Origin of the sequence: Micromonospora sp. NBS 11-29, from assembly GCF_002140155.1 — a bacterium.
Lineage (GTDB): Bacteria > Actinomycetota > Actinomycetes > Mycobacteriales > Micromonosporaceae > Micromonospora.
In genome coordinates this window covers 278,043-376,215 of the sequence record NZ_NAPR01000007.1, presented here as the reverse complement: position 1 = coordinate 376,215, position 98,173 = coordinate 278,043, and the positions used below count along the sequence as shown (strand labels likewise).

Here is a 98,173-nt window from a genome sequence, read left to right as displayed (position 1 = left end):
CACACCGTCGTCACCGAACCCCACGATGTCCGCCCGACCATCACCGGTCACATCCGCCAGGAACCTCGGATGCCGGTCCACCCGCCAACCGCCGGCCTGTGTGCCGAAGTCCGCGGAGAGCAGTCGGGGCGCCGCGAACGTACCGTCGGATCTGCTCGTCGCCGTCCACACGCCGGTGTCGCCGAAGCCGACGATGCCGGCGCCGGGGTCCGCGGAGAGCGGACCCATCAGGCGGGGGGTACCCGCGACCGACCAACGCGCCACGTCCGGCGCGACGGCGATCGACGTGACGCAGTAGCCGCCGATCGCGCCCGGCACGCCGAACTGGCCGGCGGCCGGCTCCGGCCGCGCGCACTGCGACCAGGACTCCCCGCCGTCCTCCGACTTCCAGAGGTTGCTGGAGAAGGAGCCGGCGAAGACCAGCCGGCCGTCGTCGGAGCTGTCGAGTGAGAGCATCCGCCCGGTGGTGAACTGCCCCGACTTGCGGCGGGGCGTGTTGGACCGGGTGGGACTGACGTCGTCGATCGTGGACACGACGGCCTCCAGAGTGCCGGTGATGACGAGCCGGTCGCCGGCCCGGGTCCCTACCGCGCGGGTGCCGTCCGGCGCCACTCCGACCGGGCGCAGACGGCGGACACGGCGAAGACCACGAACAGGACGGCGACCAACAGCCACTCGGCCGTCCCGTCGTGGTTGTCGGGCTCGATGCCGAACGCCTCGATCCAGTCCCGCCAGAACAAGGTCAGCACGAACAGCGCGCCGAAGATCGACGCGGAGGTGATCTCGACCCAGAATCGGGTCCGGAACCTGCGGTGCGGAGGCTTCACGGTGCGCTCCTGACGTCGTCCGTCCGGGTCACGGAGGGGAGTGACGGCGACAGCGTAGGCCGGGCGGCGCGCGCGCCGCCGTCGGCTGGACGACAACGCCCGTCTATTGGTTGACAGCTGGGAAGGCCGAATTAGTGGCTCCCACACCTTTTATCCCGTGACGACCGAAGTGGTGCGTCGTTGCTCAATGAGCGAAGGCCGCCGGAGCGGTATCAGTGAGGAGCAGGACAGGTGCGCGTCAAGCGACAGGTGGTGGATCTCCTGATCCACCACAGCCCACATCTCGTGGCCCTGGCCGGGTCGGTCCGGTTCAGCGCGCGGAACCGGACGCGCTGCCGGCTCCGGTACGACCGGGGCGACTGGATCTTCCGTTATCCCGAGGGAACGGTGGTGAACACCTCGCTCATGCACAGTTCTCCCGCCGCCGAGGACCGGGCCGCGGAGGACGTCTTCNGGGCAGCGAGGTGCGGCTCTTCTCCCGCCTCGTCGGCGAGCACGGCCGGGTGGTGGCGATCGAGGCCCATCCCCGCACGTTCCGCTGCCTGCGGCGGGCGGTCGGTTTGAACGGGCTGACGAACGTGACGCTCCTGCCGTGTGCGGTCGTCGAGGAGGCCGGGCCGGTGCGCCTGGACGAGCACGAGCAGACCCACCTCCGCAACGCGGTGACCAGCGCCGGGAGCGGCACGATCGAGGTGCCGGGACGCACCCTCGCGGAGATCATGTCCACGCTCGGCCTGGACCGCGTCGACCTGCTCAAGATGAACATCGAGGGAGCGGAGCTGCCCGCGCTGCGGGGCTCGACCGACGCCCTCCGGTCCGTCCGCAACCTCGCGGTCTCCTGCCACGACTTCCTGGCCGACGAGCCGGGCCGCGAATGGCAGCGGACGTTCAAGGGGGTGACCGAGTTGCTGCACGAGGCGGGCTTCTCGATCCGGACCCGCCCCGACGATCCGCGGCCCTGGATGCCGTACTACGTGTACGCCTCCCGCCCGCCGACGACGGGCAGCCGACCCTAGCGGGGCGCCGCGCGGAAGAAGGAAAAAGGGGCCGTCCGGGATGCCCGGGTGGCCCCTTTCGCGCCCTGGGCGATGTCAGCCCCGTCGATTAGAATGTATGTACTAATCGAGCAGCTGACCTGGGAGGATGCTCGTGACCGCGCCCATCTCCGCCGCCCCTGTCACCCCCTACGCCACCCTCCTCGGATTCACCCGCTACGTCGACCGCACCGGCCCCACCAAGGCCACCTTCGTCGGCGGCCTGCGCCGGCAGCGGGCGAGCCGGCACGGCTTCAACCCGCACGGTCAGTTCGTCAAGGCGCTCAAGGCCGACGTGGCGTTCCACACCGGCGGCACCCATCTGGCCCAGGTGGCCGACGTGGTCAAGCCGCGCTGGCGCCCGCTCTACGAGGCGCTCGTGCCCGGCGCGACCCGCTGGCTGCACTCGCTCGGCGAGCCGGCCGGCGTCGACCTGGCGCAGACCCGCGACGCGCTGGCGATGGTGGGCGACCTGCCGGTGAAGATCAACCCGCAGTTCGGCGTGCGCTTCGGCGACGGCCGGGCCGAGGCGGTCCGGCTGCATTTCGACGAGGCGCCGCCGAGCGAGGAGGCGACCCTGGCCACCCTGCACCTGATGGCCCGGCACATGGACGCCGTGCTGCCGCACGCCGAGCCGGTGCTGGTCGACGTGCGGCGCGGTGAGGCGCACCGGATGCCCACCGACGTCAAGCCCGCGCAGATCGAGCAGTGGTTGGCCGGTGAGGCCGCCGCGTTCCGGGCCATCTGGTCCACCGCCGCCTGACCGCCCGACCGGAGGGCCGAGGGCCGCCCGGGCACACGGGGGCGGTCCTCCGGCACTACCGGTCCGGGCGCTCGTCGAGCAGCCCGGCCCGGCCGGCCAGGGCGGCCGCCTCCACCCGGGTGGCCACCCGCAGCTTGCGCAGCAGGGCGGCGGTCATCCGCTTCACCGTGCGCTCGGAGGTGTGCAGCCGATCGGCGATCTCGACGGTGCCGAGCCCGGCGGCGATCGCGCGCAGCAGCCGGCGCTCCTCGTCGTCGAGGTTGAGCCCCGGCGCACGGGTGGGCCCGATCAGCCGCCGCAGCAACGCGCTGGGCAGCACCGCCCAGCCGTCCAGCACCGCCAGCAGCGGAGGCAGCAGGTCCTCCGGCTCGCTGGTCTTCGGCAGGTAGCCCTCGGCGCCGCAGCGCAATGCCTCCACCGCCGGCGCCGGGTCGTCCGAGCCGGACATGGCGAGCACGCGTACCCGAGGATTGGTCCGCCGGATGGCGGCGATGGCCCGGGGGCCGCCGGGCGGCGGCATGTGCAGGTCCACCAGGGCCAGGTCGGGGGCGCACCGGGCGACCAGCGCGGCGGCCCCGGCGGCGTCGGTGGTGGAGCCGATCACCCGCACCCGGCCGTCGGTGGTGGCGGCGAACAGCAGCTCCAACCCGCGCACGAACAGCGGATGGTCGTCCACCACCGCGAGCCGGACGCCGCCGTCACCCATGTCCGCTTTCCTCCTTTAAGTGGAGGGTACGAGGCATATGCGACCGGTTGTCGGGAACACGCGAGCATGACTCTTGATTCGTTGATCATCAAGGTGCCTCGCCACCGCGAACCGACCGGTCGGGACGAGCGACTGTCGCTCCGGGTGCTCTGCCACGAGCTGCGGACCCCGGTGCAGGCTCTGACGGCGTTGACCCGGGCCCTCGCCGACCGGCAGCGGCCGCTGACCATGGCCGACCGGCAGGCCCTCGCGACGCTCGCCCACGAACACGCCGAGCACCTGCGGTCACTGCTGGACGACCTCGGCGCACCCGGGCCAGGGCACGACGCCCGCCGGTGGCGTCCGCTGGCCGACGTGATCCACGCGGCGACCGCCACCGTGCCCGACCGCCGCCTGCGTACCCGGGTCGACCGCGTCGCCGCGGAACTGCCGGTGCCGGAGCAGCACGTCCGGCAGATCCTCACCAACCTGGCGCACAACGCGCTGCGGCACGGCCCGGCCGACGGCGACGTGGTCGTACGCGCCGCCGCCCGCCCCGACACGTTGACGCTGTCGGTGGTGGACCGGGGCGTACCCGGCCCGGCGCTGCGCGCGGCGCTGACCCGGCCGGCCCCGCCACCCGCCGGCGACGGGCTGGGTCTCTGGATCGTCCGTCGGCTGGTCGACGCGTACGCGGGGACGCTGTCCGCCCGCCGTACCCGGGCCGGGTGGTTGGCCGTGGAGGTCCGGCTGCCCGTCCCGCTGCGGGCTGACCCCGCGGGGACACGGATCGGCCCGGCGAGGCCGGTGGCTCGGGAACCCGGTGGCGGACCGCAACGGTGAACCCGGAGGAGACACCATGTTCACGCACATGAAGGACCTGCAGTTCGAGGCCAAGCCGGACGGGCCGGACGCCGCGTTCGCCCGCCGCCTCCAGGAGGTCCTGGGCGGCAAGTGGGGCGAGATGACCGTCGCCAACCAGTACCTGTTCCAGGGCTGGAACTGCCGCCTGCCCGGAAAGTACAAGGATCTGCTGCTCGACGTGGGGACCGAGGAGATGGGCCACGTCGAGATGATCGCCACGATGATCACCCGGCTGCTGGAGAACGCCCCGCTGTCGCTGGAGGAGGCCGCCGCGGACAACCCGATGGTCGGGGCCATCTACGGCGGGTCGAACCCGGCGCACTTCATCCACGGCGGCGGCGGCGCGCTGGCGGTGGACAGCGCCGGCGTGCCGTGGAACGGCAACTTCATCACCGCCAGCGGCAACCTGATGGCCGACTTCCACCTCAACGTCACCGCCGAGGCACAGGGCCGGCTCCAGGTCGCCCGCCTGTTCAACATGACCGACGACCCGGGCGTCAAGCAGATGCTGCGCTTCCTGCTGGCCCGCGACACCATGCACCAGAACATGTGGATGGCGGCCATCGAGCAGCTCAAGTCCGACGGCCTGGAGGAGATGCCGGTGCCGGACGCCTTCCCCGACTCCCCCGATTTCACCCAGGAGTTCAGCTACACGTACCTGGACTTCTCCCCCGGCCAGGACGCGGCCGAGGGCCGGTGGGCCTCGGGTCCCACGCCGGACGGCAAGGGCGAGTTCCGGTACGAGCACAGCCCTCGCGCGCACGCCCCCGAGCCGGTGCTGCCGCCCGGCGACCCCCGCCTGTACGGCACGAACCCGGGGATGGTCGGCAAGGTCGCCAACACGGTCAAGAGCAAGCTCACCTGAGCCCGTCGGCGTCGGGTCGCCCACCCGGGAGATGCCATGTCCCCGTCCAACCGCGCCAAGCTGATCGCCTTCGCCCTGCTCACGCTCGCCGCCCTGGGCCTCGGCCTGCCCCGGACCGCGATCCTCGCGCTCGCCGCCCTCACCGCGCTGATCCCGCTCGCCGACGCGCTGGCGCGCGATCCGGCGCCGGCCGGCCAGCCCGCACCACGGCACGAACCCGCCTGATTCCGTTCCACCCCGCCGCCGTCGAGGAGCCTCCGTGGTCACCAAGGACCTGCCCGTCGCGTCCCCGCTGCGGACCGCCCGCGCCCGCCGCCCGGTCCGCGGCCGACTCATCCTGCTCGGGCCGGCGTTCGTGGCCGCGATCGCGTACGTCGACCCCGGCAACTTCGCCACCAACTCCACCGCCGGCGCCCGCTACGGCTACCTGCTGGTCTGGGTGGTGGTGGCGGCGAACCTGGCGGCCATGCTGGTGCAGACGCTGACCGCCAAGCTCGGCCTGGCCACCGGGCGCAGCCTGCCCGAGCTGTGCCGGGAGCGCCTGCCCCGACCGCTGAACCGGGTCATGTGGGCCCAGGCCGAGCTGGTCGCGATGGCCACCGACCTGGCCGAGGTGATCGGCGGGGCGGTCGCCCTGCACCTGCTCCTCGGCGTCGGGCTGCTGCCCGGTGGCCTGATCGTGGGCACCGCCGCGTTCGCCGTGCTGGCGCTGCGCGCCCGGGGCTTCCGGACGTTCGAGATCGCCATCGCGGTGCTGCTCGGCGTGATCGTGCTGGCCTTCGCGGTCGACCTGCTCACCGCCCGGCCGGACCTGGGCGCCACCGCGGGCGGGTTGCTGCCCCGGATGGCGGGCACCGACAGCATGATGCTCGCCGCCGGCATCCTGGGCGCGACCGTGATGCCGCACGTCATCTACGTGCACTCGGCGCTGACCCCGAACCGCGTCCCGACCAGCGACGAGGCGGAGCGGCGGATGGTGGCGAAGGGTCTGCGGGTCGACGTGCTGATCGCGCTCGGCATCGCCGGCGCGGTCAACCTGGCCATGCTGCTGGTGGCCGCGACCAGCTTCCACGGCAGCGGCATCCCCGGCACCGACACGCTGGAGGGGGTGCACGCCGGGCTCGCCGGCACGCTCGGCACGGTGGCGGCAGTGGGCTTCGCCGTCGCCCTGCTCCTGTCCGGCCTCGCCTCGACCAGCGTCGGCACGTACGCCGGCGAAGTGATCATGCAGGGCTTCCTGCGCCGCCGGATCCCGCTGCTGGTGCGCCGGACGGTCACGTTGCTGCCCGCCCTGGCCGTGCTCGCGGTCGGCGTCGACCCGACCCGGGCGCTGGTGTTGTCCCAGGTGGTGCTGAGCTTCGGCATCCCGTTCGCGCTGATCCCGGTGGTGGCGTTCACCCGCCGCCGGGACCTGATGGGCGGGCTGGTCAACCGCCGGGGCACCACCGCCGCCGCGATCGGGGTCACCGGGCTGGTGGTGGCGCTCAACGCGTTCCTGCTCTGGCAGTTGGTCGGCTGAGCACGACCGGGCCCGCCCGTTCAGGCGGTCAGATACTTCGCCAGGTCGTCGAGGATCTTGTTGGCGGCGCCGACGCCGATGCCGGNCCTTCTCGCCGTACGCGGTCACGAACACCACGTCGCCGTCGACCTCGTTGACCCGCTCGGCGCTGACCAGGTCGAAGCGCTTGTCCTCCTTGCCCTCCAGCAGTTGGCGCTGCGGGCGGCCCAGGCCGGTGTCACCGACCACGATGCCGGAGAACGAGTCCGGGCCGTACACCCGGATGTTGCCCGGGATGAAGCGCACGATGGAGATCTTGCGCGACCCCGGGTCGCCGAGCGCCGCGCCGAAGTCCTTCGCCCGCTTCTCGTAGCCGGCGAGCAGGTCCTTGGCCTGCTGCTCCCTGCCGAGGGCCGCGCCGTCGAGGAGGAAGTTCTCCTTCCAGGTGACGCCGACCTTCTCGGTGAACACGGTCGGCGCGATGGCGGACAGCTCGTCGTAGAACTTCTCCTGGCGGAACTTGCTGCCGAGGATCAGGTCGGGCTTGAGCGCGTTGACCGCCTCCAGGTCGGGCTCGGTGAGCACACCGACCTCGGCGATGCCGGCGAGCTTGTCCGCGCCGAAGTAAGTGGGCCAGCTCTTCGCCTCACCGGCGGTCGCCGCGCCGATCGGGGTCACGCCCAGCGACAGCGCGGTGTCGATCTTGTCGGTGTCGAGCACCACCACGCGCTTCGGCTCGGCGGGCACCTTGGTGGTACCCATCGCGTGGGTGATCTCCCGGGTCTCCCCGGCGGCCGTGCCGGCGACCGGGTCGCTCTCCCCGCAGGCGGTGAGGCCGACGCCGAGCGCGAGGGCGGTGGTGAGTACGGCGGCGAGGCGACGCATCAGGTTCCTTTCCGTGGTACGGGTGCGGCCGGGGTGGCCGGGGTCTGGGACAGGGCGGGGACCACCAGCGGGGCACCGGTGACCGGGCAGGGCACGACCACGCAGTCGAGCCCGAAGACGGCGCGGACCAGGTCGGCGGTGAGGATGTCGCGCGGCGGGCCGGCCGCGACCATCGCGCCGTCGCGCATGGCGACCAGGTGGTCGGCGTACCGGGCGGCCTGGTTGAGGTCGTGCAGCACGGCCACCACGGTGCGGCCCCGCTCGACGCGCAGCCGGTGCAGCAGGTCCAGCACCTCCACCTGGTGGGCCAGGTCGAGGAAGGTGGTCGGCTCGTCCAGCAGCAGCGCGTCGGTGTCCTGGGCCAGCGTCATGGCGATCCACACCCGCTGGCGCTGCCCGCCGGAGAGCGTGTCCACCGCACGGTCGGCCAGCCCGGTGACGTCGGCCAGCCGCATCGCCTCGTCGACGGCCCGCCCGTCGTCGGTCGACCACTGCCGCCACCATCGCTGGTAGGGCTGCCGGCCGCGTCCGACCAGGTCGGCCACGGTGATCCCCTCGGGCACCAGCGGGCTCTGCGGCAGCACGCCGAGTCGCCGGGCCACGTCCCGGGTGGGCAGGTCGCGGATCGCCGCGCCGTCGAGCAGCACCGCGCCCCGACGCGGGGTGAGCAGCCGGGCCATGGTGCGCAGCAGCGTCGACTTGCCGCAGGCGTTCGGGCCGACGATCACGGTGAACGCGTCGGCCGGCAGGTCGAGTGTCAACCCGTCCAGCACGGTCCGGTCCTCGTAGCCGACGACCAGGTCGCGGGTGGACAGCAGCGCGGTCACGACCGCCTCCCTCGGGTGCGCAGCAACACGAAGATCAGGTACGGCCCGCCGATGGCCGCGGTCAGCACGCCGGCCGGCAGTTGGGTGGGGGCGAACAGCCGCCGGCCGGCCAGGTCGGCGAGCACCAGCAGCAGCGCGCCCAGCAGCGCGGCGCAGAGCAGCGGCGGCCGCTCGGCCCGGACCAGACGCCGGGCCACCTGCGGCGCGACCAGCGCCACGAAGTCCACGGCGCCGACTTGGGCGGTGACCGCGGCGGCGGCCAGCACGCCGGTGCCGGCCAGTCCGATCCGCCGGGCCACCGGACGCAGCCCGATCCCCCGGGCGGTGTCGTCGTCCAGGACGGAGCCGCGCAGCGCCCAGCCGGCCCAGAGCAGCACCGGCAGCAGCGCGACGAGCGTGCCGGCGATCCACGCCGCCTCCGTCCACCCCTTGCCGGCCAGGGTGCCGATCAGCCAGAGCTGGGCGCGCAGGCCGTCGATCGGGTCGGCGGTGAGCATGACCACCTCGATCAGCGCCCGCAGCGCGAACGCCACCGCCACGCCGGCCAGCACGAACCGCTGGGCGGCCAGGCCGTGCCGGGCGCCGAGCGCGAACACCAGGACGGCTGCGGCCAGGCCGCCGAGCAGCGCCGCCGGGGCCACCAGCACCGCCGCCGCGCCGCTGGTCAGTGCCACCGTGGCGGCCAGCCCGGCGCCCTGGGTGACGCCGATGACGTCGGGGCTGGCCAGCGGGTTGCGCGCGACGCTCTGGATCAGCGTGCCGGCCACCCCGAACGCCGCGCCGGCCACCGCCGCGAGCACCGCGCGGGGCAGCCGCAGGTCACGCACCACGAGGTCGTACGGCGTGCCGGCCCCGGACAGCGACCGCAGCACGTCGACGGGTGCCACGTACGGCGTCCCAAGCGACAGACTGACCACCACGGCGACGAGGAGCAGCACCAGAAGCACCCCCGCCACCACCACCGGCCGCCACCGGAACGGCACCGCCACGCCTCCGACCCGCAGCAGCGCTCGTCCCGCCAACCCCGGTCCGCGATCTTGCACTTGCGGCCCACCCGACGGGGGACTTGTCCGGTTCGTCGGGGCCGAAACTGCAAGATCGCGGGAGGTCGGGGTGGGGGTGGGGGTGGTCATGCGGTGACGACCTTGGCTCGGCGGACCAGGAGGGCGAGGACGGGGGCGCCCAGGAGCGCAGTGATGATGCCAGCCGGGATCTCGCCGGGCGGGGCGACCAGGCGGCCGGTGACGTCGGCGGTCAGCACCAGGGCGGGACCGAGCAGCGCGGCGACCAGCAGGGTCCACCGGTGGTCGGCGCCGACCAGCGCGCGGGCCAGGTGCGGCACGGCCAGCCCGACGAAGGCGATCGGCCCGGCGGCGGCCACCGCGGCACCGGTGAGCAGCACTCCCCCACCACCGGCGGCCAGCCGGACCACGGCGACCCGGTGGCCCAGGCCGCGGGCGACGTCGTCGCCGAGGGCGAGCGCGTCCAGCCCACGGGCGGCCAGCGCGGCCAGCAGCACCCCGGCCAGCACGAACGGAAGCACCTGCCCGGCCACGCCCACGTCCCGGCCGGTGAGCCCGCCGACCACCCAGAAGCGGTACTCCTCGAACGTTCGGGCGTCGATGCTGAGCAGCGCGTACACGATGGCGCCGAGACCGGCGTCGAGGGCGGCGCCGACCAGCGCGAGGGTGACCGGGCTCGCGCCGTCGCGGGTGCGGTTCGCCACCGCGAAGGCCAGCAGCCCGGCGAGCAGCGCGCCGGCGATGCCGAACCAGACGTAGCCGGCGAGCGTGCTCACGCCGAACACGGCGATGGCCAGCACCACGCCGAAGGAGGCGCCGGCGCTGACCCCGAGGATGCGCGGCTCGGCCAGCGGGTTGCGGGTGACCGCCTGGAACAGCACCCCGGCCAGAGCCAGCGCGAGGCCGACGACCAGCCCGAGCGCGGTACGCGGCACCCGCAGCTCGCGGACGACGGTGCTGGCGTCGCCGTCGTCGGGCGCCACCAGCGCCTGCCACACCTGGTCGACCGGGAGGTGGCGGCTGCCCAGCGCCAGGCTCGCCAGCAACGCGAGCGCGAGCAGGAGCGCCGCCGCCAGGGCGACCGTCACGCGACGGGGAGCGCCACGACGGGCAGGGGCGTCGGCCCGGCCGGGCCGGACGGCGACGGTGGTCACGGGGGTGTTCGCCTTCCGATTAGGTTCGCCTTACCTTAGCTGACCTGGTAAGGCGCACCTAACTCGGAATTGTCGATGCCGACGCGGGGCCCCTCAGTCCTCCGCGGACTGGCGGACGCCGGGCACCACCGGCATCGGCCACACCCCGGTACGCGGCGCGGCCGGCGTCTCGGGCTGCTGGTCCGCCCAGACGTACGTCTCCGGCAGCAGATCGGCCACCGGAACCGCGCGCAGCCCGTCCGGCGGCCCGACGATCACCCGGATCGACGGGAAGTAGTCGAGCAGCACCTGTCGGCACCGCCCGCACGGCGGGATCACACCACGTCCCCGGTCCCCCACCGCGACGATCGCCTCCAGTTCGCCGGCGCCCTGGGTGGCGGCAGCACCGATGGCCACCACCTCCGCGCACGGCCCGCCGGTGAAGTGGAAGACGTTGACCCCGCTGAACACCCTCCCGTCGGTGCTGCGCACGGCGGCGGCGACGGTGTGGTTGTCACTGCGGCAGCGCAGCTTGGCCACGGCGGTGGCGGCCTGCACGAGCGCCCGGTCGGTGTCCCGCATGATCGTCCCGTCCCCTCGTCGGCCCGTCGGCGGCAACTTTATCCGGGTCGGGTGGTCCGGCCGGGAACGGCACGCCCAGGGCCGGTAACCCGGGGGCGGTCCGCCGCGCGGCTGCCTATCCTTGGCGACGACATGCAGAATCCAGCCGTACCCGCCGTTCAAGAGACCGCCCGCGACCTGCACCGTCGCCTCAGCCCGCTGATGTTCCGCGACCAGCGCCGCCTCGCACGGCGGCTCGACGGCGTCCGGAAGCTGCGCGACCCGCAGCGGCGGGAGGCCGCGCTGGCCGAGATCGCGGCCGAGGTGGCCCGGGCCGAGGCGCGGCTGGCGGCGCGTCGCGCGGCCGTGCCGGCGATCACCTATCCGCCGCAGTTGCCGGTGAGCGAGCGCTCCGACGACATCGCCGCCGCCATCCGGGACCACCAGGTGGTGATCGTGGCCGGCGAGACCGGCTCCGGCAAGACCACCCAGCTCCCCAAGATCTGCCTGGAGCTGGGGCGCGGGGTCACCGGCCTGATCGGCCACACCCAGCCCCGGCGGCTCGCGGCCCGCACGGTCGCCGACCGGATCGCCGAGGAGCTGGGCACCGAGCTGGGCGGCGTGGTCGGCTACAAGGTGCGCTTCAGCGACCAGGTCGGCGAGAACAGCCTGGTCAAGCTGATGACCGACGGCATCCTGCTGGCCGAGTTGCAGACCGACCGGATGCTGCGGCAGTACGACACGCTGATCATCGACGAGGCGCACGAACGCAGCCTCAACATCGACTTCATCCTCGGCTACCTGCGGCAGCTCCTGCCCCGCCGGCCCGACCTCAAGGTGGTCATCACCTCGGCGACCATCGAGACCGACCGGTTCGCCCGGCACTTCGCCGACGCCGAGGGCAACCCGGCCCCGGTGGTCGAGGTCTCCGGGCGCACCTATCCGGTGGAGGTCCGCTACCGACCGCTGGTCGAGGTCACCGAGGCCGACGACGAGGACGAGGCCGACGAGGAGAACGTCCGCGACCAGATCCAGGCCATCGGCGACGCGGTCGAGGAGCTGGCCGCCGAGGGACCGGGCGACATCCTGGTCTTCCTCAGCGGTGAACGGGAGATCCGGGACACCGCCGACGCGCTGGGCAAGCTGGTCCAGTCCAAGCGGTCCTTGCTCGGCACCGAGATCCTGCCGCTCTACGCCCGGCTCTCCACCGCCGAGCAGCACCGGGTCTTCGCCGCGCACAGCAACCGGCGGGTGGTGCTGGCCACCAACGTCGCGGAGACCTCGCTGACCGTGCCCGGCATCAGGTACGTGGTGGACCCGGGCACCGCCCGCATCTCCCGCTACTCCAGCCGGCTGAAGGTGCAGCGGCTGCCGATCGAACCGGTCTCGCAGGCCAGCGCCAACCAGCGCAAGGGCCGCTGCGGGCGTACCTCGGACGGCATCTGCATCCGCCTCTACGACGAGTCGGACTTCGACTCCCGCCCGGAGTTCACCGACCCGGAGATCCTGCGCACCAACCTGGCCTCGGTCATCCTCCAGATGACCTCGATCGGGCTCGGTGACGTCGCCGCGTTCCCGTTCATCGACCCGCCGGACCGGCGCAACGTCACCGACGGCGTGAACCTGCTGCACGAGCTGGGCGCGCTCGACCCGACCGAAACCGACCCGGCGAAACGGCTCACCCCGCTGGGCCGACGGCTGGCCCAGCTCCCGGTCGACCCGCGACTGGCCCGGATGGTCCTGGAGGGCGAGCGCAACGGCTGCGCCACCGAGGTGGTCGTGATCGCCGCCGCGCTCTCCATCCAGGACCCGCGCGAGCGCCCGGCCGACAAGCAGGCCCAGGCCGACCAGGCGCACGCCCGCTTCGCCGACAAGGAGTCGGACTTCGTCGCATACCTCAACCTGTGGCGGTACCTGCGGGAGAAACAGCGGGAGCTGTCGTCGAGCGCGTTCCGCCGGATGTGCAAGGCCGAACACCTCAACTACCTGCGGGTACGCGAGTGGCAGGACATTGTCAGCCAGCTCCGCCAGGTGTTGCGTACCTCGGAGAAGGGTGAGGGCCGGCGCGGCGCCGGCGCGGACCTGCCGGAGGAGATCGACACCCCGAAGGTGCACCAGTCGCTGCTGCCCGGCCTGCTGTCGCACCTCGGCCTCAAGGACGCGCAGAAGCACGAATACCTCGGCGCGCGGGGCGCGAAGTTCGGGATCTTCCCCGGATCGGCGCTGTTCAAGAAGCCGCCGCGCTGGGTGATGGCCGCCGAGCTGGTGGAGACGTCCCGGCTGTGGGGCCGCGTCGCCGGGCGGGTCGAGCCGGAGTGGGTGGAGCCACTCGCCCAGCACCTGGTCAAACGCAGCTACAGCGAGCCGCACTGGGAGAAGAAGCAGGCCGCGGTGATGGCCTACGAGAAGGTCACGCTCTACGGCATCCCGCTGGTCACCTCCCGGAAGGTCAACTTCGGCCGGATCGACCCGGCCCTGAGTCGGGAGCTGTTCATCCGGCACGCCCTGGTGGAGGGCGACTGGCAGACCCACCACCAGTTCTGGCGAGACAACCAGAAGCTGCTGACCGAGGTCGAGGAGCTGGAGAACCGCGTCCGGCGGCGCGACATCCTGGTCGACGACGAGACCATCTTCGCCTTCTACGACCAGCGCATCCCCGCCGACGTGGTCTCCGGCCGGCACTTCGACACCTGGTGGAAGAAGACCCGCCGGGAGCGACCCGACCTGCTCACGTTCACCCGCGAGCTGCTGGTCAACGCCGGCCGGGGTGGGGTGGCCGAGGAGGACTACCCGGACGAGTGGCGGGCCGACGGTGTCACGCTGCCGCTGACCTACACGTTCGACCCGACCGCGCCCACCGACGGCGTGACCGTGGACATTCCGCTGCCGCTGCTCAACCAGGTACCGGCGGAGAGCTTCGACTGGCAGGTGCCGGGGCTGCGCGAGGAGTTGGTCGTCGCGCTGATCCGGTCGCTGCCCAAGCCGGTCCGGCGCAACTTCGTCCCGGTGCCCGACTACGCGCGGGCCGTGCTGGCGCAGATCACGCCGGGCGAGGAGCCGCTGCTGTCCGCGCTGACCCGGCAGCTACGCCGGATGACCGGGGTGACGGTGCCGCCGGACGCGTGGGACCTGGCGAAGCTGCCGCCGCACCTGCGGGTCACGTTCCGGGTGCTCGGCGCGGACGACAAGCCGGTCGCCGAGGGCAAGGACCTGCCGGCGCTGCAACGCGAGCTGCGCCAGGAGGTACGCCAGGTGGTCGCCGCCGCCGCGCCGGACGTGGCCCGCAGCGGGCTCACCGGCTGGACGATCGGCACGCTGCCGCGCACCGTCGAGCAGGTCCGCGCCGGCTTCGCGGTGACCGCGTACCCGGCGCTGGTGGACGAGAGCGCCACCGTCGGGGTGAAGGTGTTCGACTCCGCCGGGGAACAGGAGGCCGCGCACTGGGCGGGCACCCGTCGGCTGCTGCGGCTGACGCTGCCGTCCCCGGCGAAGTTCCTCCAGGGGCGGCTGAGCAACGAGGCGAAGCTGGCGCTGTCGCGCAACCCGCACGGCGGGGTGCCGGCACTGATCGAGGACGCCACCGGCACCGCCATCGACAAGCTGATGACGGACGCGGGCGGCCCGGCCTGGGACGCCGACGGATTCGCCGCGCTGCGCGAGCGGGTCCGCGCCGACCTGGTCGACACCGTGGTCGAGGTGATGGGCCGGGTCCGGCAGGTGCTCGCCGCCGCGTACGCGGTGGAGCAGCGACTCGGCGCGACCCGGAACCTGGCCGTGGTGGCCGCGCTGGCCGACATCCGCGCCCAGCTCACCGGCCTGGTGCACGCCGGCTTCATCACCGAGGCCGGCTACGCCCGCCTGCCCGACCTGCTGCGCTACCTGACCGCGATCGAGCGCCGGCTGGACCGGCTGCCCGGCAACCCGCAGCGGGACAAGCAGCAACAGGACCGGATCGCCACGGTGCAGAAGGAATACCGGGACATGCTCGCGGCGCTGCCCCCGGCCCGGCGGCAGTCGACGACGGCCCGGCAGATCCGCTGGATGATCGAGGAACTGCGGGTGAACGTCTTCGCGCAGGCGCTCGGCACGCCGTATCCCGTTTCGGAACAACGCATCTACCGCGCGATGGACGACGCGGAGGGCCGCTGAGCCGGTCGGGTGGACGGAGTCAGGGACGACCGGCGCCGACGAGGGCCGCCGCCGGCCGCGGCTCCTCGCGTTCTGGCATCCACCAGGAGGGGTTGTCCCGATACCAGTGGAAGACCTCGGTCAGCCCGTCGACGAAGCGGACCCGCGGTGCGAAGTCGAGTTCCTCGCGGATCTTCGTGAAGTCGAGCGAGTAACGCTGGTCCTGCACCGCCCGGTCCGCGACGTGCCGGACCCGGTCCCAGCCGGCCCCGGCCAGCCGCAGGATCTGCTCGGCCAACGCCTGGTTGGTCAACTCGACGTCGCCGCCGATGTTGTAGACCTCCCCGGCCCGTCCCTTCTCCAACACCAGGGCGATCGCCCGGCAGTGGTCGTCGACGTGCAGCCACTCACGTACCGCGCTGCCGTCGCCGTGCAGCGTGATGTCGCCGCCCGTGAGCAGGCTGGTGACGAACCGGGGGATGACCTTCTCCACGTGCTGGTAGGGGCCGTAGTTGTTGGCGCAGCGGGTGATCGACACGTCGACGTCGAACGTGCGCCAGTACGAGCGCACGACGCAGTCGCTGGCCGCCTTCGACGCCGCGTACGGGGAGTTGGGCTCCAACAGGCACCGCTCGGTCCACGAGCCGTCGGTGATGGAGCCGTACACCTCGTCGGTCGAGACGTGCACGACCCGACCCACCGCCGCACGGGCGCAGGCCGCCATCAGCATGTGTGAACCCATCACGTTCGTCTCGAAGAACGGCGCCGGGTCGGCGATGGAACGGTCGACGTGCGACTCGGCGGCGAAGTGCGCCACCGCGTCGTGGCCCGGCACCACCTCGGCGAGCAGCGCCCCGTCGCAGATGTCGCCGTAGACGAAGGTCAGCCGCGGGTGCCGGGCCGGCAGGCTGCGCCGGTCGCTGGCGTAGGTGAGCTTGTCGATCACCGTCACATGACAGTCCTCGAACCCGGGATACCGCCCGTCGAGCAGACTCCGGGTGAAGTGGGAGCCGATGAAGCCCGCACCTCCGGTAACCAGGATTTTCATCTGATGGCCTCCTGCCACATGACACCGCAGTGTTCTTCGTCGCGCGGATCCGGCGAGGATCCGGGCAAGGCTCCACCATAGAAGACGAAGATGCCTAAAACGGTCGTAAGTGGTTTAAAGAAGAAGCGTCGCGTCAGCGGCGGGCCGGCCGGTCAGAGCGGCTCGACCCCGGGCGGCAACTCGTCGCCGTCGGTGGCGTCGTGCACGTACTCCAGCAGGATGCGGCGCAGCTCGCGGCCGGCGTGGGTGGGCACCACATCGCGGCGGCGGGCCACCGCGATGGTCCGGCGGACACCGGGCGGGACGAGCCGGGTGACCCGGATGCCCGGCCGGCGGGCCACCACGATGCCGGGGACCAGCGCGACGCCGAGCCCGGCCTCCACGAAGCTGAGCACGGCGTCCATCTCGCCGCCGTCCACCGACAGGGTCGGCTCGAAGCCGGCGGCCCGACACGCCTGGAGCGTGGCGTCGCGCAGGTCGTAGCCCTCACGGAACATGACGAGCGGCTGGTCGCGCAGGTCGGTGATGCGAAGCTCGCCGCCGGCCGAGGCGGCCGGCAGCGAGTCCACCGAGGCGACCACCAGGCTCTCGCGCAGGATCGGATCGACGCGCAGCCCCGGATCGACGCCGGCGGACGGCATGATCACCAAGGCCAGGTCGAGGTCGCCACGGAGCAGGTCGCGGACGAGATCCTGGGAGCCGCCCTCCTCCACCCGCAGGTCGACGGTGGGGTACGCGTCGCGGAACCGGCGCAGCACCGGGGGCGCCAGCGAGGTGGCCAGACTGGGCGTGGCGCCGAGCCGGACCCGACCGCGGCGCAGCCCGACCAGCTCCTGCACCTCGCGGGTCGCGGTGTCCACGTCGGCGAGGATTCGTTTGGCCAGCGGCAGCAGCACCTCGCCGGCCGTGGTGAGCCTGATGTTGCCCCTTACCCGCTCGAAGAGCGGTGCGCCCAGGTCGGCCTCCAGGGCGTGAATTTGCTTACTCAACGACGGCTGGGTTATGCCGACGACATCGGCAGCTTGGGTGAAATGTCGTACTTCTGCGACCGCGACGAAGTACCGGAGCTGATGGAGCTGCATCTACATAGCTTATGGCTATCAAGGCTGCGAATTCGATGCATTGGACGCCTGATCGAACGGCTCCTAGCGTCGGTCATGTGGTAATCACGAAAACTCGGTCGCCCATCCGCTCGAACGTCGGCCTGAAGGCCGTCATGGCGGTGACGGGCATCCTTCTGGTGCTGTTCCTGATCGTGCACATGCTCGGGAACCTGAAGATCTTCACGGGCGAGACGTCGTTCGACCACTACGCGCACTGGCTGCGGGACATCGGCACGCCGCTGCTGCCGAGCACCTGNCCGCCGTCGTGCTCGCCATGCGCGCCCGGGCCGCCCGCCCGGTGGCGTACGCGCACCGCCGCAAGATCCATGTGAACTACGCGGCCCGCACCATGCGCTGGGGTGGGGTGATCATCCTGCTCTTCGTGATCTACCACATCCTGGACCTGACCACCGGTCACCTGAACCCGCAGGGCGACAAGGCCAACCCGTACGGCAACGTGGTCGCCGACTTCGCCCCGGAGCGCTGGTACGTCACCCTCTTCTACACGCTGGCCATCGTGACGCTCGGCTTCCACCTGCGGCACGGCGCGTTCAGCGCGTTCCGCAGCCTCGGCCAGCAGACCCCGAAGGGCGAGCGTCGCGCCCGCGCCGCCGCGCTCGTCTTCGCCGTCGCGCTCTGCGCCGGCTACCTCGTGGTCCCCTTCGCCGTACTCACCGGATTGGTGGCCTGACATGGATCTCTACACCGAGGGCGACCCGGTCGCCGACACGCGGGCCCCGGACGGCCCGGTCGAGACCCGGTGGGACCGCCACCGGTTCGACATGAAGCTGGTCAACCCGGCCAACCGCCGGAAGCTGACCGTGATCGTGGTCGGCACCGGCCTGGCCGGCGGTTCCGCCGCGGCGACGCTGGCCGAGCAGGGCTACCGGGTGAAGTCCTACTGCTACCAGGACAGCCCGCGCCGGGCGCACTCGATCGCCGCCCAGGGCGGCATCAACGCCGCCAAGAACTACCGCAACGACGGCGACTCGGTGCACCGGCTCTTCTACGACACGGTCAAGGGCGGCGACTTCCGGTCCCGGGAGTCGAACGTGCACCGGCTGGCCGAGGTGTCGGTCAACATCATCGACCAGTGCGTCGCCCAGGGCGTCCCGTTCGCCCGCGAGTACGGCGGACTGCTCGACACCCGCTCGTTCGGCGGCGCGCAGGTGCAGCGCACCTTCTACGCCCGGGGCCAGACCGGCCAGCAGTTGCTGCTCGGCGCGTACCAGGCCCTGGAGCGGCAGATCGGCCTGGGAAACGTGGAGATGAACGCCCGCCACGAGATGCTCGAACTGGTGGTCGTCGACGGCCGGGCCCGCGGCATCGTGGTCCGGGACATGGTCACCGGTGAGATCAGCACCGAGATGGCGGACGCGGTCGTGCTCGCCTCCGGCGGCTACGGCAACGTCTTCTACCTCTCCACCAACGCCAAGGGCTGCAACGTCACCGCGACGTGGCGGGCGCACCGCAAGGGCGCGTACTTCGCCAACCCCTGCTACACCCAGATCCACCCGACCTGCATCCCGGTCTCCGGCGACCACCAGTCGAAGCTGACCCTGATGAGCGAGTCGCTGCGCAACGACGGCCGGGTGTGGGTGCCGAAGGCCAAGGGCGACGAGCGCGGCCCCCGGGACATCCCCGAGGACGAGCGGGACTACTACCTGGAGCGGATCTACCCGTCCTTCGGCAACCTGGTCCCGCGCGACATCGCCTCCCGCGCCGCCAAGAACGTCTGCGACGAGGGACGCGGCGTCGGCCCGACCGGCCTCGGTGTCTACCTGGATTTCGCCGACGCCATCGACCGGCTCGGCCGCAAGGCCATCGAGGCCAAGTACGGCAACCTCTTCGAGATGTACGAGCGGATCACCGGCGAGGACCCGTACGAGGTGCCGATGCGGATCTACCCCGCCGTGCACTACACGATGGGCGGGCTCTGGGTCGACTACGACCTCCAGTCCACCATCCCGGGCCTGTTCGTGATCGGCGAGGCGAACTTCTCCGACCACGGCGCGAACCGGCTCGGCGCCTCGGCGCTGATGCAGGGCCTGGCCGACGGCTACTTCGTGCTGCCGAGCACGCTGGCCAACTACCTGGCCGCCAACCCGATGGAGAAGGTCGACGCCAGCCACCCGGAGGCGGTCGCGGCGCGTACCGACGTCGAGGACCGGATCCGGCGGCTGCTCGCGGTCGACGGTGACCGCACGGTGGACTCGTTCCACCGGGAGCTGGGTCAGATCATGTGGGAGCACTGCGGCATGGAGCGCTCGGACGCCGGGCTGCGCAAGGCGATCGGCGAGATCCGCGCCCTGCGTGAGCAGTTCTGGCAGCGGGTGCGCGTCCCGGGCGACGGTGAAGGGCTCAACCAGTCGTTGGAGAAGGCCGGCCGGGTGGCCGACTTCTTCGAGCTGGCCGAGCTGATGTGCATCGACGCGTTGCACCGCGAGGAGTCCTGCGGCGGTCACTTCCGGGCCGAGTACCAGACCCCGGACGGCGAGGCGCAGCGCGACGACGACCGGTTCGCCTACGTGGCGGCCTGGGAGTACGCCGACAGCGGCGAGCCCGTGCTGCACAAGGAAGACCTGACCTTCGAATACGTCCACCCCTCGCAGCGGAGCTACAAGTGAACCTGACCCTGCGCATCTGGCGCCAGTCCGGCCCCGAGGACAAGGGTCGGATGGTGACCTACCCGGTGCCGGACGTGTCCCCGGACATGTCCTTCCTGGAGATGCTCGACGTGCTCAACGAGCGGCTCATCCTCGACGGGGAGGAGCCGGTCGCCTTCGACCACGACTGCCGTGAGGGCATCTGCGGCACGTGCAGCCTCATGATCAACGGTGAGGCGCACGGCCCGCAGCGCGGCACCACCGCCTGCCAGCTGCACATGCGGCAGTTCACCGACGGCGAGACGATCGACATCGAGCCCTGGCGGGCCCGCGCCTTCCCGGTCGTCAAGGACCTGGTGGTCAACCGGAACGCCTTCGACAAGATCATCGCCGCCGGCGGGTACATCACCGCGCCGACCGGCAGCGCCCCGGAGGCGCACTCCACCCCGGTGGCCAAGGACGACGCGGACGCCGCCTTCTCCTCGGCCGCCTGCATCGGCTGCGGTGCCTGCGTGGCGGCCTGCCCGAACGGCTCCGGCATGCTCTTCACCGCCGCCAAGGTCACCCAGCTCTCGCTGCTGCCCCAGGGCCAGCCCGAGCGGTACACCCGGGTGATCGGCATGGTGGACGCGCACGACGAGGCCGGCTTCGGCGGCTGCACCAACATCGGCGAGTGCGCGACGGCGTGCCCGAAGGGCATCCCGCTGAACACCATCGGCCGGCTCAACCGGGACTACCTCCGGGCCACCACCAAGCGCGCCGGCACCCCCGGCTNCCGCGCCCCGCATCCCGGGGGCGCGGCGGTCGCCGTTTCCCTGGTACGTCGAACGCGACGGTCACCCCCACCGAGCCAGCCCGGAGGCACCTACGCCGCGGCCCAGCGCAGTGCGGCCCAGTCCCAGCACGGCCCGGCCCGCGCCTCAGACACCCATGACGTTCCACCCAGGCCCAACAACGCCCGCGACTGGAACACCATGGGTGCATCCGCCCACCGCAGACACCCATGACGTTCCACCCAAGCCCGACAACGCCCACGACTGGAACACCATGGGTGCATCGAGCACGCAGAAAGCGCTGGACGGGTCACCCGCACCCGCGGTCCCGCGCGGGTGCGGCGAAGTGGCGGGTTCCTGAGGGCTTGATCACGCCAGGCCGACAAGGTCGGGGGGTCGACAGACCGGGATACCGCCACCCGTCCGGCACACTGCGGAACGGCGAACGACGGCCATACCAACACGGTGGCACGCAGCCAGCCGGCGCTCGGCGCGACGCCGCCGGTTCAAGCGGCTCCTCGCGGGTAGCAGTCCCATGGACGGCACCGAGGAGGGGGCATTCCGGCATGAAGGCACTGACCTGGCAAGGCAAGCGGGACGTTCGGGTCGAGGAGGTCCCGGACCCCCGGATCGAGGAGCCCACGGACGCGATCGTCCGGATCACCTCGACCGCCATCTGCGGTTCCGACCTGCACCTGTACGAGGTGCTCGGGCCGTACCTGAAGCCCGGCGACGTCCTCGGGCACGAGCCGATGGGCATCGTCGAGGAGGTCGGCTCCGGGGTGACCCGGCTGAAGAAGGGCGACCGTGTGGTCGTCCCGTTCAACATCTCCTGCGGGCACTGCTGGATGTGCGAGCGTCAGCTCTACGCCCAGTGCGAGACCACCCAGGTCACCGCCGAGGGCAAGGGCGCGTCGCTGTTCGGCTACACCTCGCTCTACGGCTCGGTGCCGGGCGGCCAGGCCGAATACCTGCGGGTGCCGCAGGCCCAGTTCGGCCCGATCAAGATCCCGGACACCGGCGCCGACGAGCGCTGGCTCTACCTCTCCGACATCCTGCCGACCGCCTGGCAGGCGGTGAAGTACGCGGACACCCCGCCCGGTGGCACGCTGGCCGTGTTCGGGCTCGGCCCGGTCGGGCAGTTCAGCGCCCGGATCGGCCGGCACCTCGGCGCCGGCCGGGTGATCGGCCTGGACCTGGTGCCGGAGCGGCTGGAGATGGCCCGCCGGCACGGCATCGAGGTGCTCGACGTCAGCCAGCTCGACGACGTGCCCGGCGCGCTCATCGACCTGGTCGACGGGCGCGGCCCGGACGCGGTCATCGACGCCGTCGGCATGGAGGCGCACGGCGCGCCGGTCGGCAAGATCGCCCAGGCCGCCGCCGGGCTGCTCCCGGACAAGCTGGCCCAGCCGATGATCGACGCGGCCGGGGTTGACCGGCTCGTGGTGCTGCACGCCGCGCTCAAGGCGGTCCGGCGCGGCGGCACCGTCTCGATCTCCGGCGTGTACGGCGGCGAGCAGGACCCGATGCCGATGATGGAGATGTTCGACCGGGGCATCCAGCTACGGATGGGGCAGTGCCACGTCCGGCGCTGGGTGGACGAGATCATCCCGCTGCTGGAGGGCGACGACGACCCGCTGGGCGTCGAGGACCTGCGGACCCACCGGCTGCCGCTGGCGCAGGCGCCGCAGGCGTACGAGATGTTCCAGAAGAAGTCCGACGGCTGCGTCAAGGTCGTGCTCGCGCCGTGACCCGGACGGTGGTCGTCACCGGCGCGACCAGCGGGATCGGCCGGGCGGCGGCCCGGGAGTTCGCGGGCCGCGGGGACCGTCTGGTCCTCGCGGCCCGCTCCCCCGCCACCCTCGACGAGGTACGCGACGAGTGCCGGGCGGCCGGCGCGCAGGCGCTGGCCGTACCGATGGACGTGACCGGGCCCGGCGCGGTGGCGGCGCTCGCCGACGCGGCCGAGGCGGAGTTCGGCGCCGTCGACGCCTGGGTGCACACCGCCGCGGTGATGGCCTACGGCCGTTTCGACGAGACCCCCGCCGAGGTGTTCGAGCAGGTGGTCCGCACCGACCTGCTGGCGGCGGCGGAGGTGGCCCGGGAGGCGCTGCGCCGTTTCCGGGTGGCCGGCGGCGGAACGCTCGTGCTCACCGGCTCGGTCCTCGGGCACATCACCGCGCCCTACATGAGCGGCTACGTGGCGGCCAAGTGGGGTCTGCAGGGGCTGGCCCGCACGCTCCAGCAGGAGGCCCGGGAGACACCCGGCGTCGCGGTCTGCCTGGTCAACCCGGGCAGCGTGGACACGCCGGTGTACCAGCAGGCGGCCAACTACCTGGGCCGGATCGGCCGCCCGCCACCGCCGATCACCAGCCCGGAACGGGTGGCCCGGGCGATCGTGGACTGCGTCGACCGGCCCCGGCGGGAGGTCTCGGTGGGTCGGCTCAACGTGGTCATGCGGTTCGGCTTCACGCTCCTGCCCGGCGTGTACGACGTGCTGGTCGGGCCGTTGATGCGGCTCGCCGGGTTGACGAACCGGCCGGTGGACGCCCACGAGGGCATCGTGTTCGCCCCGAACCCGGCGGGTGAGGCGGTGCGGGGCGGGTGGCTGCCCGACGTGTCGCGGATGGTCCGGTCGGTGGCCGGGGCGACCACGGCGGTACGGCGCCGGCTGCCGTGACCACCGCCGCGACCGGTGTGTGCAGGAGCCGGTGCGGGGTGGATACCGTGTACGGCGGGACACGGCGGAGGGGAACCACATGCGGGCACCAGCGGAGCGGGAACCGGGCACGGCAGGCGGCAGCGGGCGGGGATGGCGGATCGCCGGGCTGGCGGCCGTCGCCGGGCTGGCGTGGGCGGCGCGGGACGTGCCGGCGCAACTCGGCGGCCGGCTCACCGGCGCCCGGGCGGCGCGGGCGGCCCGCTCGCCGCGGTTCCGCGACGGCACGTTCCACAACCCGGCCGGCACCAGCGCCACCATGGTCGCCGACCCGGGCCGCAACCTGGTCCGCGAGCTGATCTTCGGCAAGCAGAAGCGGCGGCCGGGAAGCGCCGTGCCGCTGCTGCGCCCGACCGACGCGACCCCGGCCGACCCGACGCGCGAGCTGAACGTGATCTGGTACGGCCACGCCTCCACGCTGGTGGAGATCGAGGGGCATCGGGTACTGCTCGACCCGGTGTGGAGCGACCGGTGCTCGCCGTCGGCGCTGGTCGGTCCGCGGCGCATCCACGAGCCGCCGGTCCGGTTGGACGAGCTGCCCCGGCTCGACGCCATCCTGATCTCGCACGACCACTACGACCACCTGGACATGGCGACGGTGCGGGGGCTGCTCACCCACCAGTCCGCGCCGTTCCTGGTGCCGCTCGGCGTCGGCGCCCATCTCGACCGGTGGGGCGTGCCGGCGGACCGCATCGTCGAGCTGGACTGGTCGGAGAGCCACCGGGTCGGTGGGCTGACCGTCACCGCCACCGCCGCGCAGCACTTCTCGGGGCGCGGGTTGCGCCGCGACGGCACGCTCTGGAGTTCCTGGGCGCTGGCCGGCGCGCACCGGAGCGTCTTCTACACCGGTGACTCCGGCTACTTCGACGGCTATGCCGACATCGGCGCCGAGCACGGCCCGTTCGACGTGACGCTCATGCAGATCGGCGCGTACGACCGGGCGTGGCCGAACATCCACATGTTCCCGGAGGAGGCGGTGGCCGCCCACCTCGACGTGCGTGGCGGGCTGCTGGTCCCGGTGCACTGGGGCACGTTCAACCTGGCCCTGCACGACTGGTCCGAGCCGGTGGACCGGCTGTGGGCCGAGGCGAAGGCCCGGGACGTCCGGCTGGCGGTGCCGCGCCCCGGGGAGCGGGTGGTGGTGGACGAGCCGCCGGCGGTGGACGGCTGGTGGCAGGCGGTGGTCTGAGAGTTCCGTCCCCAAAAATTCGGACAACGCTCCCTTATGGGGATTTCTGCGTAATCTGTTCACCGACGAGTCAGTGTCGGAGGACAACATGCAGGTTCGCCTCTCCCCAGGCGTGGAGCAACCCCGGACAGCCACCTCACCCGTCGCGGCGGCCGTGAAGCGCGGCCTCGACGTCACGATGACCCTGGCCGCCTTGCTGGTGGCGGCACCGATCATGGCCGCGGTGGCGGTCGCGGTGCTGCTCACCATGGGCCGCCCGGTGATCTTCCGGCAGCAGCGCATCGGCTGGCGCGGCCGGGAGTTCACCCTCCTGAAGTTCCGCTCCATGGCCGGCGGCAGCAACATCTTCGCCCCGAGCGGCGACCACGCGCGGCTGACCCCCCTGGGCCGTTGGCTGCGCGCCACCAGCCTGGACGAGTTGCCCAGCCTCTGGAATGTCGTCCGTGGCGACATGAGCCTGGTGGGACCACGGCCGCTCGTGACCGCCTATCGGGATCTCTACACCCCGGAGCAGTTCCGCCGGCACGACGTCCGACCCGGGCTCACCGGCCTGGCGCAGGTCAGCGGCCGCAACGCGCTCACCTGGGAACAGCGGTTCGGCTACGACGTGCGGTACGTGGACTCCTGGAGTCTCCTGCTCGACGCCCGCATTCTGGTCCGCACCGTGGTGGCCGTGCTTGCCCGCCGGGGCATCAGCGCGCCGGGCACCGTCACCGCGCACGAGTTCCGGGGCAGCGCCCCGGACCGGTCCCCGTCCCTGCCGACGCCGACCGGGAGCGGGGCGAGATGAGCGTCGACCTCGTCGTCGTCGGGTGCAGCGGCCATGGTCGGGAACTCGCCCGGATCGCGATGGCGGTCAACGACGCCTCGCCCCGGCCGCCCTGGCGGCTGATCGGTTTCGTCGACGACGACCCGTCGGAGCTCAATCGCAAACGGGCCGGCTCACTCGGTCTCCCCTACCTCGGGACGATGGCGGCGCTCGGTCGGTTGCCGGCGCAGACGCACGTCGCCCTCGGTATCGGCGAACCGCAGGTCCGGCGGCTGGTGGGGACGCGTCTCGACACGTACGGCCTGCCGGTGGCGAGCCTCGTGCACCCCGATGCCACAGTCTGCTCCGACCTGGTGTCGGCCGAGGGCCTGGTGGTGTTCGCCGGCGGACGGGTCAGCACCAACGTCACCGCCGGACGGCACCTGCACGTCAACCAGAACGCCACCCTCGCCCACGACTGTGTGGTCGGCGACTACGTCTCCCTGCATCCGCTCGCCGCCGTCTCGGGCTACTGCCGTCTCGACCCGGCTGCGCAGATCGGCGCGAGCGCCGTCGTGCTGCCGAGGCTGCGGGTCGGGGCCGACGCGACGGTGGGCGCGGGGGCCTGCGTGGTGCGCGACGTACCGTCGCAAGCCGTGGTCAAGGGAGTGCCCGCCCGCTGAGCCGTCGGGTGACTGACCGGCGCTGGGCGGGTCAGAGCACGAACGCGTCGGTCCAGAGCGCGCCGGAGCGCCCGGACAGCGCGTCCAGCATGGCCACCGCCTGCCCGTCGGTGAGCTGCGCGACGAAGTCGATGATCGCCCGCCCCCGGGCCCGTCCGACCCGGTCCGGGGTACGCGGGTGCAGCTCCGCCTCGGCCAGCTCGACCAGGTCGTGCAGCCGGCGGGGCAGCCGGGACTCCTCCTCCGGGTCCAGCAGCCACTCCCAGAGCGCCTCCACCAGCGTGTCCAGCAGCCGTGCCTGGCCGCGCTGGTGCAGGGCCAGGTCCGGGCGGGCCAGCACGAACCGGTGGTGGACGAACTTGAGCACCTGCACCTCGTGCCACTGCGCCTTGCCCAGCAGCACGTACCCGGAGCGGACGTCCGGCTCCGGGGTCACCGTGATGGCGTCCACGAAGCGGGTGGACCAGCGGGCGGAGAACCGGGCGACGTACTGTTCGGCCTCGATCGAGCCGTCGAACGGCAGCGCCAGCAGTCCCTCCACCAGTTCCTCGCGGACGTGCTCGACCGCGGCGGCGAACGCGTCGTCGTCGGCGATCCAGGCGTCCTTGCGGTGCAGTTGGCGGCGCAGCCGCTCGATCGCCGCACCGGGCCGGCGGCCGGCGCCCTCCAACGCCGGGGCGGTGATCGACCGCAGGTGCCCGCACTCGCGCTGCCAGGCCATCAGCTCGGCGGCCACCGCGCCCTGCTGGAGCACCCCGACCCGGTAGAAGTCCTCCACGTCGTGGATGGCGTACGCGATGTCGTCGGCGGTGTCCATCACCGACGCCTCCGGGGTCTGCTGCCAGTCCGGGATCCGCCCGGCGAACGGCTCCCGGGCCGCCCGCAGGTCGTTCAGCTCGGTCCGGTACGCGCCGAACTTCAGCGAGCCGCTCTCCGGGTCGTCCGGTGGTGGCGCGGCGCCGCGGGGCGCCGGGTCGAGGTGCCGCGGGTGCGGGTCCGGGTGGTCCAGCCGGGTCCACGGATACTTGAGCAACGCCGCCCGGACCGCGGCGGTCAGGTCCAACCCGGTTGTCGCCGCGCCGCGGATCTCGGTGCTGGTGACGATCCGGTACGACTGGGCGTTGCCCTCGAAGCCGTCGGACAGCCCGAGCCGTTGCCGGGCCAGCCGGTCCAGCACCCGCTCCCCCAGGTGGCCGAAGGGCGGGTGACCCAGGTCGTGGGCGAGCGCCGCGGCCTCGACCACGTCCGGGTCGCAGCCGCCCAGCTTCTCCAGCAGGTCCCGGTGGGCCGGGTCGGCGGTCAGCCGCTCGGCGATCGCGCGGGCCACCTGGGCCACCTTGAGGCTGTGGGTGAGCCGGTTGTGCACCAGCAGCCCCGACCCACCCGGGCTGATCACCTGGGTGACACCGTTCAGCCGGGTGAAGAACGGCGACGAGACGATCCGGTCCCGGTCGGCCCGGAACGGGCCGGCGGCCAGGTCGCCGAGCGCCCGGGCGCTGCCGCCGAAGAGTCGCCGGGCGCGCGGGTCCGCAGGTGCCTCCATGATCGCCACGCTAGCGCAGCCCGCCGCGCCCCGGTCAGGGTGCTCCTAGAGCCGTTCCACCACCGGCCCGGCGCACCGGTTACGGGCGTCGAAGACGTACCGCGCCCGGCGGGTGACCATGTCGTAGTCGAAGACGTCGTGGTCGGTCGCGACGACCACCGCGTCGGCGGCGTCGACCTCCTGCTCGGTCAACGGCACGACCAGCACCCCGGCCGGGATCTGGTGCGGCTCGGCGTACGGCTCGACCGCCCGGACGTCCGCGCCGAGGTCGCACAGCCGCCGCGCGACGTCGGCGGCGGGCGAGTCGCGCATGTCGCCGGTGTTCCTCTTGTACGCGAGGCCGAGCACCAGCAGCCGGGCGCCGCTGACGGCGCGGCCGGCGCGGTTGAGGCCGGCCATGATCCGCTGGGTGACGTGCTCGGGCATCTCGTGGTTGACGTCGTTGGCCAACTCGATGAACCGGAACTGCCGGCCCAGCCGCCGCTTCACCTGCCAGGACAGATAGCAGGGGTCGATCGGGAGGCAGTGGCCGCCGACACCCGGTCCGGGTCGGAACGGCATGAAGCCGAACGGCTTCGTCTCGGCGGCGTCGATCGCCTGCCAGACGTCGATGTCGAGGTGGTGGGAGAGCATCGCCAGCTCGTTGATCAGGCCGAGGTTGACCTGGCGGAACGTGTTCTCGATCAGCTTGGTCAGCTCCGCGACCCGGGTGGAGGCGACCGGCACCGTCCGCGCCACGATCCGCCGGTAGAACCCGTCCACCCGTTCCAGCGAGGCGGCGTCCACCCCGGAGACCACCTTGGGTGTGTTCTCCAGCCGCCAGGTCGGGTTGCCCGGGTCGATGCGCTCCGGGCTGTAGCCGAGGTGGAAGTCGCCCGGTGTGCGCAGCCCGCTGGCGTTCTCCAGCAACGGACGCAGCAGTTCCTCGGTGGTGCCTGGATACGTTGTGGACTCCAGCACCACCGCGCAGCCCGGCCGGACGTACGGGCCGACGCCGACGCCGGCCTGCTCCACGAAGCTCAGGTCGGGGGTGCCGTCGCGCAGCGGGGTCGGCACCGTGATCACGCAGACGTCGAAGCCCTCGGCGTCGGCGTACTCGGTGCTCGGGCGGTAGCGACCGCTGCCGAGTGCCCGGCCGAGGCGGTCCGCCGGAATGTCCTCGACGAAGGACTCGCCCGAGGCGAGCCGCTTGATCCGGTCGGCGTCCACGTCCAGGCCCACCACGTCGAAGCCGGCCTCGACGGCGCGCATGGCCAGTGGAAGACCGACGTACCCCTGGCCGATGACGACCACTTTCTCAGCGTTCACCCGGTTCTCCAGACAGGCGCAGAAATACCTGGTTGGAGGTTAGAGGGGCTTGTGTGGGCGTACGGGCGGTTTCATGATATCCGTCGGTCTTACCACCACCGGAGACGCGCCGGGCTGCCGCCGCCCGGGCCCGGACGGCAGAATGCACGGCGGAACTCACCCGAGAAGGCGGATGACAATCGTGACCCACTCTGTGCACCAGCGGATCGCCGAGGAACTCGGCGTCGCCGAACGTCAGGTGCGGGCGGCCGTCGACCTGCTCGACGGCGGCGCCACCGTGCCGTTCATCGCCCGCTACCGCAAGGAGGCCACCGGCCTGCTCGACGACGCGCAACTGCGCACGCTTGAGGAGCGGCTGCGCTACCTGCGCGAGCTGGACGAGCGCCGCGCCGCGGTGCTGGAGTCGATCCGGAGCCAGGGCAAGCTCGACGAGGCGCTGGAGGCGCAGATCCTCGCTGCCGACTCGAAGTCCCGGCTGGAGGACATCTACCTGCCCTACAAGCCCAAACGGCGGACCCGCGCGCAGATCGCCCGCGAGGCCGGGCTGGAGCCCCTGGCGGACACGCTCCTCGCCGACCCGACGCGGGAGCCCCGCGCCACCGCCGCCGACTTCGTCGACGCGGAGAAGGGCGTGGCCGACGCCGCCGCCGCGCTGGACGGGGCCCGGGCCATCCTGATCGAGCGCTTCGCCGAGGACGCCGACCTGATCGGCACGCTGCGCGAGCAGATGTGGTCGCGGGGCCGGCTGGTCTCCCGGGTACGCGAGGGCCAGGAGGCCGCCGGCGCGAAGTTCGCCGACTACTTCGACTTCGCCGAGCCGTACCCGAAGCTGCCGTCGCACCGCATCCTGGCCATGTTCCGGGGCGAGAAGGAGGGCGTGCTGGAGCTGACCATGGACCCGGAGGCCGAGGGGGACACCGACGCCGTCCCCGCTCCCAGCCGCTACGAGGCCGCCGTCGCCGGCCGCTTCGGCGTCAGCGACCAGGGGCGCCCCGCCGACCGGTGGCTGGCCGACACGGTGCGCTGGGCCTGGCGTACCCGGATCCTCATCCACCTCGGCGCGGACCTGCGGACGCGGCTGTGGCAGGCGGCCGAGGAGGAGGCCGTCCGGGTCTTCGCCACCAACCTGCGCGACCTGCTGCTCGCCGCGCCGGCCGGCGCGCGACCCACCATGGGGCTGGACCCGGGCCTACGCACCGGCGTCAAGGTGGCGGTGGTCGACGCCACCGGCAAGGTGGTCGCCACCGACACCATCTACCCGCACGAGCCGCGTCGGCAGTGGGACGCCTCGCTGCGCACGCTCGCCACGCTGGCCGCCGCGCACGGCGTCGAGCTGGTCGCGATCGGCAACGGCACCGCCAGCCGGGAGACCGACAAGCTGGCCGGGGATCTGATCAAGGCGCACCCGGAGCTGACGCTGACCAAGGTGGTGGTCTCCGAGGCCGGCGCGTCGGTCTACTCCGCGTCCGCGTACGCCTCGCAGGAGCTGCCCGGGCTCGACGTCTCGCTGCGTGGCGCGGTCTCCATCGCCCGCCGCCTCCAGGATCCCCTGGCCGAGCTGGTGAAGATCGACCCGCGCTCGATCGGCGTCGGGCAGTACCAGCACGACCTGTCCGAGATGAAGCTGTCGCGTTCCCTGGACGCGGTGGTGGAGGACTGCGTCAACGCGGTCGGGGTGGACGTCAACACCGCGTCCGCGCCGCTGCTCACCCGGGTTTCCGGGATCGGCGCCGGGCTGGCCGAGAACATCGTGCTGCACCGGGACGCCAACGGGCCGTTCCGCACCCGCTCCGAGCTGCGGAAGGTGGCCCGGCTCGGGCCGAAGGCGTTCGAGCAGTGCGCCGGCTTCCTGCGCATCCCCGGCGGCGACGACCCGCTCGACTCCTCCAGCGTGCACCCCGAGGCGTACCCGGTGGTGCGCCGCATCCTCGCCACCACCGGGCAGGACCTGCGCGCGCTGATCGGGCGCTCGACCATCCTGCGCGGCCTGCGGGCCACCGACTTCGTCGACGACACCTTCGGTCTGCCCACGGTCACCGACATCCTGGCCGAGCTGGAGAAGCCCGGCCGTGACCCGCGTCCGGAGTTCCGCACCGCGACCTTCGTCGAGGGCGTCGAGAAGATCGGCGACCTGACGCCGGGGATGGTGCTGGAGGGCGTGGTCACCAACGTGGCCGCGTTCGGCGCGTTCGTCGACGTGGGCGTGCACCAGGACGGGCTGGTGCACGTCTCGGCCATGTCGCACACGTTCGTCAAGGACCCGCGCGACGTGGTGAAGTCCGGCGACGTGGTCAAGGTGCGGGTGCTCGACGTGGACGTGCCGCGCAAACGGATCTCGCTGACGTTGCGNGCCCCCCGCCGGTGAAGGACGTCCCGGGGCGGGCGGTCATGGCGGCCGGCGTGCGCAGGGCGACCAGCGGACCGGCACGCCCGGCTCCGGCGCCGATCGGCGCGGCGGGCAGGGCGGCCGGGGCGGTAGCGGCGGAGGGCGTGGTGACCGGGGCTCCCGGGGCGGCCCGCAGCAACGGCAGGGTCGGAACGCCCCCGGGCCGGCCAACGACGCGATGGCCGAGGCGCTGCGCCGCGCCGGTCTGGCCTGACCGTCGCCGCGCCGGGTCCCGATCCGAGGACCCGGCGCGGCGACGCGCCCGACCGCTCGTCGGGAGCCGGCACGGCCGGGTCCGGCGGGTCGATCGGCCCGCGTACCGTCGGGGCATGGAGGACGATGGCCGCCTGGACTGGCGGGCGCAGCAGCAGGCGGCGGTGCGCGCCCACGCGGCGGCGGCGGAGGCCCGACTCGCCGCCGAACGCGCCGAGGCCGCCCAGCTTGTCACCGCCTTCACCGCGGAGGCGACCCGGCGCGGCCTACGCCCCGTCCGGTTGACCGCCACCGGGTACGACGGACGCGGTCGCTACCGGACCCCGCTCACCGGCTGGTACCTCGACCGGGCCCGTACCCGGGCGGTCGGCACCGACGGACGCTTCTACCTGCTGACCGTTCCGGCCGGGCTGCGGGCACGACTGTTCGGCGCGGAGCCGTCGCCGTCCCCGGCGCCGCTGGTGATCGGCGAGGGTGGACGGGACGGCGATTCGATCCCGCTACGCGCCCTGCTCGACCGACGACTCGCGGCAGGTGACACAGATAGTCCCGTTTGACGGTTCAAGGGCACTTTGTCTGCTATAAAGCCTTCAAGTGCCTCCACATCGCGACGGGAGACCCCATGAGCGGCCGGGTCCATCTGTCCCCACCCGACGTGGGACCACTCGAAGCGTCCTACCTCGTCGAGGCGCTCAACTTCGGCCATGTCGCGCCGGTGGGTCCCGACGTGAGCGCCTTCGAGCAGGAGATCGCGGAACGCGCCGGCACCCGCCACGCGCTCGCGGTCAGCTCCGGCACCGCGGCGTTGCACCTCGCGCTGCTCGCCCTGGGCGTCGGCCCCGGCCAGGTCGTCGTCGTGCCCACCATGACGTTCGTGGCCACCGCCAACGCCGTGGTCTACACCGGAGCCGAACCCGTCTTCGTCGACAGCGAGCCGAACACCGGCAACGTCGATCCGGCGGTCCTCGCCGACCTGCTCGACGCGCTGCGGGCCGAGGGCCGACACGTCGCCGCGGTCATGGCGGTCGACCTCTACGGCACCTGCGCCGACTACACCCGCCTGATCCAGATCTGCGACGCCGCCGGAGTGCCGCTGGTGGAGGACGCCGCCGAGTCCCTGGGCGCGTCGCACCGGGGACGTCCCGCCGGTTCCTTCGGCCGGGCCGGCATCCTCTCCTTCAACGGCAACAAGATGATCACCACCTTCGGCGGGGGGATGCTGCTCTCCGACGACGGAGATCTGGTGGATCGCTGTCGACACCTGGCGTTCCAGGCCAGGGAACCGGTCGCGCACTACGAGCATCGTGAGGTCGGCTACAACTACCGGTTGAGCAACCTGTCGGCGGCCCTGGGTCGGGCCCAGCTGGCCCGGCTGGGCNCGTACCCGGGGTGCGCCTGCTCGGTGACGGAGACGCGGCGGACAACTGCTGGTTGAGCTGCGTCGTGGTGGATCCCGAACGGGCGGGCTGGAGCGCGGCGGACCTCGGGACGGCGCTCTCTCGCGCCGACGTCGAAACACGTCCCCTGTTCAAGCCGATGCACCGCCAACCGGTCTTCGCCGGAGCCCGGGCGGCCCTCACCGGGGTGGCGGACCAACTCTTCGCCCAGGGCCTCGCGCTACCGAGCGGTTCGGCCATGGACGACGCCCAGGAGGCACTCGTGTTCCGGACGGTCGAACGGTTCCTGGAACGGCGGTGAGCATCCCGGAGACGGCGCACCGCTCGGGGACGCCGTCTGCCTCGCCTCCGCGCGTCCGATGCCAAATGGCGGTCCACCTCGTTACCCCTTGAGGAAGACCGAAACGAGGGCACGACGTCGGCGAGCGGCGTCGACGCGGAGGGGACTGCCTGGTGAGCTTTTCCTATCGGCAGCCGGGGCGGGCGGACCTCACCCGGCGTGCTACGGATGACGTGCGGCGATGAGCGGGCAGATCTGGCTCTCCCCTCCGGACGTCGGGCCGCTGGAAGAGTCGTACCTGCTGGCGGCGTTGCGGTCGGGATGGGTGGCGCCGCTCGGCCCGGAGGTCGACGCGTTCGAGCGGGAGGTCGCGCGACACGTCGGCGTGTCGCACGCGGTCGCCCTCTCGTCGGGCACCGCCGGCCTGCATCTCGCCCTGCTGGCCCTGGGCGTCGGACCGGGGCAGTTGGTCGTCGTACCGTCGTTGACGTTCGTGGCCACCGCCAACGCCGTGGTCTACACGGGCGCCGAGCCGGTCTTCGTGGATTGCGACCCGGCCACCGGCAACCTCGATCCGGTTCTGCTGCGGCAACTCCTGGCGGATCTGCACCGGGAGGGCCGGACGGCGGCCGCGGTCGTGCCGGTGGACCTCTTCGGCTCGTGCGCCGACTACGGCCGGATCCTGCCCGTCTGCGGCGAGTACGGGGTGCCGGTGGTGGAGGACGCCGCCGAGGCGCTCGGTGCGAACCGATCCGGCCGGGCCGCGGGTTCCTTCGGTCGGGCCGGCGTCTTCTCCTTCAACGGCAACAAGATCATAACCACCTCCGGCGGAGGCATGCTCGTCTCCGACGACGCGGACCTCGTCGCCCGCTGCCGCTACCTCGCCACCCAGGCTCGCCGACCGGTCGCGCACTACGAGCACACCGAGGTCGGCTACAACTATCGACTGAGCAACCTGCTGGCCGCGATCGGGCGCGCCCAGCTGCATCGGCTGGACACCATGATCGAGCGCCGGCGGCGGCTGCGCGAGCACTACGCGAAGCTGTTTGCCGCTCAACCCGGGGTCCGCCTCCTCGCCGAGGACGACCACGAGGCCAACTACTGGCTGACCACCCTGGTCGTCGACCGAAAATCCGCAGGTTGGCACGCGGGGGCGCTCGCCGACCATCTGGCCGCCCTGCAGATCGAGACCCGGCCGCTCTGGAAGCCGATGCATCGACAACCGGCGTACGCGGGTGCCAGAGCGCTACTCACCGGCGCGGCCGACCGGATCTTCGCGGACGGTCTCGCGCTGCCCAGCGGCTCCGCGATGAACGAGAGCCAGATCGGCAAGGTCCTGGACGGGATCGAGACCTTCCTCGGCGCGCGATGAGCGAGGTCATCATCGGTCCAGGCGGCGTCGACCTGGAGATCTGGGACGCGCGCCGCGAGGCGGACGCGACGCGATGGGCGGGGGTGCACGCCGCCTGGCCGGCACGCGAGGTCTTCGCGCATCCGGCGTACGTGCGGCTGTTCGCCGGGCCGCGGGACGAGCCATTGGCCGCCTACGCCCGGACCGAACAGGGTTTCGTTCTCTACCCCTTCGTGCTGCGCCCCGTCGACACTCCCCACCTGCGCGACACGCTGGTATGCCGGGACATCATCAGCCCCTACGGCTACGGCGGAGCTTTCCAGCACGCCGTGAGCGACGTCGAGGCCAAGGCTTTCTGGCACGCGTTCGACGGCTTCTGCGCGACACGTCGAGTGGTGTCCGAGTTCAGCCGACTCTCCCTGTTTCCCGACCAACGACTGGCTCCGCCCGGGCCGACCGAGCAGAAGCTCATGAACGTGGTCTGTGACCTCCGCGCCACCGAGGACGAGATGTGGCGCGAGTTCGACCACAAGGTCCGGAAGAACGTCAACAAGGCCCGGCGTAGCGGCGTGACCATCGAGGTGGACCTCTCGGGGGTCGGGCTCGACGACTTCCTGCGCATCTACGAGGGCACCATGGACCGCCGCCGGGCGACCGCCGGCTTCTACTTCCCTCGGAGCTTCTTCCAGACGATCATCGACGAGTTGCCCGGACAGTTCGTCTTCTTCCACGCCCGGCACGACGGCCGCGTCGTCTCGACCGAGCTGGTCCTGGTCTCCGGGTCGCACCTCTATTCGTTCCTCGGCGGCACGGAGCAACACGCGTTCGGACTGCGCCCCAACGACCTGCTGAAGTTCGAGATCATGCGCTGGGGCCGGGCACAGGGCCGGACGCGCTTCGTGCTCGGCGGCGGCTATCAGGACGGCGACGGGATCTTCCGGTACAAGCGAGCGTTCGCCCCCGACGGCCTGCTCCCCTTCTCGGTCTGTGGGCGGGTCCTCGACCGGGTCACCTACGCGCGACTGAATTCGGCGCATTGTCGGGAGGCCCGACGCCGGGACCCGAGTTGGGCACCGAGCGACGAGTTCTTTCCGGAGTACCGGCAACCGCTGCCTGCCGACCCTGAGGATGATTAAGCCATTTCGCTCCATTAATGGCGATAAGCGGAGATACTGAATTCACCCTCCGGCTGGCTGTGCAGTCAGCTCGGCCCGCCGGCACCGTGCCGGTCGACCCAACGTCCCGAAGGAGATCCGCGATGCGGGTCGTGGTGACCAGCGAAACCAGGTTCGTCCGGAGTCCGGACGGCGCCGTCTGGACCAAGGACGGCCCCGCCGCCCGCTTCTTCGCCCGCTACCTGGCGGTCTTCGACCAGGTACGGGTGGTCGCGCGGGTGGCCGAAGTCGCGTCCCGGCCCCCGCACGCCGGCCGGGTCGACGGCGACGGCATCGAGGTGTGGCCGGTCCCCCACTACCAGGGCCCGGGGCAGTACCTGCTGCGGCGGCAGGCGGTGAAGCGCAGCGTGGAGGCGGCCGCCGACGACCGGGACTCGGTGATCCTGCGAGTGCCCTCGATCATCGGCGCGCCACTGGCCTCCCTACGCGGCCGACGAGGCCGGCCCTACGCCCTCGAGGTGGTCGGCGATCCGCACGACGTCTTCGCACCAGGCGTCGTCCGTCATCCGCTCCGCCCACTCCTTCGGGCCCGGGAGACAGAACGGCTACGGAGGTTGTGCCGACAGGCGACAGCGGTCGCATACGTCACCGAGAGCCATCTCCAGCGCCGGTATCCCGTCGGGCCGGACGGCTACAGCACCTCCTACTCGAGCATCGACCTCCCGACATCGGCCTTCACCGACGGGCCCCGCCGGACGTGGACGGCGAACGGACCCTTCACCCTCGTCTCACTCGGCTCCCTCGAACAGCTCTACAAGGGAGTCGACACCCTGCTGCACGCTGTCGCCCGCCTCCGCGGCACGCTGCCGGTGCGCCTGGTGCACGTCGGTGACGGCCGGTTCCGGCCTTACCTGGTGGAGCTGGCCGGTCGTCTGGGTGTGACGGACCTGGTCACCTTCGCCGGCTCGGTGCCCCCCGGGGACGCGGTGCGGCGGCAGCTTGATCGGGCCGACCTGTTCGTCATGCCGTCGCGCACGGAAGGGCTGCCCAAGGCGCTGATCGAGGCGATGGCCCGCGGCCTGCCGGCGATCGGGACCACCGTCGGCGGCATCCCGGAGCTGCTCTCCGCCGAAGACCTGATTCCGGCCGACGACCCGGCCGTACTGGCCAGAGCGATCCACGCCATGCTCACCGACCCCGATCGGATGGCCCGGGCCGCGGCGCGCAACCACGCGCGAGCCTCGGCGTACGCCGAGGACGTGCTGCGGGAGCGCCGGACGGGGTTCTACCGCTCGGTACGGGACTCGAGCCGAACCCGTCACGCGCGCTGACGATCGGTAATCCGTCACTCTTACCACTTATGACCGTTTACCTCAACGAACCGCCGCTTACCCCAGCTTGACACCCGAGGGTCGGCGGCCCGGCAACGAGGAGTACACACCGATGCCGAAGGNCCCCACCCCGGACGACCGCTCCGCGTCGTCCACTTCCTTGGCTGCCTCGATCGAGGTGGCATCGAGACAGCCTCGCTGGATCTCTGCCGGTTCATCCCTCCGTCCGAGGTTCATCAGACCTTCGTCACGACCGGGGGCTGGCTGGGTGCCCTGGCCGACGACTATCGGGCAGCGGGCGCCGTCGTCACGCAATGCCCGGCCGCGCCCCGGTACTCGTTCCTGTTCCGAATCTGGCGCCTGCTGCGCCACCTGCGGCCCGACGCGGTCGTCGGGCACATCAAGCTCACCAGCGCGCCGATCCTGCTCATGGCGCGACTTTGCGGCGTACCGGTGCGGGTGGCCCGGATGTGGAGCGAGAGCGACGGTGACCCCGACACGCCGGTCCGCATGGCGAAACGGGCGGTGTACCGCTGGTTGTTGCCGCGGGCCGCCACCGATGTCCTGGGGGTGACCGCCGCGACGCTCGACTTCACCGGCCGCCGCGACCGCGACCCACGCTTCCGCGTGCTCTACAACGGCTTCGCCGCCGACCGCATCGTCGGTGGCGACCGACACGCCGCGCGGCAGCGGTGGCAGTTGCCCCTCGACGCGCCGATCCTCGGCTACCTCGGCCGGTGCTCCCCGGTGAAGAACCGGCCCTTCCTGGTGGACGTGCACCGTGCCGCGCAGGTCCGGCAGCCCGACGTACGGCTGCTGATAGCTGGCGCACGCGGCACCGACGACATCACCCAGGTGCATCCCGACGTCATCCACGACCCACGGGTGGTCCTCGCCGGTGACGTCGAGGAGATCGGCCCCGTACTGGCCGCCGCCGACGTCCTGTTGTTGCCGTCGCTGATGGAGGGGCTTCCGGGGGTGGTCCTGGAAGCCCTCGCCTGCGGGCTTCCGGTGGTTGCCAACGACCTGCCGTGTATGCGGGAACTCGCCACCCTGGTGCCCGGCCTGACTCTGGTGCCCCTCTCGGCGGGGGCCGATCGCTGGGCCGAGGCAGCGCTTGAACAGGCCGCCCTGGACGGCGCCGAGCGCGAGAGGTTGCGGCAGTTCATGCAGTCGTCGCCGTTCACCCTGGACCATGTGTCCCGGGAATGGCGCCGCATCTGGGCCCCACCCGCACAACCGACCCCACCTCGGTCGCTGGAGCAATCCCGAGCGCGTCGATGAACACGCCGACAGTCACCCTCCGCACTGCCGACCACGGCGAACAGGGCCGGACGAGCGAGGGGCAGAAGCGGATCTGGGAATTGCTCGTGGCCGGCGGGATCACGGCCGCGCTCTCGATCATTCTGGTCCTCTGCGTTCCCTCGCTGCGCCACTGGTTCATGGCGCCGGCCACGCTCTGCGGCACCGTCATCGGGGCCGAGGCGGTCCGCTGGTTCCGGCGCGACACCGACGTCCTCGAACCGCGGGCCTGCGCGGGTCTGTTCGGGTTCCAGTTCTTCTACGTGGCACCCGTGCTCACGATCGCCTACCAGAACTGGTCACCGGAATACTACGAGGCTCCCGACTGGCCCGATGCGATCGCGGCGCTGTCGGTCCTGAATCTCATCGGGCTCTGCGTGTACCGCCTGGTGATCGAGGCACCACATCGACCCGCTCGACGACGCCACCCGGTCCGGATCCTCAGCCGGCCCACGTTCTACCTGCTCGGGGTGCCGGCCGCAGCGGTGAGCGTCGCTCTCTTCTTCGGCTACCAGGTCCGTTCGTTCGGTGGCTTCTCCGCGTTCGTGGCCGCCATGACGGACCGGACGGACCGACCGGACCTCAGCGGGCTGGGACCGGTCGTCCTGATCAGCCAGGCGTTCCCCATGCTGATCTTCACCCTCGTCCTGGTCCGGTGGCGGGACGCATTGGCCCGAAGCCCTGTCCGGCTGGCCCTGCTCCTGCTCGGTGTCACGGTGGCCCAGTTCTTCGTGGCCGGCCTCGGCGGCAGCCGGAGCAGCACGCTGTGGCCGCTGGTGCTGGGGCTGGTGATGGTCCACCTCGCGGTGCGGCGCCTGAGCCGGCGCGCGCTGCTCGTGCCCGCGGTGCTCGTGCTCCTCTTCCTCTACGTGTCCGCGTTCTTCAAGGACGGCGGCGTCGACAGCATCAAGGAGATCAGACAGAGCGGATNGATCTGGGTCGCGCCGACGTTCAAGCCCTCATCCTGCATCGCCTCCTCTCCGGTCGGATGGAACCCGAACACGGCACCACCTACCTCGCGCCGATCCGCCTCTGGTTACCGAACTCCATCGCCCCGCTGGACTTCGAGACCAAGCGCGACGTGGGTTCACGCTGGCTCTACAACCCGTATTACGAGCGGGGAGAGCGGAACTCCAGCAAGGTGTACGGCATCACCGGCGAGGCGATGATCAACTTCGGTCTGCTCGGTGGGGTGCTCTCCTTCGCCGTGTACGGCTTCGTGGTCCGGCTCGTCGGGCGTTGGTACCGAACAGCGAGACAGGGTACGGCTCTGGCCCCGCAGCTCCTGGCCGCGATGGCTTGGGCATTGGCGATCATCGTCGTCAGCGCCGATCTGGGTAACCTGATCGACTTCAATCTGGGCTTCACCATGCCGGTGGTGCTGTTGGTCCTTCTCAGCAGCGGCCGTCCCGGTGCCCGGCGGGCCGGCCCGGACCTCCTCGACCCAGTTCCCCACCGGCGACACCGACCCGGAGTCGGATCGCCGGAACCTCCGCGGATTGGCGGCACATGATCCAGACAGAAGCGGACCCGATGCTCGGGCGAGAGCCCGCCGGCCAGCAGAGCGGGTCGGGCGGAGATGCCGCCGTGACGTCTCCGTCGGGCCGCTACCGGGTGGTGCAGATACTCGGTGTGCTCGACGTCGGCGGGTTGGAGATGCGGACGATCGAGATGCTGCCGCATCTGCGTGCGGCCGGTGCGGAGATCCACTTCGTCACGCTGACCGGACGCCCGGGGATACTGGCGCCCACGGCCGAGCGCCTCGGCGCGCAGGTGCACCCCCTTGCTCTGGGCGTCCGCCTTCCCCTTCGCCTCGTCCGGCTTCTCGTCCGGCTACGGCCCCGTGTGGTTCACTCCCACGTCGCCACGTTCTCCGGCGTGCTGCTCCTGCTCGCCTGGCTGGCCCGGGTGCCGATCCGCATCGCGCACTTCCGCAGTGACGGCGACGAACACGGAAACACGCTCCGACGCAGGGTGCAGCGCTGGTCTCTGCGCAGGTTGATCGGTCTGTGCGCCACCGACATCGTCGGGGTGGCACCAGGCGCTCTGACCAGTGGCTACCGATTCGACTGGACATCCGATCCGCGTTGCCGGGTGGTGCCCAACGGGCTCGATGTCGGCCGGCTCGACAGATCGTCCGGGTTCGACCTCCGCGACGTGATCGGCGCCGCGAAGAACGAGCTGGTCTGCGTGCACGTCGGCCGCCCGTCACCGGCGAAGCGTCGATGGATGGTGCCGCGTATCGTCGCGGCGCTGGGCGCCTCGGGTGTTCCCTGCCACGGGGTCCTGGTCGGCGCCCGACAGGAGGAGGACGAGGAACGCGTCCTCGCCGAGGCTCGCGCGCACGGGGTGGAGAGTCGCCTCCACCTGCTCGGCGCACGGGACGACATCGGCACTCTGATGCGGCAGGCGGACCTCGTCCTGCTTCCGTCGGACCGGGAAGGACTTCCGGGCGTCGTGCTGGAGGCACTGGCGGTCGGCACCCCGGTCGTCGGATCGGACCTGCCCGGCGTGCGCTTCATCGCCGAACGGCTGCCCGGAGTCAGCCTGGTGCCTCGCGACGCCACGCCCACGGCGTGGGCCGGGGCGATCTGCCCGCTGGTGAGCCCGGCCCGGGGAGAACGGGACCGCGCCGATGCCCGGGATGCGTTCCAGGCCAGCGTCTTCTCGCTCCGGTCCGCCGTCGACGCCCATCTTCGGCTGTACCAGGGTGTGCCGGCACGGCCGGCGAGCCCGACCGGTCAGCACTCAACAACGCCTACGACGGAAAGTGCCGCTCAGTCATGACGAACAGACGAGACGTGCCCGCCGCGGCGGGTCGCCAGCTTCCTCGCGGCCACGGGACGGCGGTGCCGACATGTGCGGCATAGCCGGCGTGGTGTCGGCGGAGCGGCCGGAGGCTGCACTCGTCCGCCGGATGTGCGACGAGATCATCCACCGGGGACCGGACGGCGCCGGTCTGCACGCGGACGACACCTGCGTCATGGGTATGCGCCGGTTGGCGATCATCGATGTGGCGGGCGGACAGCAGCCGGTCCGGAACGAGGACGGCACCGTGGTCGCGGTGTTCAACGGGGAGCTGTACAACTTCCCCGAACTGCGGACCATGCTGATCCGCAAGGGCCACCGGTTCGTCAGCGAGGGTGACTCCGAATGCCTGGTGCACCTCTACGAGGAGCTTGGCGACGACCTGGTTCACCGGCTCCGGGGCATGTTCGCCTTCGCCATCTGGGACTCCCGTCGTCGACGGCTGCTGCTCGGACGCGACCGGGTCGGCAAGAAGCCGCTGTACTGGTGGTCGAACGGCTCGGGGATCTCCTTCGCCTCGGAGGCGAAGTCACTGCTGCGGGATCCGTCGCTCCCCCGGCGGCTCGATCCGGTCGCCCTGCACCACTACCTCACCTATCAGTACGTGCCCGCGCCCTGGTCGATCTATCAGGGCGTGCGGAAGCTCCCGCCCGGACACCTGCTCACCTGGACCGACGGCACGGTCGACGTACGGCCCTACTGGCGCCTGGACTGCACGCCGCATCCGGTGCCCGACGAGACGGCGGCAGCCGGCGAACTCCGGGAGCGGCTGCTGGACGCCGTGCGCGTCCGCATGGTCAGCGAACGGCCGATCGGCGCCTTCCTGTCCGGGGGCGTGGACTCCTCGGCCGTGGTGGCAGCCATGGCCCGGCAGTCCACCGGCCCGGTGAAGACCTTCAGCATCGGCTTCGAAGAATCGCGCTACGACGAGCGCGCACACGCGCGCCTGGTCGCCGACCGGTACGGCACGGATCATCACGAGTTGGTGGTGGACCCGTCGTGCGTGGCTCTGTTGCCGACGCTGGCCTGGCACTTCGACGAGCCGTTCGCCGACTCCTCGGCCATCCCCAGCTTCTACGTCGCGCAGATGAGCCGGCAGCACGTCACGGTGGTGCTCAACGGGGACGGTGGCGACGAGAGCTTCGGCGGATACCGACGGTACGCGCTCATGCAGGCCCTCGGCCGGGTGCCGGCCTGGGCGAGCCCGTCGGCGTTGGAGCGGATCGGAACCAGGCTGGTGCAGCACACCACTTCGGGTTCCCGGATGAGAGCTGTAGGCCGGATCCTGCACCTGCTCGGGCAGTCGCCCCTCGACCGTTACTGCTCGATGATCTCCGCCTACCCTCCCGCGCAGCAGTTCGGGCTCTACACCGACGAGCTGCGCGAACAGGTGTCCGGCTGGGACAGCTGGGCGGTGGTCGCGCAGGCGTACGAGTCCTCTCGCGCGGCGGACCCGCTGGGCCGGATCATCGACGCCGACGTGAACACCTACCTTCCCGGCGACCTGCTGCCCAAGGTGGACATCTCCACCATGGCGAACTCGCTGGAGGCCCGCTCCCCGTTCCTCGACCACCATCTGATGGAGTGGGCGGCTCACCTGCCGACTCGACTCAAGGTCCGCCGAGGCACGACCAAGTACCTCCTCAAGCGAGCCGTCGAACCGTGGCTGCCGGCCGAGATCATTCATCGGCCGAAGATGGGCTTCGCCGTGCCGATGGACCGGTGGCTCCGAGGCGAACTGCGGGACATGGCGTGGAGCCTGCTCACCGACGCCACTGCCCGGTCCCGTGGTCTCTTCCGACCGGAGGCGGTCACCGCCCTGTTGAGGCGCCACGAGCAGGGGCAGAACGAGGGCTCCCGCATCTGGGCGCTGTTGCAGTTCGAGCTCTGGCACCGTCGCTGGCTGGACGAGTCGGCCGGTGGACCCGCTGCCGAGGCGACACCCGGCATCCCCGTCGTTCCCGCCCAGGTGGGCGGCGGCGCCGGACACGAGGTCAACGGATAGCTCGATCCACCTGTGCGGTCAGGGGGGCGGCCCGTCGGTGGCGGCTGATCGTGCGTCGGTACCCGTACCAGACGGCAGGTCCCACGGTCAGCGCGTAGGTCGCGCAGCCGACGAAGGGCACCGCGTTCAACCCGTACCTGGTGGCGGCGTACCACTTGGCGGGAAGGGAAGCGCCGAGGAAGAGGATCTGGCCGACCAGGTGTGGGCGCACCACCCCGGCGGCGTTCTGCACCATGATGAGCACCGAGAACGTCCCGAGCAGCAGGAAGTAGAGCCCGAGACCCACGATCAACCAGCGGCTCTCCCCCAACGGCACCGGCAGCCAGACGGCGAAGATCCAGTCACCGACCAGCGCGAGGCCGGCGGTCGGCACCGCGGTGGCGACCAGCGACAGGACGACCATCCGTCGCACCGTCCGACGCACCCAGGCCAGGTCACCCCGGGCCAGGGCGTCGCCGTTCGCCGACCAGAGCGGCATGTTGATCATGGAGACCAGCATGCCGACCAGGGACACCATCTTCGCCGGCAACGCGTACGCGGTGACGCTCCGCGGCCCCAGGGCATGCGCGATGATCAGGTTGTCGGCGTTGTACGACACCGCGTACAGCACGACCACCACGAAGAAGAGCCCGCTCAGCCGGAGCAGGGTGACGGTGAGTCGACGGTCGACCGCCGCCAGTCGTGGCCGGAGTTCCGGCATCCGCCGACCGAAGATCCAGATGCTGACCGCCAGGTTGGTCAGGAGCGGCCCCAGCGCGGTGGCGGTGACGACCGCGAGGGGACCACCGTGGGAGCTGCGCGCCGCGAGCAGCACCAGGGGCACGGTCGCCAGGGAACCCGCGCCCTGCCAGAGCGCGGAGGACGCGACGTGCTGGTAGGCGAGCTGCACCCGGACGATCAGGGCCAGCGGGATGTTGAGCAGGAACGCGGTCAGGCAGATCAGGACCACGGCTCTGGTCTCTCCGGGCGCGACCGTGCCGGCGACGTTGAACACCGTCGTCCAGGGGATCAGGCCGGAGCCGAGCCAGAGCAGGACGCACAGCCCCGCCGCCACGGAGGCCAGCAGGGCGTACGCGGAGGAGATGTAGCTGCGGGCCCGAGCCGCGTCACCATTCGCGTAGCACGGCGCCAGCTTGGTCATCAGTCCCGCACCGAGCCCGAGGTCGGCGAACGTCACCATGCCGGTGAGTGCGAGCACCGACATCCACAGGCCGTACCGCGCCGGACCGAGGGTGGCCAGGGAGACCGGGATGAGCAGGAGCGGCGCCCCCAGGGCCACCGCGCGGGCCAGCGCGGTCGTGGCGATCCCGCCGGCCAGGCGGCGGCTGCGGGAGGAGCCCGGGTCCGCTCCCGGGGACGGTTCCGGGTCCGCCACCGGCACCGGGGGCGTGGGGTCCACCGGCGAGCGCGGTGCCGCCGTCATGGCCGGTTCGGCCAGGTGCGGTACCAGTCGAGGGTGCGGCGTACCCCTTCCTCCAGCGGCACGCTCGGCTCGAAGCCGGTCAACTGCCGCAGCCGGCTCAGGTCCGGGCAGCGTCGGCCCACCGACCGGGGCGGCGCCGGCAGGTGCCGCACCGCCGGGGCCAGCCCGGTGAGGCGCAGCACCAGCTTCGCCAGGTCGCCGATGTTGGTCTGCTCGCTGTCGTTGCCGATGTGCACGACCTGCCCGTCGGCGGCCGGGGTGGCCATCAGCCGGACGACCGCCTCCACCGCGTCGTCGACGTGGCAGAACGCCCGGAACTGGTCCGCGCCCCAGATCCGGAACGGGTCCTCGCCGGCCATCGCCCGCAACGCCATCTCCGGGATCACGTGATCGGCGCCCATCCGGGGGCCGTAGACGTTGTGGAACCGGCCGATCACCACCGGACAGCCCCTGGCTCGGGCCCCGTGCAGCAGCAACGCCTCGCCGGCCAGCTTGCTGATGGCGTACGCCAGCCGGGGCGAGGCGACGTCGGCGATCATGACCGGCACGTCCTCGGGGGTGGGCACCGGCACCAACCCGGCGTCGACACCGCCGGCGTACACCTCGCTGGTGGAGCTGAAGAAGACGCGGAGGCCGGGGTGGAGCCAGTCCACCAGGTGTGTCGCGGTGAGCGTGTTGACCCGCAGCACCCGGGCCGGGTCGGCCTCGACGTTGCGCACGCCGACGACGGCGGCCAGCAGGTAGACCTGGTCGACGTCGCGCGGCAGCCGCGGCCAGGACGAGGGATCGGTCAGATCCGCCGAGAGCACGTCCACCGCACCCGATCCCCGCAGCGCGGCGATCCGTTCGTCGTCGCGCCCGCGCGAGAAGTCGTCGACCAGCACGACGTCGTGGCCGGCGGCGGCCAGCCGCTCGACCAGGTGCAACCCGATGAACCCGGCCCCGCCGAGCACCAGCGCCCGCATCAGACCGACACCTGCGTGGTGCGCGACGACCGGGGCGCCGGAGGCGTGGCGCCCGCCGGCAGGTAGCCGATGCCGGCGTAGCGGACCCCGGCGGCCCGCACCGCCGCCTCGTCCAGGATCCGCCAGGAGTCGAACACCAGCCGGACGTCGGTGCTGGGCAGCAGCGTGCCGACCGGCAGCGCCCGGTAGTCCGGGTGGTCGTTGAGGACCAGCACGGCGTCCGCCTCCGCGAACGCCTTGTCCAGGCTGACCGGTACGCCCCCGTGCTCCCGGACCACCTCGTCGGTCACCATCGGGTCGTGCCCGAGCACCGTCAGTCCCGCCGTCGCGAAGACCGGCAGCATGCTGGTGATCGGGGTGCCCCGCATGTCGTCGGTGGGTGGCCAGCCCTTGTACGCCCAGCCGAGCACGGCCAGCCGGGTGCCGCGCAGGTCGTCGCCCCGCTCCTGCCGCAGCAGCCGCACCATCCGCTCGGCCACGTGCACGGGCAGGTGTTCGTTGAGCCGCCGCGCCGCACCGACCAGGAACGGGGGGCGTTCCCCGGCACTGGCGATCATCAGGTACGGGTCCTTGGAGAGGCAGCCACCACCGACGTAGCCGGGACGGTTGAGGTCGGGGCGGGGATAGTCCAGGTTGGTGGCCCGGATGACCTCCAGCGGATCCAGTCCGTGCGTCTCGGCGATCAACGCCACCTCGTTGCCGTACGAATAGATCAGGTCGGTGTGGCAGTTGTTGGCGAGCTTCACCAGCTCCGCCGCCTCCAGGCTGGACNGCGGGCCAGCCCGCCGAGGAACGCCAGCCCCGCCTCCAGACTGGCCTCGTCGCGCCCGCCGACGACCTGCGGCAGCTCGACGAGTTCCCGCAACGCCTGCCCCTGGATCGTACGTTCGGGCGCCATGACCAGCCGGACATCCCCGCCCCAGGCGGCGACGAGCGGCGGCAGCACCACGTCGCGGCTGGTGCCGACCGGCACGGTGCTGCGCACCACGACGAGCGTTCCGGGCCGGCAGGTCGCGGCCACCGCCTGCGCCGCGTCGGCCAGGTTCTCCAGCCGAGCGCGGTGGCTGGCCGGGTCGACCGGGGTGGACACGCACAGCACGACCGCGTCGACGTCGGCCGGCAGCCGGTCGGGGACGAACAGCGACCGGCCGACGTGCCGGCGGAGGACCTCCTCGATGCCGGGCTCGAAGATGTGCGGCCGGCCCGCCCGCAACGAGTCGCGGACGGCCGGCTGGGTGTCGACGCCGTGCACCTCGTATCCCTTGTCGGCCAGCGCGGCGGCGAGCGTCACGCCCACGTATCCGAGGCCGATCACTCCGATCCTGTGGTACACGTCTACTCCTTTGACAGCGGGACGGATGCGTGTGTCGAGCGGGTCGCTCATGCCGGGACGTCGACGGTCGCGGGCAACAGGAGCGGCCGCAGGTCCGCAAAGGTCCGGTTGGCCTCGTCGTAGTCCTCGGGCCGGCCGATGTCGAGCCAGTGCCCGGTGAAGGGATAGTCGGCCGGGTGGTCTCCCTGCCGGATCAGGTCCACCATGAGCTGGTCGAAGCCGAAGGACATACCGGCCGGGTAACCGGCGATCGCCTTGAGCGACAGACCGTAGACGCCCATGCTGACGTGGTAGTCGAGGATCGGTTTCTCGCTGAACTCGACGATCCGGCCGTCGGCCGACGTGAGCACGCCGAAGTCGATCTTCACGGTGCGGCGGAAGGTGGCCACGGTGACCGGCGCGCCGGCGGCCATGTGCGTCCGGAGCAGGTCGGCGTAGTCGAGGTCGGTGAGGATGTCGCCATTCATCACCAGGAAGTGCTCGGGCAGCCGGTCCCGGAGCCCGAACAGCGGCCCGACGGTGGACAGCGGAAGCCGTTCCTCGGTGTAGTCGACCCGCAGTCCGAACCGTCGGCCGTCGCCGACGAACGCCCGGATGAGCGAACCGAGGTGGTTGATCGCCAGGGTGGCGTGCGTGAAGCCACGGAAGGCGAGCTGGTGCAGGACGATCTCCAGGATCGCGTAGCTGTCCCCGATCGGCACCAGCGGCTTCGGCAGTGCGGTGGTGTACGGCCGCAGACGGGTGCCGAGTCCGCCGGCCATGATCACTACGTGCATGGCACCTCCTGTCGTGTCTCCGCCCAGATCGCCTTGATCGAGTCGGTCAGTTCGTAGGAGGGGTGCCAGCCGAGCCGGCGGATCTCGGTGATGTCCGCGCACATCCAGGTCACGTCCGCCGAACGGCGGCCGGCCTCGTCCGGCGCGGCCTCGACGATCGCGCCGGTGAAGCCGGCCACGGTCGCCAGCGACCGGATCACGGAGCGCACCCGCACGGCACGGCCGGCGCCGATGTTGAGCACCGGCCGGGGTACCGTCGGCGCCGACACCACGGCGGCAACCGCGTGCGCGAGGTCCCGGACGTCCACGAAGTCCCGGTACGCGTCGAGCGGTCCGAGGGTGATCTCCGAGGCGCCCCTCGCCAGCCCGGCCCGCAACAGGCGAGCAGCCCGGCCGAGGACGTTCTCCGACGACAGGCCCGGGCCGATCGGGTTGAAGACCCGCAACACGACGCCGTCGAGGCGACCCGCCGTGACCGCGAGTTCCATCAGTCGGGTGGCCGCCAGGTGGCTCACCCCGTATCCACTCACCGGCTCCGCCGTCCAGGTCTCCGGCACGGCGACGCCCGAGGGCACGACGCCGTACTCCCCCGCGGAGCCGAGCCGGACCAGGCGGGCCCGCGGCGCCGCGGTCGCCACCGCCTCGACGAGCGTGGCGGTCACGAGGGTGTGTGCCGCGACCATGTCGTGGTCGCTTCCGGTCAGCAGGCCGGTGCAGTTCACCACGGCAACGGGTCGGTGGGCCCGGATCAACGTGGCCACCTGATCCACGCTCGCCCTCGACAGGTCGCATTCGGCGCGCCGCGGAGCGACGACGTGCAAGTCGACGGCGGTGAGCGCCGCGCGCACGTGTCGACCGACGAAGCCGTTCGCGCCGAAGAGCAGCACCGTGTTCATGGCGTCTCCCGGTCGTCCGCCGGGGTCACGGCGTGCACACCGCACCGCCCCCCGCTGGCACCTCGGCCATCTGCGCCGCCCCGACGCGCCGGGACCGGAACCAGTCGACGGTGGCGCGCAACCCCTCGACGAAGGGGACGGGCGACGTGTCCGGGAAGAGTCCGCGCAGTCGCGCGTAGTCGGCCTGGGACTCGCGGACGTCGCCCGGCCGGTTCGGCAGGTGCACGACCTCCAGCGAGCGACCCAGCGTGGTCTCCAGTTCGGCGATGAGGTCGAGCAGGGAGATCCGCGCGCCGAAGGCGAGGTTCACCACGTCCGGCGAGGACACCCGACGCAGGACGGCGTCGACGATCACCGACGTGACGCTGCCGACGTAGGTGAAGTCCCGCGACTGGGTCCCGTCGCCGTGCACCTGCAGGGGCCGGTTCGCCAACGCGGCGCTGACGAACCGGGGCACCACCGCGGCGTACGCGTGGTTCGCCGCCTGCCGCGGACCGAAGACGTTGAAGAAGCGGAACGGCAGGACCGCCATGCCGTAGCAGGAGGCGTAGGCCACCGCGTACGCCTCGGTGGCGAGCTTGGAGACCGCGTACGGGCTGACCGGCATGGGCCGCAGGTCCTCCTGGCGCGGCAGCACCGGGTTGGCGCCGTAGACCGAAGAGGAGGAGGCCAGCACGCACTGTGCGACACCGTGCCGGCGGGCCGCCTCGAGGACGGTCAGGGTGCCGGTGGCGTTCGCGTGGTGGCTGCGCAGCGGATCGTCGATCGAGCGGGGAACGGACCCGAGCGCGCCGAGGTGCACCACGCTGGCCGCGCCGGTCATGGCCCGGTCGAGCAGGTCCGGGTCCAGCACCGAGCCGGTCAGCAGTCGCACCGGCAGCCCGTGAAGGTTGTCCACCGATCCGGTGGACAGGTCGTCCACCGCGACGATCTCGGTCACCCGGCCCGTTTCCGACAGCGCTTGCACCAGGTTGGAACCGATGAAACCGGCGCCCCCCGTGACGACGACCTTCACGTCCGCTCCTGCCCCTCGGGTGTTCTCTCCGCTGGGCCAACGAGCGATATCCACCCCGGTTACTAATGCGCAGAAGCTCGATCAATCCATCTGATTACCGGACAAACCAGCTTTTACGATGATAGAACCGGATGGTCTTGCTCATGAGCGCTCGGAGGCCGACCCCGTGAAGCGCGTTTCCCCGTCCGACGCCGCTGCCGGTGCGTCAGCGCGCCAGTCGTTACGCGTCGCCATCATCGTCAAGACCAACTACGGCGGGCTGTGGACGATCCCGCAAGCGTGCGCGCTGCGTGACCGTGGGCACGAGGTCCTGGTGATCTGCCCACCCGGTGGTCGGCTGAACGCCCGGCTCGCCGAGGCCGGGATCCGGACGGCGGCGTCGCCGTTCTCCTTCCACTTCCGGCCTCGCCTCGGGACGCTGCGCGAGCTGTGGCAACTCCGCCGCCTCATCCGCCGATTCCGCCCTCAGGTGCTCTACCACCACCTGTACGCGGCCACCCTGGCCGCCCGACTGTCGACCATCGGAATGCCGCTGGCCCGGGTGCAGTTCGTCGCCGGTCCCGCCTTCCTCGAGTCGCGCGTCGTCCGCCGGATCGAGCGGTTCCTCTGGCACCTCGACCACTCGATCATCTGCGGCACCCGGTACACCTCCCGCCTCTACGGCGAGCTGGGGGTGCCGGCCTCCCGCCGCCCGGCCGTGAACAGCGGCCTCGACCTGACCTGGGCGACGGCCGACCTGCCGGGCGACACGGCGGCGGCGAGGGCGGAGGCCAGGGCCAAGTCCCGGGCGGACCTCGGGCTGACGCCGGAACAGTTCCTGGTGATCATGGTGGCGTACGTGTACCCGCCCCGGAAGCTCGCCGCCCACCGCAATCGCGCGTTCAAGGGACACGACGTCCTGCTCCCCGCCTGGCAGGAGTTCCGGTCCCGGCACCCCGACGCGGTGCTGCTGCTGGTCGGCGGCGGCTCGGACCGGGCCGGCGAGGATCACCGGCAGGAGCTGATCCGCCGCTTCCGCGTCGCGGACGACTCCTCCGTGCGGTGGATCGACACCGCTGACGACGTGCGGCCCTACTACCGGGCGGCGGACCTGAGCGTCAGCCCCTCACTCAGCGAGGGGTACGGCGCACCGCCCGAGGCGGCCCTGCTGGACGTGCCCAGCATCGTGAGCGACGCCGGCGGGCTCCCGGAGACGGTCGACGAGACCTGCGGGTGGGTGGTGCCCCGGGACGACCCGGCCGCACTGGCGCGGGCGATCGAGCACGCGTACACGGAGTTCCGATCGGGACGGCTCGCCGACCGTGGGCTGCACGCCCGCGAACGCGCACAGCGGTACTTCGACAACCGGGTGTCGGTCGTCCGGATGGCCGAGATCGTGGAACATGCCGCCGGGCTCGGTGGGTCTGGGCAGGAGTACGCCCCGCCGGCGATGGGGAAGGTGTCGGCCGGGTGAGCGGCGACCACCGGCGGACGGAGCGACGCCTCAAGCGGATCATCGACATCACCGTGGCCTCGGTGGTCCTCGTCCTGACCGCGCCGGTCGTGGCGGTCGCCGCGCTGCTCGTGCTGGCCCAGTTCGGGGCGCCGGTCTTCTTCCGCCAGGAGCGCACCGGTCTGCACGAACGCACCATCCGGGTGTTCAAGCTCCGCACCATGTCCGACGACCGGGACGCAGCGGGTGACCTGCTTCCCGACGGGGTCCGCTGTCGAGGCGTGGGCCGGATCCTGCGTCGGTTGAGCATCGACGAACTACCCCAGATGGTGAACGTGCTCCGGGGCGACCTCAGCCTGGTCGGCCCCCGGCCGCTGCTGCTCCGCTACGACCCCTGGTACACCCCGAGGGAGCGCATGCGCTTCGCGGTCCCGCCGGGCATCACCGGGTTGGCGCAGGTGAACGGGCGTAACGACCTCGCCTGGACCGACCGGCTGGAACTCGACGTGCGCTACGTCCTCGACTGGTCCATCTGGCTCGACCTCCGCATCATCGCCCGGACGGTCGGCAGGGTTCTGGGTGCCTCCGGGGTGGCGGTCGACCCGTCGTCACAGATGCTGAACCTGGACGAGGAGCGACGCCCCACCTACGTCCGGTGAGGTGTCAGGCCGGGCCGTGCCCAGCGCCCGGCGGAAGCTCCCCACGAGGGCGGGGTAGTCGTCCGGCGCGATGTCCTGGTGCACCGGGAAGTTGATGATGTGCCGCGAGAGCCGCGCCATCGACGGGTGGGCGCGGAGGTCTTCGATGAGCGTGTGGTAGAGGCTGACCACGCCGAAGCCCTCACGGTTCATCGCGGCGTAGACGTGGTCACGGTTGTCCCGACCGGGCCCGAGTATCCGCACCGGCAATGTCTGCGGCGCGTCGTCGTCGGCCAGTTCCGGCCACATCAGCTCGAAGCCGCTCCCGAGTTCGGGCAGCGCGCGGAGCAACCCGGTGAGGACCCGGAAGTTCTCCTGGCGCCGCCTGGCGATGCCGACCGGGTCGTGGTCGAGCACATGACGGGCGAACCCCGGCTCGGTCTCCCGCTGCCCGCTGATCCAGCCCGAATTGCGGTAGGTCACCATCCCGCCGCGCCCGCCGGGCATCGGCAGCATCTTGTGCAGAGAGTAGAGCGAGACGTCCCCGGTCCGGCCGGCCGGACCGCCGAGCGCATGGGTGAACCACGCGTGCGCGAGGTCCTCCAGCAACAGTGCCCCGTGCCGGTCGGTCAGCTCCCGGATCCGGCCGATCGCCCGCTCGGTACGTCCGAAGTAGTGGATGACCACGACCACGTCGTACCGGCGCTCGGCGAGCCGCGCGTCCAACGACGACAGGTCGACGGCGAGATCCTCGGTCAGGTCGTAGAAGCCGGGGTCGAGCCCGAGCCCGGTCACGGGGTCGAAGACTCCGCTTCCCTCGTTGGCCGACCAACCGATGAAGGACGGCAGCAGGATCGCGCGCCGCTCACCTCGCCACACTTCGGGCTGCGCCAGCAGGTCCCGCATGCCCTCGCGGGCCGCCGCGTAGAACAGGCTCGGGGCGCGGAAGACCTCGGGGTCGGTGGCGGTCTTGGAGATCGTCTGCCTCATGTGGACTCCAGTCGGGTGCGCATGTTGAACCAACGAGCCATTCCCCCCTTAGTTACCATCTATGAATCTAAGCCTATTTACCGTTAAAAACGGGACAAAGGTGGACTCATTTGGTAGGAATCGCTTATGCCGCTCACTACCTGGAGGCCACTCGCGTGAAACGCACATCACGGTCCGATGCCGCTGCCGACGCCGCGCGAGATCACCGATCCCTCCGCGTCGCGATGATCATCAAGACGAACCACGGCGGACTGTGGACCATCCCGCAGGCGTGCGCCCTCCGCGATCGCGGACATGAGGTCGTCGTGATCTGCCCACCCGGCGGTCGCCTCAACGCCCGCCTGTCCGAGGCCGGGATCCGCACGGTCGCGTCGCCGTTCTCGTTCCGCTTCCGACCCAGCCCCCGGACGTTGTACGAGTTGTGGCAGCTCCGCCGCGTGATCCGCCGACTCCGTCCACAGGTGCTCTTCCATCACCTCTACGCCGCCACCCTTGCCGCACGCTTGGCCACCATCGGCCTACCGCTGGTCCGCGTACAGTTCGTCGCCGGCCCCGCCTTCCTCGAATCGTCCACCGTCCGCGTGGTGGAAAGGATCCTCTGGCGCCTGGACCGGGCGATCATCTGCGGCACTCGATACACCTCGCGCCGGTACGGCGAGTTGGGGGTGCCGCCCGCGCGCCGGCCCGCCGTGACCAGCGGACTCACCTTGTCCTGGGCGACGGCCGATCTGCCGGACGACACCGCGGCGACGAGAGCGGAGGCCAGGGCGAAGGCCAGGGCCGAACTCGGGTTCACCCCCGGCCAGTTCGTGGTGATCATGGTGGCGTACGTGTACCCGCCCAGAAGACTGTCCGCCCGCTACCCGAACCGCGCCCCCAAGGGACACGACATCCTGCTCGCCGCCTGGCAGGAGTTCCGGTCCCGGCACCCCGAGGCGACGTTGATGCTTGTCGGCGGCGGCTTCTACCCGGCCGGCGAGGATCACCGGCGGGAACTGATCCGCCACTTCCGCGTCGCGGACGACGCCTCCGTCCGGTGGATCGACTCCGCTGACGACGTACGGCCCTACTACCGGGCGGCAGACCTCAGTGTGAGTCCCTCACTGAGCGAGGGTCACGGTGCACCGCCGGAGGCGGCGTTGCTGGACGTGCCCAGCATCGTGAGCGACTCCGGAGGACTCCCCGAAACGGTGGATGAGACCTGCGGGTGGGTGGTCGCCCGCGATGACCCGGCCGCCCTGGCCGACGCCCTTGAGCACGCGTACGAGGAGTTCCGCTCCGGACGGCTCGCCGAGCGGGGGCTGCGCGCTCGCGAACGGTCACACCGACACTTCGACAACCGGGTGTCCGCGGTGCGGATGGCCGAGGTCGTCGAGCACGCCGCCGGAATGGGCTCGCCCCCACGGGACTACTCACCGACAGCAACAGCGGCGGTCCGGGCCGGGTGAGGCAGGTCGCCGCCGGGCCGAGCCGCTCACCCCGGACCCAGCGGGTCTCGTACGTCGAGTCGGGCGCGGATCCGGGAGGTGGACATCCGGAGCGACCGGTTGACGGCCCGGAGTTCACCCACCGCGCTCGGCGGCGCGTCCTCACCCGGCGTCATGACCAGCACGCGGTCCAGCTCGGGGAACTCCCGGACCACCGCGGCGAGGACCGCCGGTTGGGTGAGGATCGCCGGGTCGAAGCAGCGCAGCACCCGGGCGCTCGGCCGGCCGAGCTTGACGGTGGTCTCGCCGACGGCGACCGCGAACTCGCCGAAGCCGTAGGTGTCGAACCAGGCCCGGGCCGCGTGCAGCCCGTCGAGCCGGACGTCGGCGCCCGGCGTCACCCCGTCGAGCGTGAGGTCGGCCACCCACCAGGTGCTGGTGGCTTCGGCCGCGAAGCCGAGCCGGTCGTAGAGCACCCGGGCCGGCACGTTGTCGGCGAAGACGTCGAGTCGCATGGCAACGACCTGCGGTTCACCGGCCGCGTACGCCCGCAGCAGCGCGCCGGCGACGCCTCGGCCGCGCGCGGCCTCGACCACGCAGATGTAGGAGAGATGGGCCCGGTCCGGCTCGACCAGGGTCAGGTCGGCGAAGCCCAGCCGGTCGCCGTCGCCGGTTTCGGCCACGAGGAAGGTACGCCCGGGAAACGACCCGGGGTGGGCGAGCACGACCTCCCAGAACCGGCCGATGCCGGGCTGGGCCGAGGTCAGGTAGTCGCGCAGCCGGGGTGCGAACGACGCCCGGCTGACCTCGGCCAGCCACGCCGCGTCCGCGACCACGGCCGGACGGATCCGGACGCGGGTGCTGGTCGGCTCGACGCCGAGCGATCGACTCAGGTCCGTTATCGACATGTTCACACCATAGTGTCCGCATCGACCGCGGCGGCGGAATTCGTATGGTGAGCTGGTAGCCGTGGCGGGCTATCTGTTCGGGTTGGTGCTGCATCCCACCCGGGACGTCTCCGAGGTGGTGGAGATGATCACGGACTGGGCGTCCCGGCACGGCCGGACCCTGGCCGTCCGCGCCGAGGACCGGCATCGCGTCCCGGCCTCGGTCGAGGCGGTGGCCGCCGACGAGCTGGCCGCCCGCTGCGACGCGCTGATCAGCATCGGCGGCGACNCGTGCACCTCGGTCGGGTGGGGTTCCTGGTCGAGGTGGAGCCGCCCGAGCTGCCCCGGGCGCTGGAGCGGCTGGTGGCGCACGACTTCACCGTCGAGTCGCGCGCCTGCCTGGCCTGCGACGTCTGCGGCGACGACGTGGTCGCGTTCAACGACATCGCCCTGGTCCGGCAGCCCGGGGCCGGCTTCGTCACCGCCACGCTCGCGGTGGACGGCCGACGCTACGGGTTCTACCGCTGCGACGCGCTGGTGGTGAGCACGCCGACCGGCTCGACCGCGTACAGCTACGCGGCCGGCGGACCGCTGGTCTCGCCGGCGACGGAGGCGCTGGTGGTGACGCCGTCCGCGCCGATGGCCGGGATCTCCCGGTCCGTGCTGCTCTCCCCGCACGAGAACGTCCACCTGGAGCTGCGCCCCGACTCGGCGCCGGTGGCGGTGGAGATGGACGGCCTGCTGATCCGCCAGGCGGCCACCGAGGGTTCGGTGCGCGTCCGGTACGTGCCCGACGCGGGCCGGGTGGTCCGCCTCGATCCGCGTCGCTACCAGGAGCGCAACCAGCTCAAGCTGAGCCTGCTGGACCTGCCGCTGCTGCCCGAGCAGCTCCGCGAGCTGCTGCCGGACGGCCTGCGGGAGCAGCTCAACCGCCGCGAGCTGCCCCCGTTCCGCTGACGCCGGCTCAGGCGGTGCCGAGCACGCCGTCGACCAGCGACTTGGCCTCCTCCTGGATCCGCGCGAGGTGCTCCGGCCCCTGGAACGACTCGGCGTAGATCTTGTAGACGTCCTCGGTGCCGGACGGTCGGGCGGCGAACCAGCCCGACTCCGTGGTCACCTTCAGTCCGCCGATCGCGGCGTCGTTGCCCGGCGCGGTGGTCAGGATGGCGGTGATGGGCTCGCCGGCCAGCTCGGTCGCGGTCACCTGCTCCGGGGAGAGCTTCGCCAGGACCGCCTTCTCCGCCCGGCCTGCCGGGGCGTCGATCCGGGCGTACGCGGGTGCGCCGAAGCGGTCGGCCAGCTCGGCCCAGTGCTCGCTGGGGGTGCGCCCGGTCACCGCGATGATCTCCGCGGCGAGCAGGCAGAGCAGGATGCCGTCCTTGTCGGTGGTCCAGGTGCTGCCGTCGCGGCGCAGGAACGACGCGCCGGCGCTCTCCTCGCCGCCGAAGCCGACCGAGCCGTCGAGCAGGCCGGGCACGAACCACTTGAAGCCGACCGGCACCTCCAGCAACGTCCGGCCCAGGTCGGCCGCGACCCGGTCGATCATCGAGGAGGAGACCAGCGTCTTGCCCACCGCCGCGGTCGGGCTCCACCGCTGGCGGGTACGGAACAGGTGGCCGATCGCCACCGCCAGGTAGTGGTTGGGGTTCATCAGCCCGCCGTCGGGCGTGACGATCCCGTGCCGGTCGGCGTCGGCGTCGTTGCCGGTGGAAACCTGGAAGCGGTCCCGCGCGGCGATCAGCGAGGCCATCGCGTTCGGCGACGAGCAGTCCATCCGGATCTTGCCGTCGCCGTCGAGCGTCATGAACCGCCAGGTCGGGTCCACCTCGGGGTTGATCACCGTGAGGTCGAGGCGGTGCCGCTCGGCGATCTCCCCCCAGTACGCCACGCTCGCCCCGCCCATCGGGTCGGCGCCGATGCGCACCCCGGCGTCCCGAATCGCGTCGATGTCCAGCGCGGCGGGCAGGTCGTCGACGTACCGGGCGAGGAAGTCGTACTCCCCGGTGGTGTCGGCGGCGCGGGCCCGCGCGTATGGGATGCGTTTCACCTCCTTGAGCCCGGCGGCGAGGATGGCGTTCGCGCGGTCCTGGATCCACTTCGTGACGTCGGTGTCGGCGGGGCCGCCGTTGGTGGGGTTGTACTTGAACCCGCCGTCGGACGGCGGGTTGTGCGACGGGGTGATCACGATGCCGTCGGCGAGCCCTGCGGTGCGGCCCCGGTTGTGGGTGAGGATGGCGTGCGACGCCGCCGGGGTGGGGGTGTAGCCGTCCCGGCTGTCCCGCAGCACCGTGACGTCGTTGGCGGCCAGCACCTCCAGCGCGCTGGCCTCGGCCGGCGCGGAGAGCGCGTGGGTGTCCCGGGCGAGGAACAGCGGGCCGGAGATGCCCTGCTCCCGCCGGTAGTCGCAGAGCGCCTGGGTGACGGCGAGGATGTGGTCCTCATTGAACGCGTTGCGCAGGCTCGACCCACGGTGCCCGGACGTGCCGAAGGAGACCTGCTGCGCCGGGTCGCTCGGGTCCGGGTGCTCGGCGTAGTAGGCGGTGACCAGTCGGGGCACGTCGACCAGGTCGGCGGGCTCGGCGGGCTGGCCGGCACGGGGGTGGGCCACTGCGGGATCCTCCTCGGGATGGGTGGGGTTGCTCAGGGCTCGACGCGCTGGCCCTTGCCGATGACGACGATGCCGTTGTCGGAAACGGTGTAACGCTGCCGGTCCTTCTCCAGGTCGACGCCGATCTCGACGCCCTCCGGGACGTAGACGTTCTTGTCCAGGATCGCGCGCCGGACGACCGCGTGCCGCCCGATCTCGACACCCTCCATCAGTACGGCGCCGTCGACGTGCGCCCAGGAGTGCACCTTGACCTTGGGCGAGACGATCGAGTTCTCCACCAGCGAGCCGGAGATCACCGCCCCGGGCGAGACCATCGAGCCGACCGCCCGGCCCACCCGCTCGCCCCACTGGTGGACGAACTTGGCCGGCGGGTACGGCGGCTGGTCGGTGTAGATCGGCCAGTCGAAGTTGTAGAGGTTGAACACCGGGTGCACGTTGATCAGATCCATGTGGGCGTCGTAGAACGAGTCGAGCGTCCCCACGTCGCGCCAGTAGCCACGGTCCCGGTCGGTGCTGCCCGGCACCTCGTTGTCCTTGAAGTCGTAGACGTTGGCCTCGCCGCGCTCGACCAGCATGGGGATGATGCTGCCGCCCATGTCGTGCTTGCTGCTCTTGTCCGCCGCGTCGCGCTCGACCGCCTCGCACAGCGCCTTCGTGGAGAACACGTAGTTGCCCATCGAGGCGTAGATTTGGTCCGGCGCGTCGGGCAGCCCCACCGCGTCGGTGGGCTTCTCGCGGAACGCGCGGATGCGCCGGCCGTCCTCGCCGACCTCGATCACCCCGAACTGGTCGGCCATGGCGAGCGGCTGGCGGATGCCGGCCACGGTCACCCCGGCGCCGGAGGCGATGTGGTCCTCCACCATCTGCCGCGGGTCCATCCGGTAGATGTGGTCGGCGCCGAAGACGATCACATGGTCGGGCTGCTCGTCGTTGATCAGGTTGAAGCTCTGGTAGATCGCGTCGGCCGAGCCGGCGAACCACCACGGGCCGCGGCGCTGCTGCGCCGGCACCGGCGTGACGTAGTTGCCGAGCAGCGTCGACATCCGCCACGTCTTGGTGATGTGGCGGTCCAGCGAATGGGACTTGTACTGGGTCAGCACGACGATCTTGAGGAAGCCGGCGTTCGCCAGGTTGGACAGGACGAAGTCGACCATGCGGTACATCCCACCGAAGGGAACGGCGGGCTTCGCCCGGTCGGTGGTCAGGGGCATCAGGCGCTTGCCCTCCCCGCCGGCCAGGACGATCGCGAGCACCTTGGCAGCCATGCTCAGACGCTAACCATCCGGCACCGACTTCACCACTCGGACGCCGCACTTGCGTAGCGGGTGGGACGCCGCCGTCTGCACTAGGGTGCGGGGCATGGCACCCTCACGCGTCGACCTGCTCACCCGCGAGTACCCGCCGGAGGTCTACGGCGGCGCCGGCGTGCACGTGGAATACCTCGCCCGCGAGCTGCGTCGCCTCACCGAGGTACGGGTGCACTGCTTCGGCGGGCCCCGGGACGAGCCGGGCGTCACCGCGTACGCCGAGCCGACCGGGCTGGCCGACGCGAACGCCGCGCTGCGCGTGATGGGCGTCGACCTGGAGATGGCCGCCGGCACCGCCGGCACCGAACTGGTACACAGCCACACCTGGTACGCCAACCTCGCCGGGCACACCGCGAAGCTGCTGCACGGCGTGCCGCACGTCGTCACCGCGCACAGCCTGGAGCCGCTGCGCCCGTGGAAGGCCGAGCAGCTCGGCGGCGGGTACGCGCTCTCCTCCTGGTGCGAGCGGACCGCGTTCGAGTCGGCCGACGCGATCATCGCGGTGAGCCAGGGAATGCGGCGCGACGTGCTCACCGCCTACCCGTCGGTCAACCCGGACCGGGTCCGGGTGGTCTACAACGGCATCGACACCACGCAGTACGCCCCGGACAAGGGCACCGACGTGCTCGACCGGCTCGGCATCGACCCGGCCCGCCCCAGCGTCGTCTACGTGGGGCGGATCACCCGGCAGAAGGGCCTGCCGTACCTGCTGCGGGCCGCCCGGGAGCTGCCCGCCGACACCCAGCTCGTGCTGCTGGCCGGCGCGCCGGACACCCCGGAGATCGCCGCCGAGGTGGAGGAGCTGGCCGCCGAGCTGCGGGCGAAGCGGTCCGGGGTGGTCTGGGTGGCGGCCATGCTGCCCAAGACCGAGGTGATCCAGGTGCTCAGCCACGCCACGATCTTCGTCTGCCCGTCCGTGTACGAGCCGATGGGCATCGTCAACCTGGAGGCGATGGCCTGCGAGACCGCCGTGGTGGCCACCGCCACCGGCGGCATCCCGGAGGTGGTCGCCGACGGCGAGACCGGGCTGCTGGTGCCGATCGAACAGGCCGGCGACGGGTCCGGCACGCCGCTGGACCCGGAGCGTTTCGTGGCCGACCTCGCCGACCGGATGAACGAGCTGCTGGCCGACCCGGCGCGGATCGCCGCGTTCGGCGCGGCGGGCCGACGGCGCGCGGTGGACCACTTCTCCTGGCACGCCATCGCCGACCAGACGCTCGCCCTCTACGACTCTGTGTAAGGAGGGGCCCCCGCTTAACGCTTTCGGTAGAGGCGGGGCCCCTTCTTAACAGTCGTTGACCGGCTGACCGTCCATCGCGTGTTCGTGCTGACGGTGGACGCGTCGGGGCCGGTACCCCGCCGACTACCGGGTGCGCGACGTGCGGGAGGCACCCGACCGCCCCGGCCGAGAGTTCGTGTTCGTCGCCCGGCGCCGGCCTAGGCGTGTCTGACAGAGGTTGAGCGTTCAGTTGCTCTCGGATGCCCAGTGGTCGTCGATCGAGGGGATGCTCCCGCAACCGACGGGACGCACGGGCCGGAAGGGAATGACCGGCGACATATAATCGCGGCGCGGGCAAAGCGCCAGGCCCAGATTCCGGCACCGGCGTGAGGGATGGGTCAGGATGTTCGGTTCAAAAAAGAAGCTCAACGATCTGATGGCGCAGCTCCGGCCCGACCTGAGTCGGGAATCGCTCGGCGTCGGGCCCGACTTCCCCGGGGTCGCCCCGAACCCGCTACTGAGCAGTGATGCGCGGAAGCGCAATGCCGAACTGCGTACGGGGGCGCTTGCGCTCGGCGTTCTCGTCGACTGGCGGGAGGTGAACAGCAACCCTCGCGTGGTCCTGATGTTCGACGTGGAGACCGCCGACGGCATCTCGTTCCGCGGCATCGCAGACGAAGACCTCACGATCACCGAGCTCACCCGACTCGCCCCAGGACAGACGTTGCCCGTGCGCTACCGGCCGGCCGTCATGGACCACTACGTCGCCCTTGCCCGGGACGCGGACCCCGCCCAGGTGCGGCAGCTCTCTGACGAGATCGCGAGCCGCAAGCGACCCTGACCCGAAGCCATTGGCCGGGTGCGGCTAGGGCGCGTCCGGCACAGGCTGAACGTTCTGGCTAAAGCTCTGGTAGGCCACGCTTGTCAGACACGCCCTACGCCCGGAGGGTGGCGGCGAGGCGGACCAGGCCGGGCGGCTCGACGTCGGCGATCTGGCGGAGGTTGGACACCCGTTCCAGCCGGCGCACGCCGCGTTCGACCTTGTCCACCCAGCTCTTCGACTTGCCCAGGCGGTCGGCGAACTGCTGCTGCGTCAGGTTGCGGCGCAGCCGCCACTGGGCGACCCGCCGGCCCACCGGCAGCTCGTTCACCGCCGGCCCGTCCCGCTCACCGGAGCAACCCCGCCACGAGCAAGCCGAGTACGAGCAACGCCACCGTCACGCCGTAGAGGTACTGCCGCCGGGGGAGCGCCGGGCGTTCGGGCCGGGGCGGATCGGGCAACACCCGGTCGCCGTCCGGGTGCGGAGGCCGGGCCCCGGGGACCGGGTGCGTCCCCGGCAGCGGCCCGACATATGGTCGCTCACGCATCCACGCCTCCTTGATGGTCTGCTGGACACTCATGGATCGGAAGGTTCCGTTGCTGACGAGAGCCGTCCCGACCCTCAACTTAGAAGGCATGGACTGCACAGCCAACAGAGCATGCACGGCGCGTCACTCGGAGTGCGAAGATCGGGTCGCTGACGAGAGGTGGCGCCATCATGCCGCAGGTACCGCTGTATGAGCAGATCATCGCCGACGTCACGGCCTCGATCCGTGCGGGCACCCTGCATCCCGGTGACAAGCTGCCGTCCATCGCCGAACTACGCGAGCAGTACCAGTCGAGCGCGTGGCCGGTCCGGTACGCCCTGCGGATCCTGGACGAGCGGGGCTGGATCATCACCCACCAGGGCAAGGGCTCGTTCGTGGCGGCGAAGCCACCCGCCTGACCCTGCCCGCCGCCTCAGTCGAACACCATGCGCGTGTCAGCTCCCCCGTGACACCCATCGTGTTCCACCCACCGCCGCCCGGTCGACTCAGTGGAACGCTATGGGTGCTTCAGCGCCCGTTTGACACCCATGGCGTTCCACCCACCGCCGCTACGTCGCTCCAGTGGAACGGCATGGGTGTGTGGGCGCCGGTTCGACACCCGGGGCACGGCGGTGAAAGCGGAGGGCGGGTGGGCGCGCGGCTGGGCGGCTACCGTCCGAGGTGACGGCAGCCGCCCAGGAAAGACGCGGGGGTGACGGTCTAGCAGGCGCGGACCCAGGAGGTGCTGACCCAGCCGTTGGTGGCGCCGTCGTCGTTCCACAACGAGACGTGGTAGCGGCCGTTGGCCTCCTGCGCCGCGAACATCAGGGTGTTGAAGCCGACCTGGTGCGGCCACTTCGTGGTGGACGAGGTGCTGTTCACGAACACGGACAGGGTGCTGGCGGTGGAGCACTTACGGTACTGGTAGTAGGCGGCCTGGGCGGCGCCGTCGGTCAGCACGGTCGTGCCGAGGCTGGTCAGTGCGGTCACCGCCGCGAGGGCGAGCACACGCTTTCCGGTCGTACGCAAGGGGTTCCTCCGGGTCGTCGTCGGGAGCGGCCGTCGCGGCCGCGCGGGTGGTGCGGCGGTCAGCAGGCGCGCACCCACGCGGTGCTGACCCAGCCGTTGGTGTCGCCGGAGGTGTCCCAGAGGGAGACGTGGTAGCGGCCGTTGGCTTCCTGCGCCGCGTACATGACGTTGTTGTGGCCGATCTGGTGCGGGTACTTCGTCGTGGACGAGGTGCTGTTGATGAAGAACGAGAGCGTGGCCGCGGTCGAGCACTTGCGGTACTGGTAGTAGCCGGCCTGCGCGGCCCCGCCGGGGACCACGAGGGCGGTCACGCCGGCGAGCGCGGTGCTCGCCACCAGGGCCACGGCGCGTGAGGTGAGCCGATGCATCCTGCCTCCGTAAAGTGATCGATCAATTACCGTCGCAGACCCTACGCACACCGTCACCACTTCGCAACGCGTAGCCGATGGTCGATGTGGAGCCGAGGGTGGGCTTGGCCGAGCGCGAGACGATCTCGGGCAGTAGGTTGAGCGGGTGACTGGACGGTTCCCGATCGAAGACGTCTCCCCCGTCGTCGCCTGCGGTCGCTACCCGGCCAAGGCGGTGGTCGGCGAGGTCGTACCGGTGTCGGCCCGGGCCTACCGCGAGGGCCACGACGCGCTCGGCTGCAACGTGGTGTGGGTGGGTCCGGACGGCGAGGCCCGCCCGTTCACCCGGATGCGCCCCGGCGAGCCGGGGCAGGACCGCTGGCACGCCACCATCCGACCGGACGCGGTCGGCGAGTGGCGCTTCACCGTGGAGGCGTTCCAGGACCCTTACCTGACCTGGCAGAACGCGGTGACGAAGAAGCTGGCCGTCGGTCAGGGCGCGGCGGAGCTGGCCAACGACCTGGCCGAGGGCGAGCGGGTGCTGACCGCCGCGCTCGACCTGGTGCCGAAGGCCGACCATGATCGGGTACGCGAGGCCGCGAGCGCGCTGGTCGACGACGAGCTGGACCTGCCCCGTCGGGTGAGCCCGGCGCTCGACCTGGCCGACCTGCTCTGGGAGCACCCGGTCCGTGAGCTGGTCACCACCGGCGACGAGCGCACGCTCTGGGTGGACCGGCCGCGGGCGCTCTTCTCCGCCTGGTACGAGTTCTTCCCCCGGTCCGAGGGCGCGATCCCGGCTACCGTCGACGCGCCGGCCCGGTCCGGCACGTTCGCCACCGCCGTCGACCGCCTGCCCGGGGTCGCCGCGATGGGCTTCGACGTGCTCTACCTGCCGCCGATCCACCCGATCGGCCGGGTCAACCGCAAGGGCCGCAACAACGCGCTCACCGCCGGGCCGGACGACGTCGGCTCGCCGTGGGCGATCGGCGCGGCCGAGGGCGGCCACGACGCCATCCACCCCGACCTGGGTGAGGTGGACGACTTCCGCGACTTCGTCGCCGCCGCCGCCGAGCAGGGCCTGGAGGTGGCGATGGACCTGGCGTTGCAGTGCGCGCCGGACCACCCCTGGGTCACCGCGCACCCGGAGTGGTTCACCACCCGGGCCGACGGCAGCATCGCGTACGCGGAGAACCCGCCGAAGAAGTACCAGGACATCTACCCGCTGAACTTCGACATCGACCCCGAGGGCATCCGGGCCGAGATCCTGCGGGTGGTGCGGTACTGGATCGACAAGGGCGTGAAGATCTTCCGGGTCGACAACCCGCACACCAAGCCGTTCGACTTTTGGCACTGGCTGATCGCCGAGGTCAAGCGCGTCGACCCGGACGTGCTCTTCCTGGCCGAGGCGTTCACCCGCCCGGCGATCATGCACGGGCTCGGCAAGATCGGCTTCACCCAGTCGTACACCTATTTCACCTGGCGCACGACGGCGGCCGAGATGCGGGAGTACTGCGAGGAGCTGGTCGCCTCCGCCGACTGGATGCGGCCGAACTTCTGGCCCAACACGCCGGACATCCTGCACGCGTCGTTGCAGCACGGTGGGCCGCCGATGTTCAAGATCCGGGCGGTGCTGGCCGCGCTGCTCTCCCCCTCCTGGGGCATGTACGCGGGCTTCGAGCTGTTCGAGCACGTCGCCCGCCCTGGCGCGGAGGAATACCTGGACAACGAGAAGTACGAGCTGCGCCCCCGCGACTGGGACGCCGCGCTGGCGCGCGGGCGGTCGCTGGCACCGTTCATCACCACGCTCAACCAGGTCCGCCGCGACAACCCGGCCCTGCACCAGCTCCGCAACCTGCGCTTCCACGACATCGACAACCCGGCGCTGCTGTGCTGGTCGAAGCACGACCCGGACACCGGCAACACGGTGATCGTGGTCTGCTCGTTCGACTCCCGCACCGTGCAGTGGGGCAACACCACGCTCGACATGCCGGCGCTCGGCCTGGACTGGCACGACCGGTTCACCGTGCGCGACGAGCTGACCGGAGCGGAGTACGACTGGGGGCAGCGCAACGCGGTGCGCCTCGACCCGTACCTGCAACCGGCGCATGTGCTCACCGTGCGCCGCCCGACCCCGCCGGCCACACCCGAGCCGGCGCACCCGGCCGCACCCGACCTCACCGTCGAAGACGACGTACCCGCCGAACTCTCCGGCGGCACCGCACCGACCGCACCGGCCGAGAAGGACGACGCACGATGGACCAGTTGATCGCCGGTGAGGCGTACGACCCGCACTCCCAGCTCGGGGCGCACCCGGCCGACGGGAGCACCACGATCCGGACACTGCGCCGGGGCGCCGGTGAGGTGACGCTGCTCGCCGGCGGCGAACGGCACCCGATGAAGCGCGTGCACGACGTCGGCGTCTTCGAGACGGTGCTCCCCGGTGAGGTGCTCGACTACCGGGTGGAGGTCGACGGCACGACGCACGACGACCCGTACCGCTACCCGCCCACGCTTGGCGAGCTGGACCTGCACCTGATCGGCGAGGGGCGGCACGAGCGGCTCTGGGCGGCGCTCGGCGCCCGGGTCTTCGACGAGGGTGTCGCGTTCGCGGTGTGGGCGCCCAACGCCCGGGGCGTTCGGGTGGTCGGCGACGTCACCGGCTGGGGGCCGGACGACGGCTGGCCGATGCGCTCGCTCGGGTCCAGCGGCGTGTGGGAGATCTTCGTGCCCGGCGTGCCGGTCGGCAGCCGCTACAAGTACCGCATCCTCGGCGCGGACGGGCGCTGGCGGGACAAGGCCGACCCGATGGCCGCCCGCGCCGAGGTGCCGCCGGCCACCGCGTCGGTGGTGCACCTTTCCCGGTACGCGTGGGGCGACGCGGACTGGCTGGCCCGGCGGGCGGCGCGGCAGCCGCACCAGGAGCCGATGAGCGTGTACGAGGTGCACCTGGGCTCCTGGCGGCCCGGCCTCGGCTACCGGGAGCTGGCCGAGCAGTTGACCGCGTACGTCACCGAGATGGGCTTCACCCACGTCGAGTTCCTGCCGGTGATGGAGCATCCGTTCGGCGGCTCGTGGGGCTACCAGGTCACCGGCTACTACGCGCCCACCGCCCGCTTCGGCGACCCGGACGACTTCCGCCACCTGGTCGACACGCTGCACGCCGCCGGCATCGGCGTGATCCTCGACTGGGTGCCGGCGCACTTCCCGAAGGACGAGTGGGCCCTCGCGCGCTTCGACGGCACCCCGCTCTACGAGCACCCCGACCCGCGTCGCGGCGAGCACCCCGACTGGGGCACGTACGTCTTCGATTTCGGCCGCAACGAGGTGCGCAACTTCCTGGTCGCCAACGCGCTCTACTGGATCGACGAGTTCCACGTCGACGGGCTGCGGGTCGACGCGGTCGCCTCGATGCTCTACCTCGACTACTCCCGCCCGGAGGGGCAGTGGGCCCCGAACGTGCACGGCGGCCGGGAGAACCTGGAGGCGATCACGTTCCTCCAGGAGGTCAACGCCACCGTCTACCGGCACCACCCGGGCGTGCTGATGGTCGCCGAGGAGTCGACCGCCTGGCCGGGCGTGACCCGGCCGACCTCCGACGGCGGGCTCGGGTTCGGCTTCAAGTGGAACATGGGCTGGATGCACGACACCCTGCTCTACACCTCGAAGGACCCGATCTACCGGCAGCACCACCACCATCAGCTCACGTTCTCGCTGGCGTACGCGTGGAGCGAGAACTACGTGCTGCCGATCAGCCACGACGAGGTGGTGCACGGCAAGGGGTCACTGACCGGCAAGATGCCCGGCGACACCTGGCAGCGGCTGGCGAACGTGCGGGCGCTGCTGGCGTACATGTGGGCGCACCCCGGCAAGCAGTTGCTCTTCATGGGCTGTGAGCTCGCCGACGACCGGGAGTGGAGCGAGGAACGCGGCCTGGACTGGTACCTGACCCACGACCCGGCGCGGGCCGGCGTGCAACGGCTGGTCGCCGACCTGAACCGCGTCTACCGGGACACGCCGGCGCTCTGGGCGCAGGACACCGACCCGGCCGGCTTCCGCTGGCTCGCCGGGGACGATGTCGCCAACAACGCGGTCTCGTTCGTCCGGATCGCCCCGGACGGGCAGACGCTGGTCTGCGTGGCGAACTTCTCCGCGACGCCGCTGGCGCACTACCGGATCGGCCTGCCGGCGGGCGGGACGTGGACGGAGGCGTTGAACACCGACGCCCACCACTACGGCGGCTCGGGGGTGGGCAACCTCGGCGAGGTGCACGCCGAGAACGTGCCCTGGCACGGCCTGCCCGCGTCGGTGGAGTTGCAGGTCCCCCCGCTGGGCGTGCTCTGGCTCCGCCAGCGCTGACCGCGGCCGGCGGCGGTCAGACCAGGTCGGCTTCGCGCAGCAGCTTCCAGAGGCCCGCGCCGTCCGGGGCGCTGAGCCACTTCTGGCCCNGCCCCGCCGGTGCGGGCAGGCTGCCGGCGAGCACCGACTGCGTCGGTGACAGCCGTCGGATCGCCACCCCGGCCACGTTGTCCGGGTGGGCGGCGGCGAACTCCCGGTAGATCTCCGGGTCGTGCTGCCCGTCGTCGCCGATGAGCAGCCAGCGCACCTCGGGGAACTCCTGGGACAGCCGGGCCAGGGTGGCCCGCTTGTGCTCGCGGCCGCTGCGGAACCAGCGGTCGGCCGTCGGCCCCCAGTCGGTGAGCAGCAGCGGCCCGGCCGGGTAGAGGTGCCGGGAGAGGAACCGGGTCAGCGTCGGCGCGACGTTCCAGGCGCCGGTGGAGAGGTAGAAGACCGGCGCGCCCGGGTGGGCGGTGGCGAGGCGCTCGTAGAGCACCGCCATGCCGGGCACGGCGTTGCGGGCGTGCTCGTCGAGGACGAACGTGTTCCACGCGGCGAGCATCGGCCGGGGCAGCGCGGTCACCATGACCGTGTCGTCGATGTCGGAGAGGATGCCGAACCGGACGGTCGGGTCGAGGATGCGGACCAGCGCCTCCACCGGTTCGGCGTCGGCCACGGCGAGGCGTACGCAGCCCCAGCCGGGGGTGAAGTCGCCCTCGACGACCGTGTCGACGAAACCGCTGCGGTCGGCGGTGACCTCGTGGCGCACACCGTTGACCTCGATGGTCACCCGGGCGTGCTTGGCCGGCAGGGTGGCGAAGCTGCGCCAGCCGCGTACCTTGTCCAGCCGGCCCCGGCGGCGGGTGTCGGGGCGGCCGAGCAGCACCCGGNCTGCCAGCCGGTGCGCCGCAGCCGACGCTCCACCAGGCCGTGCAGCGCATCCTCGATGCGCGCGGCACGGTGCAGTTGCGGCACGGCCAGCTGGTCCGGTGGTGTGGGTGGCACGGCTGCAACACTGCCACAACCTGCGGGGCCCGGCCACGCGAGTGATCCATACCGATCCGGCCCGGAACCCGACGGTGGGCGTGTCNCCCGGACGCGCCGGCGCTGGTGGCGCTGCTGCTCGGCGCGGCCGGGGTCGGCTACCGGCTGGTGCTGACGCTGCTCACGGTGCCCGCCTCGAACAGCGACGAGGCGACGTTCGGGCTGGCCGCGCTGCACATCGCCGGCGGCCACGAGCGGCCGGTCTTCCTCTACGGCCAGCGCTACATGGGGATCCTGGAGTCCTACCTCGCCGCGCCGCTGGTGGGCTGGGCGGGGCCGAGCTGGCCGCTGCTGCGGCTGCCGCTGGTCGCGCTCTACGCGGTCTTCCTGTGGCTGGCGTATCGGACGACCCGCCGGCTCCTCTCCCCCTGGCTGGCCGTGGCCGTGGTGGGCCTGCTGGCGCTCGGCTCGGAGCGGGTGGTGCGCGACCAGCTCACCGTGGTCGGCGGCCGACCCGAGGTCAAGCCCGCGGTGCTGGCGATGCTGCTGATCGCGGTCGCCCTGGGCGAGCGGCGGGTCCGGCACCGCGGGCTCGCCGCCGGCGTGTTCGGGCTGCTCGCCGGGGTGGCCCTCTGGTCGGACTGGCTGATCACGCCGTACCTGCTGGTGGCCGGCGCGGTGCTGGTGCTGGCCGCGCCCCGGGACCTCATCCGCTGGCCGGGGGTGCTGCTGGTCGCCGGTTTCGCGATCGGGATCGCCCCGGTGGTGAAGGACAACCTGGTCGCGCCGCCCGGGCAGGACTCGCTGTCGGTGTTCCGGCGGATCAGCACCACCGCCGGGGTGGCCCCGTCGGTGGGCGAGCGGCTGCACGGCGGGCTGCTGGAGGGGGTGCCGCTGGCCGCCGGGCTGTGCCCGATGGGCGGCTGCGCCCACTGGGCGCAGTGGTTCGGCGTGCTCTACCCGGTGCTGCTGGCAGCCGCCGCCGGGCTCGGGCTGGTCGCGTACCGCCGGGCCGCCGACCGGGCCGCGCGGGTCCGGGCCGCGGCGATCCTCGCGCTGGTCGCCGGCGCGGCGCTGACCCTGCTGGCGTACGTGCGCAGCCCGCTCGCCGCGACCGATCCGCTGGGCAACGCCCGCTACCTGTCGGTGTTGCAGATCTCGCTGCCGGCGGTGCTCTGGCCGCTCTGGCTGGCCGCCGCGCACGCGCTGCGTGGCACCGCCGGTCGGGTGGCCCGGCTGGGCGGCGTCACGGCCGCCGTGGTGCTGGCCGGGCTGACCGCCGCCACGCTGGCCGGCACCGTGGCGTTCCTGGCCGGCGTGCCGGGGGTGCGGGCCGAGGAGCGGTCGGCCCGGCGGCTCGCCGACGCGGTGCTGCGGGCCGGCCTGCACGAGGTGTACGGGGACTACTGGACCTGCAACCGGTTGATCTTCAACACCGGCGAGGCGGTGGCGTGCGGCGTGCTGGACGCCAACCTCACGCCGGGGCAGAACCGCTATCCGGCGTACTGGCGGCGGGTGGGCCGGGCGGTCCGGCCCGGGTACGTGGTGGCCGTCGGCTCCCCCGCCGAGCGCGGGCTGCGCCGGATGCTGGGCGCGCGGGCCGACGCGGCGGTGGTGGCCGAGGTCGGCGGCGCTCGCGTGTACCACCCGGAGCACGCCGTGCGGCCGTGGCGCTGAGCCCGGCCCGTACGCTGTGCCGGTGCTCATCCTGCTCCCCCCGTCCGAGGGAAAGACCGAGGCCGGCACCGGTCGGCGGCTGGACCTGTCCCGGCTGTCCCGGACCGAGCTGACCCCGGCCCGCGAGGCGGTGCTGACCGCGCTGGTCGACCTCTGCGCCAGCCCGGACGAGACGGCGGCCCGGGACGCGCTGGGCCTCAGCGAGGGACAGCGCGGCGAACTGCGGCGCAACGCCCGGCTGCGGGCCGCCGCCACCGCCCCGGCCGGGCGGCTCTACACCGGGGTGCTCTACGAGGCGCTCGACCTGGCCACGCTCCCCCCGGCGGCGCAGCGGGCGGCCCGCCGGTCGGTGCTGATCAGCTCCGGCCTGTGGGGCGCGGTACGCCTCACCGACCGGGTCCCGCCGTACCGCTGCCCGATCGGGGCGCGGCTGCCGGGGGTCGGTGCGCTGTCGACGTACTGGCGCAGCGTACTGGGGCCGGTGCTGACGGCGGCGGCGGGCAACGGGCCGGTGCTGGACCTGCGCTCCGGCGCGTACGCGGCCACCTGGGCGCCGCGCGGCGCGGTCGCCGAGCGGACGGTGACCGTCCGGGTGCTGCACGAGCGGCTGGTCGACGGTGTGCCGACCCGGTCGGTGGTGAGCCACTTCAACAAGGCGACCAAGGGCCGGCTGGTCCGGGACCTGCTCCTCGCCGACGCCCGGCCGCGCACCGCGGACGCGCTGGTGGGGGCGCTGCGCGAGCTGGCGTACACAGTGGAGGAAGGTCCGCGGGCGGCCGGCCGGCCCCGGCAGCTCGACCTGGTCGTCACCGAACTCTGACCGTGGGTTCGCGCAAATTTTGCTCAAGGCTCGGGCGCAACGGTTCCCCGGCCCGCCGGTGCGGGCCACGGTAGAGGGACCCCTCGCCGACCAAGGAGCCGTGCCGATGCTCTCCGAGCCCACCACACTGCTCGACCGGCCCCGCCCGTCGTCGCCGCCCCCGCCGCTGGACTGGCTGACCCTCAGCGACGCCTTCGAGGTGGCCTGCCTGGTGCGCTGCACGCCGCCCCCGGCCGCCGACGTCCGGCGGCTCGACGTCGGGCCGTACCGGGACGGGGTGGCCGAGTTCAACCGGGAGGAGGCGGCGCGCCGGATGCGGCACCTGCTGCGCCGGCTGGACGTGCCGGTCGAGCACGAGCTGACCACGGGCGGCCTGCGCCGCCGCTACGAGCTGCACCGGCTCTCGGTGCCCCGGGAACACCGGCCGGCGTACGCGAACCTGCTGGCGGCCGGCTGGCGGCAGGGCCGCCGCGAGCTGCTCGGTGGGCCGTTCACCGGCGCCTCGACGGCCCGCCGGGTCTGGCGTCCCCGGCTGGCGGCCGCGGCCTGGCGGGCGGCGCTGCTCGCCGGCGGCCGGCACGTACGCCGGCACTGTCTCGGCATCCGGCTGGCCGACCGTGACCTGGCGGCGGTGCTGGTGCGCGGCGCGGCGCTGCTGGAGGTCCCGGCGGCGCTGCGGCCCGGCTCCGGCTGCTTCCTGGTGAGCGTCTCCAACGGCGAGCACCGGGCCCGGATCATCGAGAGCGCCGAACTGGGCTGACCGGACGGGCGGGCCCGGCGGACCCTACGGGCGGGCTTGTCCGGGCGGGGTTGCGCGGCGGCCGGTGCACGGCGCAGAGTGCAGCGCGTGAGCCGACACTGGTCTGCGCGCGCCCGGCGCCGGACCGCGACCCCGCTGGTGGTGTTGCTGCTGCTCGCCGCCGGCCTGGCCGGTTGCCGGGACGAACCCGCCGAGCCGATGCGGATCCGGATCGCCACCGGCAGCCCCACCGCCGTCTACCACGCCTTCGGCAAGTCGCTGGCCGCGTTGCTCAACCGGGAGCTGCCCGAGGTGCGGGCCGACGTGATGGTCACCGCCGCGTCCGCGCAGAACGTCCGGCTGGTCGCCGCGCACGACGCGGACCTGGGCTTCACCCAGGCCGACGTGCTGCCGCCGCGCGAGCCGGAGCACCCGGCCGTGCTCGCCGTGGCCCGGGTCTACGACGACCTGCTGCACCTGGTCACCACCGCCGGCGGCCCGGTCCGCACGCTCGCCGACCTGCGCGGCCGGCGGGTCTCGGTGGGCGCCGACGGTTCGGGCACCGAGGTCACCGTCACCCGGCTGCTCGCCGTGGCCCAGCTCGGCGGCGACCGGGTACGCCAGCAACACCTGGGGCTGGACGACTCGGTGGCCGCCCTGCACGAGGGCCGGATCGACGCGTTCTTCTTCTCCGGCGGGTTGCCGGTGCGCGGCGTCGCCGAGCTGGCCCAGCGGACCTCGCTGCGGATGGTCGACCTGGGCGAGTGGACCGAGCCGCTGCGGCGCGCGTACGGGCAGGTCTACGTGACCCGGGACATTCCCCGCTCGGTCTACCGGGCGGACCCGGTCAGCACGGTGGCGAACCCGAACTACCTGATCGTCCGCGCCGACCTGCCCACCCCGCTGGTGCGCGAGCTGACCCGGCTGCTGATGGAGAGCCGGGAGGAGCTGGCCGCGGCGCACCCGGCGGCCGGTCGGATGAGCCCCCGGTCGGCGATCGTGACCGCCCCGCTGCCGCTGCATCCCGGCGCGGCGCAGTGGTACCGCGACGCCAAGCCCTGACCCGGGTCAGCGGCCGACCGGCTCACCGGCGCGTGCCGGCACGGCCGGATCGTCGTCACGCCCCGGGCCGTCGTCGCCCGGGGCGTCGTCGTCCGGTTCGCCCGACGCCGGGAACCACAGCTCGGCGACCAGCCCCCGGGGCTCGTTGTGGCGCATGGTGAGCCGGCCGTGCGACGCGTCGACCAGCACCGCCACGATGGTCAGCCCCAACCCGGCGCCGTCCACGTTCTGCGCGTCCGGCGCCCGCCAGAACCGCTCGGTGGCCTGGTCGAGCTGGCTGGTGGTCATACCCGGGCCGGTGTCCCGCACGGTCAGCGTCGTCCCGCCGTCGACCGGGCGTACCGTGACCGTCACCTCTCCCCCGGCGCCGCTGAACTTGACCGCGTTGTCGATCAGGGCGTCGAGCGCCTGGTCGATCGCGGTCGGGACGGTCCGGGCGTACACCGGGGCGTCGGCCGCGTCGAGCCGGAGGGTGACCGCCCGGTGCCGGGCCAGCGGCAGCCAGGCCGCGACCCGGGACGCGGCCGTCGCGGTGGCGTCCACGGTGACCCGCTGGTTCTCCTCCCGCTCGGCCCGGGCCAGGGTGAGCAGCGCGTCGAGCACGGTGGCCAGCCGGTCGGTCTCCTCCAGCGCCAACCGGTGCTCGGCCCGACCGTCCGGGTCGGTGAGGCTCGGGCCCAGCTCCTCCACCCGCAGCCGCAGCGCGGTCAGCGGGTTGCGGAGCTGGTGGCTGGCGTGCGCGACGAAGGCCCGCTGGCGGTCCATCACGTCGGAGACCGCGTCGACCATGTCGTTGAAGCTGGTCGCCAGCCGGCGCAGCTCCGGCGGGCCGAGCCGGGGCCGGACCCGGGCCGTGCGGCGTCCCTCCGCGATCTCGTGGGTCGCCGCGTCCAGCTCGGTGACCGGGCGCAGCACCCAACCGGCCAACCCGAACGCGGTGGAGACACAGGCCAGCACCGCGAGCAGGCCGATGCCGGCCAGCATCAGCCACCACACCGTGACGGTCCGGCGTACCGGCCCCGCCGGGGTGGTGGTGACCACGGCGCCGAGCACCTCGCCGCCGTCGTTGATCGGGACCGCGGTCACCAGCGACCCGTCCGCCCACGGCCAGACCGACTCCGGGCCGCTGAACTGCTGCCCGGCCAGCGCGGTGTCCACCGCCAGGCCGGTGCCCGCGCCCGGCTCCCACCGGGACGAGGCAGCCACGGTACGCCGGTCCCGGTCCAGCACGGCCGCGCCGATGCCGTAGAGGTCGTCGTAGGCGGCCAGCTCACCGCCGAGCGGGCCGGGGCTGCCGCCGCGCAGCGCCGGACCGGCCAGCGAGGCGAACCGGGTGGCGTCGGCGAGCCGGTCGGCGCGGACCCGGTCGGTCTCCCGGGAGGCCAGCGTGACCGCCAGCGGGGTCTCCAACGCGATCAGCACCAGCACCATCAGCAGCAGGTAGCTGATCACCAGCCGACGGCGCACCGGGGCCTCCTCACGCGTCGCGGAGCCGGTAGCCGACCCCGCGCACGGTCTCCACCAGGGTCGGGTCGCCGAGCTTGCCGCGCAGCGACCCGACGTGCACCTCCACGGTGTGCCGGTCGGCGAAGGTGGTGCCCCACACGTCGAGCAGGATCCGGTCGCGCGGCACGGCGACGCCGGGCTGGCGGGCCAGGGAGAGCAGGATGTCGAACTCCTTGCGGGTCAGGGCCACCGACCGGCCAGCCACGCTGACCGTCCGGCCGCCCACGTCGATGCGGACCACACCGGCCTCGATCAGGTGGCGTTCCGGCACGGTGTGCGCGGCCCGGCGCAGCACCGCCTCGATCCGGGCCTGGAGTTCCACCATCGAGAACGGCTTGACCACGTAGTCGTCGGCGCCCAGCCGCAGGCCCAGCACCCGGTCCCGTTCCTCGCCCCGGGCGGTCACCGCGATGATGCCGAGCTGGCTGCTGCGCCGGCGCAGCTCCCGGCACAGGTCGGTGCCGTCGCCGTCGGGCAGGGTGAGGTCGAGCAGCACCAGGTCGCAGGGGGCGGCGGAGAGCGCGGCGGCGACGGTGGCGGCGTGCTCCACCTGGTAGCCACGGCGGGTCAACGCCGACGACAACGCCGCGGCGACCCGACGGTCGTCCTCGACCAGGAGGATCCGCACCCGTGCCTCCGTCCGTTCGAGGTGTTGCCCTGGGAATGGTGGCAGAAGCGCCGCCGGGACGCGAGGCCGGCCACCGACGGATCGTTATGCTGCGTCGAGCCCGTTCGACGGCGCGACGCGCCCTGCCACGATGCGAGTAGAGATGACTGACAGCAACGACCGGTCCGCCTCCGTCTTCGTCCACCCGACGGCCGACGTCGAGGACGGCGCCCGGGTCGGCGACGGCACGAAGGTCTGGCACCTGGCCCACATCCGGTCGAGCGCCCAGGTCGGCGCCGGCTGCGTGATCGGCCGCAACGTGTACGTCGACGCGAGCGTCACGGTCGGCGACCGGGTGAAGATTCAGAACAACGTCTCGGTCTACCAGGGCGTGACCATCGAGGACGAGGTCTTCGTCGGCCCGTGCGCGGTGTTCACCAACGACTTCCGGCCGCGCGCGCAGAATCCGGACTGGACGATCACCCCGACGCTGGTCCGTCGGGGCGCGTCGATCGGCGCCAACGCCACGCTGGTCTGCGGCATCGAGGTCGGCGAGTACGCGATGATCGCCGCCGGTTCCGTGGTGACCCGGGACGTCAAGCCCTACCAGCTCGTGGCCGGGAACCCGGCCCGGCCCAAGGGCTGGGTCGACGAGAAGGGCGAGGTCGTCTCGCGGGACGTGGACAACCCGCCNGGGGCGGCGAGGAGGACCGGTCGCCGCCCCCGCGCGTTCGTGCGCCCGCCTCAGCCGCAGAGCCGGCCGATCTCGTCGCGGAACCGGTCCATCGGGTTGGACCCGGCCGGACCGAGCAGGTATTCCTTCAACTCCCGCCGCGCCTGGACCATCGGGTCGTCGCCGGCCCGGGTCACGTCGAGGATCTTCGGCAGCTCGCCGCAGTCCACCGACAGCAGGTACGCCGCCCGGGCGGTGGGGAACTGCCGGCGGAACTCGTCCTCGGAGAGGCCCGCCGGGTTGGCCACCACGTACGGCCGCTCGCTCTGCACGAAGTCGGAGACCACGCTGGACACGTCGCTGACCAGCAGGTCGGTGACGTTGAAGCAGTCGAACAACGCCGGCGTACGGCCGGTGACGACCAGGTGCGCGGCGCCGTCAAGCGAGGTGGGGTCGGTCTCGCCGCCGGCGGCCCGGATCCGGGCGACGATCCGCTCGTGGGCCGCCCGCGCCTTCGGCGAGCGGGTACCGGTCAGCGGGTGCGGCTTGTAGACCACCCGCAGGTTCCCGGCGGCCAGCAGCCCGGACACGATCCGCTCCCCCATCGACACCAGCGAGGTGTGGTACGGGTCGTCGTCCAGCCAGCCCTCCCAGGTGGGGGCGTAGAGCACGGTGAACCGGTGGTCGGCGGCGCCGGAGCCGAACGTGTGCACGCCGGCGAGCTGGGGGCGGCCCACCTCCACGATGTCCCGGTCCAGGACGCCGACGTCGGCGCGGGCGTAGCGCTCCCGACCGGCCGGGCCGGCCACCCACACCTCGTCGTACACCTTGCTGTACGGGTTGACGCTGGCCTGCTTGTCGCTGTCGCCGTGGCCGACGAAGACGTGTTTGACGCCCGGCTCGCGCAGCAGGTGGATGTTCGCGCCGACGTTCGCCGCGTACAGCGCGACCCGCAGCGAGCCGAGGTCGAGGTTCATGAAGTCCACCCCGGCGGGCACGCAGACCACCGGCAGCCGGGTGTCGGCGAGCTGCTCGAACGCGTCCGCGGCGCGCAGCAGCACCACCGCGCGGCGGCCGGTCGCCTCCACCGGCGCGAGCCACATGTTGGCCTGGTAGACGTCCTTGGCCGGGCCGGCGAAGTAGAGCGCCACCTCGGGCCGTTCCCGGGCCAGCCAGTCGTGCACGGCGGGCAGCACGCCCGGGGCCGCGCCCCGGCCCCGCAGCACGGTCAGCGCCAGCACCGCCGCGACGACCAGGCCGGCGACGAGCGTGACCAGCCCGGTCACCACCACCGGGGCGACCCGGTCCATCGCGGCGGCCACCACGGCCGCCGGGACCAGCAGGACGTTCAGCAGCGGCAGCCGCAGCCCGGCCAGCCCGCGCGCCCAGGCCGGCGGGACCGGGACCCGGCGCAGCGCGCCGAGGTCGATGTTGCGGGTGTACGCCGGTGGGTCGACCCGACCGTCGATCGCCTTGGTCACCGCGGTGGTGGCGACGGCCACGGTCCAGAGCGCGGCGGGCAGCAGCAGCACCGCGATCGTGCCGGCCACGCCGGGACGGACGGTGGTGACCACCAGCAGGACCACCGACAGGTCCCGGACCAGCCGCCGGAAGGTGGCGCCGATGCCGGCCTTGTCGAGCAGCTCGGCGGTTCCGGCGTACCGGGTGGCCAGACCCAGATCACCGGCGAGGGCGACCACTGCGGCCACCGCGTACGGGACCACCAGGCCGAGCGCCCCGGAGAGGATCATGACGCCGTACCCGAGGAGCGTCGCGCCGACCGCGGCGAGACCCTGCTGGCTGCGTACTCTGCTGAACAACGACACGCTCCCTGTCTGCCCGCCGCTGTCGGCGCGGGCCCGATACCGGACGGCTGCGACCCTAAACGGGTCAAGTGACGCAAGTATTACCGGGGTGTCCAATGGGTGAACAACGGACCACACCTGTCGCCCGCGCGCACAACCACGGTGGGCCCCGGCCGAGACGGCCGGGGCCCACCGCGCACTCGTGACGTCAGCCGCCGATGACGACCCGGCGCACGCCGGCCCAGCGGGCCGCGTCGGTGACCCGACGGCCGTCCACCAGCACCGTCACACCCGGCAGGTCGGCCGGGGCGAGGGTGCGGTACTCCGCGTGGTCGGCCTGGATCACCGCGGCGCCGACCGGCTCGCCGTCGTAGCCGGGCAGGCCGTGCGCGGCCAGCTCCTCGTTGGTGTACATCGGGTCGGAGACGTAGGGGGTCGCACCCCGGCGGCGCAGTGCCTCCACGGTCGGGAAGACGCCGGAGAACGCGGTCTCCTTGACCCCGCCCCGGTAGGCGGCGCCCAGCACCAGCACGCCCACCCCGGTCAGGTCGCCGTACGCGGCGGCGAGTAGGTCCACCGCGTACTCCGGCATGGCGGCGTTGGCCTCGCGCGCCGAGCGGACCACGGTGGCGGCCGGGTCGTTCCACAGGTACATCCGCGGGTAGATCGGGATGCAGTGGCCGCCGACCGCGATGCCCGGCGAGTGGATGTGGCTGTACGGCTGGGTGTTGCAGGCCGCGATGACCTTCGTGACGTCGACGCCGACGGTGTCGGCGAAGCGGGCGAACTGGTTCGCCAGGCCGATGTTCACGTCCCGGTAGGTCGTCTCGGCGAGCTTTGCCAGCTCGGACGCCTCGGCCGAGCCGAGGTCCCACACGCCGTTGGGCTCGTCCAGGTCGGGGCGGGCGTCGAAGTCGAGCACCGACTCGTAGAACCGCACGCCGTGCGCGGCGGACGCCTCGTCGATGCCGCCGACCAGCTTCGGGTAGCGGCGCAGGTCGGCGAAGACCCGGCCGGTGAGCACCCGCTCCGGGCTGAACACCAGATGGAAGTCCTTGCCGGCGCTCAGGCCGGAGCCCTCTTCCAGCATCGGCGCCCAGCGGTTGCGGGTGGTGCCGACCGGCAGGGTGGTCTCGTAGCTGACCAGCGTGCCCGGCTTCAGGCCACGGGCGATGGCCCGGGTGGCGTCGTCCATCCAGCCGAAGTCCGGCACGCCCTCGGCGTCCACGAACAGCGGCACGACCACCACGACGGCCTCCGACTCGGCGACCGCGGCGGCGGTGTCGGTGGTGGCCGACAGCAGCCCGGCGGCCACCGCCTCCTTCAGCTTGACGTCCAGGTCGGCCTCGCCCGGGAAGGGCACGGCACCGTCGTTGACCAGCTGGACGACCCGCTCGGAGACGTCGGCACCGAGCACCCGGTGCCCCTTCGAGGCGAACTGCACGGCGAGCGGCAGGCCGATCTTTCCGAGCGCGACGACGCAGATGTTCATGAACTACTTTCCTCCAGAAGGCCAGATGCGGCGCAGGCGGGCAAGGAACCGACCGGGTGTCACCGGCGTGATCGCGACGATCACCTGGCCCTTGTGGTTCGTGGTGGGTGTGACGAGATGCACCCGGGCCCCGCGCCGGGCCAGCAGCCGGGGCGCGGCGACGTGGCGTTCGGTGCGCAGCGGCGCGGTGCCCGCCCCGCCCAGGGCGGACACCTCGGCGCGTACGGTCCGTCGTTCCCCGTTCGCCGCGACGACCGCCAGCAGCCGGTCCACCGCGAAGTCCGTCCGTACGACGGTACCGGGGCCGTCGGGTGTCACGGCCGTGACACCGGTCAGATCACCCACGCTGACCCGCAGCGCCTCGGCGCTCAGCTCGGCCAGCTCGGCCCAGCGGCTGCGCGCGGTGACCACCAGGGCGCGGGCGCCCGCCGCGTCCCGCCCCCAGGCCAGCCCGGTCGCGGTCAGCCTGGCCAGCAGGGCGGCGGCCCGGTCGGTGACGTCGTACCACTCGTCCGGGTAGCCGAACGCGGGGTCGCGGAACCCGACATGGTGGGCGTACCAGCGGCCGTCGGCGACGGTGACCTCGGGCAGCGTCTTCTCCGACTGCTGCCCGATCAACTCGCGCAGCGACTCCGGCCCGCCGTCGCGCGCCACCGCCAGCCGCAGCCGCTCCGCCGACGCCATCCGGGCGAGCACGCCCTCGGTCAGGTACGCCTCGGCCAGCTTGCGGATCCGGTCGTGCACCTGCTGCTGCACGTCCGGGGCGAGGGCGAGGAACTCCTCCCGGAGCAGCTTCGCCACCTCCCAGGTGAAGTGGCGCACCAGCACCGCGTCCCGCTTCGGGCCGGGCCCGATCAGGCCGGCCACGAAGCCGACCAGCTCCTCGGCGCAGCGCAACCGCTCCTCGAACCGGCTGGCGTAGGTGATGTTCTGGGCGTTGTCCCGCTTGACCGCGTAGTAGTACTCGTAGTCGCCGAGGACGGAGATCTTGCGCGCCCGATAGCACGCCTCCAGCGTGAACGGCTGGTCGCTGCCCATCGGCATGTCGGTGCGGAAACGCAGGCCGTACCGCTCGACGAGGTCGCGCCGGAACAGCTTGGTGTTCGACAGCGACCACGGCAGCGCGCTGTCGAACAGGTCCAGCCGTTCCTGCGTGGTGGCGTAGACGGCCTGGTGCACGTAGCGCTTGTTGGTGCCGACCATCCGGCCCAGCACCACGTCGGAGTCCCACCGGTCGGCGGCGTCGACCAGACGCTCCAGCGCCTCCGGGCCGAGGTGGTCGTCGGAGCCGATGAAGAAGACGTACCGGCCGCGGGCGTGGTCCAGGGCCAGGTTGCTCGGCGCCGCGGGGCCGCCGGAGTTGGCCTGGTGCAGCACCCGGACCGTCCCCGGGTGCCGCTTCGCGTAGCGGTCCAGCTCGGCGCCGCTGCCGTCGGTGGAGCCGTCGTCCACGGCGACGACCTCCAACCGGTCCCGCCCGATGCTCTGCCCGAGCAGCGAGTCCAGGCAGGTGGTCAGGTAGGGCATGGTGTTGTAGACGGCCACCACCACGGTCACGTCCGGCGTGCTCACACCGTCACCTCCATCGAGGCCGACGCCGACGCCGGGGCGGCCGGTCGGGGCGGGGCGTCGGGCAGCAGCCGGGAGTAGACGTCGTCGAGCACCCGCGCCTGCGCCTCCCAGGTCCAGTCAGCGAGCAGACCGGGCCGGTCGTACGCCGCGCGGTACCGCGCCGGGTCGGCGAGCACCGCGGTGACCGCCCGGACGAAGTCGGCCACGTCCTCGGCGCGGAACACCTCGCCCTGGCCGGTCTCCCGGACAGTCTCGGCCATGGTCCGCACGTCGGAGACGACGAGCGGCAGGCGGGCGTGTGAATACTCGAAGAACTTGGTGATCAACGCGATCTCGTGGTTCGGCCAGTGCTGGATCGGGATGACGCCGACCTGCGCGCCGCCGAGGAACCGGACCACCTGGTGGTGCGGCACGTACGGCAGGACGTGCAGCCGGTCCGCCACGTCCAGTTCGCCGGCGCGGGTGACCAGGCCCCGCACGTACGCCGAGGCGGGCTTGTTGACCACCAGCGCGACGTGCGCGTCGGGCAGCCGGGGCAGCGCCTCGACCAGCACCCCGAGGCCGCGCTTGGCGGCGGCCACCCCGCTGTAGACCAGTAGCGGCTCCGTCGGCCCGAGACCGCAGCGGGCGCGGATGTCCGGCACCGGCTCGGCCGGGTCGGTCGGCAGCTCGTCCACCGCGGGGGCGTTGAGCACCACCGCCGGGCGTTCGGCCAGCCCGTGCTCGTCGCGCAGCAGGTCGGCCAGGCCACCGGAGACGGTCATGGTCGCGTCCGCGTATGGCACGTACTCCCGCTCGTGGGCCACGTTGCCGGGCAGCCAGCGGGCGTTGTCGCGCCACGGCTGCACGCCGGGCAGGTACTCGTGGGCGTCCCACACCAGCGCGACCCGGCGGCCCTTCGCGGCGGCCCGGACCTTCGCCCGCGCCCCGACGCCGAGCATCCGGAAGTCGTTGGCGTGGATCAGGTCCGGCGCCAGGTCGTCGACGACCGGACCGTAGGCCAGCTCGTAGTCCCACAGGCCGGGCTCCAGGCGACGCCACGCGCCGTCGCCGCGCAGCTTCTGCCAGAACAGCGTGTACGCGCGGTCCCAGGGGCCGGTCAGCTTGCGGCCGGCGCGGGCGCGGGTGAGCTGACGGTTGCGGAACCCGACCCACTTGCGGGTCAGCCCGGCCAGCTTCTCCTCGGCGCGCAGCGCGGCCCAGGGCAGCCCGCCCGGCCGGCCCGCGCCGGACTCCCGGGCCGCGGTGGTCAGCGCCGCCCGGCGGACCGCCAGGTCCGCGCGCCACGCCTTCACCGACTGGGTACGGTGCGCGGCGATGCCGCTCGGCGGGTAGGCGAGCGGCCGACGCAGCCAGGCGCGGCGGAACTCGTGCCGGCGGCGGGCCAGCGGCTCCGCCATCGGGATCAGTCGCACCTCGGCGTCGCCGAGCCGCCAGCTCTGCGGCTGGCCCACCGGCGCGCGGCCGAGCAGCACGACGTCCCAGCCGGCCTCGGCGGCGGAGCGCGCCGCCTTCTGCACCCGGGAGTCCCCGATGACCCCGTTGTCCACCAGCATGACGACCCGTCCCCGGGTGGCCGCCGCTGCGGTCGTGCCGTCAGATCCCATCCCTGCCCGTTTCGTCGTCGCCAGCACCACGCCCGCGGACCGGAGCGAGTCTACGACAAGGGATTCGCGCGGCACGCCCACCGCCGGCGGTGCTCCACGACCTGTCGCGTGGATTGCTACCCTCCATGCTGTTCAACGACCGGTGGCCGCCCCGGGTCGTCCGCCGGGTCGTCCGGCCGCACCGCGCGGGCCCCGGATCTTCCCAGCTCAGGGCGGACGGGATCGCACAATGGACGTGGTGACGACCGAGGAACCGAGCCGACCGGCGCCGGCCCCGTCGGCGACGCCGGAGCAGCCCGGCCCGGGCCGGCCCGCGCTGGGCCGGCTGCGTGACGCCGCCCGGTACGCGCTGCCGGCGCTCGTGATCTACGCCGTGATCCGCCTGGTGGGCCTGGTGACCGTCCACGTCTGGGCGGACAACGCCGGGCTGGACCCGGTGGAGCTGCTCACCCGTGCCGACGGCAACTGGTACCTCGGGATCGCCGGGCACGGCTACGACGGCTACGAGAAGACGCAGAGCAACATGGCGTTCTTCCCGCTCTACCCGGGCCTGACCGGCGGCCTGGAACGGATCTCCCCGCTCAGCCCGCGCGAGGCGGCCCTGGTCGTGGCGTGGCTCGCCGGGGTGGCCGCCGCCTGGGGGCTGTTCGCGATCGGCGCGTACCTGCACGACCGGCGCACCGGCGTCCTGCTCGCCGCGCTCTGGGCGGCGGTGCCGCACGGCGTCGTGGAGTCGATGGGCTACAGCGAGAGCCTGTTCACCGCGTTGGCCGCCTGGACGCTGTACGCGCTGCTGCGCCGGCACTGGGTCACCGCCGGGGTGGTCTGCCTGTTCGCCGGCCTGACCCGGCCCACCGCCTCGTCGCTGATCCCGGTGGTGGGGCTGGCCGCGCTGCTGGCGATCGTCCGGCGGCGCGACGGCTGGCGGCCCTGGGCCGCGCTGCTGCTCGCGCCGGCCGGCTGGCTGGGCTACCTGGCCTGGGTGGGGGTGCGGACCGGCCGACCGGACGGGTGGTTCCACATCCAGTCGGCGGGCTGGGGCACCAGCTTCGACTTCGGCGTCTACACGGTCGACCGGGGGCAGCAGGCCCTGGCGCAGGTGGCCGCGCTCCCGCTGCTGGTGGTCACCGTGGTGGCGTTGCTGTCGATCATGTTCTTCGTGTTGAGCGCGATCGACCGGCAGCCCTGGCAGTTGCTGCTCTACAGCGGCCTGCTGCTGGTCACCACGCTCGGCGCGTCCGGCTATTACCACTCCAAGGCGCGGTTCCTGCTGCCGGCGTTCCCGCTGTTGCTGCCGGCCGCCGTGGGCCTGGCCCGGGCCGGTCGGGCCCGGGCGGCCACGGTGCTGGTGACGCTGGTGGTCTTCTCCACCTACTTCGGCGGCTACCTGTTGCTGATCTGGACGAAGTCACCCTGACCGGGCCGGTCGCCGGTCAGCGGGTGAACGGCCGGACGTCCCAGAGCCACACGTCCTCGACCCGCCGGCCCGGGCCGTAGAGCGCGTCGAGCACGGCCTTCAGGTCGTCGTGCCGCCGGGCGCCCCGGTCGGGCAGGGCCACCGCGTCGGCCTTCCAGTACCGGACGTCGGCCCGCGCCTGGGCGATCTCGGCCGGACCGACCGCGGTGTCCCGTTCGCCCCGGGAGACGGCGGCGAGCAGCGTCGCGGTCGGTTGCGGGTCCACGCCCCAGCGCCCGGTGGCGTCGGTGGCGGAAACCGGCCCGAGGAAGTAGCCCTCCGGGACGGCGAAGCCGGCCACCGCGGCGGAACTCCAGTAGAGCGACGTCATGCCGTTGACCGGCGCCGGCACCAGGGTGCGGCCGGGCGCGACGTGGTCCCGCCAGGCGCCACCGGTGACGAACTCCGGCACCGGGGTGCGGCCCCGCGCCTCCAGCGGCATCGGCAGGACCGGCAGCAGCGCGGCGGCCACCGCGACGGCGCCGACGCGGGCGGCCAGCCGACCGGCCGGCTCCCCGCGCCGGGCGGCGAGCCGGTCACCGGCGACGGCCAGCAGCACGCCGAGCGCCACGGTGGTGATCAGCGCGAACCGGGCCACCACCACGGAGTCGAACACCGGCAGGTCCTGCACCAGCGCGAACGGCGCCGGAATGTCGGTGCGGCGGGTGCCGGAGGTCCAGGTGGTGCCGATGGAGAACAGCGCCGAGACCACGCCCACCGCACCGAGCACCCGGGCGGTGGAGTCCCGACGCAGCCACCACAGCGCCGCGGCCGCGACCACCAGCAGCGACCAGCCGTAGAAACTGGCCTGCTCGGTGGTGTTCGGCGCCCAGCCGACCGCGCTGGTCGGGCCGCCGGCCACAGACTGGGTGGCGAACCTGACGTACGAGCCGAGCTTCAGGGCGTAGATGTCCGGGGTGCCTGGGTGACCGACCCGGTGCTGCGGCCCGGCGAACTGCATCCAGAGCGGGTACGCCGCCGCGACCGACACCAGCACGGCGGTGATCCCCAACCCGGGCAGCAGCGGGCGCAGCCGGCGCACCGCGTCCCGGGGCCGGACGACGAGGTAGGCCAGGACCAGCATCAGGCAGCCGAGCGCGGTGAGGAAGAGGATCTCCAGGCTGACGAAGAACTGCGCCACCACCAGCCCGCCCAGGACCAGGCCGTCGCGGACCACGCGCCCGCCCCGGGACAGCGCGACCACCCGCCACAGGATGAACGGCACCAGCCACTGCGCGGTGATGTGCGGGTGGCCGTTGCTGTGCGAGACCAGCGCCGGGGCGAAGGCGCAGAACAGCCCGCCGACGAACGCGGCCGCCCGGGAGTCGACCACGTGCCGGGAGAGCACGTAGTACCAGGCGTAGCCGGTGCCGGCCAGGTTCAGCGTGATGAACAGCAGGTAGGAGAAGGACGCCCCGAAGAGCAGGGTGACCGGGGTGAGCACGAGCCCGGGGAGCTGCATCCCGACGTTGGTCATCAGGTTCACCCCGGTCGGGGCGTTCTGGAGGGTGGTGAAGAACGGGTTCTCCAGGTGGCTGACCGCGTGCGCCGCGTACGCCAGCATCCACTCGTTGAAGCCCTGGTCGTTGGGGCGGCTGCCGAGCAGCCGCCCGTCGAAGTCGCGCCACCCCCGGGCGGTGACCCAGAACGCGCCGGCCAGGTAGGCCAGGGCCACCAGGGCGTCGACGCGTCGCCACCGCCGGACCCGGCCGCCCGGCGCGGCCGGCTCCGCGCCCGGGTGGGCCCGGTCCCCGGTCGCCGGCCGGTCCTCCCGGGTGGCGAGCCCGGACGCGCGCTCGGCGTCCGCGGGTGCCGCCGGGTCGGGCGTGCCGTCACCCGTCGCCTCGGCGTCCCGGGCGGGGACGGGCTCACGGTCGCGGGTGTCGGGCGCGGGCGCGGTCATGGCCCAGGAGTCTACGAAAGCGGTGGCCCCGGTCGCGGGCCGGTCGAGACGGCGTGTCCGCCGCCGCCCGCCGGGCGGCGGCGGGTCCGGTGCGCGGATGGGCGTTATTGTAGTGTCCGCACGCTGTCCGAGGGCCGTTCCGCTCTCCCCACCTCCCCAGGATCGGAATCGATGAACAACGGGCGAACTCTCTGGGACTCGTTGAGACTCCCCCGGCCGCGACGGTCCGGGACACGACCGCACATGATCTACCTGGCGATCGGCTTTCCGCCGGCGGCCAAGAGCTGCGCCTACCGGATGCGGGAGACGGCGAACCAGTTCGCCGCCGCCGGGTGGGACGTGACCGCGGTCACCATCGCCGACGAGGCCTGGGAGCGGGAGTACGGGCTCGACCACACCCTCTCCCAGGGGGTGGACCCGAGCGTCCGGGTGGTGAAGCTGCCGCTGTTCCGGGACGACCTGGAGACCGACATCCGCTCGTTCACCGAGCAGCGCGCCCTGGCCCACAAGGACTACCTGGCCGACCTGCGCAAGCAGAACCTGAAGGTCTTCCCCGAGCCGGTCTTCGGCGGCTGGCGTCCCGCGCTGGAGAAGGCCCTGCTCCAGATCCACCGGGAGCGGCCGGTCGACCTGCTGGTGACCACCTGCGCCCCGTACGTCAACCTCGCCGCGACCTGGAAGCTGTGGGAGACCCATCGGGTGCCGTACGTGGTGGACTTCCGCGACGGCTGGTCCGTCGACGTGATCAACAACGGTGAGGCGTTCCCCCGGGAGTCGGTTTCCGGGCAGTGGGAGATCAAGCTGCTCACCGACGCCGTGGCGATCTGGAACGTGAACGAGCCGATCTCCCGCTGGTACCGCGAGCGTTACCCCGAGCTGGCCCACAAGATGCGGGTCGTGCGCAACGGCTACGACGCGGCCAGCATCCCGACCCAGGTCCGTCCCGCCCCGCCGGACCGGCCGCTGACCTTCGGTTACCTCGGCGCGCTGAACCTGCCCGTGCCGCTGCTGGCCGCCGTCCTCGACGGCTGGCGCACGGCGCGCGCGGAGGACCCGGCGCTGGCCGACGCCCGCTTCGAGGTGCGCGGCCACATCGGCGCCGCCTGGGCGCGCGGCGACAACGCGCACGCCGAACTGCTCAGGGCCGCCGCCGTCGACGGTGTGCTGGTCGGCGGCTCGGTGCCCAAGGCCGAGGTGGTCGACCTCTACTCGCGCTGGGACGCGGTGGTGCTGATGGTCACCGGCGGCCGGTACATGACCTCCGGCAAGGTCTACGAGTACATGGCCACCGGGCTGCCGGTGGTCTCCGCCCACGAGGCCGACCACGACGCCTCCACCGTGCTGTCGACCTACCCGCTCTGGACCGGCGCGGTCGGGCTGGACCCGGCCGAGCTGGCGAGCGCGTTCCGGCGGGCCGCCGCGATGGCCCGCACCGCCGACGCCGACGAGCGGGAGAAGGCCCGCGCGCAGGCGCGGCAGTACGCCCGCGAGGAGCAGCTCATCCCCGCCGTCCGGGAGGTCACCGAGCTGGTGCGGGGCACCGGCGGTCCGACCGGCGCACCGCAGCCCGCCCCCGCCGGCGCGCGCGTCCTGGCCCGAGAAGGTAGGTCATGATCGAGGTCCTGATGGTGATGGGCGCCGTCCCCGGGCGGGTGGCGGTCCTGACCGACGCGCTCGAACAGTTCCGCGCCCGGGGCGTCACCGTGCGGGTGGCCACCACCTTCGACCCGGTGGAGAAGATCCCGGCGGCGACCGAGCTGGCCGAGGTGCACCTGCTGCCCACCTCCACCGAGTTGGGCCCGCGGTTCGGCCGGATGGTCAAGCGGGCGAGCCCGGCCCGGCGGCCGTGGCTGCGCGCCCAGCGGGACCCGTGGGTCCGCCGGCACGCGAAACGGGCCGACGTCCTGGTCGCCCTGGACGCGCAGGCCCTGCACACCGTCTGGCAGCTCGCGCAGCGGTACCGCCGGGCCGACGCCGTCTACGGCATCGCCCCGGCGCTGCGGGCGGTGGAGAATCGGTCCGCCGACCCGGCGCGCTACCGCCGCCCCCGGCTCAGCACGGTGGGCCCCGCCCCGACCGTGCTGGCGAGCGCCACCCGCAACCAGACCGTCGACCTGGCGAAGCGGGTGTTCGAGATCAGCACCGGCAAGCGGGCCATGAAACTCAGCCCGGTGCGCTGGTTCTGGCAGGGCGCCGTCACGGCGCCCGGCCTGCCGGAACGACACCGGGGCAAGATCGCCCGGCGGGTCACCGGCAGCATGCTCAAGAGTGGGCACGGCGCCAGCGCGAAGCGGCTGGCGCTGGCCGCGCAGGGTCGCCTGAAGAGCCCGACCACCCGGGGGCAGCTCCTCGGCCCGATCGTCGACGCGGAGCTGAGCCAGGGCCGGGTGCCCGAGCACCTGATGACCGTGGTGCGTGGCCAACTCAAGCTCGCGGACGGCTTCCTCCGCAAGCGCAACCCGGGCAAGGCCGCCCCGCACGTGCTGCGCGCCTTCAACCTGATGTTCCACCGGATCGTGCAGTTCGACGGCACCACCTCGCCGCTGGCCGAGGACCCGGAGGGGTTCCTCGCGCCGCTGCACACCAGCGAGGCCGGCCAGGCGATGGCGACCCCGCGCGGCCGGCAGAGCCCGGCGACGTTCCCGCCGGCCGGTCGGCCGCACCGGATGCTCTTCTTCACCGGGCTGAACGACAACTTCCTCGGGCCGATCCTGGAACGCTACGAGGCGATGCCCGACGTGGAGGTCCGCCGGCTCGACCTGATGGAGGAGTCGATCCTCCCGGTGCTCAGCAACGGCCGCACGAACGTGGCGCTCCACATGCTCGCCGGCGCCTCCAAGCGGGCCGGCGAGGTCCAGGAGGCCTGGGGTCCCCACCTGGAGTGGGCCGACACGGTCTTCGTGGACTGGTGCAACCTGGGCGCCGCGATGCTGACGATGATCGACCCGGGCACCACCCGGGTGATCGTGCGCCTGCACAGCTTCGAGGCGTTCAGCTGGTGGCCGCACCTGACCGACTGGTCCCGGGTGGACGACGTGGTCTTCGTCTCCGAGCACCTCCGCGACCTGGCGCTGGCCGCGGTGCCGCGGCTGCGCGCCCCGCAGGGGCCCCGGACGCACATGATCTACAACGCGATGGACCTGCACCGGTACGTGGCGCCGAAGGTCTCCGCCGACAGCCGGTTCACCCTCGGGCTGGTCGGGTTGAGTTCGCTGGCGAAGGACCCCCGCTGGGCTTTGGCCGTGCTGCGGGAGCTGCGCCGACGCGACGAGCGGTACCGCCTCAAGCTGGTCGGCGACCCGCTCAACCCGGAACTGAGCCCGGCGGTCGCGGCGTACGTGCGGGACCTCGACGCCGAACTGGCCGAACTGGAGGCGTCCGGCGCCGTGGTGCGGACCGGCCGCACCGACGACGTGCCCGGCGCGCTCACCGACGTCGGGGTCATCCTCAGCACCTCGCTGCGGGAGAGCTTCCACTGCGCGCTCGTCGAGGGCGCGGCCAGCGGCGCCGTGCCGGTGGTCCGCGACTGGCCGTTCTTCGCCGGCCGGCCGCACAGCGCGCGGAGCCTCTTCCCCAGCGACTGGGTGGTGGGCACGCCGGAGGAGGCCGCCGAGCGGATCCTGGCCCTCACCGCGTCGGAGGAGGTCTGGCGCGAGGCGGGTCGGGCCGCGGCGGCGCACGTGCTGAGCGCCTGGGACTGGTCGGTCACGCAGAAGGACTTCGACCGGCTGCTGCTGGAGCCGCCGGNGGCCGGCTCCCCCGCGAGGGGGAGCCGGCCGACGTGTTACGTGCCGGGGTCAGCGCGAGGTGCCCGCCAGCTCCTGTTCGTCCTCGGACCGCCGGGCCGACGACGGACGTGCCCCGCCGGTGCCGGAACCGTCACGCAGCGAGCGGTAGACCCCGTCGAGGATCCGCGCCTGCGCCTCCCACGTCCAGGCCTCCAGCAGGCCGGGCTTGTCGTAGGCGGCCCGGTAGCGCTCCGGGTCGGCGAGCACGGCCCGCACCGCCCGGGCGTAGTCGGCCAGATCCCCGGCGGTGAACACCTCACCCTGGCCGGTGGCCCGCGCGGTCTGCGCCATGGTCTTCACGTCACTGACCACGATGGGCAGGCGGGCGTGCGAATATTCGAGGTACTTCGTGATCAGCGCCAGCTCGTGGTTGGGCTTGTGGTGAATCGGGATGACCCCGGCGTCCGCGCCGGACAGGAACGGCACCACCTGCCAGTGCGCCACGTACGGCAGCAGGTGCANTTGTCGCCGTTCGGGTTCATCGTCACGAACGCGACGTGCACGTCGGGCAGTTCCGGCAGCGCCTCCACCATGATCTGGCAGCCCCGGCTCGGGTTCACCGCGCCCGCGTAGACGAGCACCGGCGTCCGCTCGTCCACGCCGCAGCGCGCCCGCAGATCCGGCACGTCGCCGTCGGCCTCGGCCGGCGGGGCCATCGGCGCGTTGAGCACCACGGCCGGCCGCTCGGGCAGCGCGTGGGTCTCCTGGAGCAGGTCGGCGAGGGTGTCGGAGACCGTCACCACCGCGTCCGGGTAGGCGGCGTACTCGGCCGTGTAGGCGATCTGGGCGGGCAGCCAGCGCGGGTTGTCGGCCCGGCCGGTGATGCCACCGACGAACTCGTGGGCGTCCCAGACCAGCTTGGTGCTCCGGCCGGCGGCCCGGGCCCGCAGCGTCGCCCGGGCGCCGATGCCGAGCATCCGGAAGTCGTTGGCGTGGATGATGTCCGGCTTCAGCTCGTCCAGCGTGCTCCGGAAGGCCAGCTCGAAGTCCCACAGGCCCGGGTCCAGCCGACGCCAGGCACGGTCGCCCAGCAGGCCCTGCCACAACCGGACGGGCAGCCGGCTGAACAGCGCCTCCGGGTCGGCCTGGGCCTTGCGCAGGCGGCGGGTCTCCCCGCTGCGGAACCGTACCCAACGGGCCAGCGCGGTCGCGGCGGCGCGGGACGGAAGCTGGGCCGCCCGTCCCACGGTGGCGGGCAGCCCGCCGCCGAGCACGCGGGCGCGGACCCGGCGCTCGTAGAGGTCGGCCTGCCAGGCCTTGATTTCCTGGACCCGGTAGGCGGCCTCGGTGGTCGACGCGTACGCCAGCGGCCGGCGCAGCGAGCGGCGGTATTCCCGGGGCAGCCGGTGCAGCGGCTTGGGCACGCGCAGCAACCGCACCTCGGCGCCGCCGATGCGCCAGCTGTCGGTTTCGGAGCGGGCGTTACGGATGCCGAGGAGGAAGACCTCCCAGCCGGCGTCCGCCGCGGACCGGGCGGCCTTCTGCACCCGGGAGTCGCCGTGGACCCCGTTGTCGACGAGCATCACCACCCGTCCCCGGGTCGGTCGGGCATCGCTCTTCGGGCCAGCTTGCATCGGGTGCTTCTCCTCGTCGACGGGGGCGGGCACTGGGCGGTTCACCGGAGGAAGGCGTCGAAGGCCGCGGCGGTCCGTCGCCCGTCGTGGTGCTCGCGGACGTAACGGGTGCCCTCCGCGGCGAGGGCGACGGCGGCGGGCCGGTCGTCGAGCAGCGACTCGATCGTCTTGACCAGGGTGGTGGGCGTGGCGTTCGCGATCGGCGGCGAGACGCCGACCGCCCGGTGCGGCCCCTCGCTGAGGTACGCCACCACGACCTTGCCGGCGGCCATCCCCTCACAGGAGAACGTGCCGTAGCTGCCCATCACCAACTGGTCGACCACGATGTCGCAGTCCTGCACCAGGCGACGCATCTCGTCGTACGGCAGGCCCTCCACCAGGCGCAGGTCGATGATCCGCCGGTCGTCGAGCGCCTCCAGCGCGGGCAGGAGCCGGTCGGTGCCCTTGGTCCACCGTTTCGACGGCGCGTGCAGCACCACCGGCCGGGCGCGTTCCAGCACCGGGCGGTCGCAGGCCCAGCCGTCCACGTCGACGATCAGCGGCGCCCAGGTGGCGAGCGGGACGTCGTCCAGCAGGTCGGGGGTGGTCACGAAGAACGGCAGGCCGCTCTCCTCGGCGGTGCGCCGGTTCCGCTCGGCCACGGTGGTGAGCCGCTCGCGCAACTCCTCCGGCGCGTCCCGGAACGCGGACTCGGCGTGCCGTTCCAGGTGCGCGCCCGGATGGCGGATCTCGCTGCCGTGCGCCAGCAGCGCGACCTTGATCCGGGCCCGGCGCAGCGCCGGCAGGTCCGCGGCGATGTCGTCGCCGTTGGCCCGGCCGAGCACCGGGCGGAACGCGTCCACGATCAGGTGCGTGTACCAGCCGAGCACCCGGCGGGCCTGCTCCGTCTGCACGTCGAGCCGGTGTTCGCCGGGATAGTTCAGGTAGCGGTCGGCGGGGTAGCGGTAGGTTTCCGGCGGCTTCGCCATCACCAGTTCGATGCCGACGTCGGCCCGCGCGGCGGTGAGCGCCACCGCCAGGGCGGAGAGCTGTCCGGCGTAGTTCGCGGTGCCCAGCCCCAACCGGACCGGGCCGACGCCGAGCGGCCGCCAGGGGCCCGGCGTGCCGGCCTCGACCGGTGCGACCCGGGGCTCGTCGGGTGCGGGTGTCTGCTCGTCGCGCTGCCGGGCCCGCTCCACCGCCTTGGCGAAGGAGGGCAACGAGCCGGGCGCGAAGAACTCGGCGGCCCGGTGCCGGGCCAGGTGCTCGCGGACCACCCGGCTGTCCGCCGCGACGATCCGCAGCCCGGCCGCGAGGTAGGTGTCGAGCAGCGCGAGACCGGCGTCCGGCGCGAACCCGAACACGGCCAGGTCCGCCGAGGCGAGGAACGCGGGGGTGACCGTGTGCGGGCGCGGCACCTCGTGGATCCGGCGGCGGGCCTTGCCGGCCCCGCGGATCAGTTCCTGGGCGGCCGACCGCTCCGCCTCGCCCCGCACCAGCGCCAGGTGGCATTCGGGCAACCGGGCCAGCGCGGCCACCACGCCGGCCAGCGCCCGGTCGCCCGCGATCCCGCCCGCGTGCACCAGGAGCGGGGTGCCGGCGGGCAGCTCGCACAGCTCGCGTACCGAAGGGGTCTGGAAGGGCCGCGTGCCGGCGGCGGCCCGGCGGAGCGCGATGCGCCACCGCCGGGGAATCCGCCGCCGCACCGCCGAGACCGTCCGCCGCAGCGGCGCCGGGCTCATCGCCGGGCCGGCTCCGCGTCGCTGCCGCTGGGCACGACCGACACGACCTTGCCGTCGGCGGCCGACTCCAGCAGCGCCGCCGCGACCTGCACGGTACGCAGGCCCTGCCGCAGCGTGACGATGTCGCTCTGCTTGCCTTCCACCGCGTCGCGGAAACGCTCGTGCTCGACCAGCAGCGGCTCCCGCTTCGGGATGGCGTAGCGGACCATGTCGCCCTCGGCCACGCCGCGGAACGCGCGCAGCGCCTCCCACTCGGTGTCGATGGCGGCGTTGGCGTAGAAGGTGAGGTCCGCGGTGAGCGTGTCGGCGATGAAGCAGCCCTTGTCGCCGGTGACCACGGTGGACCGCTCCTTGAGCGGGCTCAGCCAGTTGACCAGGTGGTTGACCATCGTGCCGTCGGCGAGCTGACCGACCACGGCGACCATGTCCTCGTGCAGCCGGCCGCTGCGCGAGACCGTCCGGGCCGACACGGAGGTGTATTCCTGCCCGGTCACCCAGGCGGTCAGGTCGATGTCGTGGGTGGCCAGGTCCATCACCACGCCGACGTCGGCGATCCGGTGCGGGAACGGGCCCTGACGCCGCGTGACCACCTGGAAGACCTCGCCCAGCTCGCCGGCCTCCAGCCGGGTACGCAGGCTCTGCAACGCCGGGTTGTAACGCTCGATGTGGCCCACGCCGGCGACCAGACCGGCCGTCTCGAACGCCTCGACCAGCGTGGTGGCCGCCTGGACCGACTGCGCGAGGGGCTTCTCGATCAACGCGCAGACGCCGTTGGCGGCCAGCTCCAGGCCGATCTTCTCGTGCAGCGCGGTGGGGCAGGCGACCACCGCGTAGTCGATGCCGAGCGCCAGCAGGTCGCTCAGCTCGGGCACGACCGGGGCGCGCAGCGTCCCGGTCACGTCACCGGCCGGGTCGACCACGCCGACCAGCTCGACGCCGTCCAGGTTGGACAGCACCCGGGCGTGGTTGCGCCCCATGGCGCCGAGGCCGATGAGGCCAGCGCGAAGCTTGCTCATGCGGCACCCCCGGCCAGGTTCGCGCCCTCGGCGATCCGCTCCAGCTCGGCCTGGCTCAGCGACGGGTGCACCGGCAGCGAGACCACCTCGGCGGCGGCCCGCTCGGTCTCCGGCAGGTCCCACGGGCCGGGCGTGCCGGCCTCGGTGAGGTAGGGCTTGAGCCGGTGGATGGGGGTCGGGTAGTAGACGGCGTTGCCGATGCCCAGCTCGGTGAGGCGGGCCTGGGCGGCGTCCCGGTTGCCGCGCACCCGCACCGTGTACTGGTGGTAGACGTGCTTCGCGCCGTCCGCGACCGGCGGGGTGAGCATGCCGGTGATCGCGGAGTCGAGGAACTTGGCGTTGGCGCGGCGCTGCTCGGTCCAGTCGGCGAGCTGGGTGAGCTGCACCCGGCCGATCGCGGCGGCCACGTCGGTCATCCGCATGTTGGCGCCGACGATCTCGTTGGCGTACCGCTGCTCCATGCCCTGGTTGCGCAGCAGCCGCAGGGTGCGGGCCAGCTCGGCGTCGGCGGTGGTGATCATGCCGCCTTCGAGCGAGTGCATGTTCTTGGTCGGGTAGAAGCTGAAGCAGCCGGCGGTGCCGAACGCGCCGACCGGGGTGCCGTTCAGCTCGGCGCCGTGGGCCTGGGCGGCGTCCTCGACGACGGCGAGGCCGTGCTGCTGCGCGATCTCCATGATCCGGTCCATCGCGGCGGGGTGGCCGTAGAGGTGCACCGGCATGATCGCGGCGGTCTTCGGGGTGATCGCGGCGGCGACCGCCGCCGGGTCGACGCAGAAGCTGCCCGGCTCGATGTCCACGAAGACCGGCTCGGCGCCGACCAGGCGGACCGCGTTGCCGCTGGCGGCGAACGAGAACGACGGGACGATGACCTCGTCGCCGGGGCCGAGGCCGAGCGCCATCAGGGTGAGCTGGAGGGCCGAGGTGCCGGAGTTGACCGCGACGCAGTGCCGGCCGGCGACCAGGTCGCCGAACTCCTCCTCGAACGCCGCGACCTCGGGGCCCTGCACGACCCGGCCGCTCCGCAGCACCCGGACAGCCGCCTCGATCTCGGCCTCGCCGATGACCGGTCGTGCTGGGGGAATGAACTCTGGATGCGGCCCGACCATGGGGCTTCCTCCTGTCGACGCGTGACTTGTGTGGGGGATGGTAGCGGTTTGGGTGGGAAAACCGGCGGTGGCGCTGACTGTCCGATCAGATGTTGCGCGCCGTTCATGATCGACGAGAGGGGCGCGGCGGGACTCGCCGGGGCTCACACTTCCACCTCGCCGCGGACGGGCCCCAAGGATGCTACCCGCAGCGCCGCGACGATCGCGGCGGCCATCCGGGGCACCTCCGTGGGCTCCAGCGGGGCGCGGGAGATCGCCATCCGCCAGTAGACCGGCCCGACGATCAGGTCGACCGCGGCCCGCCGGTCGGTGTCCGGCGACAGCTCGCCGCGCTCCACCGCGCGGCCGATCAGGATGCGACCGACGGCCTGCTGGTAGTCGTCCAGGGCGGTCTGGAGCTTCTCGGCGATCTGCGGGTTGCGCGCCGCCTCGGCCAGCAGGTCCGGGATGATCTGCGCGGCCAGCCGGTGACGCAAGGCACGCGCCATCACGTGCAGCAGGATCTCCAGGTCGCCGAGGAGGCTCCCGGTGTCCAACAGCGGGAGGTTACGCCCGGCCACCGCGGAGACCATGTCCAGGACCAGGTCGAGCTTCGAGCGCCACCGACGATAGATTGCGGTCTTGCTCACTCCGGCCCGCCGGGCCACCGCCTCGATCGACAGGCGTCCGTAGCCGACCTGGGCCAGCTCCTGCAACACGGCGGCGCGGATGGCGCTGGTGATCTCCCCGCGCAGCACCGCCGCGCCGGCCGGGGCACGCCTCTTCTCGGTCGTCACGTGGGACAATGTAGCGCAACGACGGTACGGTTGCGTCCCGACGTTCGGTGGACTACTTTCCATGCAGCAGCGAGGCGGCCCCTTCCCGCCCGGCCACGCTGGATCTCTTCACCGCACTGCTCCCCATCGGCACGAAAGATCGGAGCGCCTGATCATGGCCAACACCGCGGTGGCCGACCCGGAATCCGGACTCACCCGGGCCCAGCTGGCCCATCGGTACGGGCTCCGGGTCGCCGGGGAACGACCGCCCCTGGGCGAGTACGCCCGCCGGCTCTGGGCCTACCGGCACTTCATCACCGCGTACTCGCGGGCGAAGGTCGCCTCCTCGCTGAGCAACACGCAGCTCGGCCAGCTCTGGCAGGTGCTGACCCCGCTCACCAACGCGGCGGTCTACTTCCTGATCTTCGGCGTGATCCTGGCCCAGCACCGGAACGTGTCGAACTTCATCGCGTACCTCTGCACCGGCGTGTTCATCTTCATCTTCACCCAGACCGCGGTCTCCAACGGCACCAGCGCGATCACCGGCAACCTGGGCCTGATCCGGGCCCTCCAGTTCCCGCGCGCCGCACTGCCGATCACGGTCACCCTGGTGCAGCTCCAGCAGCTGCTCATGTCGATGGTCGTGCTGGCCGCCATCGTGCTGATCACCGGCGAGCCGATCACCCTGCGCTGGCTGTTGCTTCCCCTGATGCTGCTGCTCCAGACCGTCTTCAACATCGGGCTGAGCATGGTCATGGCCCGCCTCGGCTCCAAGGTCACCGACCTGAAGCAGGTCATGCCGTTCGTGATGCGCACCTGGCTGTACGCCTCCGGCGTGCTCTACCCGGTGTCGCTCATCCGCGAGCACCTGCCGAGCTGGGCGGCGAACATCCTGGAGTGGAACCCGCCGCTGGTCTTCATCGAGCTGGCCCGCTACGCGCTGCTCGACTCGCACCAGGCGAACCTGGTGAGTTCGCCGCTGAAGCTCTGGACGCTCGGCCTGTTCTGGGCGGTCGTGATGGGCGTCGGCGGGTTCGTCTACTTCTGGCGCGGAGAGAAGGAGTACGGCCGTGGCTGAGCAGACCCTGCCGGTGAACGCCGGCGCCGTGACCGACTCGGGCCGGGTCCCCACCGTCGTGGTGGACGACGTCCACGTCATCTACCGGATCCACAAGGGCGCGACCGGCGGCACCAGCCCGGTCTCCGCGCTCAAGCGGATCGTCTCCCGCACCAAGGCGCCGAACATCCGCGAGGTGCACGCGGTCAAGGGGGTGAGCTTCACCGCGTACGAGGGTGAGGCCATCGGCCTGATCGGCAGCAACGGCTCCGGCAAGTCGACCCTGCTGCGAGCCATCGCCGGGCTGCTCCCGCCGGCCCGCGGCGCGGTCTACACCCAGGGCCAGCCGTCCCTGCTCGGCGTCAACGCCGCGCTGCTCAACGACCTCTCCGGCGAGCGGAACGTGGTGCTCGGCTGCCTGGCCATGGGCATGCATCCGGACGAGGTCCGGCGCATCGCCCCGGAGATCATCGACTTCTCCGGGATCAACGAGCGCGGCGACTTCGCCTCGCTGCCGATGCGCACCTACTCCTCCGGCATGGGCGCCCGGCTGCGCTTCGCCATCTCGTCGGCGAAGAAGCACGACGTGCTGCTCATCGACGAGGCGCTGGCCACCGGCGACCGGAAGTTCCGGGCCCGCAGCGAGCAGCGGGTCCGGGAGTTGCGCGACAGCGCCGGCACGGTCTTCCTGGTCAGCCACTCGATCAGCTCGATCCGGGACACCTGCGAACGGACCATCTGGCTGGAGAGCGGCGTCCTGCGGATGGACGGCCCCACCACCGAGGTCTGCGACGCGTACGAGAANACCGGCCCGGCATCCGCCGGGAACGGTGCGCCCCGCCGCACGCGTTAAGGTTTTCGGACCCATCCCCCTTCACCCAGAGTGAGGTACGGCACATGACGCAGGACCACCCCACCGCACCGGACGCCGCGCCGGCGAACCCGGCACCCTGGCGCCCCTCGCGGACGGTGGCGGTGATCCTCGCCGGGGGGACCGGGACCCGCCTCGGCCTGGGCATCCCGAAGCAGCTCCTGAAGATCGCCGGCAAGCCGATCATCGAGCACACGCTGGCCGTCTTCGAAGCCGCGCCGGAGATCGACGAGATCGTCGTGCTGATGGCCACCGGCCACGTCGACGACGCGCAGCGGATCGTCGCCGACGCCGGCTTCCGCAAGGTCACCAAGGTGATCGAGGGCGGCGAGACGCGCAACGACACCACCCGCATCGCGCTCGACGCGGTCGGCGAGGGCGACGTCAACATCCTCTTCCACGACGCGGTCCGCCCGCTGGTCAGCGCGCGGATCGTCCGCGAGTGCGTGAACGCGCTCTGGACCTACTCGGCGGTCGACGTCGCCATCCCCTCGGCCGACACGATCATCCAGGTCGACGCGGACGAGTGCATCACCGACATCCCGGTCCGGTCCCGCCTGCGCCGCGGCCAGACCCCGCAGGCGTTCCGCTCCGGCACCATCCGCGAGGCGTACCGGCGGGCCGAGGGCGACCCCGACTTCGCCGCCACCGACGACTGCGGCGTGGTGCTGCGCTACCTGCCCGGCACCCCGATCAAGGTGATCGACGGCTCGGACGAGAACATCAAGGTCACCCACCCGGTCGACGTGCACCTGGCCGACAAGCTGTTCCAGCTCGCCGCCGCCCAGGCCCCCCGGCTGACCCACCGCGGCTACGCCGAGGAGCTGACCGGCCGGACCATCGTGGTGTTCGGTGGCAGCTACGGCATCGGCCACGACCTCACCGAGCTGGCCCGCCGCTACGGCGCCCAGGTCTTCCCGTTCAGCCGCACCACCACCGGCACCCACGTCGAGCGCGCCGGGGACGTGGCCGCCGCGCTGCGCACCGCGTTCGAGGCCACCGGCCGGATCGACCACGTCGTGGTCACCGCCGGCATCCTGGAGAAGGGCGCGCTCGCCGAGATGGACGACGAGACGATGGACCGCCTCCTGCACGTCAACTTCGTCGGCCCGGTCACCATCGCCCGCCAGTCACTGCCCTACCTCCAGCAGACCAAGGGCCAACTGCTGCTCTACACGTCCAGCTCCTACACCCGGGGCCGGGCCCGCTACGCGCTCTACTCGGCCACCAAGGCCGCGCTGGTCAACCTCACCCAGGCGCTCGCCGACGAGTGGGCCGAGTTCGGCGTACGGGTCAACTGCGTCAACCCGGAGCGCACCGCCACCCCGATGCGGACCAAGGCGTTCGGTGAGGAGCCGGAGCACACGCTGCTCTCCGCCGAGGCGGTCGCCCAGGCGTCCCTGGACGT

General features: G+C 72.4%; 77 protein-coding genes and 10 pseudogenes. 45 read left to right on the top strand and 42 right to left on the bottom strand.

What is annotated here, in order from left to right; genetic code table 11:
* Both B1205_RS29045 and B1205_RS11915 read right to left on the bottom strand, forming a co-directional pair.
* A pseudogene (locus tag B1205_RS29045) lies at window positions 1-534 on the bottom strand (VCBS repeat-containing protein); the annotation flags it as partial.
* Between the two features lie 50 nt (window positions 535-584).
* The gene (locus B1205_RS11915; RefSeq protein WP_089155655.1) at window positions 585-827 is read right to left on the bottom strand and encodes an ABC transporter permease; all 243 of its coding nucleotides are present in this window, start codon (window positions 825-827) and stop codon (window positions 585-587) included.
* Between the two features lie 464 nt (window positions 828-1,291).
* Between B1205_RS11915 and B1205_RS11910 the strand changes: the two genes are divergently transcribed.
* On the top strand, window positions 1,292-1,843 hold the full coding sequence (locus B1205_RS11910; RefSeq protein ID WP_176308555.1) for an FkbM family methyltransferase: 552 nt from the start codon (window positions 1,292-1,294) through the stop codon (window positions 1,841-1,843).
* Between the two features lie 133 nt (window positions 1,844-1,976).
* Window positions 1,977-2,624 (top strand): hypothetical protein, encoded by a 648-nt coding sequence (locus B1205_RS11905; protein WP_089155854.1) that lies wholly within the window; start codon window positions 1,977-1,979, stop codon window positions 2,622-2,624.
* 55 nt (window positions 2,625-2,679) lie between these two features.
* Here the strand turns inward: B1205_RS11905 and B1205_RS11900 are convergent, their stop codons facing one another.
* Window positions 2,680-3,330, bottom strand: a complete 651-nt coding sequence (locus B1205_RS11900; RefSeq protein WP_089155653.1) for a response regulator — start codon at window positions 3,328-3,330, stop codon at window positions 2,680-2,682.
* 66 nt (window positions 3,331-3,396) lie between these two features.
* Here B1205_RS11900 and B1205_RS11895 point away from each other — a divergent pair, with 66 nt between their 5' ends.
* From B1205_RS11895 to B1205_RS11880, 4 genes are read left to right on the top strand one after another with little or no spacing between them, the layout of a single operon-like run.
* Window positions 3,397-4,152 carry a sensor histidine kinase gene (locus B1205_RS11895; RefSeq protein ID WP_176308554.1) on the top strand — a complete coding sequence of 252 codons (756 nt, stop codon included), beginning with the start codon at window positions 3,397-3,399 and terminating at the stop codon, window positions 4,150-4,152.
* A gap of 16 nt (window positions 4,153-4,168) precedes the next feature.
* Entirely contained in the window at window positions 4,169-5,038 is an 870-nt protein-coding gene (locus B1205_RS11890) for a manganese catalase family protein (protein WP_089155853.1), read from the top strand.
* Window positions 5,039-5,074: 36 nt separating this feature from the next.
* Window positions 5,075-5,263 carry a hypothetical protein gene (locus tag B1205_RS11885; RefSeq protein WP_089155651.1) on the top strand — a complete coding sequence of 63 codons (189 nt, stop codon included), beginning with the start codon at window positions 5,075-5,077 and terminating at the stop codon, window positions 5,261-5,263.
* A gap of 34 nt (window positions 5,264-5,297) precedes the next feature.
* Window positions 5,298-6,557, top strand: a complete 1,260-nt coding sequence (locus B1205_RS11880) for an Nramp family divalent metal transporter (protein ID WP_089155650.1) — start codon at window positions 5,298-5,300, stop codon at window positions 6,555-6,557.
* Window positions 6,558-6,713: 156 nt separating this feature from the next.
* On the opposite strand, the pseudogene B1205_RS11875 reads toward B1205_RS11880, so the two are convergent.
* From B1205_RS11875 to B1205_RS11855, 5 genes and pseudogenes are all read right to left on the bottom strand, one after another.
* Window positions 6,714-7,298 (bottom strand): annotated as a pseudogene (locus tag B1205_RS11875) (ABC transporter substrate-binding protein); the annotation flags it as partial.
* Between the two features lie 122 nt (window positions 7,299-7,420).
* Complete coding sequence (locus B1205_RS11870; RefSeq protein ID WP_089155649.1) at window positions 7,421-8,248, bottom strand: ABC transporter ATP-binding protein; 828 nt, start codon at window positions 8,246-8,248, stop codon at window positions 7,421-7,423.
* Window positions 8,245-9,270, bottom strand: coding sequence for a FecCD family ABC transporter permease (locus tag B1205_RS11865; RefSeq protein ID WP_254909873.1), 1,026 nt, complete (start codon window positions 9,268-9,270; stop codon window positions 8,245-8,247). Before B1205_RS11865 ends, B1205_RS11870 begins: the two co-directional genes overlap by 4 nt.
* A gap of 107 nt (window positions 9,271-9,377) precedes the next feature.
* The gene (locus B1205_RS11860) at window positions 9,378-10,424 is read right to left on the bottom strand and encodes a FecCD family ABC transporter permease (RefSeq protein WP_089155648.1); all 1,047 of its coding nucleotides are present in this window, start codon (window positions 10,422-10,424) and stop codon (window positions 9,378-9,380) included.
* A 93-nt stretch (window positions 10,425-10,517) separates the two neighbouring features.
* Window positions 10,518-10,985, bottom strand: coding sequence for a cytidine deaminase family protein (locus B1205_RS11855; protein WP_089155647.1), 468 nt, complete (start codon window positions 10,983-10,985; stop codon window positions 10,518-10,520).
* A gap of 132 nt (window positions 10,986-11,117) precedes the next feature.
* On the opposite strand from B1205_RS11855, the gene hrpA reads away from it, so the two are divergent.
* Window positions 11,118-15,113, top strand: a complete 3,996-nt coding sequence (hrpA, locus tag B1205_RS11850; RefSeq protein WP_089155646.1) for an ATP-dependent RNA helicase HrpA — start codon at window positions 11,118-11,120, stop codon at window positions 15,111-15,113.
* A 19-nt stretch (window positions 15,114-15,132) separates the two neighbouring features.
* Here hrpA and rfbB read toward each other — a convergent pair whose 3' ends face one another.
* Both rfbB and B1205_RS11840 read right to left on the bottom strand, forming a co-directional pair.
* The gene (rfbB, locus tag B1205_RS11845; protein WP_089155645.1) at window positions 15,133-16,140 is read right to left on the bottom strand and encodes a dTDP-glucose 4,6-dehydratase; all 1,008 of its coding nucleotides are present in this window, start codon (window positions 16,138-16,140) and stop codon (window positions 15,133-15,135) included.
* 152 nt (window positions 16,141-16,292) lie between these two features.
* The gene (locus B1205_RS11840) at window positions 16,293-17,222 is read right to left on the bottom strand and encodes a LysR family transcriptional regulator (RefSeq protein ID WP_089155644.1); all 930 of its coding nucleotides are present in this window, start codon (window positions 17,220-17,222) and stop codon (window positions 16,293-16,295) included.
* Window positions 17,223-17,356: 134 nt separating this feature from the next.
* On the opposite strand from B1205_RS11840, the pseudogene B1205_RS11835 reads away from it, so the two are divergent.
* The 8 genes and pseudogenes from B1205_RS11835 to B1205_RS11800 all read left to right on the top strand — a co-directional run bounded on the left by B1205_RS11835 (window position 17,357) and on the right by B1205_RS11800 (window position 25,961).
* Window positions 17,357-17,934, top strand: a pseudogene (locus B1205_RS11835) (succinate dehydrogenase cytochrome b subunit).
* A 1-nt stretch (window position 17,935) separates the two neighbouring features.
* Window positions 17,936-19,870 (top strand): fumarate reductase/succinate dehydrogenase flavoprotein subunit, encoded by a 1,935-nt coding sequence (locus tag B1205_RS11830; RefSeq protein ID WP_089155643.1) that lies wholly within the window; start codon window positions 17,936-17,938, stop codon window positions 19,868-19,870.
* A pseudogene (locus B1205_RS11825) lies at window positions 19,867-20,604 on the top strand (succinate dehydrogenase/fumarate reductase iron-sulfur subunit); the annotation flags it as partial. The gene B1205_RS11830 and the pseudogene B1205_RS11825, both read left to right, overlap by 4 nt.
* Window positions 20,605-21,188: 584 nt before the next feature.
* Window positions 21,189-22,373 carry a zinc-dependent alcohol dehydrogenase gene (locus B1205_RS11820; RefSeq protein ID WP_089155642.1) on the top strand — a complete coding sequence of 395 codons (1,185 nt, stop codon included), beginning with the start codon at window positions 21,189-21,191 and terminating at the stop codon, window positions 22,371-22,373.
* Entirely contained in the window at window positions 22,370-23,302 is a 933-nt protein-coding gene (locus B1205_RS11815; RefSeq protein WP_089155641.1) for an SDR family NAD(P)-dependent oxidoreductase, read from the top strand. Before B1205_RS11820 ends, B1205_RS11815 begins: the two co-directional genes overlap by 4 nt.
* 79 nt (window positions 23,303-23,381) lie before the next feature.
* Window positions 23,382-24,530, top strand: a complete 1,149-nt coding sequence (locus tag B1205_RS11810) for an MBL fold metallo-hydrolase (RefSeq protein WP_089155851.1) — start codon at window positions 23,382-23,384, stop codon at window positions 24,528-24,530.
* 112 nt (window positions 24,531-24,642) lie between these two features.
* Window positions 24,643-25,320, top strand: coding sequence for a sugar transferase (locus tag B1205_RS11805; protein ID WP_254909872.1), 678 nt, complete (start codon window positions 24,643-24,645; stop codon window positions 25,318-25,320).
* Window positions 25,317-25,961: an acetyltransferase gene (locus B1205_RS11800; protein WP_089155640.1), complete on the top strand. Its 645-nt coding sequence runs from the start codon at window positions 25,317-25,319 to the stop codon at window positions 25,959-25,961. Before B1205_RS11805 ends, B1205_RS11800 begins: the two co-directional genes overlap by 4 nt.
* Before the next feature lie 31 nt (window positions 25,962-25,992).
* Here B1205_RS11800 and B1205_RS11795 read toward each other — a convergent pair whose 3' ends face one another.
* Together B1205_RS11795 and B1205_RS11790 are read right to left on the bottom strand one after the other, a co-directional pair.
* A complete protein-coding gene (locus B1205_RS11795) occupies window positions 25,993-27,504 on the bottom strand; it encodes a deoxyguanosinetriphosphate triphosphohydrolase family protein (protein WP_089155849.1) in 1,512 nt (503 codons plus the stop codon).
* Between the two features lie 45 nt (window positions 27,505-27,549).
* Entirely contained in the window at window positions 27,550-28,812 is a 1,263-nt protein-coding gene (locus B1205_RS11790; protein ID WP_089155639.1) for a nucleotide sugar dehydrogenase, read from the bottom strand.
* A 142-nt stretch (window positions 28,813-28,954) separates the two neighbouring features.
* Here B1205_RS11790 and B1205_RS11785 point away from each other — a divergent pair.
* The 11 genes and pseudogenes from B1205_RS11785 to asnB all read left to right on the top strand — a co-directional run bounded on the left by B1205_RS11785 (window position 28,955) and on the right by asnB (window position 43,000).
* A pseudogene (locus B1205_RS11785) lies at window positions 28,955-31,412 on the top strand (Tex family protein).
* A gap of 115 nt (window positions 31,413-31,527) precedes the next feature.
* Complete coding sequence (locus tag B1205_RS11780; protein WP_089155638.1) at window positions 31,528-31,968, top strand: hypothetical protein; 441 nt, start codon at window positions 31,528-31,530, stop codon at window positions 31,966-31,968.
* Window positions 31,969-32,033: 65 nt separating this feature from the next.
* Complete coding sequence (locus tag B1205_RS11775; protein ID WP_254909871.1) at window positions 32,034-32,846, top strand: aminotransferase class I/II-fold pyridoxal phosphate-dependent enzyme; 813 nt, start codon at window positions 32,034-32,036, stop codon at window positions 32,844-32,846.
* Complete coding sequence (locus tag B1205_RS31310) at window positions 32,801-33,109, top strand: DegT/DnrJ/EryC1/StrS family aminotransferase (protein WP_369597280.1); 309 nt, start codon at window positions 32,801-32,803, stop codon at window positions 33,107-33,109. Before B1205_RS11775 ends, B1205_RS31310 begins: the two co-directional genes overlap by 46 nt.
* 220 nt (window positions 33,110-33,329) lie before the next feature.
* Window positions 33,330-34,460: a DegT/DnrJ/EryC1/StrS family aminotransferase gene (locus tag B1205_RS11770; protein WP_089155637.1), complete on the top strand. Its 1,131-nt coding sequence runs from the start codon at window positions 33,330-33,332 to the stop codon at window positions 34,458-34,460.
* Window positions 34,457-35,575, top strand: coding sequence for a GNAT family N-acetyltransferase (locus B1205_RS11765; protein ID WP_089155636.1), 1,119 nt, complete (start codon window positions 34,457-34,459; stop codon window positions 35,573-35,575). Before B1205_RS11770 ends, B1205_RS11765 begins: the two co-directional genes overlap by 4 nt.
* 122 nt (window positions 35,576-35,697) lie before the next feature.
* Window positions 35,698-36,885, top strand: a complete 1,188-nt coding sequence (locus B1205_RS11760) for a glycosyltransferase (protein ID WP_089155635.1) — start codon at window positions 35,698-35,700, stop codon at window positions 36,883-36,885.
* Between the two features lie 183 nt (window positions 36,886-37,068).
* The gene (locus tag B1205_RS32895; RefSeq protein WP_369597282.1) at window positions 37,069-38,169 is read left to right on the top strand and encodes a glycosyltransferase; all 1,101 of its coding nucleotides are present in this window, start codon (window positions 37,069-37,071) and stop codon (window positions 38,167-38,169) included.
* 1,159 nt (window positions 38,170-39,328) lie between these two features.
* Window positions 39,329-39,700, top strand: coding sequence for a hypothetical protein (locus tag B1205_RS11740; RefSeq protein ID WP_089155631.1), 372 nt, complete (start codon window positions 39,329-39,331; stop codon window positions 39,698-39,700).
* Between the two features lie 74 nt (window positions 39,701-39,774).
* Entirely contained in the window at window positions 39,775-40,974 is a 1,200-nt protein-coding gene (locus tag B1205_RS11735; RefSeq protein ID WP_176308552.1) for a glycosyltransferase, read from the top strand.
* 70 nt (window positions 40,975-41,044) lie between these two features.
* Window positions 41,045-43,000, top strand: coding sequence for an asparagine synthase (glutamine-hydrolyzing) (asnB, locus tag B1205_RS11730; RefSeq protein ID WP_176308551.1), 1,956 nt, complete (start codon window positions 41,045-41,047; stop codon window positions 42,998-43,000).
* On the opposite strand, the gene B1205_RS11725 is transcribed toward asnB, so the two are convergent.
* The 7 genes from B1205_RS11725 to B1205_RS11700 all read right to left on the bottom strand — a co-directional run bounded on the left by B1205_RS11725 (window position 42,990) and on the right by B1205_RS11700 (window position 49,408).
* Window positions 42,990-44,423 (bottom strand): lipopolysaccharide biosynthesis protein, encoded by a 1,434-nt coding sequence (locus tag B1205_RS11725; RefSeq protein ID WP_140158022.1) that lies wholly within the window; start codon window positions 44,421-44,423, stop codon window positions 42,990-42,992. The two genes, asnB and B1205_RS11725, sit on opposite strands and share 11 nt — an antisense overlap.
* Window positions 44,420-45,388, bottom strand: a complete 969-nt coding sequence (locus B1205_RS11720) for an NAD-dependent epimerase/dehydratase family protein (RefSeq protein ID WP_089155627.1) — start codon at window positions 45,386-45,388, stop codon at window positions 44,420-44,422. Before B1205_RS11720 ends, B1205_RS11725 begins: the two co-directional genes overlap by 4 nt.
* On the bottom strand, window positions 45,388-46,134 hold the full coding sequence (locus B1205_RS31305; protein ID WP_254909870.1) for a UDP binding domain-containing protein: 747 nt from the start codon (window positions 46,132-46,134) through the stop codon (window positions 45,388-45,390). The genes B1205_RS11720 and B1205_RS31305 overlap by 1 nt, the downstream gene beginning before the upstream one ends.
* The gene (locus B1205_RS31300; protein ID WP_441338468.1) at window positions 46,131-46,772 is read right to left on the bottom strand and encodes an NAD(P)-binding domain-containing protein; all 642 of its coding nucleotides are present in this window, start codon (window positions 46,770-46,772) and stop codon (window positions 46,131-46,133) included. The genes B1205_RS31305 and B1205_RS31300 overlap by 4 nt, the downstream gene beginning before the upstream one ends.
* Window positions 46,769-47,497, bottom strand: a complete 729-nt coding sequence (locus B1205_RS11710; RefSeq protein ID WP_089155626.1) for a sugar phosphate nucleotidyltransferase — start codon at window positions 47,495-47,497, stop codon at window positions 46,769-46,771. The genes B1205_RS31300 and B1205_RS11710 overlap by 4 nt, the downstream gene beginning before the upstream one ends.
* On the bottom strand, window positions 47,488-48,393 hold the full coding sequence (locus B1205_RS11705) for an NAD-dependent epimerase/dehydratase family protein (RefSeq protein WP_089155625.1): 906 nt from the start codon (window positions 48,391-48,393) through the stop codon (window positions 47,488-47,490). The genes B1205_RS11710 and B1205_RS11705 overlap by 10 nt, the downstream gene beginning before the upstream one ends.
* 25 nt (window positions 48,394-48,418) lie before the next feature.
* Window positions 48,419-49,408 (bottom strand): NAD-dependent epimerase/dehydratase family protein, encoded by a 990-nt coding sequence (locus tag B1205_RS11700; RefSeq protein ID WP_089155624.1) that lies wholly within the window; start codon window positions 49,406-49,408, stop codon window positions 48,419-48,421.
* A 166-nt stretch (window positions 49,409-49,574) separates the two neighbouring features.
* Here B1205_RS11700 and B1205_RS11695 point away from each other — a divergent pair, with 166 nt between their 5' ends.
* Both B1205_RS11695 and B1205_RS11690 read left to right on the top strand, forming a co-directional pair.
* Window positions 49,575-50,861, top strand: coding sequence for a glycosyltransferase (locus B1205_RS11695; RefSeq protein WP_254909868.1), 1,287 nt, complete (start codon window positions 49,575-49,577; stop codon window positions 50,859-50,861).
* Window positions 50,858-51,499 (top strand): sugar transferase, encoded by a 642-nt coding sequence (locus tag B1205_RS11690; protein ID WP_089155622.1) that lies wholly within the window; start codon window positions 50,858-50,860, stop codon window positions 51,497-51,499. Before B1205_RS11695 ends, B1205_RS11690 begins: the two co-directional genes overlap by 4 nt.
* Here B1205_RS11690 and B1205_RS11685 read toward each other — a convergent pair.
* Complete coding sequence (locus B1205_RS11685; RefSeq protein ID WP_089155621.1) at window positions 51,449-52,468, bottom strand: DegT/DnrJ/EryC1/StrS family aminotransferase; 1,020 nt, start codon at window positions 52,466-52,468, stop codon at window positions 51,449-51,451. The genes B1205_RS11690 and B1205_RS11685 overlap by 51 nt on opposite strands.
* 224 nt (window positions 52,469-52,692) lie before the next feature.
* Between B1205_RS11685 and B1205_RS11680 the strand changes: the two genes are divergently transcribed.
* Window positions 52,693-53,916: a glycosyltransferase gene (locus B1205_RS11680; protein ID WP_089155620.1), complete on the top strand. Its 1,224-nt coding sequence runs from the start codon at window positions 52,693-52,695 to the stop codon at window positions 53,914-53,916.
* A gap of 26 nt (window positions 53,917-53,942) precedes the next feature.
* Here the strand turns inward: B1205_RS11680 and B1205_RS11675 are convergent, their stop codons facing one another.
* Window positions 53,943-54,803, bottom strand: a complete 861-nt coding sequence (locus B1205_RS11675; protein WP_140158021.1) for a GNAT family N-acetyltransferase — start codon at window positions 54,801-54,803, stop codon at window positions 53,943-53,945.
* Window positions 54,804-54,927: 124 nt separating this feature from the next.
* Here B1205_RS11675 and B1205_RS11670 point away from each other — a divergent pair.
* Window positions 54,928-55,739, top strand: a pseudogene (locus tag B1205_RS11670) (NAD(+)/NADH kinase).
* Window positions 55,740-55,746: 7 nt separating this feature from the next.
* On the opposite strand, the gene pgm reads toward B1205_RS11670, so the two are convergent.
* Window positions 55,747-57,390: a phosphoglucomutase (alpha-D-glucose-1,6-bisphosphate-dependent) gene (gene pgm / locus B1205_RS11665; protein WP_089155618.1), complete on the bottom strand. Its 1,644-nt coding sequence runs from the start codon at window positions 57,388-57,390 to the stop codon at window positions 55,747-55,749.
* 32 nt (window positions 57,391-57,422) lie between these two features.
* Entirely contained in the window at window positions 57,423-58,655 is a 1,233-nt protein-coding gene (gene glgC, locus B1205_RS11660; protein ID WP_089155617.1) for a glucose-1-phosphate adenylyltransferase, read from the bottom strand.
* A 94-nt stretch (window positions 58,656-58,749) separates the two neighbouring features.
* Here glgC and glgA point away from each other — a divergent pair, with 94 nt between their 5' ends.
* On the top strand, window positions 58,750-59,937 hold the full coding sequence (gene glgA / locus B1205_RS11655; protein WP_089155616.1) for a glycogen synthase: 1,188 nt from the start codon (window positions 58,750-58,752) through the stop codon (window positions 59,935-59,937).
* A gap of 382 nt (window positions 59,938-60,319) precedes the next feature.
* Window positions 60,320-60,757 (top strand): hypothetical protein, encoded by a 438-nt coding sequence (locus B1205_RS11650; RefSeq protein WP_089155615.1) that lies wholly within the window; start codon window positions 60,320-60,322, stop codon window positions 60,755-60,757.
* Window positions 60,758-60,899: 142 nt separating this feature from the next.
* Here the strand turns inward: B1205_RS11650 and B1205_RS11645 are convergent.
* Window positions 60,900-61,067: pseudogene (locus B1205_RS11645) on the bottom strand (helix-turn-helix domain-containing protein); the annotation flags it as partial.
* Window positions 61,068-61,083: 16 nt separating this feature from the next.
* Complete coding sequence (locus tag B1205_RS11640; RefSeq protein WP_176308550.1) at window positions 61,084-61,317, bottom strand: hypothetical protein; 234 nt, start codon at window positions 61,315-61,317, stop codon at window positions 61,084-61,086.
* 137 nt (window positions 61,318-61,454) lie between these two features.
* Here B1205_RS11640 and B1205_RS11635 point away from each other — a divergent pair, with 137 nt between their 5' ends.
* Entirely contained in the window at window positions 61,455-61,682 is a 228-nt protein-coding gene (locus B1205_RS11635; RefSeq protein ID WP_089155612.1) for a winged helix-turn-helix domain-containing protein, read from the top strand.
* 301 nt (window positions 61,683-61,983) lie between these two features.
* Here B1205_RS11635 and B1205_RS11630 read toward each other — a convergent pair whose 3' ends face one another.
* Together B1205_RS11630 and B1205_RS11625 are read right to left on the bottom strand one after the other, a co-directional pair.
* Window positions 61,984-62,292: a hypothetical protein gene (locus tag B1205_RS11630; protein WP_140158019.1), complete on the bottom strand. Its 309-nt coding sequence runs from the start codon at window positions 62,290-62,292 to the stop codon at window positions 61,984-61,986.
* 59 nt (window positions 62,293-62,351) lie between these two features.
* Entirely contained in the window at window positions 62,352-62,660 is a 309-nt protein-coding gene (locus B1205_RS11625; RefSeq protein WP_089155610.1) for a hypothetical protein, read from the bottom strand.
* 145 nt (window positions 62,661-62,805) lie between these two features.
* On the opposite strand from B1205_RS11625, the gene B1205_RS11620 reads away from it, so the two are divergent.
* On the top strand, window positions 62,806-64,905 hold the full coding sequence (locus B1205_RS11620; RefSeq protein ID WP_089155609.1) for an alpha-1,4-glucan--maltose-1-phosphate maltosyltransferase: 2,100 nt from the start codon (window positions 62,806-62,808) through the stop codon (window positions 64,903-64,905).
* Window positions 64,893-66,995, top strand: coding sequence for a 1,4-alpha-glucan branching protein GlgB (gene glgB / locus B1205_RS11615; protein WP_089155608.1), 2,103 nt, complete (start codon window positions 64,893-64,895; stop codon window positions 66,993-66,995). Before B1205_RS11620 ends, glgB begins: the two co-directional genes overlap by 13 nt.
* Window positions 66,996-67,011: 16 nt before the next feature.
* Here glgB and B1205_RS11610 read toward each other — a convergent pair.
* Window positions 67,012-67,922, bottom strand: a pseudogene (locus B1205_RS11610) (App1 family protein).
* Between the two features lie 111 nt (window positions 67,923-68,033).
* Here B1205_RS11610 and B1205_RS11605 point away from each other — a divergent pair.
* The 4 genes from B1205_RS11605 (at window position 68,034) to B1205_RS11590 (ending at window position 72,256) form a co-directional block, all read left to right on the top strand.
* Entirely contained in the window at window positions 68,034-69,635 is a 1,602-nt protein-coding gene (locus B1205_RS11605; protein WP_089155607.1) for a hypothetical protein, read from the top strand.
* Window positions 69,636-69,651: 16 nt separating this feature from the next.
* Window positions 69,652-70,455, top strand: a complete 804-nt coding sequence (yaaA, locus tag B1205_RS11600) for a peroxide stress protein YaaA (RefSeq protein ID WP_089155606.1) — start codon at window positions 69,652-69,654, stop codon at window positions 70,453-70,455.
* Between the two features lie 106 nt (window positions 70,456-70,561).
* Window positions 70,562-71,215 (top strand): hypothetical protein, encoded by a 654-nt coding sequence (locus B1205_RS11595; protein WP_089155848.1) that lies wholly within the window; start codon window positions 70,562-70,564, stop codon window positions 71,213-71,215.
* Between the two features lie 87 nt (window positions 71,216-71,302).
* Window positions 71,303-72,256 (top strand): TAXI family TRAP transporter solute-binding subunit, encoded by a 954-nt coding sequence (locus B1205_RS11590; RefSeq protein ID WP_089155605.1) that lies wholly within the window; start codon window positions 71,303-71,305, stop codon window positions 72,254-72,256.
* A gap of 6 nt (window positions 72,257-72,262) precedes the next feature.
* On the opposite strand, the gene B1205_RS11585 is transcribed toward B1205_RS11590, so the two are convergent.
* Window positions 72,263-73,723: a sensor histidine kinase gene (locus B1205_RS11585; protein WP_254909867.1), complete on the bottom strand. Its 1,461-nt coding sequence runs from the start codon at window positions 73,721-73,723 to the stop codon at window positions 72,263-72,265.
* A 10-nt stretch (window positions 73,724-73,733) separates the two neighbouring features.
* Window positions 73,734-74,390 (bottom strand): response regulator transcription factor, encoded by a 657-nt coding sequence (locus B1205_RS11580; RefSeq protein ID WP_089155604.1) that lies wholly within the window; start codon window positions 74,388-74,390, stop codon window positions 73,734-73,736.
* A 142-nt stretch (window positions 74,391-74,532) separates the two neighbouring features.
* Here B1205_RS11580 and B1205_RS11575 point away from each other — a divergent pair.
* Window positions 74,533-75,081: pseudogene (locus tag B1205_RS11575) on the top strand (acyltransferase); the annotation flags it as partial.
* Window positions 75,082-75,113: 32 nt separating this feature from the next.
* Here B1205_RS11575 and B1205_RS11570 read toward each other — a convergent pair.
* The 4 genes from B1205_RS11570 to B1205_RS11555 all read right to left on the bottom strand — a co-directional run bounded on the left by B1205_RS11570 (window position 75,114) and on the right by B1205_RS11555 (window position 81,467).
* A complete protein-coding gene (locus B1205_RS11570; protein ID WP_089155847.1) occupies window positions 75,114-76,862 on the bottom strand; it encodes a CDP-glycerol glycerophosphotransferase family protein in 1,749 nt (582 codons plus the stop codon).
* Window positions 76,863-77,055: 193 nt separating this feature from the next.
* Window positions 77,056-78,339, bottom strand: a complete 1,284-nt coding sequence (locus tag B1205_RS11565; protein WP_089155603.1) for a nucleotide sugar dehydrogenase — start codon at window positions 78,337-78,339, stop codon at window positions 77,056-77,058.
* Window positions 78,340-78,342: 3 nt separating this feature from the next.
* Complete coding sequence (locus tag B1205_RS11560; protein ID WP_089155602.1) at window positions 78,343-79,911, bottom strand: glycosyltransferase family 2 protein; 1,569 nt, start codon at window positions 79,909-79,911, stop codon at window positions 78,343-78,345.
* Window positions 79,908-81,467 carry a glycosyltransferase family 4 protein gene (locus B1205_RS11555; protein ID WP_089155601.1) on the bottom strand — a complete coding sequence of 520 codons (1,560 nt, stop codon included), beginning with the start codon at window positions 81,465-81,467 and terminating at the stop codon, window positions 79,908-79,910. Before B1205_RS11555 ends, B1205_RS11560 begins: the two co-directional genes overlap by 4 nt.
* A gap of 280 nt (window positions 81,468-81,747) precedes the next feature.
* Between B1205_RS11555 and B1205_RS11550 the strand changes: the two genes are divergently transcribed.
* Window positions 81,748-82,935, top strand: a complete 1,188-nt coding sequence (locus B1205_RS11550; protein ID WP_089155600.1) for a hypothetical protein — start codon at window positions 81,748-81,750, stop codon at window positions 82,933-82,935.
* Between the two features lie 16 nt (window positions 82,936-82,951).
* Here B1205_RS11550 and B1205_RS11545 read toward each other — a convergent pair whose 3' ends face one another.
* Window positions 82,952-84,877, bottom strand: a complete 1,926-nt coding sequence (locus tag B1205_RS11545) for a hypothetical protein (RefSeq protein ID WP_089155599.1) — start codon at window positions 84,875-84,877, stop codon at window positions 82,952-82,954.
* Window positions 84,878-85,120: 243 nt separating this feature from the next.
* On the opposite strand from B1205_RS11545, the gene B1205_RS11540 reads away from it, so the two are divergent.
* The gene (locus tag B1205_RS11540; RefSeq protein ID WP_254909866.1) at window positions 85,121-86,491 is read left to right on the top strand and encodes a glycosyltransferase; all 1,371 of its coding nucleotides are present in this window, start codon (window positions 85,121-85,123) and stop codon (window positions 86,489-86,491) included.
* 421 nt (window positions 86,492-86,912) lie between these two features.
* On the opposite strand, the gene B1205_RS31295 is transcribed toward B1205_RS11540, so the two are convergent.
* From B1205_RS31295 to B1205_RS11510, 7 genes and pseudogenes are all read right to left on the bottom strand, one after another.
* Window positions 86,913-87,035 carry a hypothetical protein gene (locus tag B1205_RS31295; protein WP_254909865.1) on the bottom strand — a complete coding sequence of 41 codons (123 nt, stop codon included), beginning with the start codon at window positions 87,033-87,035 and terminating at the stop codon, window positions 86,913-86,915.
* A 966-nt stretch (window positions 87,036-88,001) separates the two neighbouring features.
* Window positions 88,002-88,508: a hypothetical protein gene (locus tag B1205_RS31290; RefSeq protein ID WP_254909864.1), complete on the bottom strand. Its 507-nt coding sequence runs from the start codon at window positions 88,506-88,508 to the stop codon at window positions 88,002-88,004.
* Between the two features lie 166 nt (window positions 88,509-88,674).
* Window positions 88,675-90,239: pseudogene (locus B1205_RS11530) on the bottom strand (glycosyltransferase family 4 protein).
* A 41-nt stretch (window positions 90,240-90,280) separates the two neighbouring features.
* Window positions 90,281-91,960 carry a glycosyltransferase gene (locus tag B1205_RS11525; RefSeq protein ID WP_089155597.1) on the bottom strand — a complete coding sequence of 560 codons (1,680 nt, stop codon included), beginning with the start codon at window positions 91,958-91,960 and terminating at the stop codon, window positions 90,281-90,283.
* Window positions 91,957-92,976 (bottom strand): Gfo/Idh/MocA family protein, encoded by a 1,020-nt coding sequence (locus tag B1205_RS11520; RefSeq protein ID WP_089155596.1) that lies wholly within the window; start codon window positions 92,974-92,976, stop codon window positions 91,957-91,959. The genes B1205_RS11525 and B1205_RS11520 overlap by 4 nt, the downstream gene beginning before the upstream one ends.
* A complete protein-coding gene (locus tag B1205_RS11515) occupies window positions 92,973-94,082 on the bottom strand; it encodes a DegT/DnrJ/EryC1/StrS family aminotransferase (RefSeq protein WP_089155595.1) in 1,110 nt (369 codons plus the stop codon). The genes B1205_RS11520 and B1205_RS11515 overlap by 4 nt, the downstream gene beginning before the upstream one ends.
* 143 nt (window positions 94,083-94,225) lie before the next feature.
* A complete protein-coding gene (locus B1205_RS11510) occupies window positions 94,226-94,858 on the bottom strand; it encodes a TetR/AcrR family transcriptional regulator (protein ID WP_089155594.1) in 633 nt (210 codons plus the stop codon).
* Window positions 94,859-95,012: 154 nt separating this feature from the next.
* Between B1205_RS11510 and B1205_RS11505 the strand changes: the two genes are divergently transcribed.
* The 3 genes from B1205_RS11505 to B1205_RS11495 form a co-directional block, all read left to right on the top strand.
* On the top strand, window positions 95,013-95,915 hold the full coding sequence (locus tag B1205_RS11505; protein ID WP_089155593.1) for an ABC transporter permease: 903 nt from the start codon (window positions 95,013-95,015) through the stop codon (window positions 95,913-95,915).
* Window positions 95,908-96,747 (top strand): ABC transporter ATP-binding protein, encoded by an 840-nt coding sequence (locus tag B1205_RS11500; RefSeq protein ID WP_089155592.1) that lies wholly within the window; start codon window positions 95,908-95,910, stop codon window positions 96,745-96,747. The genes B1205_RS11505 and B1205_RS11500 overlap by 8 nt, the downstream gene beginning before the upstream one ends.
* 44 nt (window positions 96,748-96,791) lie before the next feature.
* Window positions 96,792-98,173, top strand: a 1,382-nt coding sequence (locus B1205_RS11495) for a bifunctional cytidylyltransferase/SDR family oxidoreductase (protein WP_089155846.1), incomplete at its 3' end; no start/stop codon positions are given.

Excerpts from the sequence above, each read along its gene's own strand:
- B1205_RS11900 (WP_089155653.1), bottom strand. The coding sequence starts at position 3,330 with ATGGGTGACGGCGGCGTCCGGCTCGCGGTGGTGGACGACCATCCGCTG.
- B1205_RS11895 (WP_176308554.1), top strand. The coding sequence starts at position 3,397 with ATGACTCTTGATTCGTTGATCATCAAGGTGCCTCGCCACCGCGAACCG.
- B1205_RS11890 (WP_089155853.1), top strand. The coding sequence starts at position 4,169 with ATGTTCACGCACATGAAGGACCTGCAGTTCGAGGCCAAGCCGGACGGG.
- B1205_RS11885 (WP_089155651.1), top strand. The coding sequence starts at position 5,075 with ATGTCCCCGTCCAACCGCGCCAAGCTGATCGCCTTCGCCCTGCTCACG.
- B1205_RS11855 (WP_089155647.1), bottom strand. The coding sequence starts at position 10,985 with ATGCGGGACACCGACCGGGCGCTCGTGCAGGCCGCCACCGCCGTGGCC.
- hrpA (WP_089155646.1), top strand. The coding sequence starts at position 11,118 with ATGCAGAATCCAGCCGTACCCGCCGTTCAAGAGACCGCCCGCGACCTG.
- rfbB (WP_089155645.1), bottom strand. The coding sequence starts at position 16,140 with ATGAAAATCCTGGTTACCGGAGGTGCGGGCTTCATCGGCTCCCACTTC.
- B1205_RS11840 (WP_089155644.1), bottom strand. The coding sequence starts at position 17,222 with ATGCAGCTCCATCAGCTCCGGTACTTCGTCGCGGTCGCAGAAGTACGA.
- B1205_RS11830 (WP_089155643.1), top strand. The coding sequence starts at position 17,936 with ATGGATCTCTACACCGAGGGCGACCCGGTCGCCGACACGCGGGCCCCG.
- B1205_RS11820 (WP_089155642.1), top strand. The coding sequence starts at position 21,189 with ATGAAGGCACTGACCTGGCAAGGCAAGCGGGACGTTCGGGTCGAGGAG.
- B1205_RS11810 (WP_089155851.1), top strand. The coding sequence starts at position 23,382 with ATGCGGGCACCAGCGGAGCGGGAACCGGGCACGGCAGGCGGCAGCGGG.
- B1205_RS11800 (WP_089155640.1), top strand. The coding sequence starts at position 25,317 with ATGAGCGTCGACCTCGTCGTCGTCGGGTGCAGCGGCCATGGTCGGGAA.
- B1205_RS11795 (WP_089155849.1), bottom strand. The coding sequence starts at position 27,504 with ATGGAGGCACCTGCGGACCCGCGCGCCCGGCGACTCTTCGGCGGCAGC.
- B1205_RS11780 (WP_089155638.1), top strand. The coding sequence starts at position 31,528 with ATGGAGGACGATGGCCGCCTGGACTGGCGGGCGCAGCAGCAGGCGGCG.
- B1205_RS11770 (WP_089155637.1), top strand. The coding sequence starts at position 33,330 with ATGAGCGGGCAGATCTGGCTCTCCCCTCCGGACGTCGGGCCGCTGGAA.
- B1205_RS11765 (WP_089155636.1), top strand. The coding sequence starts at position 34,457 with ATGAGCGAGGTCATCATCGGTCCAGGCGGCGTCGACCTGGAGATCTGG.
- B1205_RS11760 (WP_089155635.1), top strand. The coding sequence starts at position 35,698 with ATGCGGGTCGTGGTGACCAGCGAAACCAGGTTCGTCCGGAGTCCGGAC.
- asnB (WP_176308551.1), top strand. The coding sequence starts at position 41,045 with ATGTGCGGCATAGCCGGCGTGGTGTCGGCGGAGCGGCCGGAGGCTGCA.
- B1205_RS11725 (WP_140158022.1), bottom strand. The coding sequence starts at position 44,423 with ATGACGGCGGCACCGCGCTCGCCGGTGGACCCCACGCCCCCGGTGCCG.
- B1205_RS11720 (WP_089155627.1), bottom strand. The coding sequence starts at position 45,388 with ATGCGGGCGCTGGTGCTCGGCGGGGCCGGGTTCATCGGGTTGCACCTG.
- B1205_RS11710 (WP_089155626.1), bottom strand. The coding sequence starts at position 47,497 with ATGCACGTAGTGATCATGGCCGGCGGACTCGGCACCCGTCTGCGGCCG.
- B1205_RS11705 (WP_089155625.1), bottom strand. The coding sequence starts at position 48,393 with ATGAACACGGTGCTGCTCTTCGGCGCGAACGGCTTCGTCGGTCGACAC.
- B1205_RS11685 (WP_089155621.1), bottom strand. The coding sequence starts at position 52,468 with ATGAGGCAGACGATCTCCAAGACCGCCACCGACCCCGAGGTCTTCCGC.
- B1205_RS11680 (WP_089155620.1), top strand. The coding sequence starts at position 52,693 with ATGATCATCAAGACGAACCACGGCGGACTGTGGACCATCCCGCAGGCG.
- B1205_RS11675 (WP_140158021.1), bottom strand. The coding sequence starts at position 54,803 with ATGTCGATAACGGACCTGAGTCGATCGCTCGGCGTCGAGCCGACCAGC.
- glgC (WP_089155617.1), bottom strand. The coding sequence starts at position 58,655 with ATGGCTGCCAAGGTGCTCGCGATCGTCCTGGCCGGCGGGGAGGGCAAG.
- glgA (WP_089155616.1), top strand. The coding sequence starts at position 58,750 with ATGGCACCCTCACGCGTCGACCTGCTCACCCGCGAGTACCCGCCGGAG.
- B1205_RS11650 (WP_089155615.1), top strand. The coding sequence starts at position 60,320 with ATGTTCGGTTCAAAAAAGAAGCTCAACGATCTGATGGCGCAGCTCCGG.
- B1205_RS11640 (WP_176308550.1), bottom strand. The coding sequence starts at position 61,317 with ATGAGTGTCCAGCAGACCATCAAGGAGGCGTGGATGCGTGAGCGACCA.
- B1205_RS11635 (WP_089155612.1), top strand. The coding sequence starts at position 61,455 with ATGCCGCAGGTACCGCTGTATGAGCAGATCATCGCCGACGTCACGGCC.
- B1205_RS11625 (WP_089155610.1), bottom strand. The coding sequence starts at position 62,660 with ATGCATCGGCTCACCTCACGCGCCGTGGCCCTGGTGGCGAGCACCGCG.
- glgB (WP_089155608.1), top strand. The coding sequence starts at position 64,893 with ATGGACCAGTTGATCGCCGGTGAGGCGTACGACCCGCACTCCCAGCTC.
- B1205_RS11595 (WP_089155848.1), top strand. The coding sequence starts at position 70,562 with ATGCTCTCCGAGCCCACCACACTGCTCGACCGGCCCCGCCCGTCGTCG.
- B1205_RS11565 (WP_089155603.1), bottom strand. The coding sequence starts at position 78,339 with ATGAACATCTGCGTCGTCGCGCTCGGAAAGATCGGCCTGCCGCTCGCC.
- B1205_RS11555 (WP_089155601.1), bottom strand. The coding sequence starts at position 81,467 with ATGCTGGTGGACAACGGGGTCATCGGGGACTCCCGGGTGCAGAAGGCG.
- B1205_RS11550 (WP_089155600.1), top strand. The coding sequence starts at position 81,748 with ATGGACGTGGTGACGACCGAGGAACCGAGCCGACCGGCGCCGGCCCCG.
- B1205_RS11545 (WP_089155599.1), bottom strand. The coding sequence starts at position 84,877 with ATGACCGCGCCCGCGCCCGACACCCGCGACCGTGAGCCCGTCCCCGCC.
- B1205_RS11540 (WP_254909866.1), top strand. The coding sequence starts at position 85,121 with ATGATCTACCTGGCGATCGGCTTTCCGCCGGCGGCCAAGAGCTGCGCC.
- B1205_RS31295 (WP_254909865.1), bottom strand. The coding sequence starts at position 87,035 with ATGGCCCGCTTGCCGGTGCTGATCTCGAACACCCGCTTCGCCAGGTCG.
- B1205_RS11525 (WP_089155597.1), bottom strand. The coding sequence starts at position 91,960 with ATGAGCCCGGCGCCGCTGCGGCGGACGGTCTCGGCGGTGCGGCGGCGG.
- B1205_RS11520 (WP_089155596.1), bottom strand. The coding sequence starts at position 92,976 with ATGAGCAAGCTTCGCGCTGGCCTCATCGGCCTCGGCGCCATGGGGCGC.
- B1205_RS11515 (WP_089155595.1), bottom strand. The coding sequence starts at position 94,082 with ATGGTCGGGCCGCATCCAGAGTTCATTCCCCCAGCACGACCGGTCATC.
- B1205_RS11505 (WP_089155593.1), top strand. The coding sequence starts at position 95,013 with ATGGCCAACACCGCGGTGGCCGACCCGGAATCCGGACTCACCCGGGCC.